Annotated in this window: 81 protein-coding genes, 2 tRNA genes and 11 pseudogenes (1 of these 94 running past the window's edge); 38 read left to right on the forward strand and 56 right to left on the reverse strand. The window is 35.0% G+C overall.

Features of this window, described 5'->3' with window-relative positions:
* Positions 1-1354, reverse strand: partial view of a transcription termination factor NusA gene (gene nusA, locus OPR57_RS06030; protein ID WP_265036280.1) — the 5' portion only. 218 nt of this gene lie to the left of the window's left edge; only the first 1354 of its 1572 coding nucleotides appear in the window; the start codon lies at positions 1352-1354; its stop codon lies off the left edge, out of view.
* Between the two features lie 88 nt (positions 1355-1442).
* Positions 1443-4517, reverse strand: a complete 3075-nt coding sequence (locus OPR57_RS06035; RefSeq protein WP_265036281.1) for an efflux RND transporter permease subunit — start codon at positions 4515-4517, stop codon at positions 1443-1445.
* 175 nt (positions 4518-4692) lie between these two features.
* Between OPR57_RS06035 and OPR57_RS06040 the strand changes: the two are divergent.
* A pseudogene (locus tag OPR57_RS06040) lies at positions 4693-5360 on the forward strand (hypothetical protein).
* A gap of 3 nt (positions 5361-5363) precedes the next feature.
* On the opposite strand, the gene OPR57_RS06045 reads toward OPR57_RS06040, so the two are convergent.
* Complete coding sequence (locus OPR57_RS06045; RefSeq protein ID WP_265036283.1) at positions 5364-6101, reverse strand: type I glutamate--ammonia ligase; 738 nt, start codon at positions 6099-6101, stop codon at positions 5364-5366.
* A gap of 326 nt (positions 6102-6427) precedes the next feature.
* On the opposite strand from OPR57_RS06045, the gene dnaA reads away from it, so the two are divergent.
* Positions 6428-7810 carry a chromosomal replication initiator protein DnaA gene (gene dnaA, locus OPR57_RS06050; protein ID WP_265036284.1) on the forward strand — a complete coding sequence of 461 codons (1383 nt, stop codon included), beginning with the start codon at positions 6428-6430 and terminating at the stop codon, positions 7808-7810.
* 27 nt (positions 7811-7837) lie between these two features.
* Here dnaA and OPR57_RS06055 read toward each other — a convergent pair whose 3' ends face one another.
* Positions 7838-9112: a metallophosphoesterase family protein gene (locus OPR57_RS06055; protein ID WP_265036285.1), complete on the reverse strand. Its 1275-nt coding sequence runs from the start codon at positions 9110-9112 to the stop codon at positions 7838-7840.
* A gap of 190 nt (positions 9113-9302) precedes the next feature.
* Here OPR57_RS06055 and OPR57_RS06060 point away from each other — a divergent pair.
* The 10 genes and pseudogenes from OPR57_RS06060 (at position 9303) to OPR57_RS08185 (ending at position 19368) form a co-directional block, all read left to right on the forward strand.
* Positions 9303-9390: transfer RNA gene (locus OPR57_RS06060), tRNA-Leu, on the forward strand.
* A gap of 29 nt (positions 9391-9419) precedes the next feature.
* The gene (locus tag OPR57_RS06065; RefSeq protein ID WP_265036286.1) at positions 9420-10502 is read left to right on the forward strand and encodes a GTP cyclohydrolase II; all 1083 of its coding nucleotides are present in this window, start codon (positions 9420-9422) and stop codon (positions 10500-10502) included.
* Between the two features lie 72 nt (positions 10503-10574).
* Entirely contained in the window at positions 10575-11255 is a 681-nt protein-coding gene (locus OPR57_RS06070; protein WP_265036287.1) for a VirB8 family type IV secretion system protein, read from the forward strand.
* On the forward strand, positions 11242-12042 hold the full coding sequence (virB9, locus tag OPR57_RS06075; protein ID WP_265037582.1) for a P-type conjugative transfer protein VirB9: 801 nt from the start codon (positions 11242-11244) through the stop codon (positions 12040-12042). The genes OPR57_RS06070 and virB9 overlap by 14 nt, the downstream gene beginning before the upstream one ends.
* 16 nt (positions 12043-12058) lie before the next feature.
* Positions 12059-13504 carry a TraB/TrbI/VirB10 family type IV secretion system protein gene (locus tag OPR57_RS06080; RefSeq protein WP_265036288.1) on the forward strand — a complete coding sequence of 482 codons (1446 nt, stop codon included), beginning with the start codon at positions 12059-12061 and terminating at the stop codon, positions 13502-13504.
* 1 nt (position 13505) lies between these two features.
* Entirely contained in the window at positions 13506-14498 is a 993-nt protein-coding gene (virB11, locus tag OPR57_RS06085) for a P-type DNA transfer ATPase VirB11 (protein ID WP_265036289.1), read from the forward strand.
* 30 nt (positions 14499-14528) lie between these two features.
* Positions 14529-16544, forward strand: coding sequence for a type IV secretory system conjugative DNA transfer family protein (locus OPR57_RS06090; RefSeq protein ID WP_265036290.1), 2016 nt, complete (start codon positions 14529-14531; stop codon positions 16542-16544).
* A gap of 374 nt (positions 16545-16918) precedes the next feature.
* Positions 16919-17938 (forward strand): IS110 family RNA-guided transposase, encoded by a 1020-nt coding sequence (locus OPR57_RS06095; RefSeq protein ID WP_265037507.1) that lies wholly within the window; start codon positions 16919-16921, stop codon positions 17936-17938.
* Positions 17939-17961: 23 nt separating this feature from the next.
* Positions 17962-18210: a DUF2460 domain-containing protein gene (locus OPR57_RS06100; RefSeq protein ID WP_265036291.1), complete on the forward strand. Its 249-nt coding sequence runs from the start codon at positions 17962-17964 to the stop codon at positions 18208-18210.
* 371 nt (positions 18211-18581) lie between these two features.
* A pseudogene (locus OPR57_RS08185) lies at positions 18582-19368 on the forward strand (transposase).
* Between the two features lie 12 nt (positions 19369-19380).
* On the opposite strand, the gene OPR57_RS06110 reads toward OPR57_RS08185, so the two are convergent.
* The 3 genes from OPR57_RS06110 to OPR57_RS06120 all read right to left on the reverse strand — a co-directional run bounded on the left by OPR57_RS06110 (position 19381) and on the right by OPR57_RS06120 (position 22130).
* Complete coding sequence (locus OPR57_RS06110) at positions 19381-19542, reverse strand: hypothetical protein (RefSeq protein ID WP_265036293.1); 162 nt, start codon at positions 19540-19542, stop codon at positions 19381-19383.
* 186 nt (positions 19543-19728) lie between these two features.
* Positions 19729-21714, reverse strand: a complete 1986-nt coding sequence (locus OPR57_RS06115; RefSeq protein WP_265036294.1) for a WD_0033/WD_0034 family tandem repeat-containing protein — start codon at positions 21712-21714, stop codon at positions 19729-19731.
* A gap of 218 nt (positions 21715-21932) precedes the next feature.
* Positions 21933-22130, reverse strand: coding sequence for a hypothetical protein (locus tag OPR57_RS06120; RefSeq protein WP_265036295.1), 198 nt, complete (start codon positions 22128-22130; stop codon positions 21933-21935).
* A gap of 531 nt (positions 22131-22661) precedes the next feature.
* Between OPR57_RS06120 and lpdA the strand changes: the two genes are divergently transcribed.
* On the forward strand, positions 22662-24035 hold the full coding sequence (gene lpdA, locus OPR57_RS06125; protein ID WP_265036296.1) for a dihydrolipoyl dehydrogenase: 1374 nt from the start codon (positions 22662-22664) through the stop codon (positions 24033-24035).
* A 5-nt stretch (positions 24036-24040) separates the two neighbouring features.
* On the opposite strand, the gene OPR57_RS06130 is transcribed toward lpdA, so the two are convergent.
* Entirely contained in the window at positions 24041-24433 is a 393-nt protein-coding gene (locus OPR57_RS06130; RefSeq protein WP_265036297.1) for a hypothetical protein, read from the reverse strand.
* 69 nt (positions 24434-24502) lie between these two features.
* On the opposite strand from OPR57_RS06130, the gene murG reads away from it, so the two are divergent.
* Positions 24503-25534, forward strand: a complete 1032-nt coding sequence (gene murG, locus OPR57_RS06135; protein WP_265036298.1) for an undecaprenyldiphospho-muramoylpentapeptide beta-N-acetylglucosaminyltransferase — start codon at positions 24503-24505, stop codon at positions 25532-25534.
* Here the strand turns inward: murG and gshB are convergent.
* Positions 25519-26448 carry a glutathione synthase gene (gshB, locus tag OPR57_RS06140; RefSeq protein ID WP_265036299.1) on the reverse strand — a complete coding sequence of 310 codons (930 nt, stop codon included), beginning with the start codon at positions 26446-26448 and terminating at the stop codon, positions 25519-25521. The two genes, murG and gshB, sit on opposite strands and share 16 nt — an antisense overlap.
* 60 nt (positions 26449-26508) lie before the next feature.
* Complete coding sequence (locus tag OPR57_RS06145) at positions 26509-27105, reverse strand: BON domain-containing protein (protein ID WP_265036300.1); 597 nt, start codon at positions 27103-27105, stop codon at positions 26509-26511.
* 140 nt (positions 27106-27245) lie between these two features.
* On the opposite strand from OPR57_RS06145, the gene OPR57_RS06150 reads away from it, so the two are divergent.
* The 5 genes from OPR57_RS06150 (at position 27246) to lon (ending at position 33204) form a co-directional block, all read left to right on the forward strand.
* Positions 27246-27327, forward strand: a tRNA-Leu gene (locus tag OPR57_RS06150).
* 158 nt (positions 27328-27485) lie between these two features.
* Entirely contained in the window at positions 27486-28820 is a 1335-nt protein-coding gene (gene tig, locus OPR57_RS06155) for a trigger factor (RefSeq protein ID WP_265037584.1), read from the forward strand.
* 11 nt (positions 28821-28831) lie between these two features.
* A complete protein-coding gene (gene clpP, locus OPR57_RS06160; RefSeq protein ID WP_006280254.1) occupies positions 28832-29458 on the forward strand; it encodes an ATP-dependent Clp endopeptidase proteolytic subunit ClpP in 627 nt (208 codons plus the stop codon).
* Entirely contained in the window at positions 29458-30735 is a 1278-nt protein-coding gene (clpX, locus tag OPR57_RS06165) for an ATP-dependent Clp protease ATP-binding subunit ClpX (protein ID WP_265036301.1), read from the forward strand. The genes clpP and clpX overlap by 1 nt, the downstream gene beginning before the upstream one ends.
* Before the next feature lie 15 nt (positions 30736-30750).
* Positions 30751-33204, forward strand: a complete 2454-nt coding sequence (lon, locus tag OPR57_RS06170; RefSeq protein WP_265036302.1) for an endopeptidase La — start codon at positions 30751-30753, stop codon at positions 33202-33204.
* Between the two features lie 12 nt (positions 33205-33216).
* On the opposite strand, the gene OPR57_RS06175 is transcribed toward lon, so the two are convergent.
* From OPR57_RS06175 to OPR57_RS06185, 3 genes are read right to left on the reverse strand one after another with little or no spacing between them, the layout of a single operon-like run.
* Complete coding sequence (locus tag OPR57_RS06175; protein ID WP_265036303.1) at positions 33217-34980, reverse strand: ABC transporter ATP-binding protein; 1764 nt, start codon at positions 34978-34980, stop codon at positions 33217-33219.
* Between the two features lie 57 nt (positions 34981-35037).
* Complete coding sequence (locus tag OPR57_RS06180; RefSeq protein WP_265036304.1) at positions 35038-35478, reverse strand: SWIM zinc finger family protein; 441 nt, start codon at positions 35476-35478, stop codon at positions 35038-35040.
* Between the two features lies 1 nt (position 35479).
* Positions 35480-37255, reverse strand: coding sequence for an ABC transporter ATP-binding protein (locus OPR57_RS06185; RefSeq protein WP_265036305.1), 1776 nt, complete (start codon positions 37253-37255; stop codon positions 35480-35482).
* A gap of 186 nt (positions 37256-37441) precedes the next feature.
* On the opposite strand from OPR57_RS06185, the gene OPR57_RS06190 reads away from it, so the two are divergent.
* The 6 genes from OPR57_RS06190 (at position 37442) to OPR57_RS06215 (ending at position 42462) form a co-directional block, all read left to right on the forward strand.
* A complete protein-coding gene (locus OPR57_RS06190) occupies positions 37442-38737 on the forward strand; it encodes a Na+/H+ antiporter NhaC family protein (protein WP_265036306.1) in 1296 nt (431 codons plus the stop codon).
* Positions 38730-40022: a cbb3-type cytochrome c oxidase subunit I gene (locus OPR57_RS06195; protein WP_265036307.1), complete on the forward strand. Its 1293-nt coding sequence runs from the start codon at positions 38730-38732 to the stop codon at positions 40020-40022. Before OPR57_RS06190 ends, OPR57_RS06195 begins: the two co-directional genes overlap by 8 nt.
* 510 nt (positions 40023-40532) lie before the next feature.
* A complete protein-coding gene (locus tag OPR57_RS06200) occupies positions 40533-40706 on the forward strand; it encodes a hypothetical protein (protein WP_265036308.1) in 174 nt (57 codons plus the stop codon).
* A gap of 263 nt (positions 40707-40969) precedes the next feature.
* Positions 40970-41629 carry a JAB domain-containing protein gene (locus tag OPR57_RS06205; RefSeq protein ID WP_265036309.1) on the forward strand — a complete coding sequence of 220 codons (660 nt, stop codon included), beginning with the start codon at positions 40970-40972 and terminating at the stop codon, positions 41627-41629.
* A gap of 103 nt (positions 41630-41732) precedes the next feature.
* Positions 41733-42065, forward strand: coding sequence for a helix-turn-helix domain-containing protein (locus OPR57_RS06210; protein ID WP_265036310.1), 333 nt, complete (start codon positions 41733-41735; stop codon positions 42063-42065).
* Between the two features lie 34 nt (positions 42066-42099).
* Positions 42100-42462 carry a helix-turn-helix domain-containing protein gene (locus OPR57_RS06215; RefSeq protein WP_265036311.1) on the forward strand — a complete coding sequence of 121 codons (363 nt, stop codon included), beginning with the start codon at positions 42100-42102 and terminating at the stop codon, positions 42460-42462.
* Between the two features lie 135 nt (positions 42463-42597).
* Here the strand turns inward: OPR57_RS06215 and OPR57_RS06220 are convergent, their stop codons facing one another.
* On the reverse strand, positions 42598-43680 hold the full coding sequence (locus tag OPR57_RS06220) for a hypothetical protein (RefSeq protein ID WP_265036312.1): 1083 nt from the start codon (positions 43678-43680) through the stop codon (positions 42598-42600).
* 177 nt (positions 43681-43857) lie between these two features.
* On the opposite strand from OPR57_RS06220, the gene OPR57_RS06225 reads away from it, so the two are divergent.
* The 4 genes from OPR57_RS06225 (at position 43858) to OPR57_RS06240 (ending at position 55582) form a co-directional block, all read left to right on the forward strand.
* Entirely contained in the window at positions 43858-44811 is a 954-nt protein-coding gene (locus OPR57_RS06225) for a hypothetical protein (protein WP_265036313.1), read from the forward strand.
* 50 nt (positions 44812-44861) lie between these two features.
* A complete protein-coding gene (locus tag OPR57_RS06230; RefSeq protein ID WP_265036314.1) occupies positions 44862-45194 on the forward strand; it encodes a helix-turn-helix domain-containing protein in 333 nt (110 codons plus the stop codon).
* A 34-nt stretch (positions 45195-45228) separates the two neighbouring features.
* Positions 45229-45639: a helix-turn-helix domain-containing protein gene (locus tag OPR57_RS06235; protein ID WP_265036315.1), complete on the forward strand. Its 411-nt coding sequence runs from the start codon at positions 45229-45231 to the stop codon at positions 45637-45639.
* 322 nt (positions 45640-45961) lie between these two features.
* Entirely contained in the window at positions 45962-55582 is a 9621-nt protein-coding gene (locus tag OPR57_RS06240) for an ankyrin repeat domain-containing protein (RefSeq protein WP_265036316.1), read from the forward strand.
* A gap of 11 nt (positions 55583-55593) precedes the next feature.
* Here OPR57_RS06240 and OPR57_RS06245 read toward each other — a convergent pair whose 3' ends face one another.
* The 5 genes from OPR57_RS06245 to OPR57_RS06265 all read right to left on the reverse strand — a co-directional run bounded on the left by OPR57_RS06245 (position 55594) and on the right by OPR57_RS06265 (position 73297).
* Positions 55594-64299 (reverse strand): Tc toxin subunit A-related protein, encoded by an 8706-nt coding sequence (locus OPR57_RS06245; RefSeq protein WP_265036317.1) that lies wholly within the window; start codon positions 64297-64299, stop codon positions 55594-55596.
* 1 nt (position 64300) lies between these two features.
* Positions 64301-64666, reverse strand: coding sequence for a hypothetical protein (locus OPR57_RS06250; protein ID WP_265036318.1), 366 nt, complete (start codon positions 64664-64666; stop codon positions 64301-64303).
* 57 nt (positions 64667-64723) lie between these two features.
* Complete coding sequence (locus OPR57_RS06255; protein WP_265036319.1) at positions 64724-72004, reverse strand: SpvB/TcaC N-terminal domain-containing protein; 7281 nt, start codon at positions 72002-72004, stop codon at positions 64724-64726.
* A 152-nt stretch (positions 72005-72156) separates the two neighbouring features.
* Positions 72157-73074, reverse strand: a complete 918-nt coding sequence (locus OPR57_RS06260) for a patatin-like phospholipase family protein (RefSeq protein WP_265037586.1) — start codon at positions 73072-73074, stop codon at positions 72157-72159.
* Positions 73075-73078: 4 nt separating this feature from the next.
* The gene (locus OPR57_RS06265) at positions 73079-73297 is read right to left on the reverse strand and encodes a hypothetical protein (protein ID WP_012673232.1); all 219 of its coding nucleotides are present in this window, start codon (positions 73295-73297) and stop codon (positions 73079-73081) included.
* A gap of 122 nt (positions 73298-73419) precedes the next feature.
* On the opposite strand from OPR57_RS06265, the gene OPR57_RS06270 reads away from it, so the two are divergent.
* Complete coding sequence (locus tag OPR57_RS06270; RefSeq protein WP_265036320.1) at positions 73420-73953, forward strand: ankyrin repeat domain-containing protein; 534 nt, start codon at positions 73420-73422, stop codon at positions 73951-73953.
* Here OPR57_RS06270 and OPR57_RS06275 read toward each other — a convergent pair.
* The 26 genes and pseudogenes from OPR57_RS06275 to OPR57_RS06415 form a co-directional block, all read right to left on the reverse strand.
* Positions 73919-74908: a phage late control D family protein gene (locus tag OPR57_RS06275; protein ID WP_265036321.1), complete on the reverse strand. Its 990-nt coding sequence runs from the start codon at positions 74906-74908 to the stop codon at positions 73919-73921. The two genes, OPR57_RS06270 and OPR57_RS06275, sit on opposite strands and share 35 nt — an antisense overlap.
* Position 74909: 1 nt before the next feature.
* Entirely contained in the window at positions 74910-75110 is a 201-nt protein-coding gene (locus tag OPR57_RS06280) for a tail protein X (RefSeq protein ID WP_265036322.1), read from the reverse strand.
* Complete coding sequence (locus OPR57_RS06285; RefSeq protein WP_265036323.1) at positions 75088-75507, reverse strand: phage tail protein; 420 nt, start codon at positions 75505-75507, stop codon at positions 75088-75090. Before OPR57_RS06285 ends, OPR57_RS06280 begins: the two co-directional genes overlap by 23 nt.
* 3 nt (positions 75508-75510) lie before the next feature.
* Positions 75511-77675 (reverse strand): annotated as a pseudogene (locus OPR57_RS08190) (phage tail tape measure protein).
* 112 nt (positions 77676-77787) lie between these two features.
* Positions 77788-78039 carry a phage tail assembly protein gene (locus OPR57_RS06300; RefSeq protein ID WP_265036326.1) on the reverse strand — a complete coding sequence of 84 codons (252 nt, stop codon included), beginning with the start codon at positions 78037-78039 and terminating at the stop codon, positions 77788-77790.
* A 16-nt stretch (positions 78040-78055) separates the two neighbouring features.
* The gene (locus OPR57_RS06305) at positions 78056-78556 is read right to left on the reverse strand and encodes a phage major tail tube protein (RefSeq protein ID WP_265036327.1); all 501 of its coding nucleotides are present in this window, start codon (positions 78554-78556) and stop codon (positions 78056-78058) included.
* A gap of 14 nt (positions 78557-78570) precedes the next feature.
* Complete coding sequence (locus tag OPR57_RS06310) at positions 78571-79758, reverse strand: phage tail sheath subtilisin-like domain-containing protein (protein WP_265036328.1); 1188 nt, start codon at positions 79756-79758, stop codon at positions 78571-78573.
* Positions 79759-79769: 11 nt separating this feature from the next.
* The gene (locus OPR57_RS06315) at positions 79770-80327 is read right to left on the reverse strand and encodes a hypothetical protein (RefSeq protein ID WP_265037578.1); all 558 of its coding nucleotides are present in this window, start codon (positions 80325-80327) and stop codon (positions 79770-79772) included.
* A 22-nt stretch (positions 80328-80349) separates the two neighbouring features.
* Positions 80350-81778: pseudogene (locus OPR57_RS07880) on the reverse strand (hypothetical protein).
* Positions 81775-81960, reverse strand: a complete 186-nt coding sequence (locus tag OPR57_RS06330; RefSeq protein WP_265036270.1) for a hypothetical protein — start codon at positions 81958-81960, stop codon at positions 81775-81777. The pseudogene OPR57_RS07880 and the gene OPR57_RS06330 overlap by 4 nt, the downstream one beginning before the upstream one ends.
* Complete coding sequence (locus tag OPR57_RS06335; protein ID WP_265036271.1) at positions 81960-83165, reverse strand: hypothetical protein; 1206 nt, start codon at positions 83163-83165, stop codon at positions 81960-81962. The genes OPR57_RS06330 and OPR57_RS06335 overlap by 1 nt, the downstream gene beginning before the upstream one ends.
* A 20-nt stretch (positions 83166-83185) precedes the next feature.
* Positions 83186-84472 (reverse strand): annotated as a pseudogene (locus tag OPR57_RS06340) (DUF4815 domain-containing protein); the annotation flags it as partial.
* An 8-nt stretch (positions 84473-84480) separates the two neighbouring features.
* Positions 84481-85500, reverse strand: coding sequence for an IS110 family RNA-guided transposase (locus OPR57_RS06345; RefSeq protein WP_265037507.1), 1020 nt, complete (start codon positions 85498-85500; stop codon positions 84481-84483).
* Positions 85501-85753: 253 nt separating this feature from the next.
* Positions 85754-86395 (reverse strand): annotated as a pseudogene (locus OPR57_RS06350) (DUF4815 domain-containing protein); the annotation flags it as partial.
* A 6-nt stretch (positions 86396-86401) separates the two neighbouring features.
* On the reverse strand, positions 86402-87088 hold the full coding sequence (locus tag OPR57_RS06355; RefSeq protein WP_265036329.1) for a hypothetical protein: 687 nt from the start codon (positions 87086-87088) through the stop codon (positions 86402-86404).
* 1307 nt (positions 87089-88395) lie between these two features.
* Positions 88396-89211: a baseplate assembly protein gene (locus OPR57_RS06365; RefSeq protein WP_265036330.1), complete on the reverse strand. Its 816-nt coding sequence runs from the start codon at positions 89209-89211 to the stop codon at positions 88396-88398.
* A 9-nt stretch (positions 89212-89220) separates the two neighbouring features.
* A complete protein-coding gene (locus OPR57_RS06370; RefSeq protein WP_065094334.1) occupies positions 89221-89556 on the reverse strand; it encodes a GPW/gp25 family protein in 336 nt (111 codons plus the stop codon).
* A 5-nt stretch (positions 89557-89561) separates the two neighbouring features.
* Positions 89562-89816, reverse strand: a complete 255-nt coding sequence (locus tag OPR57_RS06375) for a PAAR domain-containing protein (protein ID WP_265036331.1) — start codon at positions 89814-89816, stop codon at positions 89562-89564.
* An 8-nt stretch (positions 89817-89824) separates the two neighbouring features.
* Entirely contained in the window at positions 89825-90280 is a 456-nt protein-coding gene (locus tag OPR57_RS06380) for a phage baseplate assembly protein V (RefSeq protein WP_265036332.1), read from the reverse strand.
* Positions 90267-90740 (reverse strand): hypothetical protein, encoded by a 474-nt coding sequence (locus OPR57_RS06385; RefSeq protein WP_065094331.1) that lies wholly within the window; start codon positions 90738-90740, stop codon positions 90267-90269. Before OPR57_RS06385 ends, OPR57_RS06380 begins: the two co-directional genes overlap by 14 nt.
* Positions 90721-91218, reverse strand: coding sequence for a phage tail protein (locus OPR57_RS06390; RefSeq protein WP_265036333.1), 498 nt, complete (start codon positions 91216-91218; stop codon positions 90721-90723). Before OPR57_RS06390 ends, OPR57_RS06385 begins: the two co-directional genes overlap by 20 nt.
* Entirely contained in the window at positions 91211-91531 is a 321-nt protein-coding gene (locus OPR57_RS06395; RefSeq protein WP_265036334.1) for a head-tail joining protein, read from the reverse strand. Before OPR57_RS06395 ends, OPR57_RS06390 begins: the two co-directional genes overlap by 8 nt.
* Positions 91532-91614: 83 nt before the next feature.
* The gene (locus tag OPR57_RS06400; protein WP_265036335.1) at positions 91615-92619 is read right to left on the reverse strand and encodes a major capsid protein; all 1005 of its coding nucleotides are present in this window, start codon (positions 92617-92619) and stop codon (positions 91615-91617) included.
* A 24-nt stretch (positions 92620-92643) separates the two neighbouring features.
* Positions 92644-93015, reverse strand: coding sequence for a head decoration protein (locus tag OPR57_RS06405; protein WP_265036336.1), 372 nt, complete (start codon positions 93013-93015; stop codon positions 92644-92646).
* A 27-nt stretch (positions 93016-93042) separates the two neighbouring features.
* Positions 93043-94104: a S49 family peptidase gene (locus OPR57_RS06410; protein WP_265036337.1), complete on the reverse strand. Its 1062-nt coding sequence runs from the start codon at positions 94102-94104 to the stop codon at positions 93043-93045.
* Positions 94101-94760: pseudogene (locus OPR57_RS06415) on the reverse strand (phage portal protein); the annotation flags it as partial. The gene OPR57_RS06410 and the pseudogene OPR57_RS06415, both read right to left, overlap by 4 nt.
* 81 nt (positions 94761-94841) lie before the next feature.
* Here OPR57_RS06415 and OPR57_RS06425 point away from each other — a divergent pair.
* Both OPR57_RS06425 and OPR57_RS06430 read left to right on the forward strand, forming a co-directional pair.
* A pseudogene (locus tag OPR57_RS06425) lies at positions 94842-95995 on the forward strand (IS3 family transposase).
* Between the two features lie 46 nt (positions 95996-96041).
* Positions 96042-97007 (forward strand): annotated as a pseudogene (locus tag OPR57_RS06430) (IS4 family transposase); the annotation flags it as partial.
* A gap of 2 nt (positions 97008-97009) precedes the next feature.
* On the opposite strand, the pseudogene OPR57_RS06435 reads toward OPR57_RS06430, so the two are convergent.
* The 7 genes and pseudogenes from OPR57_RS06435 to OPR57_RS06465 form a co-directional block, all read right to left on the reverse strand.
* A pseudogene (locus OPR57_RS06435) lies at positions 97010-97633 on the reverse strand (phage portal protein); the annotation flags it as partial.
* Complete coding sequence (locus OPR57_RS06440; RefSeq protein ID WP_187297528.1) at positions 97633-97857, reverse strand: gpW family head-tail joining protein; 225 nt, start codon at positions 97855-97857, stop codon at positions 97633-97635. The pseudogene OPR57_RS06435 and the gene OPR57_RS06440, both read right to left, overlap by 1 nt.
* The gene (locus OPR57_RS06445) at positions 97850-99679 is read right to left on the reverse strand and encodes a phage terminase large subunit family protein (protein ID WP_265036338.1); all 1830 of its coding nucleotides are present in this window, start codon (positions 99677-99679) and stop codon (positions 97850-97852) included. The genes OPR57_RS06440 and OPR57_RS06445 overlap by 8 nt, the downstream gene beginning before the upstream one ends.
* A complete protein-coding gene (locus OPR57_RS06450; RefSeq protein ID WP_265036339.1) occupies positions 99676-101160 on the reverse strand; it encodes an ankyrin repeat domain-containing protein in 1485 nt (494 codons plus the stop codon). Before OPR57_RS06450 ends, OPR57_RS06445 begins: the two co-directional genes overlap by 4 nt.
* A gap of 7 nt (positions 101161-101167) precedes the next feature.
* Positions 101168-101632 (reverse strand): hypothetical protein, encoded by a 465-nt coding sequence (locus OPR57_RS06455; protein WP_265036340.1) that lies wholly within the window; start codon positions 101630-101632, stop codon positions 101168-101170.
* Between the two features lie 132 nt (positions 101633-101764).
* Entirely contained in the window at positions 101765-102235 is a 471-nt protein-coding gene (locus tag OPR57_RS06460; RefSeq protein WP_264376793.1) for a RuvC family protein, read from the reverse strand.
* Positions 102236-102737: 502 nt separating this feature from the next.
* Positions 102738-103581: pseudogene (locus OPR57_RS06465) on the reverse strand (IS630 family transposase).
* Between the two features lie 289 nt (positions 103582-103870).
* Here OPR57_RS06465 and OPR57_RS06470 point away from each other — a divergent pair.
* From OPR57_RS06470 to OPR57_RS06490, 5 genes are read left to right on the forward strand one after another with little or no spacing between them, the layout of a single operon-like run.
* Positions 103871-104362: a sigma-70 family RNA polymerase sigma factor gene (locus OPR57_RS06470; RefSeq protein ID WP_265036341.1), complete on the forward strand. Its 492-nt coding sequence runs from the start codon at positions 103871-103873 to the stop codon at positions 104360-104362.
* A 51-nt stretch (positions 104363-104413) separates the two neighbouring features.
* Positions 104414-105211 carry an ATP-binding protein gene (locus tag OPR57_RS06475; protein ID WP_265036342.1) on the forward strand — a complete coding sequence of 266 codons (798 nt, stop codon included), beginning with the start codon at positions 104414-104416 and terminating at the stop codon, positions 105209-105211.
* Positions 105212-105234: 23 nt separating this feature from the next.
* A complete protein-coding gene (locus tag OPR57_RS06480) occupies positions 105235-105735 on the forward strand; it encodes a hypothetical protein (RefSeq protein WP_265036343.1) in 501 nt (166 codons plus the stop codon).
* Complete coding sequence (locus OPR57_RS06485; RefSeq protein WP_406831393.1) at positions 105732-106964, forward strand: AAA family ATPase; 1233 nt, start codon at positions 105732-105734, stop codon at positions 106962-106964. Before OPR57_RS06480 ends, OPR57_RS06485 begins: the two co-directional genes overlap by 4 nt.
* Positions 106965-106979: 15 nt before the next feature.
* Positions 106980-108986, forward strand: a complete 2007-nt coding sequence (locus tag OPR57_RS06490) for an AAA family ATPase (RefSeq protein ID WP_265036345.1) — start codon at positions 106980-106982, stop codon at positions 108984-108986.
* A 12-nt stretch (positions 108987-108998) separates the two neighbouring features.
* Here the strand turns inward: OPR57_RS06490 and OPR57_RS06495 are convergent, their stop codons facing one another.
* On the reverse strand, positions 108999-110108 hold the full coding sequence (locus tag OPR57_RS06495) for a hypothetical protein (protein ID WP_265036346.1): 1110 nt from the start codon (positions 110106-110108) through the stop codon (positions 108999-109001).
* Positions 110074-111270: a hypothetical protein gene (locus OPR57_RS06500; protein ID WP_265036347.1), complete on the reverse strand. Its 1197-nt coding sequence runs from the start codon at positions 111268-111270 to the stop codon at positions 110074-110076. Before OPR57_RS06500 ends, OPR57_RS06495 begins: the two co-directional genes overlap by 35 nt.
* A 313-nt stretch (positions 111271-111583) precedes the next feature.
* On the opposite strand from OPR57_RS06500, the gene OPR57_RS06505 reads away from it, so the two are divergent.
* Positions 111584-113212 carry a recombinase family protein gene (locus OPR57_RS06505; RefSeq protein WP_265036348.1) on the forward strand — a complete coding sequence of 543 codons (1629 nt, stop codon included), beginning with the start codon at positions 111584-111586 and terminating at the stop codon, positions 113210-113212.
* Between the two features lie 319 nt (positions 113213-113531).
* Here OPR57_RS06505 and OPR57_RS06510 read toward each other — a convergent pair whose 3' ends face one another.
* Together OPR57_RS06510 and proS are read right to left on the reverse strand one after the other, a co-directional pair.
* Entirely contained in the window at positions 113532-113903 is a 372-nt protein-coding gene (locus OPR57_RS06510) for a holo-[acyl-carrier-protein] synthase (RefSeq protein WP_265036349.1), read from the reverse strand.
* Positions 113900-115168: a proline--tRNA ligase gene (gene proS / locus OPR57_RS06515; RefSeq protein ID WP_265036350.1), complete on the reverse strand. Its 1269-nt coding sequence runs from the start codon at positions 115166-115168 to the stop codon at positions 113900-113902. The genes OPR57_RS06510 and proS overlap by 4 nt, the downstream gene beginning before the upstream one ends.
* Positions 115169-115343 lie beyond the last annotated feature (175 nt).

Genomic DNA, 115343 nt, shown 5'->3' on the forward strand with positions numbered 1-115343 from the left:
TACCTAGACTTTTTAGCTCTTCTATTTTTCTATCATTTTCTGCTTTCAGATACTTGTTTGCTCTATTGTGAAGTTCGTTTGCAATATCCTCATTAAAGCCCTCTATTGAAGCAAGCTCTTTAATTGAAGCGCTGGATATATCTTCTACGCTTGAAAAACCTTCTGTCACCAATAGCTGACCCATAATCTCTTCTAAGTTTAAAGCTTCAGCAAATAAAGCTGAACATTGACTAAGTTCTTTACTTCGCCTTTCTGATTCTTGCTGAGTGCTTAATATCTCAATTTTCCATCCAACAAGCTCTGAAGCTAATCTTACATTCTGGCCCTTTTTTCCTATGGCTAAACTCAATTGATCTTCAGCAACTATTAATTCTATGCAATTTTCATTTTCATCAATAATAACCTTCGATACTTCTGCAGGAGTAATGGCTTTAATAACAAATTGACCCAAATCTGAGGAGTAATTTATAACGTCAATTTTTTCACCATTTAATTCGTGTATAATAGTTTTTATTCTATCTCCCTTAACTCCAACACAAGCACCTACTGGATCAATGTTCTTGTCAGGAGAGAAAACAGCAACCTTAGACCTTGAGCCGGCGTCTCTAGCTATACCTTTAATTGTTACTAACCCATCAGCAATTTCTGGTATTTCTTGATTTAATAATGCCTCTAAAAAGCCTTCATGAGTCCTAGAAAGAATAATTTGACGTCCATCATCAGAGCGCTTAACAGTCTGTATATAAGTTTTAACCTTGTCGCCTTCACGAAATGATTCACCACCGGTTAAATTTCGTAATGGAAGATATGCCCTAGTGCCATTTATGTCTATAATAAGATCTGAATATTCTACTTGTTTAACAATACCATACCTTATTTCTCCCACCTTATCTTTAAATTCCTCATATTGCTTTTTTGACTCTTCATCTTTAATTATTTGAGCAATCTTTTGCTGGGCAATTCTTGCTGAAGCAAGATCAGTGTTAAGAGAGAGTAATTCACTAACAGTATCTCCAATTTTTGCATCTCCTTTTATTAATTTAGCTTGTGTCAGCGTAATTGATTCATACTCAGTATTCTCTTCTCTATTTGATTCGTCATCAATAACTTTTAGTTTTCTGTATGAAGTAACTTTGCCTGTGTTTCTATCTATATTAACTACGATTTTACTTTTGCTACCATATTTTTGATAAGCCACTGCTTCTATAGCACTTTCTAGTGCCTTTATTACAACATCAAAATCTAAACCTTTTTGAAGTGAAAGCTCTCCTGCTGTTTTTATTACATCAAGGCTTCCAACTATGTTATTTTTGTTACTTTTCTGCTTAACACTGCTTTTACGATTAGCAATCATAATAAATAAATCCAATGTAATTAGTTATAATTATAGCTCCAACGGGCAAAGAACACTATCTTAAATGTTAAATGATTGCTAACTTAAGTCAAGTTTTTTCATGTCTTTGTATAACAAGCAACGCAGGAGTAAAGAATAAAGTTAAAACCGTTGCAGCCAATATTCCACTTGCTATGGTTGTTGAAATGTCAACCCACCACTGGCTTGATGGAGCATCATATGTGATTTGTAGCGTAAAAAAATTGATATTTAACCTGGTAATCATCGGTATTAAACCAAGAACTGTGGTTGCAACGGTAAGCAATATTGGCCTAACGCGAGAAATTGCAGCGTTTATTACACATCGCTTGATGTTGTTTTTGTGTACCTTAATTTGATGATGAAAGGCATCAAGCAATAGTATGTTATTATTCACTATAATTCCTGCCAAAGCAATTATCCCCACTCCACACATAACAACTACGAAAACTTGTTGGATAAGAAAGAAAACAAAAAACACACATGTTGTGGATAAAAACACTGCTGTCATTACGATAAATGTATGGTATACATTATTAAACTGTGTCACTAATACCAATATCATTAGTGTAATCGCTAATATAAAAGCCTTTAACAAAAATGCTCCTGATTTTTGTTGATCTTCTTTGTCGCCTTTAAAATCAATTTTTACTCCCTTGTCCCAATCCTGGGCAATAGAATTCTGAATGAACTTTACTCTTTCATCAGCAAGATAGACAGTATCAACGTCAGCAGAGATTGTCACTGTGCGTGATCCATCAATCCTGTTTAGTTTGTTTACCTTTTTTTCGGGAGCATATTTTACTATATTGCTCATAGGATACGGGCCGTTAACTGTATTGATAAAAAGATTGTCTATAGTCTTCATGTTGCGGTCCTTTCTGGGGAAACGGAGTACAATATCGATTTCTTCATCCGTATTATTTGGTCTATATTTTCCAATCAACACTCCATTTGTAACCATCTTTATAAAATCGCCAATGGTTGCAACACTTACTTCAGAACTTGTAGCCTTACTCTTATCAACACTCATATTCCACTCTATTTCAGGTGCTGATCTGCTATCTTGAATATTTATAAATCCGGATGAAGGTTGGTTCATAATTTCTAGAATTTTCTCTGCTGCTAAATTCAAACTGGATACACTCCCGCTGAGGTTAATTTGTATTGGCTTGTCAGCCGACGGTCCTGACTTTTCCTCTTGAACATTAATTATTATTCCTTTCATGTCTTGCACACTGCTCCTTATATCATTTAGTATGTGCTTAGCTTTGCGCCTGAAGCGCCAATCCATAAGTTCTAGTTGTATTCTGGCGATAACGTTGTCTGAAAATGCTCCTGATCTAGCATAAGAAACATGAATTTCTTTTTCAATGCTCAAAATGCGTTCTTCCACTTCTTTGAGTATCAGATCTCGTTCTTTGGCTGATAAGCTTTCTTTTGCTTTAACACTGATTAAAATATTATCTGAATCCACTTTCGGAAAAAACTTTACTCCAGGGCCAAAAGTAAAGTACAGCACACTAAATGAAAGCAAAACGAATACAGTAGCACATACGAATTTTTTAGGATGATCCAAAACCTTCTCTAGCATGCGTACGTAAGCTCTTATTATAGGCCCAGCATTTTTTATTTCACCACTTTCTATAGCACTCATTTTTTTTATTTCTTTTTTTGAAGTTATCGAAGGCTTACCAAATATTGCACCAAGTGTTGGTATAAAAACCAAAGCCATAATGAGCGATCCAGTCAAAGTTAGAATTATTGTAATTGGTATGTACTGCATGAATTTACCAACAGTATCAGGCCAGAATAATAGAGGAAAAAACACTGCTAATTTAGTTAATGTTGATGATAGAACCGGATAAAACATATCACGAACTGAAGTGTAAAAAGCTTCTACTTTGTCCATTCCGCAGATCATCTTTCTATCGGCATATTCGCTGATCACAATTGCATCATCAACCAGCATGCCAACAGCCATAATTAAACTGAAGAGCACAACGATATTTAAGGTTATACCCATAAAGTAAAGAGCTATTATCCCAATGAGAAAGGAACCGGGTATCGAGAGTGCCACAAGAATAGCAATCCTTGTTCCCATAGAAAGCATCATTATGATCAATATTAACAACACAGCGAATATTATGCCGTTTTCCAAGTCATCAAGCACATCGCGGACGTTTTTTGACTGGTCGTTTAAGTACACCACTTTTAAATTTTCAGGTAATTGATCTTTTGCCTTATCCATTAAGTATTTTACTTGATTTACTGTGTCTATTATGTTTTTTCCGTTACGTTTTGAAATTTCTAGCACGATACTAGGTAATCCATTAATGCGAGCAAACCCTTGGTGATCCTCAAACCTAGGGTATACTTTTGCTATATCTTTGATTCTCAAAACTGCATCGCCTTGAGATCTAATAGGAATATTCATAATATCTTCTGTATCTTTTAGTAATCCTGATATTTTAATCGAATATTTACCGGTGTCATTTTCCAGTGATCCAGCTCCCACTAGTCTATTATTGCTTGATATAGCTTGGAATATTTCGTTTGATTGAATGTTATATTTTGTTAGAACTGTGGGCTCAATTATAACTTCCACTGTTTCTTTACGCATACCTGCCACTTCAACTTTGAGAACATTTGGCAGAGATTCTATTTCTTTCTTTAACTTGCGTGCTATTTCAGTTAAGGCTCTTTCTGGCAAATTACCAATTAAGCCGACATTGAGTATCGGAAATAAGCTCAAGTTTATTTCATTGATTATCGGAGATTCCGCTTCAACAGGTAACTTCGATTTTATGTTTGAAAGCTTTGAACGGACATTATCGAGCACTTCTTTATTATCATACTCTGTTCCAAATTCGAGTATCATGTGAGCACCATCATTAGTTGCAAAAGCTCTCAATTCTCTTACACCTTCGATGGATCTTAGTTCATTTTCTATAGGAAGCACTAATAGCTTTTCACTATCTTGAGCAGAAATCCCAGGAAGTCCAACAAACACGCTGATTATAGGAATCTGTATATCAGGATTGCTTTCCCTTGGCATTTTTACATAAACGTATGAACCGAAGATAAAAATTACTATAAGTAATAATACCACCGCCCTGTTTCGCTCTATGAGTAAGCTCTGCATGTTGAATGTTAGCTGAATATGTGCGTTTGTACAACATTATAGTCGAGATACATTGCATATTAATTAATCCTTGTGTAGCTTTAAAACTTTACGCAAATAATTAAAATTTTCGCAAAATTGCAAGTATAAGAAAATTTCTGTATAATAATTCTAGAACAGTATCTGAGAGGTTATTATGGTGGCAATTCTAAATGTAACAAAAGGCAAAAATAAAGTTATTGTGTCTGGATTAGCTGGAGCTTTATCAGCTTTAATATTTTTAACAGCAATCCACATTGCCGCAAAGATAGCCATTATCGTTTCTGCTGCTGCAGTTACTTACTTATTACTTTCGCTGATTCATAAAATAAGAACTAAAAAAGAACAGCCTGCTGAAATTACTGGTGTTTCAGGAGATAAAGTTTCAGAAGATGAAGGGTATAGCAGTGTTGATGAAGGTGAAGAAAAAGATACCGTAAAAGAACCAAAAAGAACTGAAACTGAGCTAGAAGAAGAATTAAAAAATAAAAGAGCAGAAGAAGAAATGAAAAATGGACTACCTAAACTAAACATATGGATTTCAAAGGTAATTCACTTTCTGAAAGCGCTGATACTAAAGATAGTCATTCCGTTTCTAGTGCTACAAATATTGTTATGGAACCTTTACCTAAACACATGGATGCGCTTGGTAATCCACTTCCTGAAAGACCAAGTGCAAATATTAGTATAGAATCTAAACCTGAGAGAAAACTATCTGCTGCAGACTTGCTATTACAGTATGGTAATGTAAATAATGATGTGAGAAAAGTGCTAGAATGGCCAATTACCTCAAAGGAGTTTAATGGGTTAGGGTTTAACAGGTAGTTGCTATATCAAACTCTCCATCTTATATTGAGGATCAGATGCAATGCCATACACTCTATTTGGCGGAGCAATTTTGTTCTCTATACCAAAAACTATACCTTCAATTATTGCTGTGAGTACTTCTTCAAGGTTACAATCTGCTCCAGGAACACGGTGCTCTAGGCGGCATCTTTTGGAATCGTTGCCAAAATAGGGAATTCTTATCGCAGCAGTTCTGTTATTTACCCCCCAACTAATCGTAGTTGGAGTGTGAATATCCGGGTACTGAAATCTTAAATATGAATCGTCATTTGGAGCAAAAAACAACATATGTTTTTTCATCATTGCACATAATCCGCCAATACTGTGAATCAGATAGTCACTGTACTTTTGCTCATTGATATAAAATAAGTTATCGTTATTTGAATTCACGAAATTAACATGCACATTTAATGCACTGCCTGCTCTATCCAAATAGGGCTTTGCTTTAAAAGAAACATTTCCACCTAGTTTTTGTGCTGTTTCAGTAAGTGATTGTTTTGCTAACTCAAAATGCTTAATTAAATTGTCGAAGTTCTTGTAACAACCACTTTTTATCTCATATTGATGTGTAGAATTCTCCTTCTCGCAAGAAAATTCAAGAGATGCTATTTTATTTTTGATGCTATTCAGAAATAAGTATTCTTTTTCTATTCCTTCAATGTAAAACTCTAGTTCAATACCGAATACAGCATAACAACTCAAATTACTTAATATAATCATAAATTTGCTTTAGTAAATCTATATTAGGTTAGCTATATTTATATGAATACTTTACTTATTTGCCAGTAAATTTAACATCTTATTTATACATAATGTATTACTGTTTTTAATAGCATGCTTCTAATCCTCGATACAAGCTACATTTACAAATTTTTCATTTTTTTGAAATAAAAATGATCAATTTTAGTGTTTTTATACCCTTTACAACCCATCAAAAAATCACCATAATTTTTAGTATGTATTAAGTAGTATTAGCTTTTCATTTTGCAGTAATCTATTGATTATCTTATATTTTTCTAATTATTGCTTTTTTCTTGGTGTGGTATATGAACTTAACTAGCCCTAAGGTTTCTACTATGTTTTTTGATCAGATTATTACAGTAACGGATCACAATGTTACTTGGGAAAAAATCCAAAATTGTCTTTATAATCTTTATGGAGAAGCAACATATAATAGCTGGCTGAGTTCACTAAAATTTGTCAGTAGCAGAAATGGGGAAGTTCTTTTATCCGTGTCAACAAGGTTTATAAAAGAGTGGATTACAGTTCATTACATGAAAAAAATATTATCATTATGGCAAAGCGAAGATAAAAGTATACGTTCTATTGATATTCAAGTAATTGAGGAAAGGAATTCAAATTTTAATGTTATACTAAAAAACAGAGAGGAAAGTAATCATAATCTTGGTTCGCCGCTGGATCCAAGGTTCACCTTTGATAATTTTGTAGTGGGAAAGCCAAATGAATTAGCATTTACGGCGGCAAAGCGTGTGGCAGAATCTATAGATCCAATATTAGGCAGCAATCCTTTGTTTCTATATGGTGGAGTGGGACTTGGTAAAACACATCTAATGCATGCTATAGCTTGGCACATAGTCAATTCCCCATCAGCAAAAAGAAAAGTGGTGTATTTATCAGCAGAGAAATTCATGTACCAATATATTACAGCGCTGCGAAGCAAAGATATTATGTTATTTAAAGAGCAATTTAGATCAGTAGATGTATTGATGGTAGATGATGTGCAATTTATCAGTGGTAAAGATAGTACACAAGAAGAATTTTTTCACACTTTCAATGCATTGATAGACCAAAATAAGCAATTGGTTATATCAGCTGATAGGTCTCCTAGTGATCTTGATGGAGTGGAAGAAAGAATAAAATCACGACTCGGTTGGGGGTTGGTGGCAGATATTAATGAAACAACTTTTGAATTAAGGCTTGGTATATTGCAGGCAAAAGTGGAGCAGATGAATATGTATGTTCCGAAAGATGTCCTAGAGTTTTTAGCAAGGAACATAAAATCTAATATAAGAGAATTAGAAGGAGCATTAAATAAGGTTACCCATACCTCATTAATTGGAAGAAGTATGACGGTAGAATCAGCTAGTGAAACCCTAATCGATCTTCTTAGGTCAAATCATAGGTCAGTCACAATAGAAGAAATACAAAAGAAAGTAGCTGAATTTTTCAATATAAAGGTTGCAGATATGCAATCCAATAGAAGGCTTCGCAGTCTTGCAAGGCCAAGACAAATAGCTATGTATTTTGCCAAAAAATTTACGCAAAAAAGCCTACTAGATATTGGGAGAAACTTTGGTGGCAGAGACCATGCTACTGTTATACATGCAGTAAAACAAGTAGAAAATTTTATAAAGACCGACTCAAAATTTGCTGATGAAATCAATCGATTAAAAAAAATGTTTAAGTAGCGTTTTTAAAATAGCTAATAACAAATCCTAAAATGAATCGACTATAGTTTTAATCCGTTTAAGTTTAAAATCTTCTGTTAGCTTCGCAGAATACATTTCCTTATTGTGTTGGTTATAGAAGGTAAATTCGTGATCATCTAGATTTAGTATTGCAAAGCCAAAGCCAAAAAAGTTTCTAACCTCGTGTGCTAAGTAGTTTTTACCATTTGAATAGTCAAATTCTACATTTTGATAAACGTGCTCTTGATCTTGAGCGTGTAATGATGCACCACCGTTTCCAACTATAATTTGGTCTGGAACATTATCCATTAATAAAATCTGGGCTATATGAATGTGGCCAGAAACTATGGTAGTAACATTGCTTGGAAATTTATCTCCAAAAGCTTCGATTTGTGTAAGATTACCATGGCTTTTTAATGTCAAAAATTCTTTTTTTGGAGATCTCCAAAGCGGTTTATGAGTTAAAAACCACATGGGCTTGTCAGAACTATTTTGTATCAATTTATCAAATTGCCTCTCAAAAGCATCAATTGTGCTTTGGGTTGTAAAAATATCCTCACCGGATGAAGAGTCGAAGATAAAAAATTTCATCGGTCCAGCATCTAAGGACCAACTAAAAACGAAGTTTCCACATTTTTCAGACGAAAAGGGGTATGAATCTAGATACCTGAACCATCCTTCATAAGCTCTATCACAACTCTCATGGTTTCCACGAACAAAAAGGAAAGGGGATTGTGATAAAATATCCTTTGCAGGCTCAAACCAATCAGCGTACCAAACTTCTTTATTATATCCATAAATATCGCCACACTTTTTTGTATTTCTACATTTTGTTTGTCTATAATGATAATCACCAACATGGATAATTAAATCTGGTTTATGAAGGGCGATTGAATCTAAATTTTTTTTTAAAGGCCAGCTATCTACCGAATTACATTCCTGCTGAAATAACATATTTATTCTACAGCCCGTGTCACCAATAAAAGCAATTTTATTAACCTTTTCTGGTAATATAGGAACCCGTAGACCCTCAATACTAATGTTTTTGGCACTTGTTTGTACTGTCAGTTCACAAACTGTTTCGTTATGATCACCATTGTTAATTGAGCTGCGATTCAGCATTTCTGTTTCCTCGCCATTGACATAAACAATGGGACACATGTCATTGTCCGTAATTGCGCGTATGCTTAATTTATTTTCTGGGATAACTTGAGACCATGTGTATAATATTTGTGCATGGACGAAATGAAAGCTAGTTATAAGAGAGAGAGCTAAAAAAATAAAGATATTAGCTATATTCATTTGTATAAAAACCTAAGTTAAAAATTAGTAGTAAGGTTATCTTAAATGATTAAAATTTATAATCACAAAACTCATAATCAAATTATACAAACAATTTCTAAATTATTCTAGTATCAGATTGACACTCTAGATGAAAAATTCTAAAATGATTAAGTAATTTAAAATAATTATATAAAAACTAGAATATAGTGCGGCCGTGGTGGAATTGGTAGACACGCAGCGTTGAGGTCGCTGTGGCTCATAAGGCCTTGGAAGTTCAAGTCTTCTCGGCCGCACCAGTTTTTATCGCTGTTTAATATGGGTAAAAATGTTTATAGGAAATCAGAGTAGCAATAAGGTAGAAAGAGCTATCAGCGAAATCAGGCGCGGTCGGCCAATTGTAATATATGATGAAAGTAATTACCTATTGTTTGCTGCTGCTGAGGCTTTAGAAAGAGATTTATTTAATCAATACAAGCTTATATCAAGTAATGTATATGTTACTTTAACTTCAAGTAAGGTAAAATACATATCTCAGAATAAAGAACATAACAGCAAACGTCTGTTGGTGAATAATTTTGATGAACTGCTCCATTTAATAAACTGTTCAAAGGAAGATTGCATAAAAGAGTTGCAATGCTCAAAGACAATAGATGAATGTGCTATTGCCTTGCTTAAGTTCTCAGAATTATTGCCATACGCGTTAGTGGCTGATATGGCTTTTGAGAATAACCATGAAATGCGAAATTGGTGCGAGAAAAATGACGTTATTGCACTGGACACGTCATTCATAAATAATTTTCAAGAAAATCAGGATTTATATGAAGTGTGCAAAACATCATTATTTTTAAAACAGACTGAAGAAGTAAATATCATATCTTATAGAACCGAAAGTGGTGGAAGAGAACATCATGCAATTATCATTGGCAATCCAGATAAAGATGACGAACCATTAGTGAGAATTCATTCTTCGTGCTATACGGGTGACTTGTTAGATAGCTTGTCATGCGATTGCAGAAGTCAGTTACATCAAGCAATTCAAATGATAGCTGACTCTGGAAGTGGTATTATATTATATTTGATGCAAGATGGAAGAGGCATTGGTTTAACTAGTAAGTTAAGAGCGTACAGTATGCAAAGAGGACATAATCTTGATACTGTTGATGCAAATAGAATATTGGGTTTTGAAGATGATGAAAGGAGTTTTGCTGTTGCAGCTAAAATGCTTAAGAAATTGAACATTAACAAAATCCAATTACTTACAAACAATGATAGGAAATTGTCAGAATTAGAAAGTAGTGGTATAGGAGTTACAAAGTGTCTACCACTTATTGTGGAACGTAATAAATATAACGATTCATATATGGAGACAAAGTTTGGTAAATTAGGCCATAGATTAAGAGTTTTTTAGCTTTTTTGCTGTAACTACTTTGTTAATTTGCTATGTTTATTAACATAAGTTAAGATTTTTAGGAATACTAAAATGCTAAGATTTTTTAAGCGAGAAAAAAATACTGAATCCTTAGATAAGGATATAAATTGGAATTCAACTCGCTACAGCACAGTTATTGCTCAAAGAAATATTCTACTTTTATTTGCATTAATATTATTAGCAACGATCTCTATCAGCATATTAGTCATATTTAAAATTAGCACAAGTAGCACTATTGAGCCATTTGTTATAGAAATTGACAAGAAATCAGGAATAGTGCAATTGGTTGATTCTGTCACAGTAAAACAGTATTCTGCAGATGAAGCGCTAAACGATTATTTTATTTCAGAGTATATAAAAGCAAGAGAGGTTTTTGATCCATATCATTATAACTATAACTATTATACAAAGGTGAGGTTGTTTTCCTCACCTAATGTGTATAATGAATTTAGAAATTATGTAGGATCGCAGAATATGGATGATCTTTTTAATTTATATTCAGATACCAAAAGTGAATTTAAAATTCGCTCAATTCAAAAGTTGGGTAACGATGCTCTTCAGGTGAGGTTTTTTGTGGAATTTATACGGAAAGATGGAAGTTCCACGAGAAAAAATAAGATAGTTATTATGTCATATAGATATGCATCGCTTGAAATGGATGATCAGCAAAGATATATTAACCCATTAGGATTTCAAGTTATTTCATATAGAGTAGATGATGAATATGTATAGGATATTATTAGTTTTAGCTTTACTTGTAAGTGGCAATTTAAACGCATCCATTAATTATAATGAGCCTATTTCTATAGATAGTAGAATAAAGACTTTTGTGTATAGCCCTAATGAAGTATTTACGGTGGTTTTTAGTCAGGGTTACTATTCTTATATTGAATTTGCGGAAGGAGAAAAAGTTAAAAATATCGCTGTTGGTGATGCATCAAGTTGGAAAATTAATCCTTATGACAATAAATTGCTTATCATGCCATTTGAAGTTAGTAGTCGCACTAACATGATTATTACGACAACTAAAAAAAGAAATTACATTTTTGATTTAATCTCAAGGCCAAACTACGATAAATACCCGGATACTGATGCTAAGAAAGTAGATCACGATTATTCTGCTGAAAAGGATATATCTTACGTAGTACGTTTTTATTATCCTCAAGAAGAAGGTGAATTTGATGTTGATTTAGATGAGGTTTCTTTACCTACTCAAATGCAATATACTGCAGACAAGCTAGAAAAAATAATACAAGAAAATGATACGAAGTACAATTATACATATATTGATGAAGGTGGTAATGCGGATATAGTTCCGATTGAGTTATTTGATGATGGTTATTTAACCTATTTAAAATTTAGAAATAATAATAAAATACCTCAGGTTTTTGTAGAAGGGGAGGATAAACCTTGTAAAAGGCTGTTATTTGATGATTATGTTATAATAAAAGGAGTACATAAAAAGCTATTTATGCGTTATGAAGATGGTGAAGTTGAAATTATAAATAGGTCACTTTAGCTGTGGTACACGCAATATGAATAAAGAAAGGCGTAACAATTCAGAAGATGAATCAGAAATAGAGAATAAGGTAGTAACAGTTGGCTCTAATCAAGGTCATAGGGCATTGATGGTCATTATTTTAGTGCTTCTGGCTGGTGGAGTGTATTATCTCTATTTTAGTCCTTCTCCTAAAGAGGGTTTAGAAGTTATTAAAAAAGAGGAAACAAAGCAAAACGTTCAAGAATTGAAAGGAAAGTTGGAACAAGTTCCAGATAATGTAATGGTTCCTGAAAGAATAATAACTGATCCCTTACCACCCTTACCTCCTCTTCCTACACCACCAATCATACCAGAAATAAAACAAATTAGAAAAGAAGAAGAGAAACCAAAAGAAACTCCTGTGTCAAATATACCTACTTTGCCAAAGCAAAATTTTCCTTCTAGTAATGTTATGGCCAATTTACCTACCTCGTTTCCTACAATAGGGGGGGGAGGTTATCCTAGAGACAGACGTAGTGCACAAATGTTAACAATTTCAGGTGGTAGTGGAGAGAACAAAGCTGCTGATGCTATTTTATCCGACACTTCAGCACAATCGAGCAAAGCTACCAGAGTAGGAAAGCTTGGTTTAATGATTACTCAAGGTAAAATTATTGATGCTGTTCTTGAAACTGCAATAAACTCTGATCTGCAAGGAATGCTGCGTGCTATGGTGAGTAGAGATGTTTATGCAGAAACTGGTGATACAGTTTTAATACCTAAAGGCTCAAGATTGATAGGCAGTTATTCATTTGACTCGAATGTTGCTAAATCTCGTGTAAATATAAACTGGAATAGAGTGATTCTGCCACATGGAATAGATATTGCAATCTCATCACTTAGTACTGACGAACTTGGTAGAGCAGGAATAGCAGGAATAGTTGATAACAAAATAGTAAGTGCGTTATTCTCTTCAGTGACACTTGCTGGTGTTTCGATTGGTTCTGCTGTTATAGGGCAAAAGGCTTCTAATCTTGTTGATACGCTAACTGTCAAAGATGCAGTAAAGTCTATCACTGCAACCGAAATAGATTTTTCTGCACTCAAAGATGTTATTGGTGAAGCAGCAAAGGGTATATCTAGTGACAAATGGAAATTAGGCCTTGGGGCTATCGGAAGAATTCGGAGTGCCAAAAGCAGACAAGAGTTACTAAAAATAATGAAAGAGGAAATAGCAAAAGCACTAGGACTTAAAGAAGATGAGATAAATATAAGCCTGGAAAATGTAAATCAACTGTTAGAACAAATTCAAAGAGGAAGCAAGTCTGTTTATGATGAAGCAATCGGGAAATCAATCGAGGATTTTTCTAAAGACATGCGAGATATAGTAGGCAGATATACAGATAAAAAACCAACTATTTATGTTGATCAAGGCACTGCATTGAAAGTATTTGTTAACCAAGATATAGTATTTCCTTCACAGGCAATATTAAATCAATGAAATGAACTATGCTGCACTTGATACATATTTGGAGCCATTACAAGGCATATTTCAAGAAGAAGGCGTAAATGAAATATCAATAAATAAGCCAAAGGAAGTATGGATTGAAAATCGCGGTGAAATAAGGTGTGAAAAATTAGAAGTATTCGATCTTAACCATTTGAAATCTCTTGGCAGACTGATTGCTCAAGCTACAGAACAAAAACTTAGCGAAGAAGCACCTTTACTTTCGGCAACATTACCAAATGGTTATCGTATACAGATAGTATTTCCGCCAGCATGTGAACCTGATAAAGTAGTCATGTCGATTCGTAAGCCTTCTAGCATGCAGTTAGCACTCGATGATTACGAAAAAATGGGGGCTTTTTCTGAAACTGTTACAGAAGCAACTGATAATCCAGTTGACCGTCATTTGGATTTACTGTTAAGGCAAAAAAAAATAAAAGAGTTTTTAGAATACGCTGTAATAAGTAAGAAAAATATTATAATTAGTGGTGGAACTTCCACTGGTAAGACTACTTTTACTAATGCTACTTTGCGTGCTATTCCAGCTGAGGAAAGAATTATTACTGTTGAGGATGCAAGGGAAATCGTTTTGAACGATCATCCCAATAAAGTCCATCTAATTGCCTCTAAAGGAGGGCAGGGCAGAGCAAAAGTAACCACTCAAGATTTGATAGAATCGTGCTTACGTTTAAGACCAGACAGAATAATAGTTGGTGAGCTCCGTGGAGCGGAAGCTTTTAGTTTTCTTAGGGCGATAAATACTGGTCACCCTGGATCAATATCAACCCTTCATGCGGATAGTCCAACAATGGCCCTTGAGCAAATAAAATTGATGGTTATGCAGGCAAATCTTGGCATTCCTCCAGACCAAATTATACCATACATTAGAAATGTGATTGATATTGTTATTCAGCTAAAAAGAACCGGTGGGGGCAAAAGAAGCATTTCTGAGATATTATTTACTAGATCTGCGAGCGAAAATGCTTAAATTTATACATAAGTTAAGGAAGAGTAGTTTATGAGTAATGGGAATCACCTACGTAATATTCTCATAGGAGGTGTAGTAGCTTTTAGCGTACTTGAGTTTTGCTTCTATCTATCTGGTATATTGTTTGTTCTGTTTGCTGATGGTCCGGATGCTGTGGATTTTAAGGCAATTAATCCTAGTTTGACGCCTTTCCCTCAAGCTCTTTGGCCAACGATTTTTGATCATATACAATATTGTTGGCATCATCCAGAGTTATATAGCCTTGAGCTCAAAATCACATTAATTATATCTTTTGCACTGCCTATCATTGTTTTAATGATTATTTTGTGGAATTTAAGAGAAAGGATAATTGAGTGGCGACCATTTAAAAAGAAAGAATCACTTCATGGAGATTCGCAGTGGGCATCAGAGAAAGACATACGAAAAGCAGGATTAAGAAGCAAAAAGGGATTATTGCTTGGTAAAGATAAAAGAGGATACTTCATTTCTGATGGGTTTCAGCATGCATTGTTATTTGCACCTACAGGTTCTGGTAAGGGTGTTGGCTTTGTAATTCCTAATTTATTATTTTGGACTGACTCGGTAATTGTACACGACATAAAATTAGAAAACTATGAAATAACAAGTGGTTGGCGAGAACGACAAGGACAAAAAGTATACGTATGGAATCCAGCGCAGCCAGATGGAATAAGTCACTGTTACAATCCATTACAATGGATTAGTGAAAAACCTGGGCAGATGGTTGACGATGTGCAGAAAATAGCTAACCTAATCATGCCTGAACAAGACTTTTGGCAAAATGAAGCAAGAAGCTTATTTGTTGGAGTGGTATTATACTTACTTGCTGCACCAGAGAAAGTTAAATCTTTTGGTGAAGTTGTGCGTACGATGCGTAGTGATGACGTGGTTTATAATCTTGCTGTTGCTCTTGATACAATGGGTAAAATACTACACCCTGTAGCATATATGAATATTGCAGCTTTTTTACAAAAAGCTGATAAAGAAAGGTCAGGTGTTGTATCAACCATGAACTCATCACTTGAATTGTGGGCAAACCCATTGATTGATACTGCAACTGCGTCAAGTGATTTTAATATTTTAGATTTTAAAAAGAAGAAAATTACAGTTTATGTTGGTTTAACTCCTGACAACTTGACTAGGCTCAGGCCTTTAATGCAGGTTTTTTACCAACAGGCAACTGAGTTTTTATGTAGAAAATTGCCATCCGATGATGAGCCTTATGGTGTATTGTTTTTAATGGATGAGTTTCCTACACTTGGAAAAATGGAGCAATTTCAAACAGGTATTGCATATTTTCGTGGTTATCGAGTTAGGTTATTCTTAATTGTTCAAGATACTGAGCAGCTCAAAGGAATATACGAAGAAGCAGGGATGAACTCCTTTTTGTCAAACTCGACTTACAGAATAACTTTTGCAGCCAATAATATTGAAACAGCTAATTTAATATCGCAACTTATAGGAAACAAAACTGTACAACAAGAATCGTTGAATAAGCCTAAATTTTTAGATTTAAATCCTGCTTCAAGGTCATTACATATCTCTGAAATACAGAGAGCATTGCTATTGCCTCAAGAAGTTATTATGTTGCCACGTGACGATCAGATAATTTTAATAGAGTCGACTTACCCAATTAAATCAAAGAAAATTTTGTACTACAGTGATACCACCTTCACAAAAAGGCTGCTCAAACAAACTCGTGTGCCTACACAAGAACCATATGACCCAAACAAAGTTCTTTCTGCCGCTGCGAGCAAAGAGAAGGTTAATAACGAGGGGAATAATGCTCTTGAGGGACCTAATTCAGTTGATTATCCTGCTGAAACTAAAACAGAAGATGCAGTATATGATGAATCAGATGAATTTGCAGACGAAGATATTGATGATGAAGATATTGACGATAAGTTTGAAGATGATGATGACGAGGAAGAGGAGGATAGGAGTGATGATGGGTTTGACGACGAAGAAGAGGAGGATGAATTTGAAGATGAGGATATTGACGATAAATTAAAAAATGACGAGAAGTAAGGTTAACTTTGCCTATTTTTAGCTTGGAAAAGTGCAAGTTATGCAAATAATTAGGTTTTTCATATTAAGCCATTTTTAATTAATTAGTATTAGATTAGCTATTTTAACTAGGGAAGATGGTATGAATAAGTATTGCTTGGTTGGAAGCAAGAGAAGATAATAACTTCTCAGAGTGGATAGGTGGCAGGTTGGATGTTTTTCTGAAGCACTTTCTGCCCAGGGAGTAGAAAGAAGACTTCGTGGGGGAGATTAACTGCCCCTGCCACCGAAAATCATCGTGAGGCTCACAAAATGTGATGACCTCGTATAGGAGTTTGGAACAACCGGCAATATTCTACTCTGATATATTGAAATATGCAATTGGAGGAAAAAATATGCGTCACATTGGAGTTGATTTACATACCAATAGTTTTACTGCTTGTTACTTACAAGAAGGGAAACCTGAGCATATTCAAACGTTTCGCTTAAAAGACTTGGATAATTTCACCAAAGATCTTCAAGAAACATATGAAGTAGCCATAGAAGCAACAGGTAACAGCTGTTTCTTTTATGATGCAGTTTCACCTTACGTTAAACGCATAGTAATAATTGCTCCTGGACAGTTTGAAGTTGTTCGTCGCTCTGTGAACAAAACAGATAAGCATGATGCGCGAGCTATTGCTTTCTTTCTAAGCAAAGATATGTTGCCTGAGGCAAGGTGCAAAAACAAACAATGCCAGCAGTTAGCTTCTCTTCTTCAAACGAGAGATCAGTTAGTAAAGTCACGGGTATCTTTAATCAATAAAGTTCATGGTCTTTTTAATTATCATGGAATAAAAATTAAAAAAGAAGTACTTACAACTAAAGTAGGATTTGAGCGTGCTACTCAAAAGCATAATTGGGAGCCTTTAGAAAAAGTTGAAATTGAAGTGATTAGCTATCATTTAGAAGCTATCCGAGAAAGCCTTAAAAAACTTGAAAAGGAAATTATAGCTTTTGCTAAACAACTTCCTGGGTTCAGCAATCTTATCAGCATAAAGGGAATTGGTCCAATTTCTGCAGCTGTCTTTATTGCAACAATTGGAGACATTAATGATTTCCGTAGACCTGAGAAACTTACTGCATATTTTGGAGTTGTACCAAGAGTTTCTCAATCTAATCAGCAATGTACAATTGGAAGAATTACCAAACGAGGGTCAAAAATAGCGCGTACTTCTTTAGTTCAATGTACTTGGATTGCTGTACGTTACAGTCCTTACTTGAAAAGTTTTTATGAACATATAAAAAAGAAGCGTGGTTCTGCTAAAGCTATAACTGCTACTGCTAGGAAATTTCTTATAACTATTTTCTATACTCTTAAAAATGACTGGGTTTTTAAAGATTTCACAAAATTTGAAATTTCTACTGGACAATAATCATAGGAGATAAGCATATACGTATGATCAAAAAGCCAGTACATGGGACAGTAAAGATTTATTTAAATGGTAAAGAAGAGAGTGAATATTCAGTAAATTATTCAACGGGAGAAATAACATTTATGAAGCCACCAGTAAAAGATGCGATAATCACTGCGAGCTTCGAATTTGATGTGCCCGTACGCTTTGATACAGATTACTTAAACGCTTCTATTGATGACTATGGAAGCAATAGCTGGAATAATATCCCCTTGGTGGAAGTGAAATTTTAGTTATAGGCAAGCATAGATCCACATCATAGTAGGGCTACTAGTTACCATCAATTGAAAAAATTAAGCACCACTGAGGCTCTATATTTAAATGAGCCTTAGTATATGTATCTGTTCAGCAGAGTGGCAAAATAAGGTAGACGAGAAAAGACAACTATAGGAACAAATGGGTGTCATGCCAGTGCGTGACACTGGCATCCAGTCCTTTTGCACAGTTCCATCAAAAACGTTGTAAAGGATTAACCGCTTTCGTGTTTACCAACTTAGTGCCCAATCTGGATCCCAGTGGGCTTTGTTGCATAGCAACCGAAAAAATCTGGCAGTTACTGACAAAATTCATTATAAAATAGCCATTTAACCGACAAAGGAAAAATATGCCAGTCAAAATGAAAGTCAGTAACCATAGCGAATATAACAAATTTCTCCAAGAAAGAGGAAGCATTTTTTGTTATATCAATGACGCCATAGAAAATTGGTACGAGAATTGTCCAAAAATGCAGGGCGGCAACTATATTTATAGTGATAAAGTTGTAATTTTGGTGCATATAATCACCAGTCTCTTTAGAATTGGCTTAAGACAAACGGTGGGATTTATAAAAGGATATTTGCAACAAATAGGAAGAAGTTTGCAAGTTATCAGCTATTCCCAGGCTTCAAGAAGGTTTAAGAAACTTAATATTAAGATAAATGATTGCAGAAAATAATATGGAAGATATCGAAATTGCTATAGACAGTACAGGAATTAGTATATACAACAACACACAGCAAGGAAAATAGCACTGACAGAAAATATCGTGGCTATGAGCAAACAAGAAAATTGCACGTAATGTTGAATATAAACAGCAAAAAAGCCATAGCTGTAAAATACAGTAACGGTCTGATCACTATGGAGCTTGTGATTTGCTAAAAGAAGTTCATGCCATAAAAGCACTATATGCAGATAGAGCATATGATTACATGGTGAAGATGGCATGAAAGAATGGAAAAAAGAAGTAAATTATGGCTTATGTTGAAGGGTTTTTCTCAAGATTAAAGCAAATATTTGGATTTAGTTTTAGGAATAAATCTGAGATAAATCGAGAAAAAGAACTGTTAATCAAATGCTATTTGCTCAATAAATTCACTGATATTGGTATGGCTAAATTTGAGATAGTTACATGAATTTACCATAAATCACCATCTCATAAAGTGCGATGCAACAAAGCCCACTGGAATCCAGCCTTTATTATGCAGCCACTTGGTTGAAATTAAGTCTTCTGGATCCAAGTAGTCAGGGCACTGGAATGACACCATTCTTTTTCCTGGATCCAAGTAGTCAGGGCACTGGGATGACACCTCCGTGCACTGCCGTCATAAAGGAACCAGTGTCAGCTACTTGGATGACAGCTAGCCTGACAACCGTCATCCCGCTGCTTGTTAGCGGGATCTAGAGATACCGTGACGGTATGACGTAGGGAAACCTTTCTTGGGTTAGCCCTATAAAACTAATCAGCATCTTGTTTAGCACATATAAATTAAGTTTCATAAATATAGTGCTAAACCTTGAAAATATGTTATAGCTACTTCTTCCAATTTAGTGGTGGGTTTTAACAGTACACATGTCGCTTTACTATCTACCAACTCAATCACCATAGAAGCTACAGTCATTACTTTGCATCCACTTATATTCCGTACTTTAACATTTGTTCTACTTTCTATAGGAAGCTTTACCTCCCCTACATCATTACGTACAGCAGTATGATTTATTTCATTTTTAGTTCCACTACTATGCTGCAACAAGATATTCCCATTAACTTTTATTTCAACATTTTTGTCACTACTACCATTGTTAAAATTTAATCCCTCATCTCTTCTACTTTGTCTTTTTTCTTTTAATTTTAATTCAGTTTCTCTTTCATCAAGTACGGAAACGGTAGGAAATGGGATGTGAGTTTTTTCCTGACCATCTTGATTTATAGCTCTTGTTGTATTAAAAACTTCGTTGCTTTGATATGATATTGTATAAGTAAGTGGTGTGTAGATTTTTTCTTCACTATCTTGATATTTTATAGTTATTGTTGCATTAAGAATGTCTTTCAGAATATCGTTTTCTCTAGCTATGTCTAAAATTTCTTGAATAACTTTGCGATCATGTAATGCGGCAAGTACTTTATCAGTTACTTTTTGATTATTTTTATGTTTTATGGTTATTGTTGTGTTAAGAATGTCTTTCAGAATACCGTTTTCTTTAGCTACTCTTAACATTTTCTCAACAGCTATACTATCTTTACGTAGTATAGCATAAGCAAGTGGTGTACAAGTTTCTTCCTGACCATCTGGATATTTTATAGTTGTTGTTGCGTCAAGAATGTCTTTCAGAATACCGTTTTCTTTAGCTACTCTTAACATTTTCTCAACAGCTATACTATCTTCACGTAGTATAGCATAAGTAAGTGGTGTGTAAGTCACTTCCCGGCTATCTGAATGTTTTATAGTTGTTGTTGCGTTAAGAATATCTTTCAGAATACTGTTCTCTTCAGCTGCTACTAGAATTTCTTTAATAATTTTGCTATCCTTCCTGAACATAGCAAAGGCAAGTGGTGTGTAAGTCACTTCCCGGCTATCTAAATGTTTTATAGTTATTGTTGTGTCAAGAATATCTCTCAGAATACCGTTTTCTTTAGCTACTCTTAACACTTTCTCAACAGCTATACTATCTTTACGTAGTATAGCAAAAGCAAGTGGTGTGTAAGTCACTTCCCGGTCTAGATATTTCATAGTTGTTGTTGTGTTAAGAATATCTTTCAGAATACTGTTCTCTTCAGCTGCTACTAGAATTTCTTTAATAGCTTTGCTATCCTTCCAGAACATAGCATGAGCAAGTGGTGTGTAAGTCACTTCCCGGCTACCTGGATATTTTATAGTTGCTGTTGTGTTAAGAATATCTTTCAGAATACCATTCTCCTTAGAGACTTTTAAAATTTCTTCAATAGCTATACTATCTCCACATAGTATAGCATAATCAAGTGGTGTAACAGTTGCTCTCCGACTATCTGAATATTTTATAGTTGTTGTTGCGTTAAGAATATCTTTCAGAATATCGTTTTCTTTAGAGACTTTTAAAATTTCTTCAATAGCTTTGCTATTTTTATATAATATGGCATAAGTAAGTGGTGTGCAAATTAATGAATCATCACTAATTATTTTTGCACTAAGAACACTCTTTAAAAGGTTGCTCAATTTGGCTTGTTGCAAAATATCCTTTACAGCTTGACTATTCTCGCAAAATGTAGCATGAGTAAGTAGTGTAAAAGTTGATTCTTTACCCCGATGTTTGCTTACTTCCGTAGTAAGAATCCTTTGTTTTTTCTCTTTAGATATTTTTTCTAGTTCTTCAGCAATGCTACTTTTTTTGCCTTTTATTTTTGATGCTAATTTCAAAATACTTTTTTTATCTTTCTCTTTCAATTTCGAATCATTTACCTGATAAATCATTTTTCCTTCCAAGATCTTTCCTAAATTAGACATAATATTTCCTCTCTTCTTTTTAAGATTATAGTATTTGCTTTTATAAATCAGTTGTGTTGACAATGTATTAATTGCATAGCTCAGACATTGTTTTATAAAGCAAAATTTTAGTAGACCACCTTACAAGAACGTTTCTTGCTAATTCTGAATCAGAAAAAAGGACGCAGTAAAGTCATTTGTAAGGGAAGAATGAAACTTGTAGCTATAGCTAAACTGACTTACGACAATTTGAAAAATGACAAATTCGTTATCCCAGTGCCCAGACACTGGGATCCAGGAAACTTAACTCTACACCAAGTAAATGTACAATAAGAACTAGATTCCAGCGTCACGCGCTGGAATGACATCATAGGGGCTACTCGGATGACAAAAAAAGGAGCACTGGCATGACACCTCTCTTGGGCTCTTTTAGCCACAAACGTTAAGAAATTTACCAAACGAAAAAAAAGGCAAAAGAAGCCCTAACCATTGTCTATTTTCAGTATTGGCGTTTTTAAGTCTTAAACGCTGCAATTTAGCTGCTTTTAAATGCAACTAACCTTAGCTTTAATATTTAAGAAATTTACCAGGCAGAAAAAAAAGGCATAGAAAACCCGCAGTAGCTAGTTATTCACTCTCTATTTTAAAATTTGACGTTGGGTGATGTCTTGAACGCTTTATAAGCGCGTTTCAGCTTATATAGGTAAAAACCTAGAAATTTGATAAAGACATAAGGTACACATAGTGCAAAAAATTAAGCATAGTACGCCAAATACAAGTTTTCTTGTCGTTTTAATCTGCACAGATTGGGAAGTTAAATGAAATAGCTTCAGTACCATGATAAGGGGGCTGGCGAGGTTTGTCAAGTAAGTTTTTCGTTTCTGTGTTGTCAATTATCTGGATGACAGACCATTGATTGTATGGGTTCCATCTGTTATATATAATCTTTTTGAATACAAAGAAAACTGATGAATGAGTATGATATTACGGTTATAGGTAGCGGTCCTGGTGGTTATATAGCGGCAATTAGGGCGGCACAGCTTGGGTTTAAAACTGCAATTGTGGAAAAAGAAAAAAATTTAGGCGGTATATGCTTAAATTGGGGATGTATACCAACAAAATCACTGCTTAGAGCATCTGAGGTTTATAGGCTAATAAAAAGATCAAAAGAGTTTGGTATAGAAGTAAAAGGAGCGAGTTTTGATATACAATCAATAGTGAAATATTCAAGAAGCGTTGTTGATAAATTATCAAGTGGCGTTGCATATTTGATGAAAAAAAATAACATCAAAGTTCATCAAGGCTTTGGTAAACTTGCAGGCAATAGTACTATAAAAGTTGTTAGCGATAAGGAAGAACAAGAAATTGTTTCCAAGCATATCATTTTAGCAACAGGCGTGAGGGCACGGAATCTGCCTGGAATAGAAGCAGATGGAGATTTAATATGGAATGCGCAGCACGCTATGATTCAAGAGAGATTACCAAAATCGCTACTAATTATAGGGTCTGGTGCAATTGGAATAGAATTTGCAAGTTTTTATAGTACTTTGGGGGTTGATGTAACAATCATAGAGATAAAGAGCACTATTTTACCGCTGGAGGATAAAGACATTTCAGATTTAGCACAAGAAATATTCACAAAACAGGGGATAAAAATATATACAAGCAATAGCGTAAAAGCTCTTACTAAAAGTAAAGACTCTGCTCAAGTGCTATTAAATAGTGGTGAGAGCAAAGAATTTGATAGGGTGATTGTTGCTGTTGGAATTCAAGCAAATATTGAAAATATAGGTTTAGAAAATACAAAAATTAAATTAAGCCCTTCTGGTTTTATTGAAACGAATGAATGGTATGAAACTAGCGAATCAAATGTGTATGCAATAGGTGATGTAGCTGGCTCACCATGTTTAGCACATAAAGCAAGCCATGAAGCCGTGATCTGCATTGAAAAGATTGCTGGTAAAAATGCTCATGCGTTAAAAAAAGAATGCATACCAAATTGCACTTATTCTCATCCACAAATAGCGAGCATCGGCCTTACTGAGGAACAGGCAATAAAAGGTGGGTATGATATAAAAATAGGAAAATTTCACTCTAACTTTAATGGTAAGTCTGTTGCACTCAGTGAAACTGAAGGGTTAGTGAAAACAATTATAGATAAAAAAACCGGAGAAATTCTGGGTAGCCACATGATAGGTGCAGAAGTAACGGAGTTAATTAGCAATTTTGCTCTTGCAAAGCAACTAGAAGGAACAGACTTCGACATAAAATCTACGATTTTTCCTCATCCAACCATTTCAGAGATGATACACGAATCAGTGCTTGCTGCAGATGTTAAATAGTTGAACTAACGTTCCATTGTTTTAGAGTTGTCAATGTCTTGAGTAGTAGTTTGATTAGGCACTTTAGTTTCAATAGATTGATTACCACCAGCATCAGAATTCTGTAACTCTTCTTTCAATCCCTTAGCTGCTTCTTTGACTTCAAGCTTTGCCTTTGGATGAAGATCTTCTGGGCCTTTTCCTTTAGTATCCAAACCTTGTTGTAGATTAGTGTTTTTCATTTTATTATTCTGCTCGTGCTCAGGTAGGTCAACGACCGAATTGAAAAGAATTTTTATTATATTTTTTAGCAGTTCTAAAAAACCTCCGCTTCTGCCTTCTCTTTGTTCTTGAGGTTTATTTTTCTCATTAGGTTCTTTTTTACTATTACTTTTAGGCATTTTTAACTCAACTATCATAAAGCTTAATAAAATTCTACGTGCAAATTGTTAAATAACAGTTAACAATCTAGGATTTATTATTTATAGATGGATATTATTTTAGCAACAGGTGGCACAGGTGGGCATATCTTTCCGGCCATAGCCTTAGCAAAAGCACTAAAGACACAAGGATACAATTGCATATTATTCACTGATAAAAAAACAAATAAAAATACCGACATAGAAAGCTACACCTTACCATTACGTAGACCAAGCGGCAACAAATTTAAGTTTTTCCTTTTCTTGATATACAGCTCTGTGTTAGCACTGTATCAAGTAAGAAAATTAAAACCAAAATCGGTCATTGGTTTTGGTAGCTATGCTTCTTTTCCAACTCTTCTTGCAGCAAGGGTTCTTTCTATACCTATAATTTTACATGAACAAAACACAGTTTTAGGGAGAGTAAATAGATTCTTTTTCAAGAGTGCAAAATTAATTGCAACCAGCTTTCCGGAGACTAAATATGCAGAGGGCAATAAATGTATTTTTACAGGAAATTTTATTGATATAAAAGCACAGAGCCATTCTAGCACTGAGAAAGTCCTAAACATATTGGTCATAGCAGGTAGCCAAGGTGCAAATTTTTTTGATGATGTAGTAAGCAGCGTAATTTGTGATTTACCTATTGAAATGAAAAAGAAAATTAGAGTGACGCAGCAATGTACGAAGAAAAATGTAAACAAGGTCAAGAGTCTATACAAAAATGAAAAGATCGATTGTGAATTGAGTGAATTTTTTGATGATATGGAGAGTAGGTTGGCCAATGCTCACTTGGTAATTAGCAGAGCAGGAGCAACTTCAATAGCAGAGATCACTCTTGCTAGGCGTTCTGCTATATATATTCCTTATCCTTACTCAAAAGATAATCACCAATTTTATAACGCAAAATATATTGAAGACTCGGGAGCAGCTATAATAGTTGAGCAGAATAGTGAAGCAAAAAAAAATCTAACAGAGGTACTATTTGATCTATTAAATAATTCTCAAAAATTGCGTGATATGACCAATAGTACAGAAAAAACAGGGGTAAAGAATGGGACTACTGAGTTTGTTAAGGTAATTGTTCACAGGTTTAGTTGATGGCTGCTTGCTTTTTCTTCAAACACGTCCCAAAGATCCTTTTCTAGTGATATATTATACAATTTATTGATATAAACTACTCCCGTGGGTGAAGTTGTGTTAATTTCGAGCAGGAAGTCATCTATAATATCAATACCAACAAATATTAGCCCTCTTTTCTTTAATTCAGGACCAATTTTGTTACATATTTCATTGTCTCTATCGTTCATTTGAGCGGGCTCAAAGCTTGCTCCAAGTCGCATGTTTGTTCTGATCTCCCCACTGATTTTTGGAACTCGTTTCATTACACCAATTGGTTGACCATAAAGTAGCAATATTCTTTTATCTTTATCTATGTTTTTACAAAATGATTGTGCAATCACAGGGCATTCGTATTTTGCTATCATGAGATCCACTACTACTTGAATACTATTCTCATCTTGTATTCTTATCACATCGTTTCCTCCATAACTATACAATGGCTTCAGAATAATATCTTGATAGTTGTAGTAGAAATCTCTAATCATTGATATATTTTCAGTAATCAAAGTTGGCGGAATTAGCTCTGGAAATAATGAAGTTATCAATTTTTCAGGACAATTTCTTATTTCTGTTGGATTGTTAATTACCAATGCGCTGGTTTTTTCTAAGATATATGTTGTTGTAATATAACGCATATCAAAGGGTGGATCCTGTCTGATAAATATGATGTCCATTTCATTCAAGTTGATTGCTACATCCTCTTTAGAGATAAAACTAAAATCATCAACGCTGACTTTCTGAGCCAGAGCAATTGGATGGTTTAGCTTTAGTGCTAAATTGTTAGGAGCATAGACAAAAACTTCGTGCTTCCTCCTTTGTGCTTCCTTTATTAGCACGAATGTAGTGTCAGTTTCAAAATTTATATTTTCATCCATCTGAAAGGCAACTTTCATTTATGTTCTCTACCTATTGTCACAATTGTACAAATATTATAATTTGAAGGCGATTTTTGCCTAATGGCGTAACTTACTGTACCTATATCGTACATAACTTACAACTTGTTTTACTCCCTTTACTTTTCTTGCAATTGCTATTACAGCTTTTAATTCCGCTTTATTTTGGGCTATACCCATCAAATAAACAACTCTATCAACCGTATTAACGCTATAATTAATTGACTTAATATTTCTTTTTTCCAGGAGTCTTGTTCTTATTTCCGCTGTTATCATGCCATCTACAGTGGTATCTAGCATGGAAGCCATTTGAATTGGTATTACTCTTATTTCATTTATCACTTCTTTAATTTCTTTTTGCTGCCAAGCTATTTTTTCTGCTGTAAGTTGTTTTTCAGGAGTGTCAACACTTCCAATGAGCAACACTCTTCCTTCACTTACTTTAACCTTTATGGATGAAAATAGCCCATGTTTTAAGAGCCCCTTATTAATTCTGATGAGCATAGTCGTATCATCAATGATATTTCCCAAGGATTTGTCCTGCATTGTTATTGCTGTTGCTGTCGCTGTAGCCACCACACCACCTATTATAAGGGTTGTGCAACCACTTTGTGTAATCAAAAAAATTGCGAGTAAGAAGCTTGTTATTAATCTCATTATTGATTTTCAGGGTTTAGAGCTTTCATTAAGAAATGTTAATAAGCTTTTTTGATTGTGTAAATACCATAAATTAAGTAAGACTTTAAACCTTGAATATTTTTAATGGAATACCTATAATAGGGTACTGAAAATTTCTTGCGGATATGGCGGAATTGGTAGACGTGCCAGGTTTAGGTCCTGGTGAGCTTGCTCGTGGGGGTTCAAGTCCCTCTATCCGCACTTTAAAGTCATGTAACTTAGGTTTTAAGGGAAAATTTATAATCACTAAATACACTTTTGTTTGTATAAAAATCTGTTCTTAAGGATTGTGTTTAACTTAAATTCTGGTAAAATAACTCTATTAAGATATGAATTAAAATATTAATAAATGAATTATGATGTCTAATAATATACCTCAAAATACAGTCGAAGTAAGTAGCGTATATACCTACAAAGAGCTTAGTATAGATAAACTAAAGTATGAGTATGAAATCACAGTTAGTAGTGATTATATAAAACAAAAGGTAAATTCCAGGTTGCAAGAGATAGCAGAAAATGTAAAATCACCTGGATTTAGGGCTGGAAAGATGCCCTATGACCTTGTTGTTGCAAATTATAAAAACGAAGCTTTAGAATATGTGATAAATAATACAATTGATTATTGCTCAAGTGATTTGATGAAAAAAATTGAAGTCAAATCTCACATTTATCCTAAGGTTGATGTTATATCATTACCAGATCTGGGCAAAGAAAATGAGGAGGGCAATTTTGTATACAAGCTATCTTTTGAGTCGATGCCTGAAGTACCAGTGATAGATCTTGACAAAATAAACTTAAAGAAAATTGAAGCAAAGATTGAAGAGGAAGATATAAAAGAATTTATTGATTCTATTAAAACAAAGTTCCCCAATTTTGCCTCTGTTGATGATGCTTCTTATCAAGCGAAAGATTGGGATAAATTGATAATTGATTTTGAAGGGCGGATTAGGAATAAGCTCTTTCAATGTGGAAGTAGCAAAAATTTTGCCGTTAATTTAGGGTCTGGCACATTTATTAATGGTTTTGAAGATCAATTAACTGGTATGAAAAAGGGAGAAACAAAGAACTTTAAGTTGAAATTTCCTGAAAATTACCAAGCCATTTCCCTTGCAGGACAGGAAGCTGATTTTTCTGTGCGAGTTAATGAGATTCAAATTGCCAAAGATTTTGAAAATGATGATGAAATAGCTAAGAGTATTGGGTTTAAAGATTATTCTTTGCTAATAAATCATGCAAAAAAAATGATTGGTGATCAGTGTACCGAAATGAGAAATCTCTTAATTAAAAAGGAGCTGTTTGATTATTTGGATGCTAATTATAGTTTTGATTTACCCACAGACATAGTAAAACAGGAGCAACAAAGAATAGAAGGAGAACTGGGTGCTCAAAATGATTCTCGTAAAGAAGCTGAAAAACGTGTAAAGCTTGCTATGTTATTTATGAAATTTAGTGCAGAACATAAAATATCATTAACTCAAAATGATGTTTTGAATGTTATTGTAAATCAATATGTCAGTAAGGATGTACCGTTTGACAGAGTACTTAAGCATTTTGAATCAAATAAACAATTTCAAGAATTAGTTAGAGGGCAAGCGCTTGAGTATAAAGTGACAGATTATATAATAAAAAAAGTTAGTAAAGAAGAGCAGATTGTTTCTGTGAAAGAATTAAAGGAATTATTTGATAATATTTAATAGGAAAAGGTATGACTCTTATACCAATTGTAGTTGAACAAACTAGTCGCGGTGAGCGCGCTTATGACATATATTCAAGACTAGTGAAAGAAAGAATAATTTTTGTAACAGGTCCTATTGAGGACAACATGGCCAGTGTAATAGTAGCACAGCTTTTATTTTTAGAATCGGAAAATCCCGATAAAGACATTTGTATGTACATCAACTCACCAGGTGGTGTTGTAACTGCTGGTTTGTCGATCTACGATACAATGCAATATATAAACCCAGACGTTTCAACTTTATGTATAGGTCAAGCTGCGTCTATGGGTTCTTTATTGCTTGCAGCTGGTACAAAAGGTAAGCGCTACTCTCTACCTCATTCAAGAATTATGATACATCAACCATCTGGTGGTTATCATGGTCAAGCAACTGATATAGAAATACATGCTAATGAAATTTTGCGGGTTAAGAAAAAACTAAATCAAATTTATGAAAAACATACTGGAAATTCACTGAAGAAAATTGAAGGAATGATGGAAAGAGATAAATTCATGGATCCTGAAGAAGCAAGGAAAATTGGCTTAATTGACAGGGTGATAGCTGAGCGTACAGATATTGAAATTGAAAATATTAAAGTTAAACAAAAGGTGGGTTAATGGATAACAATAATGATTTACACTACTGTTCTTTTTGCAACAAGGCGCAAGATGAAGTAGATAAATTGATTACTAACTCTTCGGATGGTTTAAAGGTGTTTATTTGTAATGAGTGCATAGAATTATCCCATAAAGCAATAAGTCAAAAGAAAGATAGATCTTTTAATTCAGATCGTATATCTGATATGAAGCTATTACTAAAGAAACCTGAGGATATAAAAAACTTTCTCAGCAAGCATGTTGTAGGTCAAGAACACGCGCAACACGTTTTATCTGTAGCTATGTATAACCATTGTCAATCCATGGTACAATTTCATGCTATAAGTGATATTGAAATCGAGAAGTCAAATATAATGCTTATTGGTCCCACTGGTTCTGGTAAGACTTTGCTAGCCAAAACACTTGCTAAAGTTTCAGATGTGCCATTTGCTATGGCTGATGCGACAACTTTAACTGAGGCAGGTTATGTGGGTGATGATGTAGAAAGCGTGTTGTCGCGTTTATTACAAGCTGCAAATTATGACGTTGTAAAAGCACAGCGTGGTATAGTGTTTATAGATGAAATAGACAAGATTACAAGAAAATCTGAAAGCACTTCAATAACGCGTGACGTTTCAGGTGAAGGGGTCCAGCAAGCTCTGCTTAAGATTATGGAGGGTACAGTTGCTTATGTTCCGCCACAAGGAGGGCGAAAACACCCACAACAAGAGTTTATACAAGTGGATACTAGTAATATACTGTTTATTTGTGGAGGAGCTTTTGAAGGCCTCGATAAAATTATTGAAGCGAGAAAAAAGGGAACGTCAGTTGGCTTTGGAGCAGATATAAGTCAGTCTAAAGAGCAAAAGAAAAAGAATGCTTTACATGATGTTCAACCTGAAGATTTAATCAAATTCGGTTTAATACCCGAATTTGTAGGGCGGGTTCCAATAACTGCTGTTTTAGATGAGTTGGATCATGAAGATTTAATACATGTGTTGACAGAGCCAAGGAATGCACTAATAAAACAGTACAAAGCATTGCTTGCGTTTAGCAAAGTAAACCTTGAGTTTTCAGATGAAGCAATATCAGCTATTGCTAAAAAGGCTATAAGCTACAAAACAGGTGCAAGAATGTTACGTGCTATCTTGGAGTCACTTTTGCTTGACATTATGTATACAGCTGGAAACGGAGGCTTTGAAGGTAGCACTATAGTAATCACTAAGAAAATGGTAGAATTAGGAAAAGCAACGGTTAATCATAATAACAATGGCAATGTTATAACGGTTAATGATTAATTTGAGGCATATATTATGAACATTGAACGTGCTGTAAGCTCTAGTTTTACTGCATTGCCAGTATTACCTTTAAGAGATGTAGTAATTTTTCCAAATATAATGGTGCCTTTATTCATAGGCAGAGAAAAATCTGTTAATGCACTAGAGTATGCAATCAGTAGTAGTAGTCACCAAAATGAGATTTTTCTTGTAGCACAGAAAGATGGCTCTGTTGATAATCCAGAGCCTGAAGATCTTTATGAAGTAGGTGTGTTAGCAAACATTATACAACCATTAATCAAATTGCCTGACAATGCAGTAAAAGTTATAATCCGGGGGATAAGAAGGGGAAGAGTTGTAGAATATATTAGCTCTCATACTTTATTACAAGCCAGGGTAGAGTTAGACAATCATTATAAAGAAGATGAAGACAATATTGATTTAGAAGCTTTAAGGCGATCTGTTATAGACGCGTTCGATAGCTGGTGTAAGCTAAACAAGAAAAATCAGCCTGAAGTTGCCATTAACTCCATTGATCAAATCAAAGAAGTTGATCAACTTGTAGACACGGTAGCTTCACATTTAAATGTAAAAGTATCGGATAAACAAAGCATACTTGAGGCTTATGACCCAAAAGAGCGTTTAAAAAAAGCTTTTGCTTTTATTGAGAGAGAAATAAGTATTTTGAACGCACAAAACCGTTTATATAAGACAATTAAATCGCAAGTTGAAAGCACTCAGAAAGTTTACTACCTTAACGAGCAGTTGAAAGCTATACAGAAAGAATTAGGCGAATTTGAGAATGGTGATGAAGGGAATATACTCAATGAATTTGAAAAAAAGATAAATGAAACAAAGCTTTCTCAGGAAGCAAGAGAGAAAGCTATAACTGATTTGAAGAGATACAAGAAAATGAATCCCATTTCTCCTGAGGCTACAGTTATATCTAGTTACTTGCATTGGTTGCTTGATTTGCCGTGGGGAAAGTACAAAGATGCAAAAATTAACTTAAATGCAGCTAAAAAAATCTTAGATGAAAATCATTATGGCATAGAGAAAGTAAAAGATAGAATAATAGAATTTTTAGCGGTATTAAAAAGAGTAAAAGAGATAAAAGGTCCTATACTTTGCTTGGTTGGACCGCCAGGTGTTGGTAAAACTTCTTTAGCTAAGTCTATGGCAAGAGCAGTAGGAAGAGATTTTGTTCGCATAGCTCTTGGTGGTGTGCGTGATGAGTCTGAGATACGAGGGCATAGGAAAACTTATATTGGCTCAATGCCTGGTAAAATCATTCAACACATGAAAAAATCTAATTCATGCAACCCGCTTTTTCTGCTTGATGAAATAGATAAGATGGGTTCTGATTCGCGTGGCGATCCTGCATCTGCATTACTTGAGGTTTTAGATACTGAGCACAATAAACACTTTACGGATCATTACTTGGAAGTTGAGTTTGATCTTTCAAGTGTAATGTTTGTAGCTACGGCAAACAGCTTAAATTTACCACATCCTTTGCGTGATAGGATGGAAATTATACAATTGTCCGGGTATACTGAAGATGAAAAAATCAGTATTGCTACACACCACCTTATTCCGAAATTAAAGAAGGAGCATGGTTTGTATCAGAAGGAATGGGACATAACTAATGAGGCGTTATACGAGTTGATACTTTTATATACACGTGAAAGTGGTGTGCGGAGTATGGAAAGGGAGCTTGCAAAGCTCATGAGAAAGGCAGTTAAAGAAATATTAACTGATAAAAATAAGAAAATATCCGTAGGGGTTGACAATTTACAAGATTATTTAGGGGTACGTAAATATACCTTTGGCATTGCGGAAAATGAGAGTTTAGTAGGAATAGTAACTGGGCTTGCCTATACTGAAACAGGTGGTGATATTTTGATGATAGAATCAGTCCTAATTCCGGGCAAGGGAGAAATAAAATACACAGGAAAGCTTGGAGAGGTTATGCAAGAATCTATAAAAGCTGCGTATAGTTATATTCGATCAAATTGTTTGTTTTTTGGTATAAAGCCCGAAAAATTCCAAAATAATGATATACATTTGCATGTACCTGAGGGTGCTGTACCAAAAGATGGCCCTTCTGCTGGCGGCGCGGTATGTACGTCTATTGTTTCTCTTATGACAAATATACCAGTTAACAAAAATGTTGCTATGACAGGCGAAGTGACATTTCGTGGTAGAGTTTTAGCTATTGGGGGCTTGAGAGAAAAATTGCTTGCAGCGCTCAGAGGATCAATCAAAACTGTGATTATACCAAGTGAAAATGAGAAAGATATGCAAGAGATTCCGGCAAGCATCAAAGAGGGGATCAACGTAGTTTTTGCTAAGAATATTGATGAAGTTATGAAAGTTGCTTTAATGCACCCTACTACTCCAATTGATGGTGATGATAATCAAAATAGTGTGCCTTCCTCTATAGAAAATAAAGATGATACTTTTCCTATGTCGGAAACATTGAAGCATTAGATTAAGAAAATATTATACAATCTCCACTTCTTTTTTATCCGGCAAAAACCCACCAACTTGCGCATTCCATAGGGTCTTATACATTCCGTTTTTATCAAGAAGTTCCTGGTGCGTGCCATCTTCTACAATCTTGCCTTGGTCAAGAACCAAAATACGATCCATATGTAGAAGTGTAGATAAACGATGGGCAATAACGATAGTTGTAGCATTGCTTGTTTCGAGTACTTCATTTAGTGATTCCTGTATTAACTGTTCTGTTGGAGTATCAAGTGCAGAAGTTGCTTCATCCAGAATTAATATAGGAGCATCTTTTAAAATAGCTCTTGCAATTGCAATACGTTGCCTTTGTCCACCACTTACTTTAACACCCCTCTCGCCTACAATAGAATGATACCCATTGGTCATTTGCATAATATCTTCGTGGATTTTTGCTTTTTTGCATGCTTCAACAACTTCATCAAAGCTTGCATCATGTTTAGCAAGCTGTAAATTTTCTAAGATAGTTCTATGAAACATAGTAATATCTTGCGGAATTACTGATATATTTGCTCGCAAAGATTCTTGTGTAACATTGGTAATATTTTGATCATCGATAAGAATCTGTCCACTATGCACATCGAAGTACCGGAGCAAACATTTAATGATAGTTGTTTTTCCTGCACCAGAAACGCCTACAATGCCGATTCTATGACCAGATTGAATATGTAAATTGAAATTATGTAGCACATCAGTTTTACTCCCACTGTATGCAAAGCATATATTCTCAAATTTAATTTTACCACGCACGTTTGTAATGAGCCCTGCATTTGGCATATCCTCGATGTCATAACCACGATTAATAAATGAAAATGACGCTTTCATTGATGCAATTTCTGGGTTTATATTAAATAACAGATTTGTTAAAAAACTATCCAGCTCTCCATGTATATTAAGCGTAGTAATTGCAATAAAAGCAAAACCACCTGCGGTGATTTGCCCACTTTGATATAAATAAGTAAGTAAATAAATTTGCACTGAATTCATTATCACTACCATGATTGTATCGGCATTATCTACCCAATAGGCATCAAATTTACGAACTTTTTTATCCAGATTTTGCAAATGTAATAATGCTGGAGTTAACTTTAATTTTAATTCTGTCCACAAATTACCAATAATTTTTATACCGAATATGTTCATTACTGAATCATTTATGATTCCTACAACCTCTTGTTTTGCTGTAACATATTGCTCTTGCAGTGCCATCTGCTTTTTTGCTAGAATAACTATCACTGGAGTGTAAATTGTTGCAAATATAAATATTACAATAGCTGATAATGCATTGACATTTAACAAGAATATTATGCTTATAATAATAGTTGTTATATTGTGTAAGGCATAGTAACAACAGGTTGTTGTACTAGCCAAATTATCCTGAAAATCCGTAATCTTATTTGAGATTTCACCTGATAAATGAGAATCAAACCAATGTAATGAATGCCTAAGTGTCTTTGTATACATGTTAGTTATAGTTTCAGCTAGTATTATAGGTTTATACTTTATATCTAGTAGTCGATTGATAAAAAACATTCCATGATGCATAAGTTTATAAAAAATAAATAGCATTAATAATGTTGTAATATTAGCGTTGGATTGAATTGTATCGATAATTTCTTTTATGCTGTAATCAACAGCGACTTTCCAAATAGATGCAAGTATCTGTACTATAAATAATAAGCAAAAATATATCTTATACTTTGTAACAATGGATTTAAGATAGGTTGAAAATTTAGTCATTCTGTTTATTCAAAGTTTTCAGATGATCGTAACAACTATACGGTGAAAATTAGTCTATCATAAATCCTCCTCATCTTCCAATTCATCAACAATAATTTCTGGACAATAATCACTTAAACGAATAACTATTGCAACAAACTCCTGTTTTGTCTTTTTGAGTAGTAACTTTTCAAAGCGATCTTGTTCATCAATGCGATCAGAACACTCTGCAGACGAACAATATCCTTGCTTGTTGTACTGAATCAAAGCAAAACCTGTTGCAGCCATATGCTTACACGGACCAAAATTTTCAAATGCTGGGCAAGAACACTCTCCACCAAGGCACTGACCATTATATTTTAGTGTTACTTTATATACCCTAGATCCAACAACTTTTGATTTAACATCAAAATCACTAACAGATATGATCCGCACCAGCCCATGATTAAAGTAAAATTCTCCCCTGGAGAAGTAAGGTTCATCAACCAAATCCTCAATATTTCCACGATTTAATTTCATCTTACACCCCCTCACCTTCCTTTCTATCTGGCAAAAACCCACCAACTTGTGCATCCCATAGGGTCTTATACATTCCGTTTTTATCAAGAAGTTCCTGATGCGTGCCATCTTCTACAATCTTGCCTTGGTCAAGAACCAAAATACGATCCATATGTAGAAGTGTAGACAAGCGGTGGGCTATTACTATTGTAGTTTTACCTTGCATCAACTCCCATAAAGATTCTTGAATATTACTTTCAGTCACAGAATCAAGTTGTGAAGTTGCTTCATCTAGAATTAATATAGGAGCATTTTTTAAAATAGCCCTTGCAATTGCGATCCGTTGGCGTTGTCCACCAGAAAGCTTAACACCTCTTTCTCCAACGAGCGACTCATAACCTTTAGGCAATTTTGAAATAAATTCATGAGCATGTGCTTTTTTTGCCGCTTCAATTACTTCATCATCGCTAGCATCTGTTTTTCCATAGCGAATATTCTCCATCAAAGTCCTATGAAAAAGCGATGGATCCTGCGGAATCATGCCAATATTTTTGTGTAAAGAATCCTGGGTTACATTGCGAATATCTTGTCCGTCAATTAAAATTTTTCCAGATTTTATGTCATAAAGCCTAAGAATCAGGTTTACAAATGTTGATTTACCAGCACCTGAATAACCAACAAGTCCAACTTTTTGACCAGGTTTAATTATTATGGATTTGTTTTCAAATATTGGTTCTGCACCTTTATAGTGAAAATGAACTTTATCAAAACTAATTTCCCCCTTTTTAACGACCAGATCTGCTGCATTTGGCTGATCTTGGATTTTAGGGATTGAAGTAATTGTTCTCAAAGCTTGAGTAATCCTTCCCCATGACTTAGAGAATTGTGAGAAATCTTTAGCTATCATCCAAAGAAAATTAGCTATTGCTATATTAACAGTAAGAACAAAAGCAAAATCTCCAGCAGTAATTGACCCTTGCCCTCTTCCTTTAATTAGGAAATATAAATTAAGTATTTGCATGATTAGAAATAAGAAGCCATAGAAAGTAAAAATCCACGTATACAGCCACTGAAGTCTTTGCTCTGCTTTAACAGCCTCGCTATGAGTAGCTCGCAAAGATAATCTTTCTTGGTATTTGCTGGCAAATAACCTTACAGACATGATATTTGAGAAGACATCTACCATTTTACCAGTAATGCTTGAGCCAAGCTCTGACCATGCATCTGCAAGACGCGTTACCTTTCCTGCAAGTAAGAGGGAAGACAGAACAAATAATGTAGACCAAGTCAACATCAATAAAGCAAAATTAATATTTACTTGCCATAAAAAGTAAATTGCGATACTAAGCGCTAATGCACGACCCATGACCCTGTCAGCCATAATTTGCATGATATCTGGAATATAATTTGTCAAATCATTAACCTTGTTAGCAAGACTGCCGGAGAAGTTATTTTGATAGTAGCTATTATCCTGATTCAATAATATGGCAATACTCGATTCAACAACGTTTTTACGGAGATTAGGGATCATCTTAATTTCAAAAAAATAGTTGTATAGTCTATTCATACACTCAAGTAAAAATAGTATTAGTACATAGGATATAGCAGGAGTTGCTATGCTACGAAAAAGATCATCTGCACTGATACGATCTATAATAACTTTTATTAAATATGGATTAAAGGAAATATCGATAGCCCAGACTAATGCTGTCAGTAATACTATCCCAATATGAAACAGAAATGGACGCAGCATTTTCAAGATGAAAGATACAACCTGCTTTGTTGTTATGTCATTCATATTTTTTACTTATTCTATCTCCCAGTTTAATTCAAGTAGATGATAACAATCATATTATAATAGTCCTTTTCATGGAAACCTTTTCTGGTAGATTGCTTTCTAGAAAAACATTGGTCAAGGTGCTAACTGTGGTTTATAATAATATAAATTATATCATAGTTGATTTGCATTTATCAGAGCTGAGGTATGTTTTATCTTACAAATTTTTTGCCTATTTTACTGTTCCTATTTCTTTTTGTAGGGAGTGGTATATATTTTACTGTTCTTGGCGTGTCAAATGCTTTTTATCAGTTATCTCGACTGGTAGCCATTGTTCCTGCCATAGCTCTGGGCTGGGTTTTATACAAGGGCAATACTGAAGAAAAAATGTATGCCTTTCTAGATGGGGTAAGAGATCGTAATATTATCACTATGTGCATCATTTTTTTACTTGCAGGTGCATTCAGTGAAGTAACTAAAGCAATCGGTAGTGCTGATGCCACAGTTAATTTGGCTCTTTCATTTATACCAACACAATTTTTACTCATAGGATTATTTTTTGTAGCAGCTTTCATCTCCACTGCTATTGGTACATCAATGGGTACCATTGCAACAATTGCTCCTATTGCAGTTGAACTGACACAAGCTGGGATTTCTCCTTCCTTAGGAGTTGCAACCGTTGTAGGAGGAGCAATGTTTGGCGACAATTTATCTATTATCTCTGATACTACAATTGCATCTGTGATGTCTCAAAAGGCTGACATAAAGAAAAAATTAAAACTGAATGCAAAAGTGGCACTAATTGCTTCTATATTCACAATAGTTATATTATTTTATAGCTCAAGCAATAGTGCTGCTATTTCAGTTAAGGAGTATTCTTTATTGCTTGTGGCTCCTTACATCATACTTATATTGCTTGCAAACTTTGGAATCAATGTATTTACGGCATTGGTTTTAAGCATAACGTTTGCTGGAATTATTGGATTTATAAATAACAACAATTATGGTTTATTGTTTTTAAGCCAAAACATCACCAAAGGGTTTATGAGTATGCATGAAATTATGCTACTGTCTTTGATGGTTGGGGGACTTTCAGGATTGGTAGGTAAAAATTCTAAGGAGCTTGCAGATAAACTTTCATCTTGGGTTATGATACAACGTGGTGGACAAAAAACTGCGCAATTATTTATTGCAAAAATAGTCAGTATATTTGACATTTTACTTGCAAATAATACCATCGCTATAATTTTTAGCGGTGAAATTGCTAGAGATATTGCTAAGAAATATGAAATACCGCCTCACTATAGTGCAGCATGGCTAGGCATATTTTCTTGTGTATTTCAAGGATTAATACCGTATGGCGCTCAATTGCTTTTGGCTAGCACTATTGCTGGAGTTTCACCTTTGGCAGTCATGCCACACGTATACTATTGCTATGTTTTAGGTATTATTGCAGTGTTATATATTGTATTGAACAAAATTGAGAAAAAAGATTGTGCTTAATATACAAGACAATACTCCACTTTGCAAACAATGGATATTCTTAGCAGTATGTGCCCTTGCTTGCTCTGGGTTACTGTCAATAATTGTTATTTTTCTACGATTGCCTTTTATCTCCTCTCTTGTTCCTTTTGCACAATATATTTTTGATAATGCGCTGGTAATACACGTGAACTTGTCAATTTTGGTGTGGATGTGCTCTATAATATCTCTGCTCTTTATCATAAACCTACAAAATACCAATATTTGGTTTAACTTTTCGTGGGTTCTATCAACCCTTTCGATGCTGCTCATGTTTATATCCGCATTTGTTCCAAACACTGAAGTTATCAAAAGTAACTATATTCCCGTATTACAAAACAAATTATTCTTATTTGGTCTTGGTTTGTTTACCATCAGTATATTAGTAAATGCAATGCTAGCATACACATCAAAAAAAGAGGTTTCATATCTCTCTGTGGGGCAAATTGGGCTGGTTATTATACTTGCTTCATCGTTTCTTTGCTTTGTTTTAGCATATCAAAATATGCCTCCAGGTCTATATCATTCAGATAAGAATTTGTTTTACGAATATCTCTTTTGGGGAGGCGGACATTTATTGCAGTTTGCTTTTACTCAAGGAATGTTTTTAGTGTATTTAATAATCAGTGATGTTAGTTTAGCTTCAAACAGTAAAATTACTATTTTACCACTATTTATAAACACAATTTTAGCTGTAGGTGCACCGTTTATATATTTTGTTTATCCAGTTGATAGTGCCAAGTTAATACAGTTTTTCACTTGGCATATGAGGATTGCTGGAGCAGTTTTGCCGTGCTTTTTGATAATATTAGTGTGCTGCAACATCAGAACTTTTTTTAATGATAAAAGCAACTATTTATTACATTCATTTTTGTTGTTCACTTATGGAGATGTGCTTGGAGTGCTGACTATTGAAGGAAATGTCACCATTCCCGCTCATTATCACGGTTCTGTAGTTGGGATCACTATAGCTTTTATGAATTTCATTTATTGGCTGTTACCTGAATTAAACTTTAAAGAGGTAAAAAACTCTATCGTAAAATTGCAGATTTATGCCTACAGTATAGGGCATTTTCTCCATATTACTGGCCTTGTTTGGCTTGGTGGATATGGTGCCTTAAGAAAAGTTGCAGATCTGCCAAGTATTTCATCAGTGTTAGCACGCATGTGCTTCATTATAGGTGGCGCTATATCAGTTGTTGGTGGAATGTTGTTCGTAATAATTGTGCTTTTACATCTGTTAAAAGGCAAAGCGCGTACCAACTGACCCATAGAAACAAAAAAAAATTACTTTACAAACTCCGCCAGCCCCCTTATCATGAAACTGAAGCTATTTATTTATCTTCTCTGTACAGATTAAATGACAAAAAAGTTCACGTATCTGGCGTCTCATGTTTAATTTTTTGCACTATGTGCACCTTATGTCTTTATCAAATTTCTAGGTTTTTACCTATACAAGCTGAAATACGCTTATAAAGCATTTAAAACATTAAAAAACGCCAACTTAAAAAATGGATAGTGAATAACTAGCTACCCTAGGGTTTCTTTTGCCTTTTTTTCTGTTTAGTAAATTTCTTAACGTTTATAATTTAGATTAGTTGCGGCTTAAAAGCAGCTAAATCGCGGTTATTAAGTGTTTAGAATAAAAAAACGCCATACTTGAAAGTATAATGTAAGTAATTAGCCAACCACAGGGTTTCTTTTGCCTTTTTTTTCGCTTGGTAAATTTCTTAATGTTTGTGGCTAAAAGAGCCCAAGAGAGGTGTCATGCCAGTGCTTGACACTGGAATCCAGTTTTCCATATAATCTCATCGAAAATGTTGTAACCACTTTCTGTGCTAGTTTGCTTGCTTACAAGCAAACTTTCCTGGATCCCAGCGTCAAGCACTGGGATGACACCATTCTTTTTCCTGGATCCCAGTGTCTGGGCACTGGGATGACACTATCATAAGGTGAATCTGGATCCCAGTGTCAGCTACTTGGATGACATCATTTTTTTCCTGGATCCCAGTGGGCTTTGTTGCATCGCTAGCTATGATGGATTAAAGATAAAAAAGGTGGAGAATATCAGTAGCTTATTATTCTGGTATTTATAACAAGAAAGCAACAAGGACAACATTGCAAATTTAGAGTTCAAAAGGGTTATTCCTCGAGAATTCCTGCGTCAGAAAGCTGGCGTTGAATTTGTATATAATGTTGATCTTGGAGGTTTTTATGAATAATAGTGAGAGAAAAGAGAAATTAGAAACTCGCATTTTATCAAGTAGAGGCAGGTCTTTACTTGACCATGAGCTACTGGAACGTACTCTATCTGAATATGCAGAAGGAAGAGAAGTGGCAAAAAGGCTAATTGAGCTCTTTAGTAGTTTAGGAAGGGTAATTAATGCTGACTTTCATGAACTAAAAAATGTTACAGGAATGAATGATGGAGCAATAGCAAATATCTTTTGCCTGAAAGAGATTTTCGATAGGATATTGAAAGGTAAGTTAAAAAAGCTGTCGATTCTTGATAATAGAGAAGAGCTACTAAAATACTTTAAAGCAGCAATAGGACAGTCAAGAAAGGAAAGCTTACGAGTGGTATACTTAGATCGAAGTGGTCATTTAATATATGAGTATATTCAAGACTGTGGAACTATAGACAGAGTACCTCTATATGTGAGGGAAATAATAAAACAGGGATTACTGGTTGATGCAGCATCTGTTGCAATTTCACATAATCATCCAAGAGGAGATATAGAGCCATCTAAAGAGGATGAAGATAACACACTTACATTAGCTGCAACCTGTGAAAATGTAGGAATGAAATTAATAGATCATATAATCGTAACACAGAAGAGCCATTTTAGTTTTTATGACAGTGGTTTATTGTAATCTGTAGACTGGAAGGAAAGTTCTCTAGCTTTCCTTCTTTTTTTCCACTTCATAAATTAAAAAATTCAATATAAGCTTGAACAGCTAAAATTAGTAATGAAAGGTGGAATTAGGCAAAAAAATAAAAGAACTTAGATTATACTGTGGTTTAACACAAACTGAGTTGGGAAAGAAAATAGGCGTTTCGTATAGACAAATACAAAGGTACGAAAATAGTTCAAACCAAATTTTGGCCAGTAGGCTATACGACTTAGCAAAAGCACTATCGATTAATGTGGCTGATTTTTTTACTGATGTGCATGTCGACTCGCATGAAACTTATGATGAAGAAATACTAAAATTGGTCAAAGGGTATAACGAAATTAGGAGCAAAAGGTTACGTAGTGTAGTTTATACGCTAGTAAAATCTTTTTCTCAAAGTTACAATGAAAGTTAGTACTGTTTTTATATATGAATTAAGACATTAACAAATGGATACACAACATCCTATTGATAAACAAATAGGGGAAAGAATAAGGAAAAGAAGGTTAATGTGTGGTCTCAGCAAAAGAGACTTAGGAAAAAAGCTTGAAATTTCATTTCAGCATATACAAGGATATGAAACTGGAGAGGTAAGGCTTATAGTTGATAGGCTGTATAATTTGGCAGAAGCTTTGTCCGTTGATATGTCATATTTTTTTACCAAAGCCTCTGAAGACTTGCATGATAATGCCTTCCGTAGCGATGTGGGCAGCGAAGAAATATCAAGGCTAGTGAGGGAATACAGGAAAATTAAGGATGAAACGTTGCGTGATATTGTGCATTCAGTGATAAAAGCGCTTGCCAATAAATAATATTGCCTGAATATATCTTCAATCCACTTCTACAAGCAATGCTAGTTAAGGTAAATTTTTTATGGTAATCTTGATTAAATTTCAAGAACTACTTTACTTTGCAATAATTATGGCTATGTAAAACATAGCCATCAATCAAAAACGTCCTACAGATGTCGTTTTGTCATTTTTTAATTTATCTACCCAAGAAAAAGTCTCACTACTCTTAGAATTTGGATCGCCCCATCTTCCACACCTAGTAAAACTGCCTTTTTCTACTGCTTCTTTAACAGACATTCCACCAAATAAACAACCTTGTCCTATGATTTCTCCGATTTTTTGCAACTCATTCCACATTTCTTCATCTTCTACCTCAATTTGTACTTGATGATAGTCTTCTGTGTCATGATATACCATTAAATTTAGTTCTCCTAGGCTAGTGCAAAGTGTTACTGTAAAAGCGCTGTTATCGGATATATCCACGTAATTTCTTTTGCCGTCCTTCCCAGTTTTTACTTCAACTTCACCGTCACCTATTTTTATAATATTGCCACCGAGATTTAAATCTCCTTTGCTTAGACCCAAATTTTTTGCACCTTCTACAACTTTTGCAACATCAACTATGCAGCTATGTGAAAATTCCATATAGAAGGTCTTATTATCGATTTCTACATTTTCAACAGTTCCTTCTATAGTAGAGTTCTCTCCAACTTCCCTGAGTTTTTTGAGCCTACTATATATTTGTGGCTCAATTTCTTTTTGCACCTTTTGATGAATTTCAGTTATTTTCTTATCAACTTGTACATTAAAATCTGCTCCATTTAAGGCTAACTTCCTGATTATATCCTCTTGTTTATTTCCTTTGAATTCATCACGATACATCTTAAACATTGTAACGTTAGCAAAGCTAAAGCCATCCTCATTGGCAGCATTTATTCTTATTCCTAAATCCAAAGCTTCATCGACGATTTTACTTAATTTGTCTATATTTTCAGCTGCAATAGCTTTTTCCAATAATTCATTTAGTTTCATATTTTCATATTCACTTAGCCTTATCTTGCATAAAGCTGATCGAAATGGATTGAGCTCTTCAGGATATTCCAATACAGGTAATTTACTAATCTTTTTATTTGCTCTTGGAACAGCTTTTATAAAATTAGGTAACAACCCTTCTTTTGCTATTCGCTCTACCGCTTTTAACATTTTACTAGACAATTTTTTACTTTTTATCTTTTTCATTGTAACCCTCACTTAATCTTATTAACATTCAATCATATCGTGATAAATATTATTTAATTGTTAATATTATACGACTTATTGATTTACTGTGAATTATAATAACAAGTTTAACGGGCATTTACGCTACAAAAACACATCTTGTAAAAATTATTTCAGTTTCAACAAAAATAGGGTATTGTGATTGTAAAATTAAAAGCAATGGATCTCCTATCTTACTCCACTGAAAAATTGAAGAAGCATTGTCAGCTACTTGATGATGAAGAAAAAATAATTCTATATGAGCAGCTGCTAGACAAGGCTAAAGATATACTTGAAAATTCAAGAGATAATGTCTCTGAGTTGAAAAAGATCAGTAAAGCTGCTGTAGCGATAGAGGAAATTACCGATAAAGAGTTGTTAGAAAAGTTTAATGATGATCACTCCCTAAGGGAAGTAGACATTTTAATCTATTCTCCTCAAGGAAACACTGAAGTGGCAAATTACCTGTTCAGCATAGATAACTCATCAGAGCTTTATGATTTAAAAAAAGATAAAGAAAAAGCTCTTTATAATGCAGTTAAGTCAAATGATGTTGAGCTTGTAAAAAAGCTGCTAATGATCCTTTTACCTACAGAAGTAGGTGATTTTGATCTAGAATACTTGGAAGAATTGAAAATATTGCTGTCAGGAATTCACAAAGAATTACAATTATCACAAGATATGAAAAATTATCTTGAGAAGACGATAAAGTTCTATAGTTTTTTATGTAGTAATTTTAGCTTATTAGTTGCAAATCCCACTGATGTAAAAGCTATGATTGATCTATTTGCTGCTCAACCAAATATTGATTACCAAATAGATAAGCTTCTACTTTCCTTTATTGTGAGAGGTGTAGAGGAAGAAAAGCTAAGTTCTAAAATCAGTCACATGATAGAACTTCTTGAGCAGCATGAAAGATTTGCTGAGCTCGAATATAAGGTTAGAAGGTTAAGATCAGAGTTTGCAAGTGGCAAAAGCAGATATTCAGCTGAAGTAATACGAAATAACATTGCAGAACGAGAAAAAGAGATGAGGGAGATTGAGAAAAAATACATAAGGCCAAACGATTTAATTAGCGAGAGGCAGAAATTGTTAAAGCAATTACTTTGCTAGTTTTTTTCCACTTCATAAAATTTGTTGTAAATTTGAGTAAGGGATAAAAGGTGCAATTAGGTAAAAAAATAAAGGAACTTAGGTTATACTGTGGTTTGACACAAACCGAGTTGGGAAGAAGAATAGGTGTTTCATATAGACAGATACAAAGGTACGAAAATGGTTCAAATTGTGTTTTGGCCAGTAGATTATATGATTTAGCAAAAGCACTATCGATAGATGTTGCTGATTTCTTTACTGTTATGCATACTGACTCACATGAAAGTTATGATGAAGAAATACTAAAATTAGTTAAAGAATATAATAAAATTAAGAGTAAAAGGCTGCGTAGTGTAGTTTATGTATTAGTAAAATCTTTTTCTCAAAGTTACAGTGAAAGTTAGTATTGTTTTAATATGCGAGTTAAGATATTAATAAATGACTGTACAAGCTGAACAACATCCTATCGATAAACAAATAGGGGAAAGAATAAGGAAAAGAAGGTTAATGTGTGGTTTTAGTCAAAGAGAATTAGGAAAGAAGCTTGGAATTTCATTTCAGCATATACAAGGATATGAAACTGGAGAGGTAAGGCTTGTAGTTGATAGATTGTATAATTTGGCAGAAGCTTTGTCAGTTGATATGTCATATTTTTTTACCAAAGCCTCTGAAGATTTGCATGATAAGGCCTTTCGTAGCGATGTGGGCAGCGAAGAAATATCCCGATTAGTAAGGGAATATAGAAAAATTAAGGATGAAGCATTGCGCGATATTGTTCATTTAGTGATTAAAGCTCTTGCTAACACAGGCTTCAAATGGGATGTTAAATGCACGTCAATCTCAGAGTAGAGAAGTTAAGGTATTGTTTCAGTATTCTTTCCTCAAGCCACCTAATCAGTTATTTGTACTTTTACTATAGAAAGACAGCAATTCCATTTTTTTAATTCTTTAACATGGATAGCGCTGTTTCGCGCAGGAAATTACTTTATTCCAGAAGACTGTATTCTATTTTGTAATTATTGAGTTTACTCTACTTTCCGGTCTTTTCTGTTTTCCTTTAATCCAAAACTTGCATTTTTAAAATAAATATTGCACTGTAAAATGTTTATATATAACCTATTAATGCAAAGAGCTTTTTGGTGAGGATTTTGTCAATTTTAGAGAGGGTTATATGCCATCAGAGCAGTTTGAAAATATAAAACAAGCTATAAGAAATAATAATAACAGAAAAGTTGTAGAACTTATAAACGATAATGTGACTATTGCTGGGCATTCTGACGTAGATGGGTGGAATTTGCTACACTATACTGCTCAGTATGGCAACTTAAACGCTACAGAATTTTTAGCAAACTTAACAGATATAAACCTTATCGATGGTAAAACCAATGCTCAGCAGAAGCCTATACATATTGCTGCAGATAATGGACATACAAAAATCGTAGAGTTTTTTATTAATGAGAAAAAAATGGATGTTAATGATCCAGGAAAAGATTACGTGACGCCACTTCACTATGCCGCTAAAAAAGGTGAACTTGAGATGGCAAAGTTTTTAGTAGGAAAAAACGCAACGATTGATGCTCTAGCTAATGGTGCTTGGACACCATTGCATTACGCTTCTGAAGAAGGTAAGTACTCAGTTGTGGTATTTCTCGTAGAAAATGGAGCAGATATTAGCAAAAAAAATCCTGATGGTAAAACATCATTACAGCTTGCTGAGGGAAAAGGGTATCAAACTATTAAGGACTTTTTAAAAAGTAAGGAATCAGAAAAGGAAAAGTTACGACAAAATAAAGCATTGCTTGATGCTGCAAAGGAAGGAAGTAGTAAAAAAGTTCGGGAATGTCTTAAAAAAGGAGAAATTGATTATAAAAATCAGAATGGTTGGACAGCCTTACATTATGCTTCTAATAGAACAGTAGATGATTTGGAATTTGTAAGGTTTTTAGTAGATAAAAATGCAGACATTAATTCTAGAAATTCTGATAATAATAAGCCTTTACACATTGCTGCAAGGAATGGACATGAAAATATCGTAAAGTTCTTTCTGGATGAAAAAAGATTAAGTGTTAATGACCCAGGAAAGGATAATTGGACACCCCTACATTATGCTGCTGAAAGTAATCGCGTTGATGTCGTTAGGTACTTGGTAGAGAAAAAGGAAGCAAATATCAATGCTAAAAATTATGGCAATGAAACTCCATTTGACCTCATTAAAGACAAGGACTATGAAAAAGTGAAAAAAATACTGCTAGGTAAGGCATTAATTGATGCCGTAAAGCAGAATGATATTACAGAAGTTGAAAATCTTATTCAGAGGAAAGCTAAAGTTAGCTATCTGTATGAAAGTAATAAGTGGACTCCATTACACTATGCTGCAAGTTTAGGTTATAAAGCTTCAGCAGAAGTGCTCATAGCAGAGGATTTAAGCGTTATTAATGATAAAGACCATGAGAGAAATACGCCTTTACATATTGCTGCTGATCAAGGTCATAAAAATATTGTAGAGCTTCTTCTTGAAAAGGGAGCAAATATTGATGCTATAAATTCTGGTAACAAAACACCGTTACAATTAGCTAAAGAAAAAGACCATCAGGCAACAACACAGTTATTATTGAGTAAAGCATTGCTTAATTCAATAGAAGAAGGAAATATTAACAAGATCAGAAAATGCCTTGAGGAAGGAGCTGAAATTAACCGTGAAGACAATAACGGCTGGGCCCCGTTACACTATGCTGCTAATAAAAAAACAGAAGCTCAAGAGCTGGTAAGGTTACTAGTGGAAAGAGGAGCAAACATTAATGCTACAACTAATGATGGAGATAAACCCTTACATATTGCGTCCAGCCATGCGCATACAAAAGTTGTAAAATTCTTCATTGATGAGAAGGGACTAGATATTAATGATCAAGGAAAGGATAATTGGACACCGCTACATCATGCTGTTAACAAAGGTAGCAACGATTTAGTAAAGTTTTTGATAAAAAAAGAAGCAGATATTTATGCTGAAAATTCTAATAGTGTAACTCCACTTGAGCTTGCTCAACAGCTTTCCCAAGGTGAAAGTAATCGGCAAGAAGTTAAAGCAATGTTGCAGGGCAAGGCGTTGATTGATGCTATAAGGAAAAATGATATATCAAAGGTCAGAAAATATATTCAAAATCTTAATTATTCATACGAGAAAAATGGATGGCAGCCGTTACATTACGCTGCTAGCTTAGGGTATAAAACGCTAGCAACAGAACTTATCAATAAAGATCCAAATGTTGTTAACGCTAAAGATTCTGACGGAAATACACCTTTACATCTTGCTGCTACTTATGGCAAAGGTGACGTGGTAGAGCTTTTTCTGAGTAAGCAAGCAAATATTGATGAAGTAGGAAAAAATAACTGGACACCGCTTCACTATGCCGTTTATGAAAATCGATTACCGGTAGTAAAACTTCTTATAGAAAAAGGAGCAAATATTGACGCTACGGGTTTAAGTGAAGAAACGCCATTGCAACTTGCTGTTGAAAAAGGAGATAGTCACAGGGAGGTGGCAAAGTTATTGCGGAGTAGAGAGCTATTCAATGCTGTAAAAGGAGATAACCTGGGTGATGACATTAATAAGATTAAAGGTCCTTTTGCAAATGAGATTGATGTTAACTATTCAGATCTAAATAACTGGACACCACTCCATTATGCTGCTCGCAACGGTTATACAAAAGTAGCAGAATTTCTGGTAGAAAAAAAAGCAAATATAAACGCAAGAACAGATAGTAGAGAAAAACCTTTGCACATTGCTGCAAAAAATGGGCATAAAGATATTGTAGAATTTTTTATCGATCAACAAGAATTAAGCGTTAATGAACAAGGGGAAAATAAGTGGACGCCCCTGCATTATGCTGCTGCAAGCAATAGCCTTAATGTTGTACAGTACTTGATTGAAGAAAAAAAAGCTACTATTGATAGCAAAGATAGAAATAATTGGACAGCTTTACATCATGCTTCTAAAGAAGGTCATATTGAGATTGTAAAGTTTCTTATAAAGAAAGGAGCGAATATTAATGCTCATAATTCTCAAGGAAAATTACCAGTAGATCTGGCAAGCGAGCCTGAAGTAATTCAATTCTTACTGAATGAAGGGTTGTCTGGTGCTGTAAAACAAAATAAAGTGTCGGAGGTGAGAAATTATCTCAACAAAGAAGTTAAAGGAATAAGGGTTAATATTGACTATAGTGATCAAAATGGCAGAATTTTCCTTCATCATGCTGCACGTCATGGTTACTCTGATGTAGTTGAGCTTTTAGTGCAAAGTTGTCCAGCTGTTAATGCAACTGATTTAAACAATTGGACTCCACTGCATTATGCATCTGAGGGCGGACATCTAAAAATCGTAAAGTTTTTAACGAGGGAGCGGGCAGACATTAACATTAGAAATTCTGACGAGGACAAACCATTACACGTTGCAGCCAAAAGTGGGCATCAGCCAATAGTAAGATTTTTCATTGATGAGCGGGGAATGGATATTAATGATTTAGGTAGAGATAATTGGACACCACTTCATTATGCTAGTGCAAACAACTATTCACAAACTGTGAATTTTCTTGTCAAAGAAGGTGCAGATATTACTATCCAGAATGCCCAAGGTAAAGCACCTTTAGAGCTTATAACTGGTAATCAGGAAATTGTCAGATCATTACAAAATGAGGCATTATTTGATGCTGTAGAACAAGGAGAGTATGCTCAAGTTCAAAGATATCTTGATAATGGAGCTGATCCTAACTCTCTGAGCGGTAATGATTGGACGCTGTTGCACCGTGCAGCTGAAAAAGGTCATTTGCTAATAGCTTCGCTTCTAGTAGAAAGAGGGGCAAGCACTGATGCTAAAAATTCTGATGGAAACAAACCTTTGCATATTGCTTCACAATATGGTCACATAAACGTTGTGAAGCTTCTACTTAATGGTAAAGTTAATGACAAAGGTAAAGATAATAAAACACCACTACACTATGCTGCTGAGAGCAATCATTTTGAAGTTGTTCGATATTTAGTAGGAGAAAAAGGTGCAGATATTAATCTTAAAGATGCTGATGGGGATAAACCTCTGCATCTTGCTGCAAAGAATGGACATACGGATATAGTAAAGTTTTTTCTTGATAAAAAGCTCAGTGTTAACGATTTAGGTAAAGATAGCTGGACACCACTCCATTATGCCGCTGAGCAGGGCAGGTCGGAAGTTGTGGAGCTTTTGATAATAAGAGGTGCAAATATCAATGCAAAAAACTCTGGTGGCAAAACACCTTTACAACTTGCTCAACATGAAAAAGTCAAGGAGTTATTGTTGAATAAAGCACTTTTTGATGCTGTGAAAGAAGGAAATTTAGTGAGAGTACAAGACTCTTTCAGAGATGGAGCTAATGTAAACTCTACTAACAGATGGGGATGGGGGCTTTTACACGCTGCTTCTGTGAGAAATAATTTGCCATTAATCAGGTATTTAGTGGAAGAGAAGGGAGCGAATATTAATGCTAAAAGTAGAGATGGAGATAAACCTTTGCATATTGCTGCCGAGAAAGGCTCTTTAGATGTTATAAGATATTTTCTCAGTAGAAAAAATGGTGTGAATGAAGCAGATGCCAACATTAATGATAGGGGCAAAAATAATTGGACACCGCTTCATTATGCTGCCAAGTATAACTACCCCGAAGTTGCAGAGTTTCTCATAGAGAACGGTGCAGATATTAATGCAATTGACTATGATAATCTAACACCTCTGCAACTAGCTAATGAAGGGCCAATTAAAAGATTATTACAAAATAAAACATTATTACATGCTGTAAAGCAGGGAAATTTAAATGATGTAGAAAGATACCTTGATAATGGAGCTAACGTTAATTATTCAGATAAGAATGGATGGACAGTATTACATGAAGCTGCAAGTAGAGGACATCTAAGAGTTGCTCAGGCTCTAATATCAAGAGGGGCGAACATTAATACTAGAGATCAAGATGGCAACAAGCCTTTGCATATTGCTGCTGATTACGGTCGTAGAAACGTGGTAGAATTCTTTCTGAAAGAGGAAAGAGCTGGCCTTAGTGTTAATGATGCAAATAGAAATGGATGCACACCGCTTCATTATGCTGCAAGCAGAGGTGGTTTGGCAATTGTAGAACTTCTGATAACAAAGAGGGCAAATATTAATGCTCAAGATTCTAACGGAAATAAGCCTTTACATATTGCTGCAGATAACGGGCATAGAAGTATTATAGAATTTTTCCTCAGGTGGCACGGGGATGAGCTAAGCATTAACGATAAAGGTAATAGTGATTGGACTATGCTACACTACGCTGCTGACAAAGGGTATCCAGAAGTTGTAAAGTTTCTAATAGAAAAAGGAGCAGATATTGATGCTAAAAGTACAGACAACAAAACACCTCTGCAACTAGCAAGCGGTAAAAACCATCAGGAAGCAGCAAGATTATTGCGTAATAAAGCATTATTTAATGCTGTGAAACAAGGAGAGTTAAGTAAAGTTGAACAGTATCTTGCTGAAGGAGCAGACCCTAACTACAAAGACGAAAATGACTGGACATTGCTGCATGATGCCGCTAGCAAAGGTTACATTGAAATCGTTAGGCTTCTAAAGGCACAAGGAGCAAATGTTGATGCTAAGTCTTATAATGCAAAGCCTTTGCATTATGCTGCTAGGAATGGATACGAAGACATAGTAGCGTTTTTGATAGTAGGAAAAGAGAAAAGTGAGGGTGTTGACAGTCGTGGTAAGAATAATTGGACACCATTACATTATGCTGCTAGACATGGACGCTTGGCAGTAGTAGAATTTCTGGTAGGAGAGGACGCAGATATCAACCTTAAGGATACTAACAGAAATAAGCCATTGCATGTTGCTGCTCAATATGGTCATACAAATGTGGTGGAGTTTTTCCTAAGGAAAAACAGAGAAGGGTTGAGTATCGATGACAAAGGTATAAGTGGAAAAACAGCTTTGCATCAAGCAGCTGAGAAAAGCCATTTAGCAGTTGTAGAATTTTTGATAGAGAAAGGTGCAGATATCAATATCCAAGATTCTGAAGAAAACACGCCATTGCAACTCGCAACTCATCCTGAGACAATTAAATTGTTACAAGATAAGGCATTATTTAATGCCGTTAAGCAGGGAGATCGTGATAAGATTAGTGAATACCTTACTAGTGGAGCTGATGTCGATGTGACTAACAGGTGGGGATGGGGAATGTTGCATATTGCAGCAGAAAATGGCGACTTATCAATGATAAGGTTTTTACAAAGTAAAGGAGCGAACCTAAACATGAAAAGCATTAGTGGTGAAAGCCCGTTACATGTTGCTACCAAAAATGGGTACAAAAATGTTGCTGAGTTCTTGCTTGAACATAGAGTAAGTGCTAGTGAACCAGGCAAAAATAATAAGACGCCATTACATTATGCGGCAGAGGAAGGTTATTTTGAACTTGTCAAGTTACTAATAGAAAAAAGAGCAGACATCAACGCAAGGGATTCGGACGGTAAAACACCATTACAACTTGCTAAAGAAAAAGAGAATGAAGAAATTACTGAATTACTGTTAAATGAGGCTATGTTTCATTATGTAGGAAGGAATGACATACAAAGAGTTAGAGGTTATCTTAAAGAAGGAGCTGATGTTAATTATTCTGGTCACAATAACTGGACACCACTACATTATGCCGCTTATAGAAACCACATAAAACTCATAAAACTTTTAGTAGAAGAAGGGGCAAATGTTAATGCTGGGTCTCATTACATAAAACCTTTACATATTGCTGCTCAATATGGCCATAAAGGCGTAGTGGAATTTTTGCTTAACAGCGGATCAAATATTAATGCTTCTGGTTGGAATAGCTGGACACCACTCCATTATGCTGCTGATTCTGGTCACTCAGAGATTGTGAAGTTGCTTATAGAAAGAGAGGCGGATATTAATGTTCAAGATTTTCATGGCAAGACACCGTTACAACTTGCTACAGAAAAGCGCCACCTAGAAGTCGTAAAAACTCTTTCAAATGCAGGGTTGTTTGATGCGATAAGTCAGAAAGATTTTAGAAAGGTTGAACATTATTTTAATATAGGTGCAGATGTTAACTCTAGAGATGATAATGACTTAACACCATTGCACAAAGCTGCTCAATGTGGTGATTTAGAGATTGTCAAGTTTCTTCTTAGAAAAAAGGCTTATACTAATGCTAGAAATAATAAAGATTACCTTACTCCGCTCCATGAAGCTGCTAAGAGTGGTAACTTAGAAGTTGTGAAACTACTTATTAACTTTAGATCAAACATTCATGATCAAACGATAAGTGGAACAAAATCTTTGCATATTGCTGCTGAGTATGGACATAAAGATATCGTAGAGTTTTTCCTCAATAGGGGATTAAGTGTCAATGATTTAGATAAGAATCAGGGGACGCCATTACACTATGCTGCCAAGAGTGATAACTTAGAAGTTATAAAGTTCCTCATCAGTAGAGGAGCAGATATCAATGCCAAAGATTCTAATAATTTAAAACCTTTGCATATTGCTGCTGAGTACGGTCATAAAGGTATTGTGGAGTTCTTTACTGTAGAAAAACAGCTAAGTGTTAATGACCAAGATAAAAGTAATAAAACATTAATGCACTATGCTGCTAAAAGTGGCAACTTAAACGTTATTGAATTTCTTGCTGGTAGAGGGGTAAATATTATTGCTTTTGATATTAATGGTGTGAGTCCTTTACATATTGCTGCTGAGCATGGACATAAAAACGCTATTGAGTTTTTCCTTAGCAGAGGATTGAATATTAACTATCAAGATAAGAATAATCAGACACCACTACACTATGCTGCCAAGAGCGGTAATTTGGAAGTTATTAAACTTCTTGTAAGTAGAGGAGCGAATGTCAATGCTCAGGATTCTAGTAATGTAAAACCTTTGCATTATGGTGCTCAGTATGGTCATAAGGATGTAGTAGAATTCTTTGTTGTGCAAAAGCAGCTAAGTGTTGATGACAAAGGCAAAGACAATTGGACACCTTTATATTATGCTGCTAAAGGCAGGAATAATAAACACATTGATGATGATAAACTTTTAGAGGTTATTAGGTTTCTTGTTCGTCAAGATAGAAACATCATCAATAATAAAGATGCTTACGGTGCTGGGCCTTTACATATTGCTGCCCAGCATGGACACAAAGATATTGTGGAGTTTTTTATACAAAAAGAATTAAATGTTAATGATGCTGATTATCAGCAATTAACACCTTTGCATTATGCTGCCCTTCATGGTCGCTTGAGGGCTACTAAATCTCTGGTTGAAGAAGGTGCAGATATTAGAGCTGTAAGCAACGACGGAAAAAAACCTATACACTCTGCAGCTAGCAATGCACATAAAAATATTGTATTACTTTTTGTACAGCAAGGGCTAAGCATTAACGACCCAGATACTAATTTAATGTGGACGCCACTGCATTATGCTGCCCATTCTGGTAATTTGGATTTTGTCCAATCGCTTTTAGCTGAGGGAGCAAATTTTAATGCTGTAGATGCTGATAACGCAAAACCTTTACATATTGCTGCTGAACGTGGGTACCAAAGAGTTATAGAACTTTTAATAAACCAAGGAATGAATGTTAATGATTTAGGTCAGGACAATTGGACACCGCTGCATTATGCTGCAAGACATGGTCATCTGGAAACTATAAGGTTTTTAGTAGAAGAGAAAGGAGCAAATATTAATGCTGTTGATCTGAGTGGTAAAATACCTCTACATATTGCTGCTGAGAATGGACATAAAGATATTGTAAAATTTTTCCTTGATAAAGGAATAAGTGTTAATGCTGTAAGTGCAGATAATTGGACACCTCTCCACTGTGCCGCTAGTAATGGTCATTTAGAAACCGTAAAATTTCTTGTGGAGGAAAAAGGAGCAGATATTGACCTTCTCAGTATTGATCATGAAAAACCTCTTGATCTAGCTATTTCTGCAAACCATGTAAGTGTGGTAGAATACCTAAGGCAAGCTCTGGAAGAAAAAGAGCACAATTACGTTGCTAATATCAGGCATAGTCATCTTTTTGTAGATCAGCCTACTGTAGGTCAGTTTCAAAGTAGTGGGGCAGGTAGACATTCTTCACTGATAGGCAACTGGGTTTCTTGGATAAAAGGTTGGATACAGCCAGTATCTAATACTGAACAGCCATTTTTACCAGGTAAGGTGGCCAGCTGTAAATCATCTACACCTATTATTCAAGAAAGGCTTGGGAATATTAGTAATGCAGACATGATGCTTTATTATGTATTATATAGCTGGTTCAATGGGAATAAATGTAACACGACATGCAGAGCTTATGAAAGTGATACTTTATCAGAAGAGGAAATAATAGGCTGTGCTTTACATATAGTGAAAGAGCTAGAGTCAGTAGTGAAGCAAACAGCTCGTAGTAGTGGTATAGCATGCAAATCATTAAGAATTGATTTTTTAGAAGTGCAAAAAACTATCACAGCAAAAATTACAGGCGGTGACTATAATGCAATCCCTAGTCTTTTGGACTCGTATATAGATAGAGCATTTTCAGAAAATTTAAGTCAAAAGCAAATCGATAGATTTAAAAAAGCCTATAGCGGCGAAAAAGACCGAATATTAAATATTAAATTATTTCCTGAACCGCAAAGCGTGCTCCAAGCTAGCATCCAAGTACCTACCTCTATGCAAAGTGTTGTTATAGAAAAAGGTATCACAAATGAAAAAAGCAAAGAGACCTGCTACTCGTTATTAAAATAGCAGGTAGTAAGTTACCAGTTAATCGTTGCTTTATAAGGAACCATAATTATGATTTCCTCAAGCTTACTTATATCTGCATTGTTGACTTGAATGTTCCAGTCAGTGCCAATTGTAAGTGAAGGATTAACAATCTTTTTAGAATTACGTTCCCAGTTATAGTTATCCAATTTTATAGTTATTTTATCTGCATCTGGCGTTGCAGGTATGATGCAGATATTGTTACCATCATTTAAATCAACTTCTGGATTTTTTACATGAATAGGGAAGATTTCAGGAAATAGCTTGAACTTTAACTCAGAGGATTGCCCGTTTGCCTGTTTAAACTTGTTCCATTCTTCTGGATAGACCGCACTTAGATTGACAATGAACGTGCCTTGATAATACTTTATTTGATCAAGATTTTTTACTTGACGACTTAAAACCTCACCTCCATTTAGAGCTGTATAGTCCAAATGAATTATCACATCAGAAATAGTACTAATATCAAACCTATTGGTTGCTTGAGGAAGGCTTAATTCCCAGGTAGAAACTGCACCTGTGCCTTCAAATGGTAAGTAACGTTCATCACCAAAACTAAGTTCAAAAAGACCACTATCTTGATCAGCTTTTGAGATAGCAATTTCTTGATTTGGCTTCCAATTAACTCTTAAAAGATCAGTTTCAGGCTGTTCTTCTTCACTTGGGTTCACTAAGTATTTAATTGCGTTTATTGCACCATCGCTTTTTAACACTACTTGGTTACTTGTTTGTTGCAAACTTGCATGAACATTTTCATAAGGACCAACTACTGCTGGAACAGTAATCTTTATATCTTTAATCTTACGAGCATAGTGACCAGGGAAATCGAGGTCAAATAATTTTTCCGTGAAGGAGAATTTACAGCTTCCCTTAGTTTTAAGCTCATGAAGTGCTATAGGATCAAGAGATTTAAGTGAGATTACTTTAGTGATTTCTAACCTTCTTTCATTGGTATCATGGTACTCTTTGTCAAGTTGCTCAAGTTCAAACTTTAACTTTTGTCCTGAAAGTAGGCCTTCTTTTAAGCTATTCCAGTGCCCTGGTTGAATGAACGCTTTGCCGTTATCAATCTCATACTGATAAGCCCTTTCAGCTTGCTTTGCGATCTCAAGGGCAAGTCTATAAGTTTTTATATATAAGCTTTTAAGTTCTCCCTTCATCCAGCTATATAGTTCTTGGTTAGTAAATTTGCCCCTGAAGAAAGACTCTTTTTCTTTAATCTGCTTGATTGATTCCTTGTGGGCTCTAAGGTCTTGTATAGCATTTGCTTGGTTTATTTTATTTGCTTCTATTTGATAGCCAATCTGATCAACGTCATGGGTGGCCACAATCTTCTGTAAATCCCAATCTTGAGCTCGTCTTTCATAACTTGCTGATGTGCTTATATTCTGTGATATATTAGATAGTGTGTTTGATGTTAATATCATTGATTCAGTAGTAGCTTTTGCAACCCCTTCAGGTTTACTACCACCACATGCTAATCCAAAAATATTTGGAATAAGACTTAAAGCTCCAGCAATTAGCGTGGCAGGGTTTGAAAGAGTTAAAAAAGTTGTAGAAGCAACAGCTGCAACTATTGCTGCAATTTCAGCAGCTGATAACCCGTCATTAATTAATTTCTCATAGTAAGATTTTCGATCCTTTGCACTGCTTAAGCTTACATTAAGGGCTTTAGCTTCTTCTTTTAATGCTTCTATGGCTTTTTCCTTAATGGTTGTCATCAAGTTTGCTATTATTCCTTCTTGTTTGTTGTAAAGTAAATTAAGCGCTTCAGCATCCTTTTTCTCTAAAACACTCAATAATTCTGAACCAATTTGAGTAACAGTATCAGCAATTGATTTAGCATAAGTAATCATATACTTAAAACGGTAATGAGGCACTTGAGCTTTTGGTAGCATTACAGTACTTCCTCCAGCTGCAGCACTGATTAATTGCCTTGGATCAATTGGTGGTTGGAATAGAGGAAGCTCTAAACGTTTACCTTTGATATCCAAGCAATGTCTTATTTTATAAAGACGATCCTCAATCCTATCCCATAAACCGATAAAGTCTTTATTTTCTGGAGTACAGAAATAGCTGCAATATTCAGCTGTATCAGATGAAGCAGGATTAAGTGCAAATTGACCATTCCCACTACTTTGGGCTGGGGTTATTGTTTCTGCTTTACATAGCATTTTCCTGTTGGCAGTTAATACTTCACACACGTTTCTAGATTTAATTTTAAATTTTCCTTTCTTTTTAGGCTTTTCTCCAAGAAGATTCCAAGCTCTGATATAAAGCATTGTTGCTTGATTAATTCCTTCCCATGAGTTTTGAGAAAATAGCATATCACCCCAATCAATCAAGTTATCTACATATGATATTATCACATACTTTTCAAAAGAAACTCTTCCATCTTTGCCAGCCTCTTTATATGGATCAAGTGAGTCAACTAATTCTCCGCTATCACATTGGTGATTAATATTGCCTGGAGGACATTTGGTTTTAAAAGGAAAAAATTGCCAAGCATTACAATCTTTTTTGAGAGGATTGAAAATATATTGGTACCACTTACGTGCTTCAGCAAATTTTTGCTCCTGATTGAAAAGATATGCAATGAGTGTTGGAATATGGAAGAATATTTCCCATAAATATACTCCGTAAAAGCCATAAAAGTTCAGCATGTATTCCTGCTGTTGCTCACTGGATATTAAAACTGCTTTTGATCCACCCATATAAGCTTTTCTATATAACTTACTAGTAAATTCAATAATTTTAGTGGTATCCTCCAACTTACTTTCCTTACTACTTTTCTCTCTGTCTTGTACAAACAGTTTTTTGACTATACCTTTGTCTACTTCTTCACTTTCATTCAGTTTTTTATTATATTTTTCTAATTCATTTTCACTGAGTTTTTTCTTTTCTTCACTTATTTTATTGTTTAGTGTTTGTATATCACTTTTAAGCTGTTCTATAGTACGACCCTGTGCTGACTTATTCTTTTCTTCTTCTAGTCTTTCTATGCTTTTCTCTAACTGTAATGTAGATATTTCATCCTCTAAACTTTTTACCTTTGTTTTTAAATCATTTAATGAATCCAAATCTGCTTGTTTAGAAGAAAATAAATAAGTATCATTTTTAACATACTCTACAGATTTATCTAATAATGAATCCAAATCTGCTTGTTTAGAAGAAAATAAATAAGTATCATTTTTAACATACTCTACAGATTTATCTAATCTTTCTTTTAAATAATTTATTACTTCTTGTGATTTTTCTTTATCTTTAGATACTGCTTCATCTATTGATTTTTCTGGTAAATCATCTTTTATTGATTTCTTTTGTTGAAAATCGTCTAGCTGTTTTCTTACGTCTTTTACTTTATTATATAATTCATTTGTTGTTCTTTTTTCTATAATTTTTATTATATGTTCTAATGCTGTTTTACGTTTTTCTTCTTCTTCTATTCTCTTTCCTAAGTCTTTTACCCTGTTTTCTATATCTTCTTTATATTCCTCTTTCTTCTTTTCATATGACAATTCAATACTTTTCACTATAGTATCAATGTTTTTTTCTTTTTTACTTCTATATAAATCAGAATTTTCTGCTTTTAGATCAAAATTCTCACTTAAAGAAAATTTGCTATTTTCAAAACCTTCCTCCATAGATATAACAAAAATCTTTTCATTATTTGAGATAATTTCTAGGTTTCCATAGTATTTGGCGCTCTTTAGCTCCTCAATTTGACTTTCTATCGACTTTCTATGTTCTTTAATTTCACTTTCACAATATGAATTTGCACTAGCTCCTTCACCTCTATTTTTTATATGTTGTTCATGTGAATCTATCACAGATAAATGTCTTCTTATCTTATCTTCGTACTTGTATTGCCTCTTGATTTCGCTAGGCAGCTTCTGCTGAGCTGACCAACTATTATCCACTTTTTTAAAAACAAAATTTATGTTCAAAGTAGAGTCATCAATTGATACATCCTCAATTTGTTTTTCCTTTTCAGTTTTTTGTAGCCAAAAAATAAATATTTTACCAAATGCATGGATTATCCTTGCTATCTGAACGGGTATTTGCACTTCAATTTTTTCCCAAGGTTTCCATTTCTGTGAGCTCTCTTCCGTATTATTTTCAAAATTACCAACCCGGTAATAGTAAGTATAGGGTTCAGCCGTTGTTCGACCTAAAATATAGAACTCTTTTCTTTCATCTGCAAAAAAAGTATCTACTGTTTGTAAATTTACAAGTTGTGAAAAATCTTCAAAATACTTAAGGTATGCGTTAACTGCTGCTTCCTCTGTAAGATTACCTTGCATTAAAGTATTTTGTAGTGCCTTGTATTCTGCTGTTGCCGATTTATGCAGTGTAGGATTTAAGTAATTTTCTGGATAGAGAGCAACCTTTTTAGTTGCTTCCCATTCTCTATAATTATCAAGCAAATCCCACATTCCTTCAGTCAACGCAGGATTAACTGTTGCTCCTGCCTCTAGTCCTAATATGCAACGGTGAATATAGAGTTGAAGACTATTCAACCCTGCTTTGAGCGGAGAAATTTTTGAGCAATCGCTCATTTCAACATCGATTAATAGGAATGCGTATAGGCTGCGCATATTCTTGTTTTTGATTTCAGGATATGTGTGTAACATGTAACCTGCCAGAATATTACGCTTTTGATTTTCTAGATGCTCTTTCACTCCTTCTACATAACTTAGTGATTTCCGTAGTTCCTTTTCAGTGCTATTGTACTGATCCCATCCAGTAGATGATGGCAAATTATGTAAGTCTTTTAGTTCTAGCAAAATTTGACCATCAATACCTGTTTGTTCTGCCATATCTACAAGAGACTTAATTTTTAGCAAAGAGTCTATAGGATGATTTTCTTTACTGAAACATTTTTTAAAAGCATCAATTTCTTTGATTTGACTTAGTAACTTTTTGTCCCAATTAGTAAGCTGCGTTATTTTTTCTGTGACTTTGCTTTCATCATAACTGTCATGTAGCCATTCTACATATTGTGAAAGAGTAAGTTCGTTACCAGAAAAAGCATCTTGCAGTGCTTTATGATTTGAAAGGGTTTTAATCTGCTTCTCTGTCCATGTTGCTTTTAGGCCATAAATATTTGAATGACATGTAATGCTTTTTATATCTTCTGCACTAAGCTTAAATGTTGTAAAAACTGCAACATTATTTAGAAGTTCTTCAATCATTGCATCGTAAGTTATAGATAAGTCTATTGAGTACGTTTCTTCATATGTTTTTCCAGATGAATCTTTGCAAGTTAAGATCGCTTTATTATTTCGAATGTCTATCGAAGTACATTCACTAGGCTTGTAAACATCAACAGTCTTCCAAGTTTTAACTATATTATCATAAATATCTATTTTTCCAGAGGACCTTGCACTACTCGTGATTTCTGCAAGCAAATCGTCATGCATTTCATTTCCTTTTGCAATACGTCTTGTCCAGTTTTTAGCTATAGAATTATTTGCAGAATAACCAGTAGAGTCGTAAATATATACTTGGCCAGCAATTCTATTATTCATCTCCTTTGTAAACAATATAGCCTTTGTACCAATTACAGCTACTGATACGTTGTTATGCGCTCTGCTAATCTCACCTGTAAACTTCCAGCTATCAGTAGCGCCATCATAGACGTCTATATATTTAGAATATTCTTGATCACCTTTATTTCCGCCAAAGAAAATAGCTTGTTTATTAACTATAGCAACTTGCACCATATCACGTGCTTCACTGGCAACGTGTTGAACTTCTATCCATTTCTCAGTTTTAGCATCATAAATATCTATTTTATTAGATCTCGTTTGACCTACTTTACCACCGAAGAAAATAGCTTTGCCATCAACCACAGCTACTGATGCATTTTCACGAGCTTCACTAACTGTATGCGTTGTCCATTTTTCAGCTTTACTATCATAGATATCAACCTTTGAAGAACATTGGTTATCACTTTTACTACCACCAAAGAAAATAACTTTCGTATCAATTATAGCTACTGATGCGTTTGATCGTGCTTCACTAGCTGTATCTGTGCGATTTACCCATTCTCCATTATTATATATATCTATCGCACTTGATCTTGTTTTATTAATTTTACCACCAAAGAAAATGGCTTTTTCACCAACTACAGCAACCGAAGCATTTGAGCGAGCTTCACTGGCTGTATGTTTTGTCCACACGCCATTATCATAGACGTCTACTTGTAATGAACATCGTCTATTATCTTTATTTCCACCAAGGAAAATAGCTTTGTTGCCAACAACAGCAACTGCAGCACTATCACGTGCCTCGCTGGCTGCCTCAGTTATCCAGCTTTTGGCTTCTTCATCGTAGATGTCTATTTTTCGTGAGTATTCATTTTCACTTTTCTTACCACCAAAGAAAATAGTCTTCGTGCCAATTGTTGCTACTGCTACGTTTTTTCGTGGTTCACGCATTGAAGACTCTACAGAATTTTTGCTGTGTACTTCACTCTTTGCAAGAAAAACGGCCTTGTTGCCAATTATACCTACATCATGAACAATATTTTTATTTGGAGATTCAAGTCTTAATAACTGCAAATTTGTTGGCTGCTTTTCTGTAAATTGATGAGCTGCAGCTAATACATCAGAGCTTACGTTAAAATGTTTACGTATTTCATTATGAAGATTTTCTCGTTCTTCTATTACCTCACTTATTCTTGTTTTGCATTTTTCAGAAATTGTAGAATCATTGATTAATGCATCCAACCTTTCCTTGCTTGTTAGTTTTTTGTTTCCCGTTTTTTCTATTATTTCTTTTATTTTATATTCTTCAGAAAGTGTAGAGTCATTAATTAGCGAATCTAATTTTTCTTTGCTTTTTAATTCTTCCAATATACCTTTTATTTTCGTTTTACAATCCACAGAAAGTGTAGAATTATTCATCAACGCATCTAATTTCTCTCTGTTTTTTAATTTTTTAATTTCTGATTCTTCCAGTATTTTTTCTATTTGTATTTTCCACTCGCCAGTAAGCTCAGCGTGACTCACTAATGAGTCTAGTCTTTTTCTGATTTCTGATTCTTGATTCTTTTCTATTTCTTCCTCTATCTCATTTATCTCCTTTACATGCTGGTGAGAAAGTGCAGAAGAGTTGATCAATGTGTTTAATTGTTCAATGGTAATAGAATTGTTATTTAGCCAATTATTTAATTCAAAAATACGCTCTATATTATCTAGATTTAGATCAGTGATGTTTAGCTGCAGTAAAATTTGTACTATTTCTGCTGTTGATATATTCATCAACCTTGCTAGCAAAATTTGCTTATGTACTTCCGAGATTAATGATCTTCCAATCTTGTTGGAAATTTCATCGTTATAGTTGACTAAAGAAGTGAGTTCGTTATCGTTAATATTCCAAATTTTCTTTAATATAGTACTATTATCTGTGTTTGTAACTAAATCCTTAAGCTTAAATTCACTTGGTAACTCTGCAATTATCGTGTTTAACTTACCAAACAACAATTTTAGTTGTCCAGCAAGCTGAGTAAAGTTGTGTAGAAACTTTTGCTCTTTAACACTAATTTTTTCTTGCTTCTTAGCCTTTTTGACATGAGTAGTAGATTGACTGAGCAGCCATTCTACTTCCTGACATTTTGCTCCAGTTCTTACAATGAATTCATCAAAATTTTCTTCTTTAAATGGTTCAGAAGGCTCCTCTATACCATAAATTTTCTTTAAGTCTGATTCTTTTACTCCTTGCAAAAAGAATAGAGATTCTGTTGCATTGTTTGCGTCTTCTTCACTCTTACTTCCTTCTATTGATATGGAAGCATTAGGATATAATTTGTACACTTCATTTAAAGGCTTTTTCAATTTTTCTTGTAAGCTTTTTATTCTGCTTACCTCGTTAAGAGTACCTGCGTCAATTTCATTCTTATCAATGGCAAGCAATACATTACACAGCTCATTAAATGACCAGCTAAGCTTATTTGCAAGACGAATAAAGCGATGCAAAAAGTTTAATTCCTGGTCATTAAGACCTTTGATAACCTGGAAAGTTTCATTCTTACCATTAATACTTCTGGTTTCGTTGCCGATAGTCAATTTTTCTGCACCAGCAAGCTTATTATAACAACCACGCAACAACTCTAGTCTATCAAAGTCTATGTTAGTTTGAGCAATGAACTTTTCAGCGTTTTTAAGTTCACTCGCACTTGCACTATAAACTTCGCTTAAATTAGAACTTGTGGAAGTAATAAGTTCATATTCTTCTGATGAAAGACCTAAAGATTCTGCAACGTTATTAGCTTCTGGTTTTAGCACCTTATATAGATCAGCTAAAGTAATGCATTGTTTTTCTAGATAAGTACGTATGCTAACTAAAGGAAAATTAGCAGGCAGATTAAATGGATATTTAGCTGTTGCTAACTTCTTTAGAGCATTGCCACCTAGTTTCCTATCTAGATTCTTCCCCATTATCTCATTAGCAATCTCTAGGTATAACTTTGTTTTGTTAGTGCTATTACAATCTAGTGGAAGCTCAAATAAGTCAGGACGACGTTCTTTAAGCTTATGCCCTGGAATATACTTTTCAATAGTCTCAACTAGCTTAACAAAGTAAGCTGCTGGACTTAAGACTGACTGGCAGTGATCACATTCGTTGTAACCATCTTTAGTTTTAAATATATCTTCAACTATGTTGCTATCTGCATTAGTATTTGTGGTTGTCATATTATTCCCCTTGTAAACTGTGTATAATTCCGTCGCACTCCGCTGCAGTATCATGATCAATATTGCAAACTCGTAGTGCTCGGTAATGTGGTTCGGTCATTTCTCTGGCATTTTCTATATACCGAGAGACGAATTCCCTTCTTGCTAAGGCCTTATGGTAAATATCCTTAGCTTCTTGCTCTGTAATTACGTCTTTTACCCTTTCAATAAAGACATCCTCACATAAATCTGTTATCTTAAATGCTGAGTCATGTAAATACTCGTCATTTTCGTTTTTAAAGCTGAGTAATTTCTCAGTTATTTCAACGTTTTCAATTCCCATCTTTTCTAGGCGAAGTTGAGAATCATTTGCTGTATTTTTATTCATTGTAATTTCCCCTTTGGTTGTAAGAATTCTTATATTTTTGAGGTTATTCAGGTCTATTTATGCACCAGGAGCTCTTTTTCGCTTTTTATTAGAACTACTAGCTTGATTATCGTTAGCAGGTATTGAATATTTAATCAGATTATCAGCCACTTCTAGTATTGTCTTCATTGTAGACTTAACACTTCCTACTGTTGTCATCCCCTGAGATTTCCATGTATCAATCATCACGCCTTCTTTTCCTTGTAATAAATTTTTGAGAATGTTATCACTTTTTACCATTGACTCAATGGCGCCTCTAATGCTTTCAATATTATCTCCTGGCTGTCCATTTGCTATTTCTTCTATTTTTCCTGCAAGTGTTTTTAATGGATCTATCACTAATTTCATATTCTCTGCATGTCCTTGTGCTAAATTATCATTAGCAAACTCTTGCCTTTGTTTAACAAGTGGATGAGGATCACCACTTTTTGTATTTTCCTTATTCTCAACATTTTCATACATCCTCGCGTACTTTAAATTTAGCGCAACAGGAAATATAACTTTCATAGCAGCCAAAGACGTTGCATTGATGCGTCTTGCTTGCTCCATAGAGCCCTTACCTTTTTCAATTCCTTCTGCTTTCGTATAAATATTTTCTATAGCTAAACTCAATTTAAAATTAGATTGTGCTTCTAGACGATCCTTGACATACTCCATTATCTCCCTAGTACAATTTTGACAAGGGCTTCTATCAAGTTTCCATATTTCTTTGTCTATGTTATCTTTCAAACGACCTTCACTACGTTGGCCTGTTATATAAGACGTTTCAGCGTGTAATTTTTTTTCTCCTTTCCCTCCACTTTCATGAACTTCCTCAAATAGAGAAAAATTTGCACCTACTTTTCTTCGAGAAACAGCTATAGATGTTTTACTCTGCTGGTTGAACTTTACGTTATATCGGTCTTTTTTCTTGGTTTCACCAATAGAGTCAACATAGTTAATAGGATTATTGCCAACGAACTGGTAAAGATTTAGCCCATCCACAGTTCCAGCAGGATCAGGATTAATCCATCGTGCCAGCCATGGGGCGTAGTAACGTGCGCCGTAGTAGTATAGGCCAGTGCTCTCATCTCTTTCTTTTCCTGAATATCTATACTCTTTTTCCGTTACTTCACGTGCTGTTTTGGCTGCAATCAGTGCTGTGCCACCAAATGGTAGATACTCTTCATATGTCATGATTTCAGCATTATCATTTAATTCTAAGGCAACTGAATCTAAATGATTACTTAGCTGATAACGACTTTGACTTTCTCTGGTCTCGTCAGAAGTTCCTTTAGTCCAATAATGATGGAGGGCTACTCTACTTTTATCGTCCATTACATGGACAGTATACTTTTCTTTACTTAAACCACTCTCTTGATAAATTCTCGTAACCTCAATATCACCAAAATAAATTTTTTCTACTTTAGTATGATTAGCTTCATTATTCTGATAAGTTTCAGTAACTTTTCTAACTCGTTGCCCACTACTATCATAAACATAATATTCACTATCATTTTTTCCACTTGGCCTTGTTATAATATCAACATACGCTATGTTATCTCGGTAATTCCAGCGTAAATTCTGTGTACCACTCAGCTTCAATAAATTACCTCTTTCGTCATAACTTGCATCTATATCATTTTCATTGACAGGCCTACTTTCTATTATTGGTAAACTTCGATTTGACTTACTTGAGATGTAAAACTCTTTAGTAGAATTATTTTTTCCGCTATGCCTAATTTTCGTAATGTTACTTCCATAATCAAAGTCATAATATTCTGTGTAATTACTGATTGCATTTTGGTTATTTAGATGAGGAATTGGTGTAATAATTTCTTCCTTTCCATTCAGCGCTGGATGTTCCTTTCCTGTTGCCTCAATCAGTCGATAAAGCGAATCGTAATGATAATCAGACTTAGTATCTATAGTCTTGTTGTTTGGAAAGATCACCTTGTATGAATCATCATTCATGCAAGTAATGTTACCTACAGGGTCATAAGTGTAGTTAATACTTTGTAGTTTCTTTTTCTCTTTGACGCTTTCAAGTTTAGTAAGCCGAAAAGTTTTAGGGTCATAACTATAGCTGGTAACAACCCCATTGCCATAGGTAATCGATGTACGCTGACCTTTAGGATTATAGCTGATGTCTGAAACATAGGTTTTTATGTTTTCTCCTTGCTTCTTGAGTTTAATTTGTTTTACTCTGCCTGCTACATCATAGATTGGACTGTGAGTGTTATTTTGCGAATCTGTCTTTTCAATTACTTCACCAATTGCATTATATTTTATGCTTGAATTAAACACTTCTTGTTCAAGATCTGCATGAGTTGTAACGATATTTTCAACGTTTTGCCAATTTGCCTCTTGTTTATAATTCTTCCTCAGAATGTAGCTACTTTTTAACGTCTGACCTTTAAAATCATTTTCTTTAACTTCAGTTAGTCCTGCTTGATCGTAATGGGCAATAAGCGTTCCATAACGATTTGTCACCTTATCTTGAATGTCCTCAGAGTAAAAGAATTTTTCGACGATATTGCCATTTAAATCTAGATCCTGATCAGTAACTTTTACCTTTATTGGCCGTTGCAATTTATCATATTCTGTGTAAGTAAGTGATCCTTTGCCATTCCAATTGTATACTGCGCTTCCTGCAACATTTGCTAAATTCCATGTTTCTCCAGCATCAATACTGCTACTCTTTAAGAGCCCAGCCATCGAATAAACGTGGCGAAAATTTTTTATTTTTTCAGTTTCTTCCTTACCCTGGTTTTGCTCATAAAATCTTGCATCAACACTTTCCAGCTCATTTCCTTGAATATCAAGTTTAACGTGGGATTTTAATTCTACATTGCTTTGCCCTTCTTTACTTAAGGTTTCTATCTGCAGAAACTTTCTTCCTAAACTGTCTAAATGTTCTATTGTTGGTGTATTATAGTGTTTTTCTGCTTTGTCCAGTGCGTCTTTTTCGTCTTTTAAAGCTGCTTTTTCTGCTGTGTTTGCTCTATTCCATCTTTCATTGAATTCTCTGTAATACTCTGAATCTTTTACCGTATCGTTAAGATCAAAGTTTCTAGTAACCCACGAATCAAATTCTACTTTGCTGAAAAACCCTTTTGCCGTATCAATACGAATATTTCTCAGTAGAGGGTCATAATAAAGAGTGTCAGATACTCCTTGATTACGTACGCTCTCTTCGAAGTCATAAAGAGTTAAATTACTATAAAAAGGTTCATACTTTTTCACCTCTGTGCCTTTATTGTTATAAACAACTCTTCCTGAAGCTAGCCATTTTTCACTCTCTGAGTCTGCAAGCATTTTAGTCTCAAGGGTTCTGCCAAACCCATCGATGTGAGTGACAACTCTCCTGATTCTTGTGGAACTCCCTTCTGAAACATGAGTTTCTCTCTGCAAATTAATCACATGCACAGGTTGGCCATTTTTTCTCCATGCTTCCAGATCATAGTAGAAGAAACTTGTTGCATTCTGTAAATAGTACTCAGGACCATTTGCTCCTTCTGCTATACCTAAAACATCTTCAAAATTTGGATTTTTTCTGACTTGATATTCAAGTAATGGTTTATCTCCTTTCTCTTGCCCGTTTTCGCTGCCATAAAGAGATGTGGCAACTACCACTCCAAGTGGATTTAATATAACTTCTGAAACATTATCGTTATGATCAGTGAGCTTTACTGGACTTAATCGTTGATAATCATATTCTGCTGTCGTTTCATAACTTGAGCTTGCAGTTGCTTTTACTATCGTCTTTATTGGCAGTAAATTATACTGATCATAAACAACTGCAGTCTCAGCGCCAAAAACATCAATTACTTTTTCAGGTAAATAATATTTATCACTACCACAATAATATTGCGTAGGACTTGGTGCCCACCAAAAGTCAGAAGTTTTTTTGTAGCCAAGATCTTTGAGCATTTGCTCAGAGGTTATTTTACCAGAAAATACTTCTTTTATTTGACTATCAGAAAATACCATAGCTTCAGTATGGTGGAGAAGCGCTTGCTGCGTTACAGAGCCAAGTGGTAAAGTAGAATCTTGTCCTTCATTCCAATAGTAGTTATGATTTTCACTTAAGAGCCTTGCTTGTGGACTTGTATAATTTAAGTTCTCTTCAAATTTTATCGTATTTTGCAAGGACTGTGTTACGTGAGTCCTGAGGTCATTAATATTAATATAGCCATCAGGTAATCCCCCAATCTCAAAAGCTTGTGATTTATAGAGAGTTCCCAGTAAGTAAAATTCTTTAGTATTGTTAACGTAAAAATTATATTCTAAAGTAGCATGTAGTTTTTGCTGTTCTGAATAGTTGCCTGACTGACTTCGACGAGGGTAAGTAATACTTACTGATTTAATGACATTACCGTATCCATCGATTTCTAAAACAAAATTATGCTGAGTACGTGGATCACAGCAGTTTCTTTCATAGTGATAACTGATAGTTTCTTGTAAATTCACAAAGAATATTCCGTATTTGAATACTTTGTGAGAACTGTTTGTACTAGATTGTAGCAATTTTACACAAGCACTTGATTCAGTCACTGAGTATGGATGTTGGTAAAGATCAGGATTTTCATCTTTATCAAGTCCATATACTTCTTGCCTCAGCATTTGACCTTGAATAGCTCGATAAGCCTGTCTTTTATCCTCTATTGAGGTGATATTCTCATCAAATATTTGCGGCGTTATTTTTAATGCTTTGCCATCTCCTTGGTAAAATTCTTTTCTATAACTTTCAACTAAATCTTCTACTCTTTTATAAGCTCCTGTGTGATACCAGGTTTTGGTATAAATCGGTGCTACGTAATGTTGATCAGTTGTAGTAAAATCTTCAGTATCCCAAGTTTCAACAAAACCAAATCCGCGAAATTCTTTTTCGACGTAATCATAAAATCCATGATGATAACGATATTTACTCGTCAGTTTACTTCCTACTATGTTGTCTATCGTTTCTATTTTTTCAATTACTTGTACTGAAAACGGCAGACTTGTTACCCACGGGCGGTTTTCTTTTCCATCCTCTAAGTAAAACTTAGTAGAAGCTGCATAATGAAGACGGGTAATATTACCCATGTTATTATCTATTTGCTTCAGTAAGTGTGGCTTTACTCCATTGTAAAAATCATAATATAAATGCTGTAACTTTAAGTTTTGATCAAGGTAACTAATAAGCAAACAGTTAGTTCCATTTCCTAGAATGTCAGCAAACTCAATACGACCAATTTGATTGTAATTCACCGGCAATCTCAAAGTTACTGGCTTACTAAAAGAGTTGCCACTATTGTTATAATAGATATCTAAGCTATTATGGTTAGCATAGACTAAATCAGTGGTACCAGAACCATCAATATCAGCAAAGTATAAACGTTTGACATTGAACCCATTCCTAAAATATGGAGCATTTTTAAATACAACTTTTTCACCAAATTTACCATAGCCAAGATTTGGCCAACATTCTACTTTGCCATTTTCTATTTTAACTAGATGACTCTTGCCGTCACCAAACATATCAGCAAATCGTACTAAAGTACTCTCTGAATTAAAACGCTGATTTGGTAGACCTTTTGGTGCACTGCTATAAATAGCTTTTTTGTATCCTTTTTTACCAGCAGATGGATATACTCTGACCTTTTCTCCTTCAAATACTACGATATCAGTTCTTCCATCTCCGGTGACATCAATCATTTCTTGCAGTTCACTACTGATATTGACCACTTGCGACTCAAGAGGCTTAAATTCACTCCACTTACCATCAAAATCATAGTAACCTTGAAAACCACTTTCATTCACATAAAGTTGTAATTCACCGTTTCCTTCCATGCTCATTAGTGAGTAAGTAGTTTTTCGCATTAATGATGGAAAATTTTCTAGCAGTTTAGCTTGAGCAAATTCTCCATTACCATTTGGTCTGAAATAAAGGATTGTGTTGCCATCGTTATATAATATTCCTTCAATACCTTCTTGATATAGATCAACCAATTGGAATCTTTTATCGTTTAAGTACCCAGGAAAGTTTTTGCTTATTCCTTCTATTTTTACCGGTTTAAAAGAGTTTTTATTATTTGAATTATGAAGGTCTAAAAAATTTCCTTTTTCTTTGATTAGAAGGTCTTTTTCACTGTCTTTGATTTTCCAATTTGAGTTTTCTTCAGAGATTTCTGCATTTTGTTCTGAAAAGACAAAATCTTGTTCTTTTAGAATCTGTAGAAGCTCTTTAGACGGTTTACTGCCATCGCTCAGTGTTACCGATGAAACTGTTGAAACGTAGGTAGAATCATCGCTAGTATGAGAAAAAACTAAAGTTGGCGTAGTCTTAGTAAATCTTTTTTCTCCTCTTTTATAATAGCCAACTTGTTTTACAGCTCTTAAGTAGGTAATCGTTGGTCTCTCGTCGTAATCAAAATACGTTCCATTTACTAGCTTTGGCTCTTTATCAAGCTCGTCAAAACGGTGATAAATTCTTATAGCTCGGCATAAGAGTTCAGTTCTAACTGCAAATCCTGTAGTGTGCGAGGTAAATGGATCCGGGCGGAGAATTTCTTCTCTTTCATCGCTATATCTTTTATCTACTGGGCTTGTAAAATCGTTTTCGCCATAATCAAATAAAACTTCAAAATAGTTGTAATTTAACTCTTGGTTATATCCATAAGCAATGCGATCTATTACTCTGCCACCACTTTGTACATTTGTATCTTTTGTACTTGAGCGATAATAATAAAGTATTTTATTTCCATATACATCGCTTAATTCCTCAAGTAACCACTCTGCTATGCGTTTATTACTCTTTGGATCATAAATTTGTGCTTGTTTATTTTTACCATAAATAGCAATGCTGCCATCTTTACTAGTAACTTGCCAGTAAACCGTATTATCACTTTTACTTATCAAACGCTCTATTTTAGCAAACAATCCTTCAATACGTGGCTGATAATAAGTAATATCATATTCACTATTACTTGACTCATTAACGAGTACTAAATCATCTGCTCCTGTAAGTACGAAAATATCTTCATCATCATAAGTTAGAATTTTTTTGGATGTCTTTCTGATAATACTTGCTATTGAAACATTAAACCCTATACCAAATACTCCGTTACCACTGCCAGAGCTGTAATTAACGCTTAAAGAAGGCGAGAAATTACGACAAGTTGGCAGCGCAATTGGTATTGAGAAAGCTCCAGTACCAGTGAATGAGTTAGCCTCAAAAGCTTCACTAATTCCTTTTATCGCTCCACCACCTTTTGGTAGCTCAAGCTTTTTGGCCTCAATAGTAGACTTTTGTGTAGTATCTTTGTTGGGTTCCATTTGATTTGATTGCGTGAAAACGCGCTTTTATGTTATATATATACAAGATTGATAAAAAAAACGTCCAAATTATTTTTTAAAATTTTATCTTTACCAATCTTGTTCTTAAATTTTGTAGCCTTCTGATAAGAAAAAGAAGCCTTTTCATAGACTTATATAATCTTGGTAGCGCAAAAATCATCAATTGCTCTTTGATTACTTTCTATCATTGCCTTTGCCTCTTGCTGTAAACATTTAATATTTTTAGATGTTATATCATCCATCTCAGCTGATGCTACTTTGAGTTGTGATTGTATTCGTATATATTTATCACCCATTACTTGCTCTAGTTGATAATCAACGCAATCCAATCCAGAGGCAAACATCACATTCAGTAGTGGCTTTACCCACCCTATTTTGCCAAATTTCCTTGAGTTAGCATACTTTATACTTCTATCTGTTCCACCAGTGCCTATTGATAGCAGTATAATCTCATCATTTGGAAATAACCTTTTACCACTTGCATATGCACAAGCAGCAGGATTATTAGCAAACACTCCGCCATCTATCAACACTCTCTCTGTTTGGCTAATTTTCAGACGTTTTGGTGTGAAGTACGTTGGAGCAGCTGTTGTAGCTCTGAGTGCATCTTTCAACTTAATGTTTTTTTCTTTCCAACTTTTGAAGAAAAATTCACAACTATTGTGAATGTCATAACTAGTGAGCAGTAGATTACTCGCAACATCGACCATAGTGCTTTCACCGAAGTATTTGTTGAGAATAAATTCCACATTTCTATACGAGTACTGAGAACCACTGAGCCAAGAAGCAATTGATTTTCTCCAAAATGATGATTGAAAGATATAAGCTCCATACTCTTGGTAAAGTTCGACCAAATCATTGGCAGAATATTGAAGTTTATTGCTTTTACAAAGTCCAGCAACAATAATTCCACCGGTTGAGGTTCCTGCCATTAAATCAAAAATCTGGGAAATTGGCTTTTTTGTTCTAGATTCAATCTCTGCTAGAATAATGGCAGGAATTATTCCTCTGATTCCACCTCCATCAACAGATAAAATATACTTTGCCACTTTTTTATTTTTGTCTCTGCTCAAGTTCATTAACTTCCTCAGCAAGGTTTTTGACCCTTTCTTCAAGGCGATAGATGATTTCTGTAGTCCTTTGATTTTGCTCTATAAATTTATCATGCATATGCACTCTTAAGTCGAGCTTAGCTAGCCACCAGATCAATGCTATTGTTTGTATCACCATAGTAGCAATTACTGCTACAGGGATCTTTCCTGTGTTTGTCATCTTTTTTAAAGGAAAAGTTGTATGTATATATACAAGATTCATCAAAATTACGTCCAAAAAATCTTTTCTAAAATAAAGTTAATTGGTTGCACTGAACAAGCGATGCAAATAACATAAGAGACATGAAATTCAGCCTTTTTCGAAAATTATTAATAAATTCAATAATACCAATAATATGTGCCATCTTTTTGTTTCAGCATTTTAAACCGTCAAAAAACATACCAATAAAAAGTAAGGCAAGTGGCAATGATCTGGAAACATTGTCTACTGCAGCTGAAAAATGTAATTTAGATACTGTAAAATCCTTAATAAAAAATGTGGTAGATATCAATGCTACTCATCATTTTGGCGCAACATCATTACACTATGCGACAAGCGGAGGCTGTTTAGAAGTTGTAAAATTTCTAATTGAAGAAGGCATTAATGTAAACACCACTGATGCTTTTGGCTGGACAGCTTTGCACTATGCTGCACAGGAAGGACGTTTGGAAATTGCTAAGTTTCTACTGAAAAATGGAGCAAATCCTTCTGCTAAAAACAAAGATAAAAAAACTCCTTTAGATCTTGCTATAAAGGAGTTAAGCAATAACAAAGAAAAAAGAGATATTTATGAAGAAATTATCAATTTACTTTCCAAGTATCAATTGTTTCCATAACTGCTGTTAATATAGTACGATAACCCAGGTTATCAATCACATGCTCAGCCTTATTTATTATCCATTTACCATAAACTCCCTTGCGAAATCCCAAAAGGTTGATCTTTGCTTCAGCAAACAATTCAGGATTTCCTGGCATTCTAATGTTGAGTGTTGCTGCACCACTCATCAACTGATTTAATTTTGCAGAAGCTGCACTTTGCGCCAAGTCACTACTTGCATAAATATCTCGTAGAGTATAGCTTGGTTCTTGATCACCTATTTTTTCTGTTATAGTCTCTGCTTTCTCATAATCATACCAGTAGGCGATAACCGAGCCATATTGATTACGCTCATTAAATCTTACTTTCCAATTTGTAATATCTGCAGGTGTTAAAGTAATAGTGCTTAAAGTTTTTCCTGTAACTGATTTTGCTTTTCCTTTTGAAACAAACAGTAAATACCCTCCTGCAGGTTTTGCTATTGCTCCATAAATTTGAGCAAGCCTGGTTAAAAAATGCATATCGCTCTCTGCAGTCTGATCAATATGTGATATTATGATATTTGCAAACTCTGCAGCAACCTTAGCTTGATAGCCATGTTTGTTTGCGATTTTTTCCACCAAATCATTCAAAGTAATTTGATGCCACTCATTAAACACTTGTTCCTTTAATGACTCTTTTAGATCCGCTGCATGACTCTTGATTTTTAGTCCTTGTGGCGGGCCTTGTAGCGTAATTTCATTCACTATGTAATCTCCCATCGGTACAATGCCAGTTTCTTTATACCCAAGTAAAATATTCAGCTTTGCTCCGGTTTTAGGAATCTCAAATAATGAATCACGATCATCAAGATGAATTACAGCAGTATCACTTATTACTCCTGCTTCATCAGTAATATGCATCGATACCAATCGACTTTTTATCAACTCAGTGATGGAAATGCCTTCTACTGAAATACTAAAGCCTGGTATCATTTTAATCCCATAGTTTTACTACTTGCTTTTGTATCTCTTTTTGAATAGCAGGAAGTTTAATGATTAACCCTGCAGGAAGAAGTTCATACTCTGCAAGCCCAGGATTAGCTCTTAATACAACCTCCACTGCTTCGTAGCCATAATGCTTCCAGCAGATCAAATCTAACATGTCATTTTCTTTAGTCTTGTAGTATATCATCATTATCAGTTGCAGTATAATCAGTAGCATTATTTAGTGATTCATCTAGCAGCACGTTATCGTAATGTTTCAAACTTAAATGAAACTCAATCTTCCTTGGTTCACCATTTGGAAAAAAATATTTCTGCGTTTCTTCTATTTTCACAATAACAAAATGGCCTAAAATATTACCTTGGCCATCAATAAGTAAAAAAGGTTTTGAAGAATTTCTCATATTATTTATTTGATTCAGCCCTCCTGAATAGATTACTCCCGCAAGCTCAATAATATCCTCTCCAGGACCAATACTTTGAAGCAAAGGCTTTTCTCCAATACGCTCAAGTGCAGGCCAGCGATATTCATTTCTGCGTGTAAAACCTCGCTCAGTTAATGAAAATCTATATGGACCAAGAGATAGCATAATTTAATTTGTATCGTAAAGTGCGCCATTAAATTGTTCTCTAATTCGCTCCATTACTTCATCAGCAATACTACGTGCATCTTGCCCAGGGCTTGAATGAATATTAATACTGAAGTGATTATTTTGCGTTTTATTCTCTATAGCTTTACTGTGTGCCGCAATGGGGTACTTAAGAGAATCGCTTATAACGTTATTTACAGACTTAACTTCTAGTTTAGCCTCATTTTTTTTGCTCCACAGATTATTGATTGTTTTAAAAGGCTGAGTAATATTATTCCAAAACTTTCCTATCCAATCAGAAAAGGACTTCCACACAACTTTCACTGACTCCCAAATAGTAATAAAGAAATTTTTTACTGCTTGCCATTTGGTAATTATCAAAGTTGCAGCAATAACAAGACCTCCGATAATTAGCCCAATAGGGTTACTCATTAGAGCAATTGTCAGTGCTTTAAATCCAGCAATTACCGCTGGAAAAACTGCAGAAAGACCTATTTTTACTAAAGTAACAACAGATGCAAACATTCTCCAAGTAGATAAAAGAGCAAAGAAGGAACCTTTTACAAAAGTCCAAGCATATCCAAGAGATATTGCTGCTATTTTAATACTAATCAACGCTGCAATCGTACTTATGACCACTGTAGTCAGTACTGAATATTCTTTCGCATACAGCGCTACTTGTGTAGTTGCTGACCTCATAAGATTAACAGTAAAGTTTAAAGGTGGTAATAATACAAAGCCAAGATTCATTCCTACTTCTGCTATTGAATTCTTAAGTAGCTGAAGATTATTTGCTGTAGTATTTGCTCTATTTTCAAACTCTCTTTGCATCGAGCCCTGATATTCCGCGTTTATTAATCGTAAAGATTTTTTGTATTCATCAAGACTACCAATAAGTAATGCTATATCATCTTGATATTCAAGGCCAAAGAGATCAAAGAGAACACTAGAACGTTCTTGCTTGCCTAATTTTGCAATCGTTTCTAGAAATTTAAGTAATGTACCTTGTGCATTCTTACCAATTGCTTTCTCAAATTCCTTAGCATTTATTTTTAGCATTTGAAAAGCTTTTTGAAAATTGCCACCTTGTTTGCTTGCAGTTTGCTGAGCATCGCATTAATTGCTGTACCTGCTTTTTCAGGAGTTTTACCAAGACTAATAAAGCTACTTGCTAAAGCTCCTGCTTCCGCTGCAGTTAAACCAAATTGCCTTGCTGTACCACCGATTCTGTTTAGCGCAGGAATAATGTCTTTAGCTTTTGCTGCAGTGTTATCAGAGATATGGTTTATTGCATCGCCAATGCCTTTCATTTCACCAATTTTAATTTGATAAATGTTAGAAAGTTTGGCAATAGCATCTCCTGCTTCTTCTGCTGACATATCAAATGCAGTTGCCATTTTAGCTACAGTGTCTGTAAAAACCGTAAGATCTTTAGCTTCAATACCAAGCTGACCACCACTTGCAGTAATTTGCGCAAGTTCTGCTGCAGATAGCGGAATTGTTCGTGACATCCCCTTTAATGTTTCACCAAGTTTTGTCAAGCCATTTACATCTGTATCTTCAAATTTTACAACTTTCTTTACATCAGCCATGGCACTCTCAAAACTAATTGCAGCCTTAAGTGGTGCTGCAAGTGTAAGGCCAAGCGCCACAGCATCCATCATTTGAGCTTTGAAATTTGCTCTTTGCGCCAAAACTCCTTTACGTTTTTGCATTACAGAATTTAAAGCTGTATAGTTACTTTTAAGCTTTTCAATAGAAGAACCAAGTTTAGCTTGATCTCCAATAAGAGATTTTATATCTCTACCACTTTTACTGAACTCAGTGCGTAGTAGGTGGAGAGCACTTCTTTTTTGTAAATAAGCTGTTTTAGCTTTCAGTGCTGCAGCTTTAGATCTTGTAAACTCCTTTTGCAGACTCTTACTTGGTTCTTCTGCGTTTTTTATCTGCTGAGCAAGAGATTTTGTTTTTATTTCTAGTTCATTCCAAGAACGCCTAGCAAGCAGAGCATCGTGGCTTAATTGTTTAAACTTGGATACTGATTTACTTGATGATTCAAGTTGTTTTATCGTACTACCAATACGAGAAAGTTGCTTCGTGCTACCTGCTATCGTACTATTAAAACTGCTTTGCAGTGTTGCTCCAATTACTATAGAAATCGCCTTCATTTGTATAATTTTCCGCTACTTTCAAACCACGTAATAAATTCTTCAATATCCATATCAAGCTACTGATTGATTCCACCACCAACTATTGAGCTAAGTGATAATATGCTCAGCCTCAATTTTTCTGCTGAGACAAAAAACCTTGTAACACTTCTTGAATCTTACTGTAGTCTGCCAAATCAAGTTCTTCTACTGCTTCTCTTGAAATACTTGCAAGATTTGCAATCAGTGCTACTTCCTTCTCTGCATCGCTATTACCCATACGTTCAACAGCTAAACGATCTCGAACTTTTGGACGGCGTAGAGTTAGCTCTGAAACTAAAATTCCATCGATTTTTATTGGTTCAGTTAATTTAATTTTTTGCATTGTTTTACCCTTTTAGTTAAATTCCTAAAGCTGTACGCATAGAAGTCATTTGATCAACACCATCGATCTTGCGAATCATGTTTTCTGCATCAATTTCAATCAATTCTCTGCCATCAATAGTGAGCTTATAATAGTTGGCAGCAATCATACATTTTAGTGTTGCTTTTTCAGCAGGTTTCCAGCTACCAAAATCAAGTTCTTTAAAGAGCCCTCTTAAGTTAATTACTACTGATTCTGTATCACTACTTCCCTGCAAACCTCCTCTTAAAGTAAGAGAAACAGCATTATTGTTTATCAATCCGAAAAGTCTAAAGAGCTCAGAGTCATATTCAGAAAAAGTGAAATCTGCTTCAAGCTTTTCCATGCCCATATCAATATTTATTGGAATATCCATACCACCAGCTCTGTATTCTTCTGTTTTTATGGTAAGTTTTGGCAAGGTTACTTCATCTATTTTTCCTGCATAACCACGACCATCAACAAATATGTTAAAATTCTTTAGGATCTTTGGTAACATCTCTCTTTCTCCTTTTACAATATTGCGCCACTCACAAGGTGTGACCTGAAAGTAATCTGTTCAGCTGGATATGGTGGCGTGAACTCAAAATCAAAAGACACTTTTCCGCTTGCAATATTTGTTGGTGTATTGAGCTCTGGAGTTGCATAACATTTTCCGCTAATAATCGCCCCTTGCGCTTTTAAATTTGCAAGATAAGAATTTACCCCCTCAATCACATCATCTATATAAGTTTTGGTAATATTGCGATCAACTGCCCATAAATGAGCTCGAAGTAGACTATCGTTGATTAAATCTGCAGTCCTTCTCACTGACAGAAAAGCCCATTTTGAGTCATTTGAACATGTTCTATTTCCCCAAAGCCTATAGCCATTTTGATGAATTATCGTTGTTACTTCATTTTCGTTTAAGTGGTTTGCTCTACAATTTGTATTACCGAGCGTAAAATCAATAGGCCTGCTTGTGCCAACAATACCGTTTATTTCTTTATTTGAAGGTGAATGCCAAAATCCTTGTTCGCTATCTAGTTTCGCTATTAAACCAGCTACAAATGGGCTAGACGGCAAAATTTCTTCTTTTCCTTCAATAAACACCTTAACCCATGGGTCAACAACGTAAACTCTTGAGCTACCTACACTTTTTCTCCATTTTATGGCTTCTTCATCATTGGTATTTGGTCCATCTGCAACTATTATTGCCCTTAGCTTTTCTGCTACTCCTATCAAAGCTGCTACTACTGGGTTTTTAGGATTTTCAGATTCAGGCAATTGATGAGTAAACTGAGGTGCAATTAGTATTCTAGGTAGCACATGAACTATACTTTCACTGCTGAGAAATGCCTCGATTCCCTGATATTCTCCGGTTTCTTTATCAACACCGCCAATTATATTTTGAATAGTTTCACTTTCTTTGAGCTTTGAATCGCTGTTTTCACTTTCTTTAACTCTAATAACTACTACTGTTGCCCCAATTTGGGAAAATATTCCATTTACTGCAGAAGGTAAACTTCCACTCTTTCCAAGCTTTGCTGCTTCCTTTAAGCTTCCTGCTATCAGTACTGGTTTATTCAGTGGAAATTTTTGCTCATCAGCTTCAGGGGCAGTACCAATTACACCTATCACTGATGATTTAGCTGTACGTACTAATCTTGCTCCTGAAGTTACCTCAATAACCTTTACTCCGTGTAAAAATTCTTCTGGCATTTCTTCCCTTTTTAACTTTCTTGCATTTTTTTCCTGAAATCATCGAGCAAAGTCTGTAGCTCTTCTTCACTTTTGACTTCTTTAATTTTCTTCTTGGCGATGTCTTCCAATTCTTCACATTTCATTATTTCTTTTACTGCTTTTTTTGCCTTCTCTTGAATTATTTTTGCCATCTCTACTACTGAAATTCCTCTCACTCTTGCTAAAGGCTCTATAATTGCTGCATCCTTCTCATCTATAGATTCTTGTGTTGTTAAAATGTTCTCCGCGGTTTTTGCTTGAATCTCGTACGACTTAGCCTTTTGATAAGAGTGCCCTGAGAATCTACTAGTAAAGTTATTAAAATGAGTACGAATATTGTCAAATGCACAGAGCTTCGCATTATCCAGTGACTCCTTTTGTATATCTTCTTTAGTACGCTGAGCAATTTCTCCTCCTTCCGTTAGACAATAACTCTTTTGCCATTCAAAATTTTCTGGCGCTTCATACCAATCATTTCCAGCTGGTTTGCTTTTAAGCGTCGTTGTTTCTACTTGTTTGTTATGTTCAAATCTAATATAAATTGGCATTGGTTTTCTCCGTTTTCTAGTATCAATTCCAGATTTTGTGGGTGGCATCTAATCCTGGGCATTGCCAAGCCCTGAGAGTCCTTTCCACATCTACTTCAAGTCCTGTAGTTAGAAAATTGCTACGTATGTTATAAATTCCCCACTGAATAAATTGACCATAGTTGTGTACATAATTTGACGCAAGCATACCTTGACTAACTTTTGTTCTGGAATACAGGTAAGATGATGTGTAAAGTAATATTGCAACTGTTTTTCCTGCTGGAATCTCCACATTACCAGATCCGGCTAACTTGCTATCAGAACTCGTGTATTGGTAAACATTTTTCCATACTATTTTCGAAATTCTTGATTTATCGGTATTGTCTGGCGTTCCCACAAATAATCCTACACCCCCATACTCCGTACTCGAGTATGATGATCCAACAAATTCTATTGTTTTATTTATGTTCACATTTGTTGTATTTTTTACAAACACTACTCCAAGTGCAGCATATGGGTAATAGTATATCTCATCGTAACTACCAGAAAAACTTTTTGTGCATAACTCTCCATAAATAAATGTTCCTTTATTTCCCTCTATAAAACTGAGTTGTCTTGGCCGATAAAAACTAACGTAATCTGTATCGTATGTATGGCTACCTGCTAGTAGTTGCAACATATAGTCTGTTTTTGTTATATCACTACTCCACTTTCCAAGCTCTGTCATAAAAGTTCCGTGGCCAAAGTAATTATTTTTTCTGCCAAGTACACCAAATAAGAAAGGTAATGACCCTGGTTCAACCATATTGCGCTTTCTTATTTCATTTATAAGAGACGCTTTTAACTGTTCATCCCGAGTTTTTATCTCATTTATCAGGGATGTTTTTAATTCGAGTTTCTATTTCCCTAATGATTGATGAGCCAGATGGTACATTATTAACAGCACGAAAATCTTCTACTAAACCTTTAAGACCATCTTTATGACTGTTACTAATGCTATTTATTGCTGCAATATTGGCATTCTTTCTCGTATCAAGTAGTGATAAATTTGTTGTTCCTTTTTCATCAATTCTCTTTAATAACTGCTTCTCTGATTCAGAGATCACTGCTAAAGAACTAGCTTTTTTAGTATCCAGATCAGTTAAGTGTTTTTTTGTACTATCAAGAAGTTCTTTTAGCTTACCATCTGTCATCTGTACAATTTCAGAAACTGCACTTTTGTCGACTATTGATTCCAATGCTTTAGCAAGATATGCAAGCTGATCTGGTGTACTATTTGCTGCTAAATCCTTAAGTCTTGTTTGTAGTGCATCAATTATTTCTTTTATTTTAGCCATTTGCACAATATTGGAAATAGCTTTTTTATCTGCTATCAATTCCAGTGATTTTGCAAGATATGCAAGCTGATCAGGTGTGCTATTTGCTGCTAAATCCTTTATCCTTTGGTGTAACGCTTCTATTGCTTCTTTCATTCCCAAAAATTCAAAAAAGTTTCAAATCTAAATCGTTTAAAATTATTTTTTAGTTCATCTTCTCTTTCGGTGATATCTTCATCTATTTTTTCTATAGCTCTTCGAATACGTACTACATCTTCCACCGCAATATTTTTTGGATGAGGCAAAGGATATCCTCGTTTGGTTTGGTCAATATTCATTATGTTACTATTACTCTAAGATTTTTGACTTTAGGACGATAAACAACCGTTCCACTTAAAACCAATTTTACCCTCGTCTCATTAGCACTAAAATTTGATAGTACATGAGTTCTCTCCACCCAGCTTTCTCCAATTGGTTTTCCTGATATTAAATTTACTAATTGCCATTTTTCTCCTCCTCCCACGTTTTTCTCTACATAAGTTTTAATGTCTGCAGTGCCAGGTATCAGCGCATCATATGTTATAGTAATTTTGGTGTTAGCTCCTGCTGTAATGCTTCTTGTAACATAATCTCCGGACTCTGAAAGATTACCCATAACTAACTGTAACCCAGGATATAGCACTGGACTTTTTTCTTGCCCTCCTTTTAGGCTTACTTTTATCGTTAGTTCCCCATTTATTCTTTCACGCAGTGCAAGCGGCAAGTTATCAGAAAGAAAATTTTCTTTTCCCTCTTCATCTGTTAAGATAAACTCTACATTGGTATCAAATGCTACCTTTTCAACATTTGTTAAAACTATTAAATCTGAAGTATTGTTTGCTGTAACCTTTCCCAGATCAATAACGTGAGAACTTTCGGTAAATTTTGCAGCTAGTAATCGAAACGTTAAATCTAAATTTTGATGTGGAGTCCAAGTACTTGCATTGCTAGATGACAGTAATACTCCTACTTGATAAGGCTGGCTTGTTACCCACCTGCTATTTACCGAATCATATTTTCCCAGCTCTGCAATTTTTACTGCAGTATCTGCATCATCGGTAAGTAAAACTATCGCATATTCTCTGCTAGCTTCACACCAGACAGGAGACCAAGTAATACGTGTTGCTGTGCCATCTATCTTTATACCTTTTGGCTCAATATAGCTTTCAGCAATGACAGTCTGCGAGGGCATTCCCACTGCTGTTTCTCTAATCTGCACAACAACACGTTTTTTGCCTTTATTTATAAACCATAGCTCCACGCCTCCTATGTGTCTGCTCTCATTTAGCGTAAATGTTTGGGCTAAAGGATCAACTCTTCTTGCTGCGATAACTCTTCTTCTTTCCTCTATGGTAATTGTTTTTTTACCAGTATAAGTTGCTTCTCCATAACTGCCTTTATCACCGAAGAACTGCACTAACTTAGTCCCAGCAGGAATGTTTCTTGGTACAGTAAATCTTCCTTTTATTTTTCCTCTGTTATCAGCAATAAATGTTGCGATCATGTTTTTCTTTCAAATATTTTCTATGCTTGAGGTTGAATAAAAATTCCATCAAACTTTAATTCCTTAAGCTTTTCACCAGCTGCAAAACCTTCAATCTCAAAATTTTGAGTTGCTTCTCGCATAAATTCAGTTTCGTATGAGGTACTTGACAGCAGCTCTGTTGTTTCTTTAACATTAAATACTCTGGTTACTGGACTTTTCCAATTTGTTTTTACCTCCGTCCAGTGATCAATATTTTTATTTAAAGTAATTTGTGCTGGTACTGGATCAAAAGCTTGATACGGATTAATTTTTTCACTTTTAGTCTGTAAAAGCTGTTCCAATACCGGCTCAAGTTCATACGGCAAAAGATATCTTTCCCCACCTTTTTCAATATCTGCAACTTCTACATCTATTGGCAGAACTAGCTCTCTATTTACTATTGCTGCAGACTGTGAAATTCCTTGATCACGCATATCATCATCAAAGAATGGGTCAACAAATACTCCTTTTTTGGTGGTAGGTTCTCTTGAATTTGCATCACTGCGTAAACGTTCCTCTGCAACTAGCGCATAAAGATCATTTATTCCTTTTTTCATTGCTTCAAGCTCATTCATCGGTACAGCATGAATAGCATTATTCACTATTTTTACCCCTTCTTTTTCGCCTTTTTTCCACGTCTGATGAATGTAGCAGAGCAAAAGTTGTCCAGAGGGGGCTTTAGGCATCGATGGTCGCCAAGGGTGAGCTATGCCTTTTATCCTTCTTATTGCGCCTTTTGCATCTATAGTGATTAAATCATAACGTGGCATTTTCCAGGTGTAATCAATCAAAACCAAGCTGTTATCAACTGCTCCTTTTACTTTGCATCCCTCTTCACTTATATCTTCAGGACTTACATGAGTACGACAGCGATAGGTTATCAGGTAACTACTTCCAGGAGCTGGCTCTTTACCTGGTAGTGACCAATCAACGTTTCCTGCGTTTAGTTTATAATCTATGCTGTTTTCATAAATAACATTGCCTTGTTTAACTTGAATAATCTCAAGTACTGCAGAGTCAGGTATCGGATCAATAACTCCAGAATATGAACCGTGAGTAATTGTAATTGTTTTTTGAATAGTTATATCTACTTTTTTGATTTCACTGATTGGAAAATCATTAACCTTCAGTTCCATTACCCTTTGGCTATTTGGCTGAAAAGTATGTGGTTCTGATTCAACTGATTTTATATTAGGATCTTCATCAAAAGAAACACGAATACTGTGAGGAAGTTCAATCTCATAGCCATCAACATGAGCTTTGCCCTCATTAATCACAAATATTTCTCCTATGATTATTGTCCAGTAGAAATTTCAAATTTTGTGAAATCTTTAAAAACCCAGTCATTTTTAAGAGTATAGAAAATAGTTATAAGAAATTTCCTAGCAGTAGCAGTTATAGCTTTAGCAGAACCACGCTTCTTTTTTATATGTTCATAAAAACTTTTCAAGTAAGGACTGTAACGTACAGCAATCCAAGTACATTGAACTAAAGAAGTACGCGCTATTTTTGACCCTCGTTTGGTAATTCTTCCAATTGTACATTGCTGATTAGATTGAGAAACTCTTGGTACAACTCCAAAATATGCAGTAAGTTTCTCAGGTCTACGGAAATCATTAATGTCTCCAATTGTTGCAATAAAGACAGCTGCAGAAATTGGACCAATTCCCTTTATGCTGATAAGATTGCTGAACCCAGGAAGTTGTTTAGCAAAAGCTATAATTTCCTTTTCAAGTTTTTTAAGGCTTTCTCGGATAGCTTCTAAATGATAGCTAATCACTTCAATTTCAACTTTTTCTAAAGGCTCCCAATTATGCTTTTGAGTAGCACGTTCAAATCCTACTTTAGTTGTAAGTACTTCTTTTTTAATTTTTATTCCATGATAATTAAAAAGACCATGAACTTTATTGATTAAAGATACCCGTGACTTTACTAACTGATCTCTCGTTTGAAGAAGAGAAGCTAACTGCTGGCATTGTTTGTTTTTGCACCTTGCCTCAGGCAACATATCTTTGCTTAGAAAGAAAGCAATAGCTCGCGCATCATGCTTATCTGTTTTGTTCACAGAGCGACGAACAACTTCAAACTGTCCAGGAGCAATTATTACTATGCGTTTAACGTAAGGTGAAACTGCATCATAAAAGAAACAGCTGTTACCTGTTGCTTCTATGGCTACTTCATATGTTTCTTGAAGATCTTTGGTGAAATTATCCAAGTCTTTTAAGCGAAACGTTTGAATATGCTCAGGTTTCCCTTCTTGTAAGTAACAAGCAGTAAAACTATTGGTATGTAAATCAACTCCAATGTGACGCATATTTTTTCCTCCAATTGCATATTTCAATATATCAGAGTAGAATATTGCCGGTTGTTCCAAACTCCTATACGAGGTCATCACATTTTGTGAGCCTCACGATGATTTTCGGTGGCAGGGGCAGTTAATCTCCCCCACGAAGTCTTCTTTCTACTCCCTGGGCAGAAAGTGCTTCAGAAAAACATCCAACCTGCCACCTATCCACTCTGAGAAGTTATTATCTTCTCTTGCTTCCAACCAAGCAATACTTATTCATACCATCTTCCCCTTTTTCGTCCTTTTGCAAAAACATTACTTCAAGGCCATTTACTACATATGAACCATTTGCTTCACGTTCATAACGAGCAAGGGCAGTATTCACTGCATTTGCTTGTGGTGGTGAAGCATGCTGAATTAATACGCCGTTTTCCACATTGTAAATAGGGTAAAATTCTCCATTCTTGAAACTTGCAGTTACTCCTTCTGCCTGATAATCCCAGGTAATAGTAATCTTAGTTCTTGCTGCTCCCACTTCTTGGTAATTCCTTGTGCCAACAGCAGGATCACGAAGATTTTCATCCTCTAGTTCGGTAATTGTAGATTCAACATACCAAACACCAATGCGAACTGTAGTACTGATAGGAATTGTTAACTCTGCCTTTTCTACATCTCTTACTGCACCACGCAGATATATCTTCCCCTCTTCAAGTGTAACTTTTCCTCCATCTATGATACAATTGCTTCCCGTTATAACATCACCATCACGGAATATTGCATCACCAATGCCTTTGAGCTTCAAAAGAGCATAATCTTGAATTTCATTGAGTTCTGCTGACTGCAAACCTCTTCCTGCAAGAAATAAACTACGTTCATATCTTTTTGCTGGATTAAAGCGGTTATAATAATTTTTAAGTGTCATTTTTTTCTAAAATGTTACAACAAAGGAAAAAGTTTCACGAGTGGCTGCTGTTCTGATTAGTGGTACTGTGTGCTCAAGTACTAACAAAATTCTAGGATTTTCCACGTCTTTTGGCTCAAAATATCTCTGTCCTGTAGGTAATCCTTCTTTTACTTTAGTACCAACCATAACCCCTAATTCCCGTATAACTTGATTTGCTGCGTCCGTGAAATCGAAAGTAAATTTAAGATACAGATTATTGGTTGGTACATTAGATGGTTTAAACCTTCCAGATGGAGTCACAAGTTCTCCATTCTCATCACCGCTGCAGAAGAGTATCTCATCGACAACACGACGTCCAACTTCTTTTAGCAATTGTGTAGAAGTAATAAGTTCCGATGGTGTTCCTTGAATATACTCTATAGTAATTACACTATCTGCTATAATTGCACCATTTTTTATATGCTGAATGGTGCCTTCGCTGCTATCAACTGTATAATCTATGCTTGACTGATAAGTTGTTTGTCCTGTATAAACTTTCACATCTTTAATAGTGTGGTGATCTAAGTTTACTTTGCTACCTGCTACAAAAGTTTTTTCAACTTTGTAGCTGCTTTCCCAGGTAGGATCTCCAGATCCCCAAGCAAGGTATATAGGTTGTTCTCTAATACTTGCAGCAATAGCTGCTCTACCTGATTGTGTAAGTATTGACATAGTTGATTGTGCAGTTGATATTATATATATACAAGATCCGTAGAAAAAACGTCCAATTTTTTTTGCAATAATGGGCTCAAAATCTTTCCAAGGGCGATTTAAGTGGCGATGTTCATGCCAAGTAACCATACCTGGATAGAATGCTGCTACGTAATTCTCTAGCTCATGAATAGAATCCTTCTGCTTTGAATCTGAGTCATTTTGACAATCAATATGATATTCCGCTAGATTAAACTCTATTATTTTTTGATCAGTAAAATTCTTTGTTTCATAGTGATAAGTTACACTAAATCGCTCTAAAATTGGTGTGCGTTGAAAGTTCCAAATCTGCTCAGAGAGCTTATCTTCACTTAAGTAAAATGTACGCTCTATTTCTTCGTAAACAGTTGGTGCAAAACAAGCATTAATATCCCCTAAATTCCAACTATCTGACAATACTACCAATGCTTTAGCAAACTTAATTTCTGGCAATAAACTCTGTGGTAGAGGATATAGTGCTTTTAAGTTATACCACTGATGACTTCTTTCATATATACCGTTGTAATTCTTCGTATGAGGCTCTGTTTCTCCTAATATTGCAACATCTAACCTATATAAATCATTACTGTAGCTTCTATCATAATGTGATCTAAAAGTGCCAAATTTAAATCTTGGATTTCCTATTTTCAGTTCAAATGAATTTTTTCTTCCAAACGATAACACTGGTCCTTCTTGTGCTATTTTTACACCTGAGTAGTCTGAAAGAAGATCTCCAAAAATACTTTCATCTAATATAAATCGCTGAGCATTGTAATAGTCATTGAATATTCGCATTAATCGAGATCTTACCGGTGCAGAAAGTTTTGCCAAAGCAATTACACTATCGACAAAAAAATCATTAGGAACATCAGAGATGCCAATTTGAAATTCAGCAAAATGCTTCCCTGGCGATTCTTCTTGAATGGTAATATTATCAATGTTTGCCCACCTAAGTGCCATCTTCAGTGACTGTGGTGTACCACGCAGATGTTGAAATTTTATTCCGTTTTGAATAATTTTCTTAGGATCTTGCTCTAAACTATAATATACCAATTTTTCTAACGCACTTTTGAGCGATTTATCGTTTAAACGCTCAAACTTTATCTTGGTAGATTTTTTATGCTCTGGTAGCCATGATAAAATTTCTCCCAAACCATACTCTGCTATCAACCATGGTAACATTTCTGTCTTAGAATTAAACTTAAATCCCCGTAGAGAATTTACATCGAGAGAATAATTAATTATATCAGCAAGTATTTGCTCTTGCTTTAATGCATTTGGAGGAAGTATCACCAGTCTTTACCTATTAACTCAATTTGTAAATCGCGTAAAGTAACACATTCATTATTTTGCACAATGATATCTTCTATGTGCTCTGTAAGCTCTATATTCTGTATACCTTCTGTAAAAAGATGAGCAATAATCCATGATCTGGTAATATTCCATCCTAACCCTTTAGCAGATTCAAGATCTTTGACAAATTGTTCTTTTGCAGCTTCGATAACATCTTTTGATGCAGTAGAATAAATATGCACTTTAGCATGAATAGTAATGGGAATAATACCACAGCCAATAACTGTAAGCGTATCTGTTAATACACGAATATCATCGCGAATAACGTGATTTCTGACGATCTCTAGCAATTCTTCTGAAGGTACTCCACCATTTTCTGTGGAAAGTATTGAAATCTGTACACTTCCTGGTATAGGTGATACCACTTGCGCATCTTTTACTCTTGTGTCAGCAGATAATGCATGATAGCAATAATGTTCTTTGCTTCCTGCTGTTGACCAACCAACAATTTTGGCTTTTACCCGCTTTCTTAAGGATTCATCATTCTCTGACTCCTTTCTCAGCACACCATAAAATTCAGCCAAGTGATCAAGGTCATTACCTCTTGCAAAAGCAAGTAAATTTGCCTGTGCTGCATCATTAATCCTTTGCCTAAGAAGTAGTTCACGCCAAGCTGCCACTTCCAGGATTTTTATTGCTGGATCACTCTCAGTTAGCGCAGAAAAACTTGCATCTCGACGCATTAACTCTTCTTTCATTCGCGAAAGGATTTCCTCAAATTTCAATGTTTCGACAATATTTGGTGTTTTCATCCTACTACCTTATACTATAATACCATCAAGGCGGATCAGCTTTCCATTTGGCAGATAGATTCCTTCTAAAATGAGAGTTACTTTACCTTCTTTTATTTCTGTTATTTGTACACGTTTAAGCTTAAATCGACGCTCCCACTTTTCTAATGCTTCTGCAACTGCTGCATAAAGTTCTTGTGCAAAACCAGGTACAATTGGATGATCAATCAGCTCAAATAACCTTGATCCGTAATCTCGGCGCATAACACGAGTGCCAACTGGCGTAGTTAAAATATCAACTATTGATTGTTTTAAATGCTCTATACCACTTATTGTTTTACCAGTTTCAGAACTCATACCACGCATATTATTTACCCTGCAAAAACGTTATCACTCCCTTCTTCTGCTATTGCTCCACAGGAAATTAGGTCACCAGTACGAGCAATGGCTTTGCCATTTACAAACACTGCTTTCGACCCTTGTGTCATTACTTTTCCTTCACTAAAATTATCTCCTCGCCTACAGACAGGTCTTCCGTTTATAAATACATCTCTGCTTCCACTTATACAAAAATGCAGCAACCCTCCTTCACAGTGATCTCCTAGGCGTATAACTGATTTATTCATTCCTTTCCCTAATTTAGATTTACTCTTTTTGCTTTTAGTTTTATTTCGCTCTTTGTTATCTCTACACTTGATTCCCCAACATTCAGTGTTATCTTGTCTACTACTTCAATCTCTAAATGATGTTTCTCTTTATCATATGTAAATCTTGTCCCATCTTGAAATTTTACACTATTTACTTCCTTTTTATTCTCTGGAGGAGGGTATTTTTCCTGATATATTGCCGGTAACACCACCCCCAAAGACAATTCTCCCAATGGTGATAATACTATTACCTGTTCATCAATATTTGGTGGTAACCAATTTTCAGCTCTATTTGTTATCCATGGAAGAAAATCTGTTACAAGTTCACCTATTTTAACTTTTACTTTAGCTTTTTCATAATCTATTTTTTCGACAATGCCTATACGGACAATGTTGGCCAATTTCCTCCGCAATTCTGAAATTGCAAAATTACTTTCCAACATTCACATCGATTAAATGAGGTTTTATTTTACTCACTTCCCAAATCGATCGCCCTACATGCAATTCGTGCGCCCAGTCTACCATCCACACTAAATATGCATCGAGCTCTGGCCTAAAATCATCTCCTCCTCCTGATATAAATTCTCCTGGTGAAACATTTTTCACGTTCCAAGTATTTTTATTTACTACTCTGGCAACCTCAGCAGCTAATGATCTGACAATAATAGGGGCATTTTCTATTGTGCTATCGATTACTATTCGTGCCTCAAATTTTGCTCTCAGCGCTAGCTCCTCTGTTCCTGGATCTTTTCCTTGCTCTAGACTTGACAATTCTATAAATACCGCTGGAGCTGCTAACTCTTTCCTTATTGCTGGATAAACCTCACAAGTTTGAATTGCTGGTATCTCTGCCTTTAGCGTATTACAGATTGCCTCATGTAAATTAGTCCAAAATGCCGTCATAAAATAACTCATGTGTAAAATATTTTTCAAATATCCTTTCAACTTCATAATTAACAAGATTTTCTATTATCCTTGAAGCCTCAGGTTCAAGTGGTAGTTTAACCTCCTGTATCGGTAGTGCTGTTCTTCCTACACGTTTAAAAATACCACGATAGCCTCTTGGCATCGTTGCCATAAATGCATCATTAAATGCTGTTCTTATTTTTGCTTGTTTTATATTTCTCATTCTCACATCATACAGATATGCTCTAATTAAAACCTTCAAAGTGCTTTTCCTTGCCTTGATAATTCTTAGTCTTTTTCTAATTACTTTTAGCCTAATTTGCTTTTCTTCACTGATTTCTCGGACAGCCTGAGATTTTAACCATAATGCCGTTTTGTTTAGCGCTCTTACCGCTGCCAATTCTATTTTGGCTTTGTTAGCATCAATGTTGTGAATAATTCTCTCAATATTTTCATTAACCTCAATGTTAAACATCCTTCTCTCCAAGTACTGTACATTTTATATTCCATACTATTCCTGAATTATCTCGCAGTGGTGGAGAATATACTTTATATTTACGACCATCAATAACAAAAATATCTCCTACAATTGGCCTCAGTACATCAAAAACATTTACCTCAAGAAAAAGCATCTCTTCCACAAATTGTCCTTCACCAATCTCGTATAATTTATCTGTCTCTTGCTTTAATACCTGTACCATATATGACTTATCCTTTGATTTATATAAAGCCACTTCTCCTAAATGGGCAAAACAATCTTTAAATAATCTCTTAATATTCTCTTGCACATTTCTCCGCTATATACTAACATTTATATGCTAAGAAGAGGTAAAGCATTCTTCTGCCTCACACCGCTTTATATTTGCTCTACCTATGTTGCAACGATCTTGACTAGTATTGCTGGACGGTGGCACATTGGCAGAGGGTTTGACTGCGTATGCAAATCAGTCCCTCTATCAAATCTTCTTGGCTCTTGTTTTGCATATAGTGGCTGTCCAAGAGTATTTACTGTCTCATTAAAATCTGCTGGTGCAAAATATGTTGTAAATGTGCTCGCTGTTCCTAGTGGAAAACAATGCCCTGTATCTTTCTCAATAAATCTTCTCACGGTTCCTTCAGGATCAGTTGCTTGTCCTCTATATTCCTCAAATGTGATTCCACAGAACGTAAATCCTGACCTCATATCATTTCTTAGCGCTGCTCCTTCTTGCCATCTTTCATATGCTTCTTTCACTTTAGTATGTGAAGTGAGTGCATCAAAAAACTCAGGGCTTACCAAAGCATGAATTCCTGTCATATATTCACCACTTAGATTATCTTCTATATGCCGCAATACTTCCATACACTTACGCTTGACATCTGTTGTTGCTGTTCCTAGGGCAAAATTTACTACTTTTGGTGTGATTTCAAATTCGTTGTACAGATTTAACAACTCTGACCCGTCAGCATCTAAAATTATTCCTTTCAGCGCTCCCATACGCAAATGCTCCAACGTTATTGCATGTTTGTTTCTCATTAGCTGCAAATGATCCGTTATTACATCTGCCAGCGCTTTAAGTTCACTTTCTGATCCAAATGCCCTTATTCCTTGCACTTCTTCTGGCAGTACTACATCATCATGCGGAATATGTGGAATCGTAAATGTTCTTACTTTTCTTTTTCCTCTTTTTCCTACTGTTGCTGGTGCTCCTGGTATTTGTGTTGGTAATAAACTTAATACTCCGTTGTGTTCTTCTATGGTAATATGTCTAAATCTTACTGATCTACTTGGAAACAAATTTAAATTTTCAATTCGTCCATAATTTATCGGCAATATATTTATCGCATTAGTTAGTGCCGTCATGCTAAATGCTGTATTTGTAAATGGATTTTGCATTTTTTCCCCCCTTATTAATTTTAGTTAAACTCCCTTGCGGACAATGATCCCTCGTGCTTCAAGTTGCTTTATTGCTGCAGCTTTCTGCTCTTCAGTGATATTTGCTGGCCATACAACTGCATGATCGGCAAGAAGAGCAATACGAGTAATTATTATTGCTTTAGTATCTCCATCTTTGCTATTTACATCGCTTGTTATTACACCTATCGCTGTTTGTGTGCCATCTGTGGCAGTTGGATTTATTACCTTAATCATGTTGTCTTTATCACGACCAACAACTGTACCAAGTTTAAGATTTTGACCTTTAGCTACTGCTATTGAGTCTCTTGAATACAGGCTTGATGCCTCATACTTTAATAAATCACCTAGATTATTTTGTTCGGTTATAGTACTCATTTTGCTTTTCTCCTTTTGTTATATATTTTAAATGCCTGATTGCGCACGACTTTTCGCTACCTGCATCATCAACTCTTCTCCTGAATTCTGTGGTATTGCACTCAGTATCTCTGTCTTCTTCGTTCTCTCTGCAAGTAACTCCATTAAAACTTCCCTAGCTTGCTCAACACTTACGCTTTGCTCAATAAATTCTCCTATCTTTTCTGGCATCTTTGATATATTACATAAACGTATTAATTCAAGAACTTCAGTACGATACTTAGTTAAATTATCAGTTTCTAGGTCAGTTGTAGTTTGTTCATTCATAGTAATACTCCTGTTTTTATTAATAGATTTAAACTCAGAAAGAATTGTCATTCCATCTGCAAGGCCTATCTCTACCGCATTTTCACCAAAATATAGCCCTGCTTCAGTATTTTTTATTGCCTCTACAGAGAGGTTTCTATTGCGTGCTATTAGCTCAACCAGCATTCCATATAAACGATTCACTTCGCTTTTTAGGTTTTCTAAACTTTCAGACGTCATTGGCTCATGTGGATTTAAATCATTTTTTCTACTTCCTGCAAATACTGTCGTATATTTTATTCCCTGTTTTTCATCAAACCCACTTTGATCTATATGACTTGCTATTACTCCTATGCTTCCTACTCCTGAAGTTCTACTCACAAATACCTTTTCAGCGCTAGAAGCTATAGCGTACGCTGCAGAATATGCATCATCATTTGCTATCGCTATTATCCTCTTTTTTCCCCTTGCACTGTAAATAAAATCAGCAAGGTCAAACACTCCATTGACCTCTCCTCCAGGACTGTCTATATCCAACAGGATTGTTTCTATATCACTATCTTCTATTGCTTGTGTAATTTGTGCTTCTATTTGATTATAGGAAGTCATTCCAAAAATATCATCAAAAGTTTCTGACTTTTTTGTCAAGATTCCATGTATCGGTATTATTCCTCTTTCACTATTTCTTACTGCATGTTTTATATTTTTAAAGATAGGCTGCTTTCCTGTTTGTAGTGACAGTAATTCAAAACTCCTTGGTTCTACCATTACACATCTGTTTAGCCATATTGTTTGTTGTTTCATATCACCTCTTGATTGGCCGTAACGTCAGAATCAAAACTTAAGCCCAGTTCACTTGCACGTCTTTGATCTTCAGCAATTTCCTGCTCAATTTCTTCTACATCGTAACCCATTTCTGATACTACTTCTGATCGACTCTTAAATCCATTTCTTACTGCCATTTGCTGTGCTTGCTGATCTTTTAGCGGATCGACCCAATCAAATCCCTGTGGTATCCATTTTACTTCTTTTTTTGCTCCTTCTTTTCCCTTTGTCCATTCTTCACCTATGTCTAGCTCTCCAGAAAGTAGTGCTAACTCTAACCACCTATCCCATACAGGACGGCAAAACTGAAATACCATAATGTTATGCTGTAACATCGTGCACCTCCTGCGAAACTCTATCAATCCTGCTCGAATGGATGAATAATTAACGCCTGTTAAATCTCCTGTTAGCTGCTCATATGTTATTCCTGTACCTATTGCTATTGCCCTGAGTTGCTGTCTCATAAACGCTTCATAACTTCCTCCTACATCTGACGGCTCTGAAAATTTTATATCTTCTCCTGGGTCTAAAAGCTGCATTGTTCCAGGTTCTAGGCCAGATAGTGCTATTCCTTGCTCATTACTTTCACCTTCTCCCATGATATTTGCTTCAGGATCAAGTCTCGTAATAAACCCTGTGACCTTACCCAGAAAAAGTAGAGAGGAAGTTAAGACGTTTTTGAAGTAAAATAGAACGTTTTTTCAAAGAGGTGTAATATGGGAAACAGAAGGGAATATACAATAGAGTTTAAATTGGAAGCAATAAAACTAGTAAGAGAAACAGGTCAACCGTCAGCAAAAATAGCAAGAGATTTAGGTATGAGTGGAGATTTATTAAGCAGATGGGTAAGAAAATATAATGAAAAAATGTCAGGAGTAGATGCATTTCCAGGCAAAGGAAAGTTAGCTACTTATGACAAAGAAAGGTTTGACTTAAAGAAAGAGTTAGCAAGAATAACTAGGGAAAGAGACATTTTAAAAAAAGCCCTGGGATATTTTGCCAGCCAAAAGGAGTAAAATATTCTTTTATAAAAGAGCATAGAAGCAGCTATAAAATACAGGAGTTATGTAGGTTTTTAAATGTATCTGCTTGTGGTTATTATAAATGGGTTGCTCAGAAGAAAAGCAATAAAGAATTAGCAAGAGAGGAGCTTCTAGCAGATATTCAAAAAATATATCAAGCATCACAATGCAGGTACGGAGCTCCTAAAATCCATGCTGAACTAAAAGCTTTAGGCAAAAATTATAACATCAAAACAGTGCAAGATGTAATGCAAAAAAATGGCATTCAAGCTAAGCTTAGAAGAAGATTCAAAACTAAAAAACAGCAAACAGACAGTAGGATTATAGCTCCAAATATCCTGGATCAAAATTTTACTACGGACCAGCCCAATAAGGTATGGGTAACTGATATTACTTATATAAAAACCAAAGAAGGCTGGCTATATTTGGCAGCAATAATTGACTTATATTCACGTATGGTAGTTGGTTGGTCAATGAGTAGTTCAATGGATAAACAATTAATTATAGATGCTTTATTTATGGCTGTTAATAAACGCAAACCCGCCAAAGATCTACTGTTTCATAGTGATCAAGGGTCACAATATACTTCTAAAAAGTACCAATTCTTATTAAATAGAAAAAATATTATCTCTAGCATGAGTCATAAGGATTGTTGTTATGATAACTCACCTGCAGAAAGCTTTTTCAGCTCACTCAAAAGAGAGCTACTTATTGATCCTTCACAACACTCTGCTCAACAATCTAGAACTGCCATATTTGAATACATTGAAATTTTTTATAATAAACAACGACGTCATTCTACTATTAACTATTGCATCCCTGAACAATTTGATGCATCATTTTCATGACAAAAACGTCTTAACTTCCTCTCTACTTTTTCTGGGTAAGGTCAATATTAGCCTGCCCAGTAGCATGGAAGATATGTACAAAGGATATGGGAGTAGCTATAGAGATTGTGAGAGTAATACCAAATCAGGAATAAAGCTGCAGTTAGTCTTTGATTACCTGAACCAAGCGCTAGATAAGTTAAATTTAATAGAAGGAATAAGGTCGGATCAAGGTTATAGGGATTATCTGAACGGTTTATCAGCCAATGATTTGCTAATATTTGATTTGGGCTACTTTGTGCCTAGTTCTTTTAAACAGATTGATGAAGCAGGTGCATATTTTGTTAGTCGTTATAAGTCTGATACCAATATATATGATATAGAAACAAATCAAAAAATAGAGTTGTTGGAATGTTTAGAAGGTCAATCCCTTCTAGAGATGGAAGTGCTATTAGGAAAAGAAGTAAAAATTAAAGTGAGAATTATATGTCAAAAATTAACTGAAGAACAGTCTATAATTAGAAGAAGAAGGGCTAATAAGTTAGCAAAATCACATGGATATACATCTTCTCAAAAGAATCAAAAATTGCTGGATTGGTCGATATTCATAACTAACGTTCCAGAGAGTAAAATCAGCGCTGAACAAGTATTAACAGTTTACAGGGTAAGATGGCAGATTGAATTATTATTTAAATTGTATAAGAGTCACATCAGGCTTGACGAACTTAAAGGAAAACCATACAGAGTATTATGTGAACTATACGCTAAATTGTGCGCAATTCTTATATTTCATGGAATAGTTGGTTGTATAAAACTGAAAGAGAATACAGAGCTGAGTTTAACAAAGGCATTCATTGAATTAAAAAGAAGGATTAGGGAGTTGTTTTTAGCGTTAAGCAGTAAAATTAATAATTTGAGAATTTTCCTGAAAAAACTTACCACAGACTGGTCACAATTTTCTGTGAAAGATAGATATAGAAAAACTAGAGTATCCACCTTAAGTTCATTGAATTTTCTTACCCTTGCTTCTTAACTTGACGCGTATGCTCTCACTGACTCTCCAAATGAGCCTTCTCCTGGATGTTCTCTAAATAAGTAATATGCCTCTCTTTGCCCAACCCTGTTAAACTCAATCCCGTTTCTTATTACATTACCATTTGCTAAAGTTTGATTTGTTTTATTATCTAAGTGTTCAGATTCAAGCACTTGTAATTGCAACGGTACACACAGACCATCTCCAGGTTTTCTTGTTCTTAACCGTATGAAACATTCCCCGCCTTCTATCATGCTCCTACAAACCAGTGCTTGCAGTCCATAAAAATCATTTACTCCACTACTGTCTGCTTCATCTGTCCATCTCAGCCATAACTCTTGCACTCTTTTCCGAAACTCTGGATCTTTAGCTTTTGATTGCGGTTTTATTCCTGTTCCAATCGAGTTACTTACTATTGTATCAATGATATTTGCTGCATATGGATTTTTTCTTACCATATCACGAGAGCGGCTACGCAAGTGCTCAAGGCTTTGAGAGAGTAAATTATTTATGCTTCCCGTTTCTCCTTGCCAATACATTACCCTTCTTCCTGAGCCAGATGCATCCCAGGCTGAGCTTTTGATTTTTGGCTTGCTAAATAGTTGTTTGAATGATTTTAGTAACATTACAAAACTCCCTTGTTAGTAGCAAAAATAATTTTCCTCTTCGGCTTCATTCCAACAATCTTTAGTTCAGCCTTAATACGTTGTCTTAAGCTTAGTAAATCATTTATATCTACTTCTGCATATCTCACAACATGGTCACCATATGCAATTGATACCACTCGCTCTCCGTTTTGCAGCTTCTTTATCGCTTCTTCAATTTGAACTAAATACTCTTCGTTATACATTTTCCAACCACTTACTCTGTCTCACCTTTTTAGGTTTTTTACTTTCCATTTTTCCACTCAAACTATTCCATTTATTTTCTTGCCACCTATCAATTCCAAGCGCAATAGATGCAGCTCTCGCATAAATTCGGCAATCTAGCACTTCGTTTCTTTCTCTTACCTTTTGCCACTCCTGTTTGGTGTATCCCTTTACTACCTTGCTGACTAACTGCTCTGCTGTTAGCTGCTTAAAATATTCAGGTGCGTACTCAGGAAAATGACAGTATCCAGGTAGAGCTTTTCCCTCTTCTTCTTTTAAAATATTAAGTAATTGAAAAAGCTCTGATTTTAATATCGATACTCCTACTGGCCAGAGCTTTATTCCTCTCTTTAGCTTTTGACCACCAACTGTTATATCTACTCTACTTGGGCTGCTAAGTGGTACTAGTGCTTTATTTACACCTTTTACTGCCATTACTCTTCCAGATCCTTGATGACCTCTTACCCAATTGTATACTTCTTGTGTTGCATATCCAGCATCAACCGCCATCATACTTATCATATATTCAAGCCCATTTTCACCGATAAAATGATGATTGAGTAACTCCGAAAGTCTTTTCCATACTTCTCCACCCCCAGTATCTCCTTCAAATACTTGGTAGTCTATTGACCAATTTTCGCGGCTTTTTCCCCAGGCTACGACTTCTACTTCTAAACGATCTTTTTGAACATCTACTCCTGCTGTCAAAACCACTTCACCCTTTGGTACTGTGCCTACGGGAAAAAATTCTCTTCTGTTGAATAATTGCTTCCAGTCTGGTACTTCTCCCTTATCTACCAAGGTTTCTCCAAGCGTTGTGTTGATCCAAACTTTCAGTAATTGTTCACTTTCCTTTGCATGCAGAAAATCCTCTACTGCTTGTTGCCAACTATACCAGCCAACTGGACTATAAAGACTTGAAAGATGAAATCCTTTTTTCTCACCTTTCATTGGATTAGTAGGCCTCCATTCTCCACGCTCAAGCATCTCTGTCTTTTGATGATTTTCTATTTTGCCGCTACATTCAGTGCAGATATAATGTGCTGTTCTCGAATCGTTATTTTCCCATTTAATTTGTGCCCATTGTAGAACTTGATAGTAATTACAATGCGGACATGGTACAAAAAAATATCTCTTATCCGTTGCTTCAAATTCCTTTTCAATTCTACTTATTCCATGAATCGTTGGCGTTGACACTAAAAAAATCTTTCGCCGTGCAAATGTATTAGTTCGAGCAATACTGAGCAGTACTGGATCACCTTCTCCTCCTGAATCTCCTGGATAGGCATCTATTTCATCAAGAAAGAGATATTTTACTGGCATAGATCTCAGTGCTACACTGCTATTTGCTCCGGTTATTACTACTATTCCACCTGGAAATTCCTTACTTTGTACAGTATTGCCTGAGTCTCTTGACCTTGGGTCTTTTACTTTACTCTTTAAACATGGCGTACTCTCTATTAACGGCGCAAATCTTCCTTTTGACCAACGCTTTCCCATTTCAACTGTTGGCTGCACAACTAACATTGGACCTGGTGTTTGATCGATAATATAGCCAATCCAATTGTTACCAGCTTCTGTTCCTCCAATCTGGGCTCCTTTCATGAATACTACTTTTTCAGCAGGTGAAGATGGAGATAATGAATCCATGATCTCTTTTAAATAAGGAGTTCTTTCCGTTCTCCATTTTCCTGGCTCTGATGCTGCAGTTGGTGCTAAAACTCGATACTCATTTGCCCACTCTGACACTTTAAGCTGCGGATCTGGTCTTAAACCTTCAGAAAAAGATGTAGCGTATATCATTGTCTGCATCTACTCATAACTGGTTCTATCTCGACATCATTAACAATAGAACTACACTCCTCCATCTCCATAAGCATCTTTTTCTGAAATTCCTTTTCTATATATCTTTTGCTCATCTCACTTACCATTATTGCTATAACAAGAGCAAATATCCCTGTTATTGTTGCAAAAATGATTGCACTGCTTATTGTTGCTGCTGTTAAACCTATATATGCTGCCATTGCTACTGCGCTAACTGTAATACAGATGCAGATAATATTATTATGTTTTTTCATCCTTTTATCTGCTATTTCTCTCTGTGCTATATATTTATTATGAAGGGTTGGAAAATTAACAACGGTATCTCTGCAGAGTAACGCTCCATTTTTTTCATTAAATAAAACTTTAAGTAATTCTAAATTATTTGACTTGATTGCTAAGTGCAAAACAGGTGTATAGTTTGCTCCTTTTTTCAGCAATAACTTTACTACATGTAAATGCCCTTTTTCTGCAGCAAGATAAATCGGTGATAGACCTTTATTACTTACAATATCAATATTGATTTCTTCTTTTAAAATTGCATCTACAATCTCAATTTCTCCTCTTTGTGCAGCTAAATGGAGTAGACTATTCTTTTCAGAACCGTATTTATTACTCATCAAAGCCTTCTTTATCTCAGGTTTAGCGTAATCAAATGGTGTCCTGCCGCTATCGTCTTTTACCAGAGGGTCTATATCTTCTCGCGTTAGTAAAACTTCTATTGTTTTAAGTCTTTCAGCGTAATGTAGTGGTGTTTTACTTTCGTAGTCTTGCAAATTGACTTGAGCATTAGGCTCCTTTATTAAGCATTTGAGGATATCAAGACATAAATCTCTTTCATCGTAATTAGTATTACTTACAGCTATATGAACAGGTGATAATTTCATCGAGTTTTGTCCTACACGTGCGCTATTTACATCTGCTCCTAGCTCCAGTAATAACTTTACTATCTCCAATTTTTTGTTGTTAACTGCATAGTGCATCGGTGTCTGATTTCGTGCATCAAAAACCTCGATTTCAGCATTTCCTTCTCTTATCAAAATCTTTACAACTTCTGCATGTCCTATTCCTGCTGCTAGATGTAATGGAGTATGGTGCAAAGCATTTCGTACATTAACGTCAATACCTTTTCCTATCAAATATCTAACTGCATTAACTTCACCTATCATTGCAGCTAAATGAAGTAAGCTATCTTGTTCTGATCCGTATTTATTATTAATTAGCGCTTTTAATATTTCTGCTTTTTTCCCTTCTTTGGCGTAATCAAGAGATGTTTTACCATCATTATCTTCCACAAAAGGATTAATATTCTTTTTCGTAAGCAGCAGATCCACCATGCTTAATTCGTCAAATTCTATAGCGCAATGTAGTGGTGTCTTTCCATTTAATCCTCTAACATTAACATCTAATCCAGGTTGATTAATGAGACACTTTATTAATTCTAAACTTAAGTGAGCAGACATTTTATATTTAAAATTTAGTGTTAGATAATTCTTTAAGCGAGTTTGTGATCTCTTCAGTTAGCGCCATATGAATCTTTTCAGTGTCACTCAGTGATGCAAGCAGTGCTGAAACTCTATTTGGAATATTAAGTAAATTATTACGGACAACCCTTGCTACATTAAATGCTTCATTTTTTACTTCTTCGATTGACACAAATTTGCCTACTTCAGCTTTCACTTTAGCTTCCAAAAGTTTACCACGCTCCATTTCATTTTTTATTCGCGTTTTTAGCAACATCGTGGAAAGCTTTTCTCCGCTCTCCTTTCTTCTCAGTGGCTGACTTGGATCTCTTATTGCTGCTACCGCTTCATTTGCTTGTTCTCGGTCAATAAGTCCGTCTTCCAGCTCAACTATTCCTTTTTTTACTAAAGAACAGACATATTGCCTCGAAAACCCTTTTTCCCTTGCCCATTCTGCTTGCGTAATTCTCACCTTTTTTTCTCCTTTTTAGCACTGCTCAGCTATAATTTCGTAAGTAGTTAACATTTGAAATATGTCTAACGCTAATCAAGGCCCGAGGTCAGGACCACCAAACCCGCCATTCTGGCCGAAAGGACCCACTTTTTATGATATTTTTAATACACTAAAATCTTTACTAAAATTCATAACATAGAACATTAAAGCTAAAGAATCTGCTTCATTATCATCTGTTGGACAAAAACCCTTTTCCTGTACTGCCTCAATGACATCAGCTTTACTTGCATTGCCTTTGCCTGTTATAAAGCGTTTGATAGTTTTCACAGATACACCTTTGTATGGCACATGATGTTCTTCACACCAAGCAGAAAGGTGTGCTAAAAACCCTCCATAGATATGTGCAGCATCAGTTCCTAAGTGTCTTCTCACTTCTTCAAAGTACACAACTTCAATACCTGGAAATTTATACTTAAGTGCATTAAGCCAATTACGAAAATTTAAAAACTGCATTCCACCACCACTAAACCTGCTAACATGAAAACTCTTACTTCCACTTTGTACTATTCCATCATGTAAAATAGTCCAACCAGTTTGTTTACCAAGATCTAGGGTGAGCATTTCTTTTCAATTGCTGAGTACATATATATACAAGATTTGGAAAATTTTCGTCCAAAAAATCTTCAATTTTTGAAAAATTTTTTATAATTAACTCTTTCTTGAAGATGTTTATTTAAAAACCTTACTTACCCTAAACATGATTTTTCTACTTTTAGAGTTTTTTTTTATTATTCTAATCTTATATTTTATATGTTTTTATATATGTGTATATTTTTATATATGTATTATATATATATATTATATATAAGGGTTTTAGGAAGCTAGAATCCTCCATATTGGCGAACTTCAGATATGCCGTTCCTAGGAACGGTTTTAGGAACGCATGGTGAAAACCCTCCATACAGGCTAATTCTAGATTCCTGATTCCTAATTCCTGATTTAGGAAGCCAGTAATTAGGAACGGAACTTAAGGTCATAGAGAGCACATTTTTCCCTCTTAAAAATTGGTGATATTGAATTTCAAAGTATGAAATTCTTATATATTTTAAATATATAGCCCTTCTCATAATAGTGGAAACAAATGAAGAAAAGCAGAATCGACAGCATGGCGAAAAGATTTAAACAGAGGTATGTTCTTTCTGACTCTGTTTTTGATAGCAAACCAATAGTGTTCAATATCATTAAAATCGGGAGAGTAGGGAAGGAGATACATAATTTCTGCACCAACACTTTTGGCAAATTCGACAATCTTTTTAGACTTATGAAAAGTTGCATTGTCCAAAATCACCATTTGTCCAGGCTGTAAAATTGGTGCCAGAAATTGCTCGAATCAGCCATTAAAAATCTCTGTATCACAATAGCCTTTAAAGGTCATAGGTGCGAAGATTTTTCCCTTGTTTAAAGCATGCTAACTCGCTGAGTTTTTTTACCTGATTTTAATGCATGAAACCTCTCTCCCTCTCTGCAATACCCATATGCTCTGTATTGTCTATACTAGATTCATCAATATATACCAGCTTTTCAGGAGATTTTGCAGATATAACTTTCAAAAATTCAGCTCGTTTTTCTTCGTTCCCATAAGTCTTTTTTTGCGTGTAAATCCAATTTTTTTCAGAGCTCTATGAATTATTTAACGACTTATATTGCACCATAGTTTAGCCACCTCTGACTGTGTTTTACCGCCGTGTTTTTTCACAAATTCTGCAAACGCATTCCAGTCGGTAATTTTATGATTATAGCCCCTATTCCCCAGTTTCTTCGATTCCTGTTTCTTTGCACCTTTTCTCCCATTTATACAATGTTACTCTACCAATTTTGAATCTCTTTGCTACTGCTGTTTTACTCTCTCCCTCATCCAACGCCTGGATAGCTTTTTTCCTTAAGTCATAGCTATACGCTGCTGGCACTTTTACCTTTTCATTACCCTAAGCCCCTATTCTATCCTGTTTCTACTTTTATGAGAAGGGCTATACTTTAGGAAGCCTGAGTACCCATTTTTTTGAAATCCATTTAAAATAGGTTCCAAAAACCTAAACTGTATTATTTTAAATTGCATCAGTATTATTCTCAAAAAAAAATAACAGAATATCAATAGATTAAAAATCGCATCAGTATTATTTATTTTTGCTTCTGTCCTACATAACGGCATTAATAACTCTCATCCTTAAAAGCATCAATTTGTTTTTAAGGAAAGTTATGAAATTACAAAACTACCATATAGTTATTAAAAATGTAAAATATCAAGCTTATAGACTGAAACTTGCTAAGTGCTTTATTAATGAAGCTCACGAAGATCTTGAGCAAGAACTCTTCTGTGAAATTTGGCCATGTCTTGATCAGTATGATGAAGATAAAAGTAGCTTTAACACTTTTGTAGCAAGACTAACTGAAAATAAAGCTATTAACCTGTTAAAGAAACAGCGATGTGCAAAACGTGACATCAATAACTATATTAGCATTGATGTAACAGAGCTACTTGAGAGTGAAATAACAAAACGCATTGATGTAGACTATATGATCTCGGTTTTACCAAAGGAATGGCAAAATATATGTGAGCAACTTAAATTTTTCAACTTACATGAAGTTGCCAAGATAAACAACGTTTCAAGAACCACTTTAAACAATATTATCAAGAAGATACGTGCCAAACTTTCTCCTATTTACTACGCAGGCAAAAAGAAAAATTGAACAAAATTTTTGCCTTTCTTGTATATATATACATCGTAGCATGGATAAATAATGGTTCTTACAATTTTGAATAATAATGAAAGATTGCAAACAATATCAACTGTAAAAATGGTCATCTTTGGTCCTTATGGTATTGGTAAAACAAGTCTCCCAAAGACCGTAGATGAACCAACACTTTGCCTTGATTTTGAAGCAGGGCTTCTTGCCGTTCAAGACTGGCAAGGAGATTCAATTAGCCTTCGCACTTGGAATGAAGCTAGAGATATTGCTTGTCTTATAGGGGGGTCTAATCCTGCGCTGAAGTCTGATCAAGCATATATCCAAAGACACCATGAACATGTATCTCGTAAGTACAAAGATCTTTTTTCTGAGTTTTCTAAATACCGATGCATCTTTGTAGATAGTATAACCGTTGCTTCACGTTTATGTCTATTATGGGCAAAAATGCAACCTGAAGCTTTTTCTGAGAGATCAGGAAAGCAGGATATGAGAGCTGCCTATGGATTACTTGCTCAAGAAATGATGGCTTGGCTCAATCAATTTCAGCATATCAGAGACAAAGACATCATCATAGTTGGTACTTTAGGTCAGTATTTAGACGATTTTAACCGTCCAAACTGGCTACCTCAATGTGAAGGAACTAAAACTGCCAGTGAAATTCCTGGGATAGTTGATGAAGTAATTAATATGGTTGGTATAAAACAGGAGGATGGAACAGAGAAACGCTCTTTTGTTTGCCACACTTTAAATCCCTGGGGATACCCAGCTAAAGATCGCAGTGGACGCCTGAGTATGGTTGAAGAACCGCACTTGGGGAAGCTGCTTACAAAGATTAAAAGCAAGTTTTAAAATTTAAACATGGAGAATGATATATGTTAGAAGACCTGTTAACTGACTTTAACACTGTAAAACCGCAAAGTAGATTAATACCAAAATGTACAATAGTAAAGGTAAAAATGACAATCAAGCCTGGAGGTTATGAAAATTGGTTTACTAAAAGCTATGCTACCGGCAGCATCTATTTAAACGCTGAATTTATTGTCACTGAAGGTCCATACGCAAAACGCAAGATTTTTCAAGTAATTGGTATTAAAAGTGGCAAAGCAAGCGTTGAAGGAGATACTTGGGGAGAATCTGGTCGTTCCATGTTTAGAAGTATTTTGGAGTCAGCACGAAATATTCATGCACATGACACTTCAGAGAAAGCAGTTATTGCTAGAAAAATCAACTCTATAGCTGATTTTAACGGGTTAGAGTTTACTGCAAAAGTTGGTATTGAAGCTGATAGTAGATACGGAGACAGGAACAGAATTACTGCAGTTGTTACTCCAGAACAAAACAATAGCATTGAATCTGATTGGGTCCCGTTTTGAAGTACGACGAGGAAAAGCTTTGGTCTGCTGTCGTTACTAGAGGTATTCAGGACGCAGTAGGAAAAAACCCAAAGCTAAGAGAAGAAGCAATTAATTGGCTGAATTCAAAATCTTTTGAAACTGTTTGTGAGCTAGCTAATCTCAACTTTACACGTATGAAAAATATGTATGGGAGTTTTATGTCTAAAAAGCAAGAAAAGATAAAAGCATTATTAATTGATAATATCAAGGAGTGCCTTTCTTACCTACTTCCAAATGGTGAGTTTTACCGAGAAAAAACTTATATTGGAGACTTAAATGGAAATACAATTACAGTTAAAATAGTAGGTAAGGAAGCTGGTGATTGGCGTAATTTTACTGAAGGAACTGGTGGTGATATTATTGATCTTTGGATTTTAATTAAGGGTGATATATATTCTGCTAGAAAGTGGCTCAATAAAAAATCAAAGAGTGGAGAAAAAAAAGGGGGGAAAAGAGAAGAAAAAATATTTTCTGTAAAGCAGTACTTAAGTGATCAATCACCAATACCAGAAGATATAATAGCTCCACGAATTCTCACTCCAGGTGGTCTTTTAGTCATTGGTGGTACTCCAAAGGTTGGCAAAAGTTATTTTCTTCTCTCTTTGCTTGCACATCTTGCAGCAGGAGTGTCGTTTCTTAAGATGAAGTCAGCAAGGCCACTAAAAATAGTCTATCTGCAAAATGAGATGGAGTACAATTATATCAGGGAACGCATACAACAAATCATAACTAATCAAAGGCTGCCAAATCTAGCAGAAGAAAACTTGATTGTTACTACAAAGATGAGATTAATTTTAAATGATGAAGGTATAGAGAAAATAAAAGATATTATAAAAGAAAAGTTTGATATCAAAATGATAGACCTTATCGTTTTGGATTCTCTTGACTATGAAAATATATTTTCTGGCCTGCAAAGCAGAATAGAAAGACTACGTTCTGTGATTAATCCTACAGCTGGAATAATTATCACACGTCATACCAGAAAAGTATCCACAGCTACATTAGCAAAAAGTCCTTTTCAAGCTTTAATTGGTGCTAATGCTTTAAGAAGTTTTTATACGTCTGGTATGGTAATGTTTCAACCAAATAAACGTGCAAATGTCTTGCAAGTAGTATATGAGCTAAGAAACGGTAAATCAATACCAGCAAAATTTATTAGCAGAGTAAATGGGCGTTGGCAGAACTCTAAAGTTATAGCTACGGCTTAATTTGTCTGCAAAAACGTGAAAACTCAGCTTCTGCAAAACATCAGATCTTGTCTTTTTCACCTACTACCAAGAGGAACATTTCGTGGCGATAAGTTTTATGTAGGTGATGTACAGGGTAACAAAGGCAAAAGCACTGTAATAGAGTTAACAGGTGAAAGAGCTGGATTATGGAAAGATTTTGCAACAGGAGAAGGTGGTGACATTATTGACCTTTGGGCAACAGTACACGGGAAGAATGCGAAAACAGAATTTCCTGAAGTAATGCTCTCAATAAGTGAATGGCTTGGCATCAAAGAAAAAAATAATATTAGAGATCTAGAACAATACCTGACTTGTAGTTGGAACTACTACGATGAAAATAACCAATTGATTGTAATAGTCTACCGTTATGATCCTCCTTTAGAGAAAAAACAGTTTAAACCATTTGATGTTAAAAAACAAAGATTCAAAGAGCCAGAGATAAGGCCACTCTACAACATTCCGGGTATTTTAAGGTCCGATAAAGTTGTTCTTGTAGAAGGAGAAAAATGCGCAGAAGCACTTATAGAGAAAGGAATTACAGCTACAACTGCGATGTTTGGAGCAAATGCGCCTATTGATAGAACAGATTGGACTCCGCTTAGAGGTAAACATGTTATCATTTGGCCAGACAACGATGAAGCAGGTAATAAATATTCCAAAAACGCTGAAAAGAAGCTTTTAGAACTTGGTGTTGCATCACTTGCTACGCTTAAGATTCCACCGAATAAACCAAGGAGTTGGGATGCTGCTGATTGTGTGTTAGAGGGAATAAATGTTTCAGAATTTATTGAAAAAAACTCAAGAAAAATAATTATTAAACCACCACTTGATATTTTTAGCTGGAGCGTAGAGCGTTTTGTAGGTCCAGTACCAAAGCAAAGATTCTTGGTTGAAGGATTATTTCCTTTGGGTGTAACATCTATTTTGGCTGCAATGGGTGATACTGGTAAAGGTATGCTTCTTCTTGACCTAGCCCTCAAGGTTGCAGGTAGCATAGATCAGGTATGCGGATTTGGCCAACTTGTTACTGAACACGGATCTGTTGTGGTATTTTCTGCAGAAGATGATACAAATGAAATACATCGTCGCTTAGAACGACTTGATCCAAAATGTGAAAGATTAAAATATAAAGATAGGCTATTTATTGTACCATTACCAAACATAGGAGGATCTTTTGCCATACTTAAGAATGTTCGCGGTAAAGTTGTAGAAATATCTCCAGAATTTGAGTCGGTAATGAAGCAGCTGAGCAGGATAAAGGATTTAAAGCTCATTATATTTGATCCCCTTGCTTCTTTCATTCATGCAGATTTAAATGCTGATCCAGCAGTAGGGGATTATCTCATGTGTTTATTATCTGATTTAGCATGTAGCACTGGAGCTTCAATAATTACTGCACATCATATGAGAAAGCTGAAGGGAGAAAAGCCTATATCAACAGTAGAGCAAGCACGAGATGCTATTCGAGGTACTTCTGCTCTCGTAAATGGAGTTAGGTGTTCTTTTGCTTTTTGGCCTATTGAGGATATAACTAAACCAATGATTTTTAGATCAATTGGAAAAATCCCAAGACAAAATGCCTTATTTTATGGAGCTGTTGTTAAGGCAAATGGCCTGGCTGATCGTACTGTACGTACTTATCTGAGAAATGAAGAAACAGGGCTATTAGAAAACATCACTGAACAATTAAAAGCTCAAAATACTAGTGATAAGGATCTTAAAATATATCTTATTGATTCAATTGCGCGAGCTGCTATTTCAGGACATCCATTTACTCACACAGGAAGTGCAGGAATACATAAACAACGACATAGACTGCCTGAAGTTTTTCATAGTATGGGAAGAGATAGACTAGAGCGTATAGTTCAAGAGCTTTTACAAGCAAAGCAAATAGTTAAAGGAATGGCTAATGGTTCAAAAGAAGATAAATGGCTTGATGTAAAAACAGGACCATTTGCACGTGGAGTTGGAAAATTTACTCATGGAGCTGAAAATTTTTAAAATCAGGAAATTCTATTTTTTTATAGTCAAAGTAAAAGGGTTAATACGATAACCATGTGATGATCTTTGCCAACCAAGTGTTTGTATTACATCATCACGTTCAATATTTAATCCTAATTTCTCAGCAAGTGCAGATTTGATTGTTCTTTGCATCTTATTTAATGGTTTTCTGATTTGTTGTTCTAAATCTGCTTCTAAACTAAGTCCCAAGAGTTTTTCTAACTGATTAATATTGAGAAGCGTATGTTTTTCAGGTGGTAACTCTTTCTCGCAGTCATGTAAAAATTGCCTAAATAATATTCGAAAAATATTAAGACATGATACAGCTTTTTTATTTATAACTTCAATACTATTAACATATACCATACCTTTAACTACCTGTAACTCCAAAAGCTTTGTTGGCACAATTGGTTCAACACGTTTAAGCGAAATATATGAAGCTGGTAAAACTTGCAAAGAAGTATTTTCTACTACCTCTGGTACTCCTCTTTTAGCTGCTTCTTGAAATATCTCAGTTAAAGTCTTAAGCTGACAAAACAGTTCTACCATTGGCACTACATATAGGCTCAATAATAGATTAGGTATATCTTTTTTTAGAGTGATGAGAACTGTCGGATGGACTCTAAGTTTATCTATAGTTAAAAATATCGCATCAGTACAAAAATCAAGGATTATTAGATTTACAATACGACCTTGATTACAAATATAATAAACTCCTTTTTCCACTTTTTCCCACATAAGTCTTGAATCATTCAACTTAGTTTCAAACCAGTCTATGATTCTCTCTGTATTTAAGTATATAGATAAGAGATGAAATCTCTGTTTTTGATAAGTATTAGGCAGAATATGACGAGAACAGTTTTCACAAATAGCGTCATCACATACTTCATCAAAGTCTGGATCAATGAAAATCTCATTGCTACAACTTGAATCAATTACATTTGGCCAATCAAGATAATCTTCTTCACAAGAGCAAACAATATAATACCTTTCTTGCATTTGTATCCATCCAAGATCAAATAAGTATCTTGCTGCTTTAATGTGATTTTGACTTGGATTAACCCAAGAACTATTTGAACTTAAAAGATCAGCAATTTGCTTGTGAAAGGATCTTAAGGCCATAGGATTGTTCCATATGTTTCTTTAGCTCCTCTCTTTCTTTTTTATTGAGCGGATGCTCTGAATAATAAATTTCCCCACTTGATTTGAAAGAAAATGTTACCTTTTTGTTTTGGAACATTACTTTAGCTGATTGAATAGATTGTAGTATGTTGCCAATAGATGGCTTTAAAATATGTAACTCTGGTGCAATAGGATCATACGGCTTTACACTTAAAGTAAGATATGTATTACTATTTTTAAAATAATCTGACTTAAAATTTAACTCAAATATACAAATATTAGGATCAGAACCCTCTATACATGTTTGAAGAAATTTGTGCACTTGTAGTGGAAAGTTCTTATCTTGTATATTTATAAAAGTACATTCGCAGTCAAAATACCCACTTACAATGCTATTTGCTATTTCCACAGCTTTATTAGTATTTTTAGCACAGAGATTAACCTCAGTACCATCGAGCGAAAAATCTAAAATCATCCACTCAGGTTTATGACCATAAACAACTTTATTTGAATTAAGCAGTAAATCCATGTCACTTCCTCGACGTACAAACATATATATTCGATCTTGATGATGGAAAAAACCCTGCAATTGGTTTTCAAACTTAAGTATCTGCTCTACAGCTTTTTGTGACATAAATGCCTTGAATGAAGTATTTATTTGTCTTGGTGGTTTCTGCAAAGCAAATGATACGAAGCCTTTCTTTTGCACTTTATCAAAGTGATAGACAGATTTTAGAAGTTCACAATTTATGTGAAATAGTAAAAACAATAAGGATCTTTTATCATACTTGGTATTATTTTTTATCAGATACGATCTCATTAACTTCTCAGTCAGAGCAAATCTTGCTACTTCACTGACTGTAGCCTCAAGTTTTGTACGATCAAAGTGGCTAATGAGATAATAGTTAAAAAGAGAGTCAGAGTAACCGGTAAGTATCTTACGTTTTTGTTGAGTAGATCTATCATCGTAGTCTCCATCTTGAAAAAGCTGCCCATTTAAATGACTTTTAAAGCAATGCTGAAAAATGATGCTCAGTTGTTTACCAGAAAGAGAATCTAACCAAGACTGACGTATCTTTGAATCTTGAAAGCGATCTAGTAAAAGATTAACAGGAACTTCTAAATCACTCTCCCAAAATTTGTAACTTGGATGAATATTCATAACAGATTAAATAAGCCATATTATACATAATATGACAATTCAAGCAAAGATTTTTTGGACATAATTTTTTCAAATCTTGTATATTTAATTAAGGAGAATTTTTGTGAACTAGATAGCTTTCTTAAATAAGGTGTGCATAGGTTTAGTTTAATAGAAGTCTCCTAACCTTATAAAAAAACTCACAGGAAGAAAAACATGCAAAAAGGGGAATTAACTATTAATTGCCGTTATGAACCTCACAGGTTAGCGGGTACATATTTGGCAAATGCCTATGAACAATTATTGAAATGTAAAACAAAGGAGGTAGAAGAAAATGACAACGGTAAGCTTGTATGCAAGAGTTTCATCAAGACAACAGGCACAGGAGAATACGATAGAGAGTCAGATTGTAGAATTGGAGCGTCGCATTAGTAGTGATGGACATGAATTGTTAGATGAGCATAGGTTCATCGATAATGGTTACAGTGGATCAAATTTAGAACGTCCTGGCTTAGAGAGTTTACGTGATAGAGTAGCAGAAGGTAAGATTGATAAGATATACATTCATTCACCTGATCGGCTATCACGTAAATTTTCATATCAAATGATCTTACTCGAAGAGTTTAAAAAGGCTGGATCTGAAATAGTATTTTTGAATCATAAGTTTGATGATAATCCTGATTCCCATTTATTTCTACAGATTCAGGGAGCAATAGCAGAGTATGAACGTGCAAAGATTATGGAACGAAACCGTAGAGGTAAACTTCATGCGGCCAAAGCTGGGTGTATAAGTGTGATGGGTAGGGCGCCTTACGGTTATCGCTACATAGCAAAACATGTAGGTGAAGGAAGTGCTCAATTTGAGGTTGATGAAGAAGAGGCAAATATAGTGCGTAAAATATTTAGTCGGGTTGGCCAAGAAAGAGCAAGTATAGGAGAAGTTGTACATGAACTGAATAAGATACCGGTAATAACACGAACAGGAAAAAGGTATTGGAAAAGGAGCACTATTTGGAACATGTTAAGAAATCCTGCTTATATAGGAAAAGCAGCTTATGGTAAAACTAGGACATGCTCAAAACCACAAGTAAAAAAGTCAAAAAAAGGAACTTGTGGTAAACTTAAAAGTGGTCGCTTTAACATTGATAAAGAGAACTGGACTTATATTCCAGTACCAAAAATAATCAATGAAAATTTATTTGATTCAGTGCAAACACAATTAGCTGAAAATAGACAAAGAGCAAGAGTACGGCAAAGAAGAGAAACATATTTATTACAAGGTTTAATGGTATGCCAACGTTGTCAATATACTTATTGTGGTACAAACCACGTTCATAAAAAGTCGACATATTATTACTATCGTTGCTCTGGTACAAACTCTAGCAAATTCAATGGCAATAAAATCTGCGATAATAAATCAATACGCACTGATGTATTAGATGGAGTTATATGGGAAGAAGTCAAGAGTATCTTGAAAGAGCCAGATAGGATTGCAAATGAATATCAACGTAGATTGTCAGAGAACAAAAAGCCTTTACATAATCAAACACGTGAAAAGCAAGAAAGTAAGCTAAGATTAAGTATCAAAAAATTTATTGATAGCTATGCCAAAGGGTTTATAAGCCAAGAAGAATTTGAACCAAGAATCACAACAATGAAACAACATTTGAAAGAAATTGAAGAAGAGAAAGAAAGAACGCTTGATCAAAAAAAACTACAACAAGAATTGATCCTTGTTACAGATAGCTTGAAAAACTTTTCCTCAAGTGTTGAATCAAAGCTTGATCAAGTAGATTGGCAGACTAAACAAAATATTATTAGAATGTTGATTCATCAAATTGAAATCAATCACAATCACTTGTATATAGTATTCCGCATAAAAAGTCTTGCAAATTTTGATCAAAATAGCCATAATAGAATTATGCAATGTTGTACTAGCAGTCAACGGTCAGTGAATACCTAAATTTGAGTAAAAGAAATTTCACTACCGCTCACTAATCCGGCTAAAATTCAAGAATTTCAATGCTTTAGCTATTTTCAATAGAATTAAGTTTATTAATATAAATAACAAATTACTATTCTTAAATTTGATCAGATTGATTGCAAAAAAACAAGATTTTCAATAGGTTGCTTATAATCCTAACTATAGTTAGCCTTTCATAAGTAGCGATGCAACAAAGCCATCCCAGTGTCGGCTACTCGGATGACATCCTCCCTAGTGGAAATTGCTCTCAAATCACAATGTTCGTACAGTTGTTCATAGGATGACAAAAGAGTAAACTTTATCTGTGTGAGCTATAGACACAAATTACAACAAATGCAGTAGCGTAATCTCCATCGTCACTCAGAGAAAGATGAATTTTGGAGATAAAATCCTTGCTAACGGTAAGATATGGCTTGCCTCTCACATCATTGTATATTTCTATATCTTTCATTATAATACCCTGACCACTACCTCGTGCTTTAACAAAAGCCTCCTTTGCCGCAAAGCGCTTAGCGAAATACCTTGATCGCATTTCTTGACTATTATACTTTCTACTTAGCTCTATTTCCTTTTCAGTGTAGATTCTATTGAGAAATTTTTCCCCGTATTTTTGTAATATTCTCAATACTCTTGGTATATATACTATGTCAGTGCCGATACCACGTATCATTTTGTGCTAAAGTGATTTATTGCTTCCTCAATCTGCATTTCCTTTACCTCTCCAGTTGCTCTATTTTTTACTTCAGCTATCTTTTCATCTATTGCCTTTTTTCCGACAATTATTTGCCACGGCAAGCCTATCAGATCCATTCTAGAAAATTTTACTCCTACACTTCCTTCTGTATCATCGTAAAGCACTTCATCACTTTTCAAAGCTTTATATATTTTATCTGCAGCCTCCGTTACTTTCGTTTGTAAATTGATTAAACCAATTCTGAAAGGAGCCACCGATTCTGGCCAGATAATTCCTTTATCATCATGAAAAGCTTCTATTATTGCACCAACAAGCCTTGAAACCCCAATGCCATACGAACCCATATGTATATTGACGTTTTTTCCATCTTGAGAAGTAACACTTGCCTTCATAGGCTTTGAATATTTATCACCAAAATAAAAAATATGCCCTATTTCAATACCTTTACTAACATTTAACTGCTCTTGCGGCACAAGGCAAGTTTTAGGATCATGCATATCATCTGCAACTGCGTATATACTCTTCAGATTTTCAATATCTTCTCTCTCTAGTAGTTCAGAAAATTTATTGTCATAATATAAAGTGCTCTCACCAGTGTTTGCCAATATATGAAACTCGTGGCTCAAATTTCCTCCAATTGGCCCCGTATCAGCTCGAACTCCAATTGGAGTAAGTCCCATGCGTTTGAAGATTTTTATGTAAGTTTTGTACATCAAATTATATGAATTCAGTGCACCTTCGTAATCCACATCAAAACTATACGCATCCTTCATCAAAAATTCCCTACCCCTCATAACACCATAACGTGGTCTTACCTCATCACGGAATTTCCACTGGATATGATACAAACAAAGTGGCAAATCTTTGTAACTTTTTACCACATCTCTAATTAGATCAGTTGCCACCTCCTCATGAGTTGGACCGAAAAGCATGTCTTCCTCATGCCTATCCCTTATACGCAACATTTCCTTACCGTAATCATCGTAACGCCCTGATTCTCGCCAAAGATTTGTCGGTTGCACACAAGGCATTAACACTTCAATAGCGCCAGATTTGTCCATTTCATTTCTGATGATGTCTTCAATATTTTTAAGCACGCGCAGACCAAGTGGTAACCAGGAATAAATGCCAGATGCTACCTGTTTTACTAAACCTGCACGCAAAGAATATTGATGGGAGATAATTTTAGCATGAGCAGGCTTTTCCTTTAGAGTTGGTAGGTAATACTTGGATAAACGCATATAATAGATCTGATTGTATTAAGTAATCTTAATACAATCAGACCTATAGGTAAACTTATTTTGAAAAAGAAGGGAAGTGCGTGGTTGACCATTTCATAGAACCCGTGGTCCTAGTGCAACATTTTCCTTTTGGTATCACAACGCTTTTCCACCAAACTGTGCTATGCGATCCTTA

It is taken from the genome of Wolbachia endosymbiont (group A) of Anomoia purmunda, from assembly GCF_947251545.1.
Taxonomy (GTDB): domain Bacteria; phylum Pseudomonadota; class Alphaproteobacteria; order Rickettsiales; family Anaplasmataceae; genus Wolbachia.

Excerpts from the sequence above, each read along its gene's own strand:
- OPR57_RS06035 (WP_265036281.1), bottom strand. The coding sequence starts at position 4,517 with ATGCAGAGCTTACTCATAGAGCGAAACAGGGCGGTGGTATTATTACTT.
- OPR57_RS06045 (WP_265036283.1), bottom strand. The coding sequence starts at position 6,101 with ATGATTATATTAAGTAATTTGAGTTGTTATGCTGTATTCGGTATTGAA.
- dnaA (WP_265036284.1), top strand. The coding sequence starts at position 6,428 with ATGAACTTAACTAGCCCTAAGGTTTCTACTATGTTTTTTGATCAGATT.
- OPR57_RS06055 (WP_265036285.1), bottom strand. The coding sequence starts at position 9,112 with ATGAATATAGCTAATATCTTTATTTTTTTAGCTCTCTCTCTTATAACT.
- OPR57_RS06065 (WP_265036286.1), top strand. The coding sequence starts at position 9,420 with ATGTTTATAGGAAATCAGAGTAGCAATAAGGTAGAAAGAGCTATCAGC.
- OPR57_RS06070 (WP_265036287.1), top strand. The coding sequence starts at position 10,575 with ATGCTAAGATTTTTTAAGCGAGAAAAAAATACTGAATCCTTAGATAAG.
- virB9 (WP_265037582.1), top strand. The coding sequence starts at position 11,242 with ATGAATATGTATAGGATATTATTAGTTTTAGCTTTACTTGTAAGTGGC.
- OPR57_RS06080 (WP_265036288.1), top strand. The coding sequence starts at position 12,059 with ATGAATAAAGAAAGGCGTAACAATTCAGAAGATGAATCAGAAATAGAG.
- virB11 (WP_265036289.1), top strand. The coding sequence starts at position 13,506 with ATGAACTATGCTGCACTTGATACATATTTGGAGCCATTACAAGGCATA.
- OPR57_RS06090 (WP_265036290.1), top strand. The coding sequence starts at position 14,529 with ATGAGTAATGGGAATCACCTACGTAATATTCTCATAGGAGGTGTAGTA.
- OPR57_RS06095 (WP_265037507.1), top strand. The coding sequence starts at position 16,919 with ATGCGTCACATTGGAGTTGATTTACATACCAATAGTTTTACTGCTTGT.
- OPR57_RS06100 (WP_265036291.1), top strand. The coding sequence starts at position 17,962 with ATGATCAAAAAGCCAGTACATGGGACAGTAAAGATTTATTTAAATGGT.
- OPR57_RS06115 (WP_265036294.1), bottom strand. The coding sequence starts at position 21,714 with ATGTCTAATTTAGGAAAGATCTTGGAAGGAAAAATGATTTATCAGGTA.
- lpdA (WP_265036296.1), top strand. The coding sequence starts at position 22,662 with ATGAATGAGTATGATATTACGGTTATAGGTAGCGGTCCTGGTGGTTAT.
- OPR57_RS06130 (WP_265036297.1), bottom strand. The coding sequence starts at position 24,433 with ATGATAGTTGAGTTAAAAATGCCTAAAAGTAATAGTAAAAAAGAACCT.
- murG (WP_265036298.1), top strand. The coding sequence starts at position 24,503 with ATGGATATTATTTTAGCAACAGGTGGCACAGGTGGGCATATCTTTCCG.
- gshB (WP_265036299.1), bottom strand. The coding sequence starts at position 26,448 with ATGAAAGTTGCCTTTCAGATGGATGAAAATATAAATTTTGAAACTGAC.
- OPR57_RS06145 (WP_265036300.1), bottom strand. The coding sequence starts at position 27,105 with ATGAGATTAATAACAAGCTTCTTACTCGCAATTTTTTTGATTACACAA.
- tig (WP_265037584.1), top strand. The coding sequence starts at position 27,486 with ATGTCTAATAATATACCTCAAAATACAGTCGAAGTAAGTAGCGTATAT.
- clpP (WP_006280254.1), top strand. The coding sequence starts at position 28,832 with ATGACTCTTATACCAATTGTAGTTGAACAAACTAGTCGCGGTGAGCGC.
- clpX (WP_265036301.1), top strand. The coding sequence starts at position 29,458 with ATGGATAACAATAATGATTTACACTACTGTTCTTTTTGCAACAAGGCG.
- lon (WP_265036302.1), top strand. The coding sequence starts at position 30,751 with ATGAACATTGAACGTGCTGTAAGCTCTAGTTTTACTGCATTGCCAGTA.
- OPR57_RS06175 (WP_265036303.1), bottom strand. The coding sequence starts at position 34,980 with ATGACTAAATTTTCAACCTATCTTAAATCCATTGTTACAAAGTATAAG.
- OPR57_RS06180 (WP_265036304.1), bottom strand. The coding sequence starts at position 35,478 with ATGAAATTAAATCGTGGAAATATTGAGGATTTGGTTGATGAACCTTAC.
- OPR57_RS06185 (WP_265036305.1), bottom strand. The coding sequence starts at position 37,255 with ATGAATGACATAACAACAAAGCAGGTTGTATCTTTCATCTTGAAAATG.
- OPR57_RS06190 (WP_265036306.1), top strand. The coding sequence starts at position 37,442 with ATGTTTTATCTTACAAATTTTTTGCCTATTTTACTGTTCCTATTTCTT.
- OPR57_RS06205 (WP_265036309.1), top strand. The coding sequence starts at position 40,970 with ATGAATAATAGTGAGAGAAAAGAGAAATTAGAAACTCGCATTTTATCA.
- OPR57_RS06215 (WP_265036311.1), top strand. The coding sequence starts at position 42,100 with ATGGATACACAACATCCTATTGATAAACAAATAGGGGAAAGAATAAGG.
- OPR57_RS06220 (WP_265036312.1), bottom strand. The coding sequence starts at position 43,680 with ATGAAAAAGATAAAAAGTAAAAAATTGTCTAGTAAAATGTTAAAAGCG.
- OPR57_RS06235 (WP_265036315.1), top strand. The coding sequence starts at position 45,229 with ATGACTGTACAAGCTGAACAACATCCTATCGATAAACAAATAGGGGAA.
- OPR57_RS06240 (WP_265036316.1), top strand. The coding sequence starts at position 45,962 with ATGCCATCAGAGCAGTTTGAAAATATAAAACAAGCTATAAGAAATAAT.
- OPR57_RS06245 (WP_265036317.1), bottom strand. The coding sequence starts at position 64,299 with ATGACAACCACAAATACTAATGCAGATAGCAACATAGTTGAAGATATA.
- OPR57_RS06250 (WP_265036318.1), bottom strand. The coding sequence starts at position 64,666 with ATGAATAAAAATACAGCAAATGATTCTCAACTTCGCCTAGAAAAGATG.
- OPR57_RS06255 (WP_265036319.1), bottom strand. The coding sequence starts at position 72,004 with ATGGAACCCAACAAAGATACTACACAAAAGTCTACTATTGAGGCCAAA.
- OPR57_RS06265 (WP_012673232.1), bottom strand. The coding sequence starts at position 73,297 with ATGACAAACACAGGAAAGATCCCTGTAGCAGTAATTGCTACTATGGTG.
- OPR57_RS06270 (WP_265036320.1), top strand. The coding sequence starts at position 73,420 with ATGAAATTCAGCCTTTTTCGAAAATTATTAATAAATTCAATAATACCA.
- OPR57_RS06275 (WP_265036321.1), bottom strand. The coding sequence starts at position 74,908 with ATGATACCAGGCTTTAGTATTTCAGTAGAAGGCATTTCCATCACTGAG.
- OPR57_RS06280 (WP_265036322.1), bottom strand. The coding sequence starts at position 75,110 with ATGATGATATACTACAAGACTAAAGAAAATGACATGTTAGATTTGATC.
- OPR57_RS06285 (WP_265036323.1), bottom strand. The coding sequence starts at position 75,507 with ATGCTATCTCTTGGTCCATATAGATTTTCATTAACTGAGCGAGGTTTT.
- OPR57_RS06300 (WP_265036326.1), bottom strand. The coding sequence starts at position 78,039 with ATGCAAAAAATTAAATTAACTGAACCAATAAAAATCGATGGAATTTTA.
- OPR57_RS06305 (WP_265036327.1), bottom strand. The coding sequence starts at position 78,556 with ATGTTACCAAAGATCCTAAAGAATTTTAACATATTTGTTGATGGTCGT.
- OPR57_RS06310 (WP_265036328.1), bottom strand. The coding sequence starts at position 79,758 with ATGCCAGAAGAATTTTTACACGGAGTAAAGGTTATTGAGGTAACTTCA.
- OPR57_RS06315 (WP_265037578.1), bottom strand. The coding sequence starts at position 80,327 with ATGCCAATTTATATTAGATTTGAACATAACAAACAAGTAGAAACAACG.
- OPR57_RS06330 (WP_265036270.1), bottom strand. The coding sequence starts at position 81,960 with ATGAATATTGACCAAACCAAACGAGGATATCCTTTGCCTCATCCAAAA.
- OPR57_RS06335 (WP_265036271.1), bottom strand. The coding sequence starts at position 83,165 with ATGATCGCAACATTTATTGCTGATAACAGAGGAAAAATAAAAGGAAGA.
- OPR57_RS06345 (WP_265037507.1), bottom strand. The coding sequence starts at position 85,500 with ATGCGTCACATTGGAGTTGATTTACATACCAATAGTTTTACTGCTTGT.
- OPR57_RS06355 (WP_265036329.1), bottom strand. The coding sequence starts at position 87,088 with ATGTCAATACTTACACAATCAGGTAGAGCAGCTATTGCTGCAAGTATT.
- OPR57_RS06365 (WP_265036330.1), bottom strand. The coding sequence starts at position 89,211 with ATGAAAACACCAAATATTGTCGAAACATTGAAATTTGAGGAAATCCTT.
- OPR57_RS06370 (WP_065094334.1), bottom strand. The coding sequence starts at position 89,556 with ATGCGTGGTATGAGTTCTGAAACTGGTAAAACAATAAGTGGTATAGAG.
- OPR57_RS06375 (WP_265036331.1), bottom strand. The coding sequence starts at position 89,816 with ATGAATAAATCAGTTATACGCCTAGGAGATCACTGTGAAGGAGGGTTG.
- OPR57_RS06380 (WP_265036332.1), bottom strand. The coding sequence starts at position 90,280 with ATGTTGGAAAGTAATTTTGCAATTTCAGAATTGCGGAGGAAATTGGCC.
- OPR57_RS06385 (WP_065094331.1), bottom strand. The coding sequence starts at position 90,740 with ATGACGGCATTTTGGACTAATTTACATGAGGCAATCTGTAATACGCTA.
- OPR57_RS06390 (WP_265036333.1), bottom strand. The coding sequence starts at position 91,218 with ATGTTTAACATTGAGGTTAATGAAAATATTGAGAGAATTATTCACAAC.
- OPR57_RS06400 (WP_265036335.1), bottom strand. The coding sequence starts at position 92,619 with ATGCAAAATCCATTTACAAATACAGCATTTAGCATGACGGCACTAACT.
- OPR57_RS06405 (WP_265036336.1), bottom strand. The coding sequence starts at position 93,015 with ATGAGTACTATAACCGAACAAAATAATCTAGGTGATTTATTAAAGTAT.
- OPR57_RS06410 (WP_265036337.1), bottom strand. The coding sequence starts at position 94,104 with ATGAAACAACAAACAATATGGCTAAACAGATGTGTAATGGTAGAACCA.
- OPR57_RS06440 (WP_187297528.1), bottom strand. The coding sequence starts at position 97,857 with ATGTATAACGAAGAGTATTTAGTTCAAATTGAAGAAGCGATAAAGAAG.
- OPR57_RS06445 (WP_265036338.1), bottom strand. The coding sequence starts at position 99,679 with ATGATATACGCTACATCTTTTTCTGAAGGTTTAAGACCAGATCCGCAG.
- OPR57_RS06450 (WP_265036339.1), bottom strand. The coding sequence starts at position 101,160 with ATGTCTGCTCACTTAAGTTTAGAATTAATAAAGTGTCTCATTAATCAA.
- OPR57_RS06460 (WP_264376793.1), bottom strand. The coding sequence starts at position 102,235 with ATGCTCACCCTAGATCTTGGTAAACAAACTGGTTGGACTATTTTACAT.
- OPR57_RS06470 (WP_265036341.1), top strand. The coding sequence starts at position 103,871 with ATGAAATTACAAAACTACCATATAGTTATTAAAAATGTAAAATATCAA.
- OPR57_RS06475 (WP_265036342.1), top strand. The coding sequence starts at position 104,414 with ATGGTTCTTACAATTTTGAATAATAATGAAAGATTGCAAACAATATCA.
- OPR57_RS06480 (WP_265036343.1), top strand. The coding sequence starts at position 105,235 with ATGTTAGAAGACCTGTTAACTGACTTTAACACTGTAAAACCGCAAAGT.
- OPR57_RS06495 (WP_265036346.1), bottom strand. The coding sequence starts at position 110,108 with ATGGCCTTAAGATCCTTTCACAAGCAAATTGCTGATCTTTTAAGTTCA.
- OPR57_RS06500 (WP_265036347.1), bottom strand. The coding sequence starts at position 111,270 with ATGAATATTCATCCAAGTTACAAATTTTGGGAGAGTGATTTAGAAGTT.
- OPR57_RS06505 (WP_265036348.1), top strand. The coding sequence starts at position 111,584 with ATGACAACGGTAAGCTTGTATGCAAGAGTTTCATCAAGACAACAGGCA.
- OPR57_RS06510 (WP_265036349.1), bottom strand. The coding sequence starts at position 113,903 with ATGATACGTGGTATCGGCACTGACATAGTATATATACCAAGAGTATTG.
- proS (WP_265036350.1), bottom strand. The coding sequence starts at position 115,168 with ATGCGTTTATCCAAGTATTACCTACCAACTCTAAAGGAAAAGCCTGCT.